The sequence below is a fragment of the Aquirufa sp. genome, from assembly GCF_044239315.1.
Classification (GTDB): domain Bacteria; phylum Bacteroidota; class Bacteroidia; order Cytophagales; family Spirosomataceae; genus Aquirufa.
In genome coordinates this window covers 1-115,343 of sequence record NZ_JBIIBQ010000001.1, presented here as the reverse complement: position 1 = coordinate 115,343, position 115,343 = coordinate 1, and the positions used below count along the sequence as shown (strand labels likewise).

At 39.6% G+C, this 115,343-nt stretch carries 106 protein-coding genes and 1 pseudogene (1 of these 107 running past the window's edge); 36 read left to right on the top strand and 71 right to left on the bottom strand.

The features are described from left to right. On the bottom strand, window positions 1–301 hold the 5' end (the start) of the coding sequence (locus ACILP5_RS00535; RefSeq protein ID WP_395616692.1) for a hypothetical protein. It extends 455 nt beyond the left edge of the window; only the first 301 of its 756 coding nucleotides appear in the window; the start codon lies at window positions 299–301; its stop codon lies beyond the left edge, outside the window. A gap of 2 nt (window positions 302–303) precedes the next feature. Further along, window positions 304–978 (bottom strand): hypothetical protein, encoded by a 675-nt coding sequence (locus ACILP5_RS00530; RefSeq protein WP_395616691.1) that lies wholly within the window; start codon window positions 976–978, stop codon window positions 304–306. Between the two features lie 180 nt (window positions 979–1,158). Between ACILP5_RS00530 and ACILP5_RS00525 the strand changes: the two genes are divergently transcribed. After that, window positions 1,159–1,419 carry a hypothetical protein gene (locus tag ACILP5_RS00525; RefSeq protein WP_395616690.1) on the top strand — a complete coding sequence of 87 codons (261 nt, stop codon included), beginning with the start codon at window positions 1,159–1,161 and terminating at the stop codon, window positions 1,417–1,419. Between the two features lie 50 nt (window positions 1,420–1,469). Here the strand turns inward: ACILP5_RS00525 and ACILP5_RS00520 are convergent, their stop codons facing one another. The 6 genes from ACILP5_RS00520 to ACILP5_RS00495 form a co-directional block, all read right to left on the bottom strand. Then, window positions 1,470–2,072, bottom strand: a complete 603-nt coding sequence (locus tag ACILP5_RS00520) for a recombinase family protein (RefSeq protein WP_395616689.1) — start codon at window positions 2,070–2,072, stop codon at window positions 1,470–1,472. Between the two features lie 228 nt (window positions 2,073–2,300). After that, window positions 2,301–2,918: a DUF4468 domain-containing protein gene (locus ACILP5_RS00515; protein ID WP_395616688.1), complete on the bottom strand. Its 618-nt coding sequence runs from the start codon at window positions 2,916–2,918 to the stop codon at window positions 2,301–2,303. A gap of 7 nt (window positions 2,919–2,925) precedes the next feature. Next, complete coding sequence (locus tag ACILP5_RS00510) at window positions 2,926–3,309, bottom strand: hypothetical protein (protein WP_395616687.1); 384 nt, start codon at window positions 3,307–3,309, stop codon at window positions 2,926–2,928. Between the two features lie 8 nt (window positions 3,310–3,317). Beyond that, complete coding sequence (locus tag ACILP5_RS00505) at window positions 3,318–3,779, bottom strand: hypothetical protein (protein ID WP_395616686.1); 462 nt, start codon at window positions 3,777–3,779, stop codon at window positions 3,318–3,320. A gap of 7 nt (window positions 3,780–3,786) precedes the next feature. Beyond that, window positions 3,787–4,803: a type I restriction enzyme HsdR N-terminal domain-containing protein gene (locus ACILP5_RS00500; protein WP_395616685.1), complete on the bottom strand. Its 1,017-nt coding sequence runs from the start codon at window positions 4,801–4,803 to the stop codon at window positions 3,787–3,789. Window positions 4,804–4,942: 139 nt separating this feature from the next. Beyond that, a complete protein-coding gene (locus ACILP5_RS00495) occupies window positions 4,943–6,607 on the bottom strand; it encodes a tyrosine-type recombinase/integrase (RefSeq protein ID WP_395616684.1) in 1,665 nt (554 codons plus the stop codon). Window positions 6,608–6,954: 347 nt separating this feature from the next. On the opposite strand from ACILP5_RS00495, the gene ACILP5_RS00490 reads away from it, so the two are divergent. Then, window positions 6,955–7,797 carry a hypothetical protein gene (locus ACILP5_RS00490; RefSeq protein ID WP_395616683.1) on the top strand — a complete coding sequence of 281 codons (843 nt, stop codon included), beginning with the start codon at window positions 6,955–6,957 and terminating at the stop codon, window positions 7,795–7,797. A 573-nt stretch (window positions 7,798–8,370) separates the two neighbouring features. Here the strand turns inward: ACILP5_RS00490 and ACILP5_RS00485 are convergent. Beyond that, a complete protein-coding gene (locus ACILP5_RS00485) occupies window positions 8,371–8,721 on the bottom strand; it encodes a hypothetical protein (protein WP_395616682.1) in 351 nt (116 codons plus the stop codon). Window positions 8,722–9,273: 552 nt separating this feature from the next. On the opposite strand from ACILP5_RS00485, the gene ACILP5_RS00480 reads away from it, so the two are divergent. From ACILP5_RS00480 to ACILP5_RS00470, 3 genes are read left to right on the top strand one after another with little or no spacing between them, the layout of a single operon-like run. Continuing rightward, window positions 9,274–10,416: a DUF4236 domain-containing protein gene (locus tag ACILP5_RS00480; RefSeq protein WP_395616681.1), complete on the top strand. Its 1,143-nt coding sequence runs from the start codon at window positions 9,274–9,276 to the stop codon at window positions 10,414–10,416. A 10-nt stretch (window positions 10,417–10,426) separates the two neighbouring features. Further along, on the top strand, window positions 10,427–10,759 hold the full coding sequence (locus ACILP5_RS00475; protein ID WP_395616680.1) for a hypothetical protein: 333 nt from the start codon (window positions 10,427–10,429) through the stop codon (window positions 10,757–10,759). Between the two features lie 18 nt (window positions 10,760–10,777). After that, window positions 10,778–11,491 carry a hypothetical protein gene (locus ACILP5_RS00470; RefSeq protein WP_395616679.1) on the top strand — a complete coding sequence of 238 codons (714 nt, stop codon included), beginning with the start codon at window positions 10,778–10,780 and terminating at the stop codon, window positions 11,489–11,491. A 111-nt stretch (window positions 11,492–11,602) separates the two neighbouring features. Here the strand turns inward: ACILP5_RS00470 and ACILP5_RS00465 are convergent, their stop codons facing one another. The 4 genes from ACILP5_RS00465 to ACILP5_RS00450 form a co-directional block, all read right to left on the bottom strand. Further along, window positions 11,603–12,925 (bottom strand): ATP-binding protein, encoded by a 1,323-nt coding sequence (locus ACILP5_RS00465; RefSeq protein ID WP_395616678.1) that lies wholly within the window; start codon window positions 12,923–12,925, stop codon window positions 11,603–11,605. Between the two features lie 177 nt (window positions 12,926–13,102). Then, entirely contained in the window at window positions 13,103–15,964 is a 2,862-nt protein-coding gene (locus ACILP5_RS00460; RefSeq protein ID WP_395616677.1) for a caspase family protein, read from the bottom strand. Continuing rightward, complete coding sequence (locus tag ACILP5_RS00455) at window positions 15,961–16,767, bottom strand: DUF4384 domain-containing protein (RefSeq protein ID WP_395616676.1); 807 nt, start codon at window positions 16,765–16,767, stop codon at window positions 15,961–15,963. The genes ACILP5_RS00460 and ACILP5_RS00455 overlap by 4 nt, the downstream gene beginning before the upstream one ends. Then, window positions 16,748–17,299 carry a hypothetical protein gene (locus ACILP5_RS00450; protein WP_395616675.1) on the bottom strand — a complete coding sequence of 184 codons (552 nt, stop codon included), beginning with the start codon at window positions 17,297–17,299 and terminating at the stop codon, window positions 16,748–16,750. Before ACILP5_RS00450 ends, ACILP5_RS00455 begins: the two co-directional genes overlap by 20 nt. A gap of 176 nt (window positions 17,300–17,475) precedes the next feature. Between ACILP5_RS00450 and ACILP5_RS00445 the strand changes: the two genes are divergently transcribed. From ACILP5_RS00445 to ACILP5_RS00425, 5 genes are all read left to right on the top strand, one after another. Then, entirely contained in the window at window positions 17,476–28,947 is an 11,472-nt protein-coding gene (locus tag ACILP5_RS00445; protein WP_395616674.1) for a putative Ig domain-containing protein, read from the top strand. Further along, the gene (locus ACILP5_RS00440) at window positions 28,944–29,630 is read left to right on the top strand and encodes a hypothetical protein (RefSeq protein WP_395616673.1); all 687 of its coding nucleotides are present in this window, start codon (window positions 28,944–28,946) and stop codon (window positions 29,628–29,630) included. The genes ACILP5_RS00445 and ACILP5_RS00440 overlap by 4 nt, the downstream gene beginning before the upstream one ends. A gap of 50 nt (window positions 29,631–29,680) precedes the next feature. Beyond that, window positions 29,681–30,442, top strand: coding sequence for a TylF/MycF/NovP-related O-methyltransferase (locus ACILP5_RS00435; RefSeq protein ID WP_395616672.1), 762 nt, complete (start codon window positions 29,681–29,683; stop codon window positions 30,440–30,442). 150 nt (window positions 30,443–30,592) lie between these two features. After that, the gene (locus ACILP5_RS00430; protein WP_395616671.1) at window positions 30,593–30,925 is read left to right on the top strand and encodes a type II toxin-antitoxin system HigB family toxin; all 333 of its coding nucleotides are present in this window, start codon (window positions 30,593–30,595) and stop codon (window positions 30,923–30,925) included. 4 nt (window positions 30,926–30,929) lie between these two features. Further along, complete coding sequence (locus ACILP5_RS00425; protein WP_395616670.1) at window positions 30,930–31,325, top strand: type II toxin-antitoxin system HigA family antitoxin; 396 nt, start codon at window positions 30,930–30,932, stop codon at window positions 31,323–31,325. Here the strand turns inward: ACILP5_RS00425 and ACILP5_RS00420 are convergent. After that, window positions 31,286–31,894 carry a hypothetical protein gene (locus ACILP5_RS00420; protein WP_395616669.1) on the bottom strand — a complete coding sequence of 203 codons (609 nt, stop codon included), beginning with the start codon at window positions 31,892–31,894 and terminating at the stop codon, window positions 31,286–31,288. The two genes, ACILP5_RS00425 and ACILP5_RS00420, sit on opposite strands and share 40 nt — an antisense overlap. Window positions 31,895–31,977: 83 nt before the next feature. Between ACILP5_RS00420 and ACILP5_RS00415 the strand changes: the two genes are divergently transcribed. From ACILP5_RS00415 to ACILP5_RS00390, 6 genes are all read left to right on the top strand, one after another. Beyond that, window positions 31,978–34,986, top strand: a complete 3,009-nt coding sequence (locus ACILP5_RS00415) for an amidohydrolase family protein (protein ID WP_395616668.1) — start codon at window positions 31,978–31,980, stop codon at window positions 34,984–34,986. Between the two features lie 8 nt (window positions 34,987–34,994). Beyond that, window positions 34,995–36,299, top strand: a complete 1,305-nt coding sequence (locus tag ACILP5_RS00410; RefSeq protein WP_395616667.1) for an amidohydrolase family protein — start codon at window positions 34,995–34,997, stop codon at window positions 36,297–36,299. Window positions 36,300–36,485: 186 nt separating this feature from the next. Then, window positions 36,486–36,692: a helix-turn-helix transcriptional regulator gene (locus ACILP5_RS00405; RefSeq protein ID WP_395616666.1), complete on the top strand. Its 207-nt coding sequence runs from the start codon at window positions 36,486–36,488 to the stop codon at window positions 36,690–36,692. Between the two features lie 21 nt (window positions 36,693–36,713). Then, window positions 36,714–37,238, top strand: a complete 525-nt coding sequence (locus tag ACILP5_RS00400; protein ID WP_395616665.1) for a hypothetical protein — start codon at window positions 36,714–36,716, stop codon at window positions 37,236–37,238. 275 nt (window positions 37,239–37,513) lie between these two features. Further along, window positions 37,514–38,245 carry an LPS export ABC transporter ATP-binding protein gene (lptB, locus tag ACILP5_RS00395; RefSeq protein ID WP_395616664.1) on the top strand — a complete coding sequence of 244 codons (732 nt, stop codon included), beginning with the start codon at window positions 37,514–37,516 and terminating at the stop codon, window positions 38,243–38,245. 1 nt (window position 38,246) lies between these two features. Next, window positions 38,247–39,374: a trans-sulfuration enzyme family protein gene (locus ACILP5_RS00390; protein WP_395616663.1), complete on the top strand. Its 1,128-nt coding sequence runs from the start codon at window positions 38,247–38,249 to the stop codon at window positions 39,372–39,374. On the opposite strand, the gene ACILP5_RS00385 is transcribed toward ACILP5_RS00390, so the two are convergent. Both ACILP5_RS00385 and ACILP5_RS00380 read right to left on the bottom strand, forming a co-directional pair. Next, window positions 39,371–39,637: a PEGA domain-containing protein gene (locus ACILP5_RS00385; protein ID WP_395616662.1), complete on the bottom strand. Its 267-nt coding sequence runs from the start codon at window positions 39,635–39,637 to the stop codon at window positions 39,371–39,373. The genes ACILP5_RS00390 and ACILP5_RS00385 overlap by 4 nt on opposite strands. 61 nt (window positions 39,638–39,698) lie before the next feature. Next, entirely contained in the window at window positions 39,699–41,225 is a 1,527-nt protein-coding gene (locus ACILP5_RS00380; RefSeq protein WP_395616661.1) for a capsule assembly Wzi family protein, read from the bottom strand. A gap of 57 nt (window positions 41,226–41,282) precedes the next feature. Between ACILP5_RS00380 and ACILP5_RS00375 the strand changes: the two genes are divergently transcribed. Next, a complete protein-coding gene (locus ACILP5_RS00375) occupies window positions 41,283–42,671 on the top strand; it encodes an undecaprenyl-phosphate glucose phosphotransferase (protein WP_395616660.1) in 1,389 nt (462 codons plus the stop codon). On the opposite strand, the gene ACILP5_RS00370 is transcribed toward ACILP5_RS00375, so the two are convergent. Genes ACILP5_RS00370 through ACILP5_RS00355 form a run of 4 tightly spaced genes read right to left on the bottom strand, consistent with a single transcriptional unit; the run spans window position 42,646 to window position 47,785 of the window. Further along, window positions 42,646–43,413 carry a WecB/TagA/CpsF family glycosyltransferase gene (locus ACILP5_RS00370; protein WP_395616659.1) on the bottom strand — a complete coding sequence of 256 codons (768 nt, stop codon included), beginning with the start codon at window positions 43,411–43,413 and terminating at the stop codon, window positions 42,646–42,648. The genes ACILP5_RS00375 and ACILP5_RS00370 overlap by 26 nt on opposite strands. Further along, entirely contained in the window at window positions 43,394–44,656 is a 1,263-nt protein-coding gene (locus ACILP5_RS00365; protein ID WP_395616658.1) for an O-antigen ligase family protein, read from the bottom strand. Before ACILP5_RS00365 ends, ACILP5_RS00370 begins: the two co-directional genes overlap by 20 nt. Then, a complete protein-coding gene (locus ACILP5_RS00360; protein WP_395616657.1) occupies window positions 44,643–46,277 on the bottom strand; it encodes a capsule assembly Wzi family protein in 1,635 nt (544 codons plus the stop codon). Before ACILP5_RS00360 ends, ACILP5_RS00365 begins: the two co-directional genes overlap by 14 nt. Further along, window positions 46,271–47,785: a capsule assembly Wzi family protein gene (locus ACILP5_RS00355; RefSeq protein ID WP_395616656.1), complete on the bottom strand. Its 1,515-nt coding sequence runs from the start codon at window positions 47,783–47,785 to the stop codon at window positions 46,271–46,273. The genes ACILP5_RS00360 and ACILP5_RS00355 overlap by 7 nt, the downstream gene beginning before the upstream one ends. A 90-nt stretch (window positions 47,786–47,875) precedes the next feature. Between ACILP5_RS00355 and ACILP5_RS00350 the strand changes: the two genes are divergently transcribed. Continuing rightward, the gene (locus ACILP5_RS00350; protein WP_395616655.1) at window positions 47,876–48,766 is read left to right on the top strand and encodes a glycosyltransferase; all 891 of its coding nucleotides are present in this window, start codon (window positions 47,876–47,878) and stop codon (window positions 48,764–48,766) included. Here ACILP5_RS00350 and ACILP5_RS00345 read toward each other — a convergent pair. The 32 genes from ACILP5_RS00345 to ACILP5_RS00190 all read right to left on the bottom strand — a co-directional run bounded on the left by ACILP5_RS00345 (window position 48,737) and on the right by ACILP5_RS00190 (window position 82,650). After that, the gene (locus ACILP5_RS00345) at window positions 48,737–50,188 is read right to left on the bottom strand and encodes a flippase (RefSeq protein WP_395616654.1); all 1,452 of its coding nucleotides are present in this window, start codon (window positions 50,186–50,188) and stop codon (window positions 48,737–48,739) included. The two genes, ACILP5_RS00350 and ACILP5_RS00345, sit on opposite strands and share 30 nt — an antisense overlap. Then, complete coding sequence (locus tag ACILP5_RS00340) at window positions 50,188–51,009, bottom strand: hypothetical protein (RefSeq protein ID WP_395616653.1); 822 nt, start codon at window positions 51,007–51,009, stop codon at window positions 50,188–50,190. The genes ACILP5_RS00345 and ACILP5_RS00340 overlap by 1 nt, the downstream gene beginning before the upstream one ends. Before the next feature lies 1 nt (window position 51,010). Further along, window positions 51,011–51,703: a glycosyltransferase family 25 protein gene (locus tag ACILP5_RS00335; protein ID WP_395616652.1), complete on the bottom strand. Its 693-nt coding sequence runs from the start codon at window positions 51,701–51,703 to the stop codon at window positions 51,011–51,013. Then, a complete protein-coding gene (locus tag ACILP5_RS00330) occupies window positions 51,696–52,415 on the bottom strand; it encodes a hypothetical protein (RefSeq protein WP_395616651.1) in 720 nt (239 codons plus the stop codon). Before ACILP5_RS00330 ends, ACILP5_RS00335 begins: the two co-directional genes overlap by 8 nt. Next, window positions 52,415–53,431, bottom strand: a complete 1,017-nt coding sequence (locus ACILP5_RS00325) for a Wzz/FepE/Etk N-terminal domain-containing protein (RefSeq protein ID WP_395616650.1) — start codon at window positions 53,429–53,431, stop codon at window positions 52,415–52,417. The genes ACILP5_RS00330 and ACILP5_RS00325 overlap by 1 nt, the downstream gene beginning before the upstream one ends. Further along, window positions 53,431–55,866 carry an SLBB domain-containing protein gene (locus ACILP5_RS00320; RefSeq protein ID WP_395616649.1) on the bottom strand — a complete coding sequence of 812 codons (2,436 nt, stop codon included), beginning with the start codon at window positions 55,864–55,866 and terminating at the stop codon, window positions 53,431–53,433. Before ACILP5_RS00320 ends, ACILP5_RS00325 begins: the two co-directional genes overlap by 1 nt. Window positions 55,867–56,133: 267 nt before the next feature. Next, window positions 56,134–57,231, bottom strand: coding sequence for a Wzz/FepE/Etk N-terminal domain-containing protein (locus ACILP5_RS00315; protein ID WP_395616648.1), 1,098 nt, complete (start codon window positions 57,229–57,231; stop codon window positions 56,134–56,136). Window positions 57,232–57,236: 5 nt separating this feature from the next. After that, on the bottom strand, window positions 57,237–59,630 hold the full coding sequence (locus ACILP5_RS00310; protein WP_395616647.1) for an SLBB domain-containing protein: 2,394 nt from the start codon (window positions 59,628–59,630) through the stop codon (window positions 57,237–57,239). A gap of 160 nt (window positions 59,631–59,790) precedes the next feature. Beyond that, window positions 59,791–60,399: a sugar transferase gene (locus ACILP5_RS00305; RefSeq protein WP_395616646.1), complete on the bottom strand. Its 609-nt coding sequence runs from the start codon at window positions 60,397–60,399 to the stop codon at window positions 59,791–59,793. A 3-nt stretch (window positions 60,400–60,402) separates the two neighbouring features. After that, window positions 60,403–61,566: an aminotransferase class I/II-fold pyridoxal phosphate-dependent enzyme gene (locus ACILP5_RS00300; protein ID WP_395616645.1), complete on the bottom strand. Its 1,164-nt coding sequence runs from the start codon at window positions 61,564–61,566 to the stop codon at window positions 60,403–60,405. Then, window positions 61,566–62,216 (bottom strand): NeuD/PglB/VioB family sugar acetyltransferase, encoded by a 651-nt coding sequence (locus ACILP5_RS00295; RefSeq protein ID WP_395616644.1) that lies wholly within the window; start codon window positions 62,214–62,216, stop codon window positions 61,566–61,568. The genes ACILP5_RS00300 and ACILP5_RS00295 overlap by 1 nt, the downstream gene beginning before the upstream one ends. Next, on the bottom strand, window positions 62,194–62,931 hold the full coding sequence (locus tag ACILP5_RS00290) for an SDR family NAD(P)-dependent oxidoreductase (RefSeq protein WP_395616643.1): 738 nt from the start codon (window positions 62,929–62,931) through the stop codon (window positions 62,194–62,196). Before ACILP5_RS00290 ends, ACILP5_RS00295 begins: the two co-directional genes overlap by 23 nt. 6 nt (window positions 62,932–62,937) lie before the next feature. Then, entirely contained in the window at window positions 62,938–64,026 is a 1,089-nt protein-coding gene (locus ACILP5_RS00285; protein WP_395616642.1) for an aromatic ring-hydroxylating dioxygenase subunit alpha, read from the bottom strand. Between the two features lie 2 nt (window positions 64,027–64,028). Then, complete coding sequence (locus ACILP5_RS00280) at window positions 64,029–65,081, bottom strand: 3-oxoacyl-ACP synthase III family protein (RefSeq protein ID WP_395616641.1); 1,053 nt, start codon at window positions 65,079–65,081, stop codon at window positions 64,029–64,031. Further along, a complete protein-coding gene (locus ACILP5_RS00275) occupies window positions 65,081–65,311 on the bottom strand; it encodes an acyl carrier protein (protein ID WP_395616640.1) in 231 nt (76 codons plus the stop codon). The genes ACILP5_RS00280 and ACILP5_RS00275 overlap by 1 nt, the downstream gene beginning before the upstream one ends. A gap of 11 nt (window positions 65,312–65,322) precedes the next feature. Next, on the bottom strand, window positions 65,323–66,330 hold the full coding sequence (locus tag ACILP5_RS00270) for a ketoacyl-ACP synthase III (protein ID WP_395616639.1): 1,008 nt from the start codon (window positions 66,328–66,330) through the stop codon (window positions 65,323–65,325). A 67-nt stretch (window positions 66,331–66,397) separates the two neighbouring features. Next, window positions 66,398–67,516, bottom strand: a complete 1,119-nt coding sequence (locus ACILP5_RS00265; protein WP_395616638.1) for a hypothetical protein — start codon at window positions 67,514–67,516, stop codon at window positions 66,398–66,400. Further along, complete coding sequence (locus tag ACILP5_RS00260) at window positions 67,513–68,547, bottom strand: glycosyltransferase family 4 protein (protein WP_395616637.1); 1,035 nt, start codon at window positions 68,545–68,547, stop codon at window positions 67,513–67,515. The genes ACILP5_RS00265 and ACILP5_RS00260 overlap by 4 nt, the downstream gene beginning before the upstream one ends. A 2-nt stretch (window positions 68,548–68,549) precedes the next feature. Next, window positions 68,550–69,521 carry a GDP-mannose 4,6-dehydratase gene (locus tag ACILP5_RS00255; protein WP_395616636.1) on the bottom strand — a complete coding sequence of 324 codons (972 nt, stop codon included), beginning with the start codon at window positions 69,519–69,521 and terminating at the stop codon, window positions 68,550–68,552. A 9-nt stretch (window positions 69,522–69,530) separates the two neighbouring features. Then, window positions 69,531–70,529 (bottom strand): glycosyltransferase, encoded by a 999-nt coding sequence (locus tag ACILP5_RS00250; RefSeq protein WP_395616635.1) that lies wholly within the window; start codon window positions 70,527–70,529, stop codon window positions 69,531–69,533. Beyond that, on the bottom strand, window positions 70,522–71,691 hold the full coding sequence (locus ACILP5_RS00245; protein ID WP_395616634.1) for a hypothetical protein: 1,170 nt from the start codon (window positions 71,689–71,691) through the stop codon (window positions 70,522–70,524). Before ACILP5_RS00245 ends, ACILP5_RS00250 begins: the two co-directional genes overlap by 8 nt. An 11-nt stretch (window positions 71,692–71,702) precedes the next feature. After that, window positions 71,703–73,169 (bottom strand): hypothetical protein, encoded by a 1,467-nt coding sequence (locus tag ACILP5_RS00240; RefSeq protein WP_395616633.1) that lies wholly within the window; start codon window positions 73,167–73,169, stop codon window positions 71,703–71,705. Beyond that, window positions 73,170–74,162, bottom strand: coding sequence for a hypothetical protein (locus tag ACILP5_RS00235; protein WP_395616632.1), 993 nt, complete (start codon window positions 74,160–74,162; stop codon window positions 73,170–73,172). It abuts the gene before it with no gap. A 4-nt stretch (window positions 74,163–74,166) separates the two neighbouring features. Further along, window positions 74,167–75,132 (bottom strand): glycosyltransferase family 2 protein, encoded by a 966-nt coding sequence (locus tag ACILP5_RS00230; RefSeq protein ID WP_395616631.1) that lies wholly within the window; start codon window positions 75,130–75,132, stop codon window positions 74,167–74,169. Then, window positions 75,132–75,980 (bottom strand): class I SAM-dependent methyltransferase, encoded by an 849-nt coding sequence (locus ACILP5_RS00225; protein ID WP_395616630.1) that lies wholly within the window; start codon window positions 75,978–75,980, stop codon window positions 75,132–75,134. The genes ACILP5_RS00230 and ACILP5_RS00225 overlap by 1 nt, the downstream gene beginning before the upstream one ends. A gap of 6 nt (window positions 75,981–75,986) precedes the next feature. Beyond that, window positions 75,987–77,090 carry a glycosyltransferase family 4 protein gene (locus ACILP5_RS00220; RefSeq protein WP_395616629.1) on the bottom strand — a complete coding sequence of 368 codons (1,104 nt, stop codon included), beginning with the start codon at window positions 77,088–77,090 and terminating at the stop codon, window positions 75,987–75,989. Window positions 77,091–77,144: 54 nt separating this feature from the next. Then, window positions 77,145–78,119: a UDP-glucuronic acid decarboxylase family protein gene (locus ACILP5_RS00215; protein WP_395616628.1), complete on the bottom strand. Its 975-nt coding sequence runs from the start codon at window positions 78,117–78,119 to the stop codon at window positions 77,145–77,147. Between the two features lie 12 nt (window positions 78,120–78,131). Further along, window positions 78,132–79,433, bottom strand: a complete 1,302-nt coding sequence (locus ACILP5_RS00210; protein WP_395616627.1) for a UDP-glucose dehydrogenase family protein — start codon at window positions 79,431–79,433, stop codon at window positions 78,132–78,134. Between the two features lie 5 nt (window positions 79,434–79,438). Next, a complete protein-coding gene (gene gmd, locus ACILP5_RS00205) occupies window positions 79,439–80,500 on the bottom strand; it encodes a GDP-mannose 4,6-dehydratase (RefSeq protein ID WP_395616626.1) in 1,062 nt (353 codons plus the stop codon). Between the two features lie 30 nt (window positions 80,501–80,530). After that, window positions 80,531–80,953, bottom strand: coding sequence for an adenylyltransferase/cytidyltransferase family protein (locus ACILP5_RS00200; protein ID WP_395616625.1), 423 nt, complete (start codon window positions 80,951–80,953; stop codon window positions 80,531–80,533). A 119-nt stretch (window positions 80,954–81,072) separates the two neighbouring features. Then, window positions 81,073–81,228, bottom strand: coding sequence for a hypothetical protein (locus tag ACILP5_RS00195; RefSeq protein WP_395616624.1), 156 nt, complete (start codon window positions 81,226–81,228; stop codon window positions 81,073–81,075). Window positions 81,229–81,291: 63 nt separating this feature from the next. Beyond that, window positions 81,292–82,650 (bottom strand): MFS transporter, encoded by a 1,359-nt coding sequence (locus ACILP5_RS00190; protein ID WP_395616623.1) that lies wholly within the window; start codon window positions 82,648–82,650, stop codon window positions 81,292–81,294. 96 nt (window positions 82,651–82,746) lie between these two features. On the opposite strand from ACILP5_RS00190, the gene ACILP5_RS00185 reads away from it, so the two are divergent. From ACILP5_RS00185 to ACILP5_RS00170, 4 genes are all read left to right on the top strand, one after another. After that, entirely contained in the window at window positions 82,747–83,058 is a 312-nt protein-coding gene (locus tag ACILP5_RS00185) for a nucleotidyltransferase family protein (RefSeq protein WP_395616622.1), read from the top strand. Window positions 83,059–83,167: 109 nt separating this feature from the next. Beyond that, window positions 83,168–83,464 carry a helix-turn-helix domain-containing protein gene (locus ACILP5_RS00180; RefSeq protein ID WP_395616621.1) on the top strand — a complete coding sequence of 99 codons (297 nt, stop codon included), beginning with the start codon at window positions 83,168–83,170 and terminating at the stop codon, window positions 83,462–83,464. Between the two features lie 75 nt (window positions 83,465–83,539). Next, window positions 83,540–83,959: a helix-turn-helix domain-containing protein gene (locus ACILP5_RS00175; RefSeq protein WP_395616620.1), complete on the top strand. Its 420-nt coding sequence runs from the start codon at window positions 83,540–83,542 to the stop codon at window positions 83,957–83,959. A gap of 12 nt (window positions 83,960–83,971) precedes the next feature. Then, window positions 83,972–84,172 (top strand): hypothetical protein, encoded by a 201-nt coding sequence (locus ACILP5_RS00170; protein ID WP_395616619.1) that lies wholly within the window; start codon window positions 83,972–83,974, stop codon window positions 84,170–84,172. A 111-nt stretch (window positions 84,173–84,283) separates the two neighbouring features. On the opposite strand, the gene ACILP5_RS00165 is transcribed toward ACILP5_RS00170, so the two are convergent. Genes ACILP5_RS00165 through hisH form a run of 5 tightly spaced genes read right to left on the bottom strand, consistent with a single transcriptional unit; the run spans window position 84,284 to window position 87,310 of the window. Further along, window positions 84,284–84,622, bottom strand: coding sequence for a phage holin family protein (locus tag ACILP5_RS00165; RefSeq protein WP_395616618.1), 339 nt, complete (start codon window positions 84,620–84,622; stop codon window positions 84,284–84,286). Between the two features lie 8 nt (window positions 84,623–84,630). After that, entirely contained in the window at window positions 84,631–85,230 is a 600-nt protein-coding gene (hisIE, locus tag ACILP5_RS00160) for a bifunctional phosphoribosyl-AMP cyclohydrolase/phosphoribosyl-ATP diphosphatase HisIE (RefSeq protein WP_395616617.1), read from the bottom strand. Between the two features lie 7 nt (window positions 85,231–85,237). Then, the gene (gene hisF / locus ACILP5_RS00155) at window positions 85,238–85,999 is read right to left on the bottom strand and encodes an imidazole glycerol phosphate synthase subunit HisF (protein WP_395616616.1); all 762 of its coding nucleotides are present in this window, start codon (window positions 85,997–85,999) and stop codon (window positions 85,238–85,240) included. Further along, the gene (gene hisA / locus ACILP5_RS00150) at window positions 85,993–86,721 is read right to left on the bottom strand and encodes a 1-(5-phosphoribosyl)-5-[(5-phosphoribosylamino)methylideneamino]imidazole-4-carboxamide isomerase (RefSeq protein WP_395616615.1); all 729 of its coding nucleotides are present in this window, start codon (window positions 86,719–86,721) and stop codon (window positions 85,993–85,995) included. Before hisA ends, hisF begins: the two co-directional genes overlap by 7 nt. Before the next feature lies 1 nt (window position 86,722). Continuing rightward, entirely contained in the window at window positions 86,723–87,310 is a 588-nt protein-coding gene (hisH, locus tag ACILP5_RS00145; protein WP_395616614.1) for an imidazole glycerol phosphate synthase subunit HisH, read from the bottom strand. 56 nt (window positions 87,311–87,366) lie between these two features. Here hisH and ACILP5_RS00140 point away from each other — a divergent pair, with 56 nt between their 5' ends. Next, the gene (locus ACILP5_RS00140) at window positions 87,367–88,014 is read left to right on the top strand and encodes a TVP38/TMEM64 family protein (protein ID WP_395616613.1); all 648 of its coding nucleotides are present in this window, start codon (window positions 87,367–87,369) and stop codon (window positions 88,012–88,014) included. Window positions 88,015–88,225: 211 nt separating this feature from the next. Beyond that, window positions 88,226–88,651, top strand: coding sequence for a hypothetical protein (locus ACILP5_RS00135; protein ID WP_395616612.1), 426 nt, complete (start codon window positions 88,226–88,228; stop codon window positions 88,649–88,651). Between the two features lie 352 nt (window positions 88,652–89,003). Here ACILP5_RS00135 and ACILP5_RS00130 read toward each other — a convergent pair whose 3' ends face one another. After that, a complete protein-coding gene (locus ACILP5_RS00130; RefSeq protein WP_395616611.1) occupies window positions 89,004–89,393 on the bottom strand; it encodes a Dabb family protein in 390 nt (129 codons plus the stop codon). A gap of 26 nt (window positions 89,394–89,419) precedes the next feature. On the opposite strand from ACILP5_RS00130, the gene ACILP5_RS00125 reads away from it, so the two are divergent. Further along, window positions 89,420–90,097 carry an NAD-dependent epimerase/dehydratase family protein gene (locus tag ACILP5_RS00125; protein ID WP_395616610.1) on the top strand — a complete coding sequence of 226 codons (678 nt, stop codon included), beginning with the start codon at window positions 89,420–89,422 and terminating at the stop codon, window positions 90,095–90,097. 52 nt (window positions 90,098–90,149) lie between these two features. Beyond that, entirely contained in the window at window positions 90,150–91,670 is a 1,521-nt protein-coding gene (gene gpmI / locus ACILP5_RS00120) for a 2,3-bisphosphoglycerate-independent phosphoglycerate mutase (protein WP_395616609.1), read from the top strand. Window positions 91,671–92,052: 382 nt separating this feature from the next. Here the strand turns inward: gpmI and ACILP5_RS00115 are convergent, their stop codons facing one another. Next, a complete protein-coding gene (locus tag ACILP5_RS00115) occupies window positions 92,053–92,373 on the bottom strand; it encodes a septum formation initiator family protein (protein WP_395616608.1) in 321 nt (106 codons plus the stop codon). Window positions 92,374–92,377: 4 nt separating this feature from the next. Next, window positions 92,378–93,655, bottom strand: coding sequence for a phosphopyruvate hydratase (gene eno / locus ACILP5_RS00110; protein WP_395616607.1), 1,278 nt, complete (start codon window positions 93,653–93,655; stop codon window positions 92,378–92,380). Between the two features lie 93 nt (window positions 93,656–93,748). Here eno and ACILP5_RS00105 point away from each other — a divergent pair, with 93 nt between their 5' ends. Next, the gene (locus ACILP5_RS00105; RefSeq protein ID WP_395616606.1) at window positions 93,749–94,459 is read left to right on the top strand and encodes a thioredoxin domain-containing protein; all 711 of its coding nucleotides are present in this window, start codon (window positions 93,749–93,751) and stop codon (window positions 94,457–94,459) included. Here ACILP5_RS00105 and ACILP5_RS00100 read toward each other — a convergent pair. After that, window positions 94,440–95,411 (bottom strand): aldo/keto reductase, encoded by a 972-nt coding sequence (locus tag ACILP5_RS00100; RefSeq protein WP_395616605.1) that lies wholly within the window; start codon window positions 95,409–95,411, stop codon window positions 94,440–94,442. The genes ACILP5_RS00105 and ACILP5_RS00100 overlap by 20 nt on opposite strands. Window positions 95,412–95,670: 259 nt before the next feature. On the opposite strand from ACILP5_RS00100, the gene ACILP5_RS00095 reads away from it, so the two are divergent. Continuing rightward, window positions 95,671–96,015, top strand: a complete 345-nt coding sequence (locus ACILP5_RS00095; RefSeq protein ID WP_395616604.1) for a LytR/AlgR family response regulator transcription factor — start codon at window positions 95,671–95,673, stop codon at window positions 96,013–96,015. A gap of 273 nt (window positions 96,016–96,288) precedes the next feature. Here ACILP5_RS00095 and rsmG read toward each other — a convergent pair whose 3' ends face one another. From rsmG to ACILP5_RS00070, 5 genes are all read right to left on the bottom strand, one after another. Continuing rightward, window positions 96,289–96,915 carry a 16S rRNA (guanine(527)-N(7))-methyltransferase RsmG gene (gene rsmG, locus ACILP5_RS00090; protein WP_395616603.1) on the bottom strand — a complete coding sequence of 209 codons (627 nt, stop codon included), beginning with the start codon at window positions 96,913–96,915 and terminating at the stop codon, window positions 96,289–96,291. A 1-nt stretch (window position 96,916) separates the two neighbouring features. Next, the gene (locus ACILP5_RS00085) at window positions 96,917–98,137 is read right to left on the bottom strand and encodes a tetratricopeptide repeat protein (protein WP_395616602.1); all 1,221 of its coding nucleotides are present in this window, start codon (window positions 98,135–98,137) and stop codon (window positions 96,917–96,919) included. Beyond that, a complete protein-coding gene (locus tag ACILP5_RS00080) occupies window positions 98,121–99,677 on the bottom strand; it encodes a ribonuclease E/G (protein WP_395616601.1) in 1,557 nt (518 codons plus the stop codon). Before ACILP5_RS00080 ends, ACILP5_RS00085 begins: the two co-directional genes overlap by 17 nt. A gap of 289 nt (window positions 99,678–99,966) precedes the next feature. Then, complete coding sequence (locus tag ACILP5_RS00075) at window positions 99,967–100,812, bottom strand: tetratricopeptide repeat protein (protein WP_395616600.1); 846 nt, start codon at window positions 100,810–100,812, stop codon at window positions 99,967–99,969. Window positions 100,813–100,840: 28 nt separating this feature from the next. Next, window positions 100,841–101,134, bottom strand: a complete 294-nt coding sequence (locus ACILP5_RS00070; RefSeq protein WP_395616599.1) for an HU family DNA-binding protein — start codon at window positions 101,132–101,134, stop codon at window positions 100,841–100,843. Window positions 101,135–101,277: 143 nt separating this feature from the next. Here ACILP5_RS00070 and mutY point away from each other — a divergent pair, with 143 nt between their 5' ends. The 3 genes from mutY (at window position 101,278) to gldE (ending at window position 104,264) form a co-directional block, all read left to right on the top strand. Next, entirely contained in the window at window positions 101,278–102,333 is a 1,056-nt protein-coding gene (mutY, locus tag ACILP5_RS00065) for an A/G-specific adenine glycosylase (protein WP_395616598.1), read from the top strand. Window positions 102,334–102,381: 48 nt separating this feature from the next. Further along, window positions 102,382–102,837: a single-stranded DNA-binding protein gene (locus tag ACILP5_RS00060; protein ID WP_395616597.1), complete on the top strand. Its 456-nt coding sequence runs from the start codon at window positions 102,382–102,384 to the stop codon at window positions 102,835–102,837. Between the two features lie 77 nt (window positions 102,838–102,914). Then, window positions 102,915–104,264, top strand: a complete 1,350-nt coding sequence (gene gldE, locus ACILP5_RS00055; protein WP_395616596.1) for a gliding motility-associated protein GldE — start codon at window positions 102,915–102,917, stop codon at window positions 104,262–104,264. Window position 104,265: 1 nt separating this feature from the next. Here gldE and ACILP5_RS00050 read toward each other — a convergent pair whose 3' ends face one another. From ACILP5_RS00050 to ACILP5_RS00040, 3 genes are all read right to left on the bottom strand, one after another. Continuing rightward, window positions 104,266–106,542 (bottom strand): ATP-dependent helicase, encoded by a 2,277-nt coding sequence (locus ACILP5_RS00050; RefSeq protein WP_395616595.1) that lies wholly within the window; start codon window positions 106,540–106,542, stop codon window positions 104,266–104,268. Between the two features lie 65 nt (window positions 106,543–106,607). Next, a complete protein-coding gene (locus tag ACILP5_RS00045; protein WP_395616594.1) occupies window positions 106,608–107,813 on the bottom strand; it encodes an acyltransferase family protein in 1,206 nt (401 codons plus the stop codon). A gap of 1 nt (window position 107,814) precedes the next feature. Next, window positions 107,815–108,627 (bottom strand): DUF1684 domain-containing protein, encoded by an 813-nt coding sequence (locus ACILP5_RS00040; RefSeq protein WP_395616593.1) that lies wholly within the window; start codon window positions 108,625–108,627, stop codon window positions 107,815–107,817. A 47-nt stretch (window positions 108,628–108,674) separates the two neighbouring features. Between ACILP5_RS00040 and pxpB the strand changes: the two genes are divergently transcribed. After that, window positions 108,675–109,304 carry a 5-oxoprolinase subunit PxpB gene (pxpB, locus tag ACILP5_RS00035; RefSeq protein WP_395616592.1) on the top strand — a complete coding sequence of 210 codons (630 nt, stop codon included), beginning with the start codon at window positions 108,675–108,677 and terminating at the stop codon, window positions 109,302–109,304. Then, complete coding sequence (locus tag ACILP5_RS00030; protein ID WP_395616591.1) at window positions 109,301–110,164, top strand: biotin-dependent carboxyltransferase family protein; 864 nt, start codon at window positions 109,301–109,303, stop codon at window positions 110,162–110,164. The genes pxpB and ACILP5_RS00030 overlap by 4 nt, the downstream gene beginning before the upstream one ends. On the opposite strand, the gene uvrB is transcribed toward ACILP5_RS00030, so the two are convergent. After that, window positions 110,135–112,153 carry an excinuclease ABC subunit UvrB gene (gene uvrB, locus ACILP5_RS00025; RefSeq protein WP_395616590.1) on the bottom strand — a complete coding sequence of 673 codons (2,019 nt, stop codon included), beginning with the start codon at window positions 112,151–112,153 and terminating at the stop codon, window positions 110,135–110,137. The genes ACILP5_RS00030 and uvrB overlap by 30 nt on opposite strands. Window positions 112,154–112,225: 72 nt before the next feature. Here uvrB and ACILP5_RS00020 point away from each other — a divergent pair, with 72 nt between their 5' ends. Together ACILP5_RS00020 and mazG are read left to right on the top strand one after the other, a co-directional pair. Further along, window positions 112,226–113,080: a family 16 glycosylhydrolase gene (locus tag ACILP5_RS00020; protein WP_395616589.1), complete on the top strand. Its 855-nt coding sequence runs from the start codon at window positions 112,226–112,228 to the stop codon at window positions 113,078–113,080. 2 nt (window positions 113,081–113,082) lie between these two features. Next, window positions 113,083–113,868 (top strand): nucleoside triphosphate pyrophosphohydrolase, encoded by a 786-nt coding sequence (gene mazG / locus ACILP5_RS00015; protein ID WP_395616588.1) that lies wholly within the window; start codon window positions 113,083–113,085, stop codon window positions 113,866–113,868. On the opposite strand, the gene ACILP5_RS00010 is transcribed toward mazG, so the two are convergent. Continuing rightward, window positions 113,865–114,968, bottom strand: coding sequence for an aldose epimerase family protein (locus tag ACILP5_RS00010; protein WP_395616587.1), 1,104 nt, complete (start codon window positions 114,966–114,968; stop codon window positions 113,865–113,867). The two genes, mazG and ACILP5_RS00010, sit on opposite strands and share 4 nt — an antisense overlap. Window positions 114,969–115,124: 156 nt before the next feature. Between ACILP5_RS00010 and ACILP5_RS00005 the strand changes: the two are divergent. Beyond that, window positions 115,125–115,343, top strand: a pseudogene (locus tag ACILP5_RS00005) (30S ribosomal protein S1); the annotation flags it as partial.

The window sequence follows — 115,343 nt, the reverse complement described above, 5'->3', positions numbered from 1 at the left end:
TATTGTAAGGCCATCCATTTATTTTACTGTATTCATTATTGAAATCAGATGCAGTTTGATTTATAATAGCATTAGGAATAAGAAAATTTATAGTAGTTTTTAATTTTATTCCTAATGTCCGTTCCACTTCCTCTTTTGACATTCCCCAATAAAGCTTATCAAATGCTTTTACATTTGTAGCTGTAGAATAAAACCATCGATTTTCCTTTGATAAATAATCATTGAACGTGTATAAGCCCCCAATAAGCCCTATGGCAATAATGGAGATTATCCCGATTTTAAACTGTTTAGTTACCTTCATAATTAAAGTTTCATTTTAGCCATTTCCTTCAATAGTAAATCGAAATTCAAAATTACTCTACCTTCAGCAATCTCTTTAAACTGATTTGCTAAAATACGTTTAATTACCGGCTTAGTTAACTCCACCATAGCAATTTTCAGTTTGTTTGAATTCAACTCTTCCCCATTTAATGATTCTCCAATACTTCTATACCATTTTGGGCAAACCTCTTTTAAAAGTTTCAAATTCTCAAATCGTTGAGATTTCAAAATTATTGTTTTTGTATTGGCTAAGTTCTTTGTTCTATACTTAATATAGCATTTAGGATACTCTGCTATAATAAACTCTTTATGTAAATGCCTATTTTCTTCCTTATTTCTAACCTTATTTTTTCTTAATGTTTCCATATAGTAAACATCTATTTCGTGCTCAGCTTTCAGATATTCTATCTTCCTAAATATGGGAGATGCTTTGAGCTGATTTAAACGTATTTTATCTAATCTTTTGGCATTATCCTTTTGTAGTTGTTTCAACAATTTGTCGTTCTCCTCAATCACTTTGTGGTGATGATTTATAGCCTTCGATAAATTCTGAAAGGTATTCACATCCTTTCGCTCAGAATCACTCAACCCCCAATAGGTTTCTTTATCCAACCAATCCATTTGGACCACCCAACGTGGCTTATTCAGCTTCGCCATTTAATAAAATTTTAATCTAAAAATAATCAAAAGATGGAAGAAAAATTAAAATAAAACTTCGATTCGATAATAAGTGATTTTTAAATGATTTTGCTACAATCAATTTCAAAAATCATTTTGTAGCCCTATATAACTAAGAAATTGCATAGTAATCAGTTCACTAACCTAAACAATAAATTTATGTGTGCAATCATCAATATCAATCAACCTTTAATTTATGTAAAGTCTAATAAATCGGGTGAAAATCGGAGAGAAAAATGGGAGAAAAAAGAATCACTAAAATCACCAATCGTAATTTCAAAGAAATGTCCATTTACAGATGAAATAGTGCCATTTTATGTGAATTCAAAAAAAGAAGAGAGAGAATTGAACTTAATTTTGAATGAAATGAGATTTGAGGCAAAAATCAATTATCAGAACCAATTTTTAATGGCTGCTTAGATTTCAAATCAATAAAAACCAATTTATGAGGTCTCAAATAAAAAGTGATTTTAATCTTCCACCAACCTTTTGACCTTCATTACTAATTTAGTTGAGGTGTCCGTTAATTTAGCAATCTCTCTAATAGTATAGCCTCCGCGAGTTACCAATTTACTAATTTCCTTAACGGATGGCTTATTCATAAAGGTGCTTTTGGTTTCAATAGCACCTTCCTTACGGCCAAACTTCACACCTCGCATTCGAGCTGCTACTCTGCCCGCATCTAATCGTTCGGCAATCGATTCTCTTTCAGATTCAGCTATCGATGAAATAATAGTTGAAACTAATCTGAAGATTGGATTGGACTTTCCATCTACTATAGAAGATAGGCCGAGATTTTCAATAACTAAATTAACACCGTACTTCTCACATAGTTTAATTGTGGAAAGAGCATCGATGGTAGAACGACCGATGCGCGAGGCCTCCTCAACACATAGAGTTGTTATTTTACCATTTACAATATCAGCAATAATACGAGCTCCCTCTTTACGTTCTGAAAAGGGGATAGTGCCAGAGGCCTGTTCTATATAAATCTTATCGTATTTAGTTTCGGAGAGAAGTTGGCGGTCAGCCTTTTGAGAAACTGATGAATAACGGATGTACTTTACTATCATTTTTGTATGCCTTTATTATTGGAATACAAATTTACCACAAAAGCTTTAAAAATCATAATTTAAGCCCAATGAAGGCACTTTTTGGCTAAAGAGTTTGTGGGAAGTTATTGTAAAAATTAAAGGAATACAATCTTCGTTCTTATTTACAAATAAGAATGTAGTTTTGATTAAATAAAAAAAGGATGCAAAATGTGCATCCTTAATAGTTTCATCCTTTGTTTAATAGAACTAAAAATCGTCTTTTCTTTTCGGAGAAGTAGCAGTTGGGTTTTTCATTCCATTATCAACTGAAGCAATCGTTAAATCGCATTTTTCCTGCCACTTTGTATGGGTTAAATACCACGCTCCCGTTCTTTTAGTTAATTCCTTCGCAGTTTTAGGAGGAGTTTGGAAACTACTTATATAAAATGAACGGGCCTGAGTAGCTGGCACATTACCATATTGTGAATAGGTGCCCGGTTTAAATACATTCCCATCATCATAAAGTGAAACTCTCATTTTACCATCCTTAAACTCGGCAACTAATCTGACGTATAACGACCAAACATCATTGAAGTTAGTTAATAGTACTTTCATAGAAACAGGAACTTTTTCAATGTAAACCAATACTATCTGATTATCTGTTTCACTAACCATAACCTCTCGTAAGTTAACAAAAGTGGTTCCCGCCCAATTCTTAAAGGTATTTAGCAGTTCTTTTTGAGATTTACCACTTATTTCAATAACTTTTGATGTGTAAAGTTTTGATTCTAAGTCTTCATACGGTTTTAATTGAGGGATTACTTCGTCCTGCGATAAGGTCACAAATGACACTAATAAAAATGCAATAATCATTAAATTCTTCATTTCGTTTTTATTTAGGGGTGTTATTTTTAACAGTCGGTATTACCTTACAATTCCAAAAGCAACAGCAATCATCAGAACCACCCGGACTATCAAAAACTGAATATCCCAATTTTAATGATATGCTTTCTATTTCAGCTCGTGTATATAATCTATCTAATTCATATAAACGCTTACATAATAACTTATATCTTTCTCCACCTTCTTCTTCGTAACAACACGTAGTTTTGGACCAATCCTTTTCTTTTGTTTTTGGCTTCCAATCTATCCAATACTTCATTGAAAATGAAATTTCTCTTTTCCCAACCTCCGCTGAATCCGATGAAATTTCATCAATTTTCGATTCAATTTCATTTGAAGTCTTTTTCCCAAACAATTTGTCAAATAAGCCCATCTGAAACTTTATTGATTTTTATTATCATTTGAAAAAATCATACAACACTCCCCATCGCGTTGAGGTTTGATAAAATAATAAATTACGGATTCCCCCTTATCTAATGCACCAAAAGAATTTTTAGCTCTATATTTTATGGATAAACTAATATATGCTAAGGAGTCTAATTGAGGATTTGATTTCAAATTGTTAATTACCGCTAATGCAGAATCTCTTTGAGCTTTTGTTGCACCACCTATCTCAATCATTGTGTCATCAAATAATAAATCGAAATTCTCTGTTAAAGATTCGGATTTTTTAACGCTATCGATTATATCAATGGATATATTTTGATAAGATGAGGGGTCTTTTAATTGTTTTTTTAGATATGCCTCCGATGATGCTTTGACATCTTCCAACACATTTTTTTCTGAAGTTTTTCCACAGCTTAAAACTAAAAGAACAAAACTAATTTGTAGTAACTTCTTCATATCTATATTATTCAAAATATGTTAATGCTGATTCTGTCAAATCCTTTTTAAAACTTAACACATCATCAATTTTCTCAACTTTAAACTCCTTATTTCCTACAGTAATCTTTTTAGTCTTATCAGTAAATACTAAATAGCAAATTGCTTTCCTTATGTTACCATCTACCAAAATCACAAAGCTATTTTTTTGGTCTTTATATGAAATTCTGTCAGAGTCAATCTTTTTTGTTTGAATTAAAAGGGTTTTAATAATATGGTAATACTTTAACTCATCGTGAGTTGTAACTATTCCCGTATTACCTCCTTTTTTTGATTCTTCAACGGAAACTTTGTCCGTTGCTACACTAAGAGAAATAGAATTAACCAACTCTTTTATTTTGGCTTTAATCTTATCATTTCCCCTTATCCCCATCCGATTTAGAATTGCTTTAACGAATTCATCTGATGGAGCTAATAACTCCTTAAACAATGCTTCATCAAAATCAGATATGAAGTGGCTTTCGTTCGCTTCTTCAATAATAGTTTTAATCTCAATGGCGGTACGATGGAATTTGGCTAAAGTTTCGAAATCAGATTCTTCATATTCATCCAAATTGAAAACATAGAATGGATTTTTATTAAGAATTGAATCCTTTTTCTCAGATGCATAGAATCTGTATTCGATTCCATTTGTTAAGATTCCAATTTTGGCTGATGTAGTGTTAACAAAATAATTATTCAATTGTCCCGCATCCTTATCATTCAGCTTTTTCCCGTATTTCTTACACTCAATAACCATTATAGGATTTTTGCTATTAACACAAACAGCATAATCCACTTTATTGATTCCTCTATCTCCGAAATCGGCAGCATATTCAGTAATTAAATCCTTTAACCGATGATACCCCAAAATCTCCAAAAAGGGCTCAATTAGATAGGTTCTCGTTTGAGCTTCATTTTTACACTTATCATCTGCAATTGCTAATGCATCAAATTTCGAAATCTCCTTCTTAATAAATGATATAAGTTGTTTTTTGTTAACCATTGCTTTATTCGAATTTCATTTAATTTTAACTGAAGTTGCCCGATTAAAAATAGACAAATTGTGTTCTAATTTGCCCAAAATTTATCAGAATAACAATTCAACTTTATTTAACGGTATTTTAATTGTGGAGGCCGAGTACCTATTTGAAGCCGTACTTATCCAATAATAGCTCTACCCTATCATCATAGGCATCTTTTTCTAATATCCCTTTTTCGTACAATGATTTTAACTTCAATAACTGAGCTTCTAATTCTTCGGATGTATTAGAAATCGAATTGGCTTTTTCAATGTTTGAAACTTTTAAATTGGAGTCTGTAAAATCAAACATATTTATCAAATCTTCACTTTGGGGCTTTACATATTTCTTTGTCATATCTAAGCCCGAATGTCCCATTGCATTTGCGATAGAGAAGGGGTCGATATTTGATTCGTTCGCAATAGACGAAAAGGTCTTTCTTCCCGTATGAAATGAAACTAATTTGTGCATTGGCATATCTCTATCGAATGGCTGATTCTTCCCATTGATTTTCCTATCCAACATTAACTCTTTGAATTCCAAAATCTCAAAAATAGATTTAATGTGTTTATTTGCTTTGGTATTGTAGTTGTCTCTCGTTAGGTCATCGTTTTTACACTGCAAAGGAAATAGGTATTGAAAATAGGAACGGCTGGCTGAATATTTAACAAAAATTCTGTTAGATAATGAATTCTCTTTTATTTCAACTGCCCTTTGAGTTTTCTTTTGAATAATTGGATATACATTCTTATTGAAGTCTTTACTTCCAACTTTAAGCCGAACTAAATCTGAATATCTTAGCCCCGTTGCACACGAAAAAAGGAACATATCCAATATTACTTCATAGGTAGTAAAGTATTTAAATTTACCCATTGGTTCTGCACCAACTAATTTATAGTTAGCATCTCTTATTGCAATTTTTGTATCCTTATTCCTTATCGTTTTTAATCTTTCATCTTTAATAAGGAAACTATCCTTAGGCCACTTAGTATAAAACTTCAAATAGCCGGGTTTGCCATCAGAATCATTTGGTTGTTTGTAATCAAAGCCTCTGAAATCAGCCAAAATCTTTAGTTGTTGGATACTCAAAGCAATAATTTCTTTGTAATCTGTATTAAGTGAATGTCTGAAATCAGTAAAATAGTCTGAAATCATTTTTCGCCTTTTTGCCCAATTCAACATCTGTCTAAATTGTTGGACAATTTTCACGATTGTGGTGTTGCTTAGTTTACTATGGACACTCTTTGCTTCTCGTTGAATCAAATAAGTCAACAATCGTTTAAAAAAATCTTCTGTGATTTGTGTAGAAGTAACTTCTGCTGAATATTCAGCTAAAATAAACTCCTCCACTATTTTTAGTCTATACTTTACCGAGCGGTTATTACGATTATAGCCATCAATTTCTATAAACTTAAGATACTCTTTAATCAGAAATACAATAGAATAAGAATCTACCATTGATTCGATTCTTTTATTCATTGTATCAGCTTTAGTTTTTTTCTTCATCTCTGATACAACCAATGAAGGAATTGGTTCTAATTTTCGAGATTGAATCTGCGCAATTATATCAAAAGTTGATTGTTTAAAGGCTCGTAATGTATCATTTTTAAGAGCACTTTCTTTGTCTGATTTTCTAATAGGGTTATCCTTATCAACTTTATTAAAATCTGCCCTTAAGCACTTAACGCCCGCACTAAATGAAGTTTGCTCTGATTTGTAGCTGTATTTAAGAACAACATACATTTCATTAGAATCCTTTATGTTTTTAGGGGTAAAAGTTAGCCTCATATCAAATTTATAATGCCCAAATCTATGAAATTAGGTACAAAAAGTCACTAAAATAGACACAAAATGACCTAATTTTTGACATAAAAATCAATTTGATTAATTGTAAGTAACTGATAATCAATGCAAAATAACAAAAATTAAGATATAGGTATGTATTCGGGATCTACCACTTCAATGAAAACAAAAACCCTTTCTATTTATTTAGGAAGGGTTTTTTGTTGTTGAGGATAGTTATTACACATGCTCCTATTTGCATTCGAAAAAATATTTGCCGTTTAGTAAATATCTTTTGTAACACCCATTCTAATTTAGTAATTAGCATTAATTGAAATTTAACTACAGAAATTATGGCAATTTTGGTTTACGTCGTTGTCGGTTGTGTATGCTATTTACTCTACCTATTTATTAAATTTTTTATTACCTATATTCTTAAAAAAAATGGGAACATTAGGATAACCGATTCTGGGATAAATACGATTTCAAGTTTAGTATTGTTATTAATAATAGGGCTTTATCTATATTTTGATATCAGGGAAGCAAAACAAACCAGCGATTTTGAAATATCAAATTTTAAATTTGAAAAAAGTATAGTTACTAAAACGCCAGATATGTTAGAAAATAACAAAGTCAAGAAAAAGGTTCTTGTATTTTATAGTTTTGATTTAGTTAATAAAAATGAAGCAGTACAAAATTTTATGATTAGCGCAGGTTTGTCATTAAAAAATTTCAATAATATGGATGATAACAAAGTATTAAACTCCCAGTTGAAATATTTTGATAAATCAAGTAAAGAAATTGGATTTAATGATGTTAGATTATTTAAAGAAAATGAGATAATAAAGGTATACGGATCTATTATAATTGAAGATGAGAACTTAGTATGGTTTACCCAAAATATCCCTTTTGAGCCTGAAATTTCATTTATGGTTATGGGAGGAACTTCAGAAGATTCTCGAAAATACGGTTTACAAAATATTGTAAATGATATCGACATTTCGACGATTAGGGACTTAGTAGTAAATGCCTTAAAAGACCCCAATACTATTAATTTAGAGTACTATATTCCCGAGGAATATGCCTCATTGAAACTCAAAAATAGCAAGTGGAGTAATATGCTAAAACAAAGAGGGAAACGCGATGACTCTGAAATGAATGACGAAGAAATATTTGATATTCTCATTATTAAATAACCTAAAATCTCTTTATTAAGAAAGAAGCAATCTGATGCCTATACAATAAGTACTAAGGCTAATTGTTTCAATTCTTTGACTGATTAAAAAATATTACATCAATACTTTTGCTGTGATTTATTATTTGGATAGTCAAGCCATATGGATGGTTACTACTTAAATATTTCAAACACAGCTTAGAGTGTTTTTATGTAAAGGGTCAGCTAACAATTTCAAACAAATTTTGTCCATACCTAACATAACACTTTGGCTGCCTTGATAATCACATGTTGGATTCGTTGTATATAATGTCTGATTTTGTGTAGGGTTGCCAAGACTGGTTGTTCTAACATATTTTTTGGGATAATAAATTATTAAATTTTTAATAGATGTGGACCGGCAGCTAATTTAATTCTTTAATAAAACAAAAACCCTTCAGCAATTAACGACATCCGTTATATCCTTCTGAATACCAGCAAATTGGCCATTCAATCAATTTGTGACAACTTCAATATTTCGCCTAGGCAACTATATGAAATATTAGAAGATGAAAGGCATGATGAGGTGATCAGAAAGCAACGTATTAGCTTAGTTTTAAAATTCCGCAAAGAGAAAAAAGACGAAAACTTTATGGCAGAACATACTGCCTTTTCTGTCAGTTATTTTAAGAAAATCTATTAGTTCTTTACTACCCGATAGCAACATCATCTTCACCTTCTGATCGATATCTTTTCTAATAAATATCGAAGGTGTTTGAATTTTATTTAATTTCTTAATCGTAGTTAAAGCCACATCCTTACGCAATAGGTTAAAGAGTGGATCGATAGATATTTCACTTTTCGACTCCTGCAGACGCTTTAACAAGTGATAGGTAAATAACCCTTGCTGGTTTTGATCATCCACAATATAGCTCACATTTCCAGAACTCGAGGTCATTAAAATCATGTTAGGCCCCAATTCAGGATTAACGAGAGTTACCACAATTCCTTTCAATTTCTTTAACTAATGAGTTTGTAAAAGTTGAACCTAATCCCATTTTAATCTATATTTTATCTTTTAACTCCTTTATCTTCTTAATAGCCGACCTCAGCACAAATGACAACTTCCTCATTGGAACATTTTTCGAGCCATAACGCCTACCAAGTAATATCACTAATTCATCAACAAGTTCTTTCTCAATCTTGAACGAAAGAGTTGTGTCAAATCGTTTTACTGAGTTATTAATTGGTGGAATATTGTACTGTCTAAAGTCAATTTTTGATGTCTTTAGTGGCATATTGTTATCTGAAAGTTATAAATTGAAATACTCAATCATACGTTTAATGATAAGTGTAAATAAGCTCGCCGTTAAATAACTAATTCAACTTTACAGACCTGCAATAGTGTATATTGGTTGGATTAACAGTTTTTGAATATAATGATATTTAAATGTATATATCTTTTATAAATTGAACAAAGAACAATAGATCGTAAAATAGAATTTTAACAAAAAAAATTATGGCTTGGAGTTTTAGAAGGCGAATTAAAATTATTCCTGGTGTACATATGAACCTCAGTAAAAAGGGTATAAGTACTTCAATTGGGGTGAAAGGAGCAAGTCTTACTTTAGGTCAAAATGGAGCATACATTAATACAAGTATTCCAGGAACTGGTTTATATAATAGAAAAAAGTTATCTAAAGGAAGAACTCCTATTGAAGATTTAAGTACAATAAATCAACCTATAATAGATGAGCAAAACAATATATTTAGCGCAGAAATCCACAGCATAACCAGTCAAGATATGATTGGAATAAAAGAAGCCATAATAATTGCTCACAATCAGCGAAAGGAATTAATAAAGGATTTAAAAAAGATAAAAATTTCTAAATTATTGTCACAAATTCTTCAAATTATATCCTATTTTCTCATTATAGGCTTTGTGGTGCAATCGATTAAGAAAAATATTGAAGACCAAATTTCTAGTAAAATAGAGGCGATTACTCAAATAGAAGATGAAATTGAAAAGAGTTATATCGATTTAGATATTGAATTTGAAGATTCCATTTATGATAGATTCAGAAAACTAGTGACTGCATTTAATCTGCTAGCTAAATCGAATAAAAAATGGGATGTTGTTAATTCAAAATCTGAGAATGTTAGAGTTACAAGGTCTGCAGCCTCTACTATTGTCAAAAGAAACGAAATCATAATTTCTAATAAGGGAATAGAGGATTTAAGAACAAGCTTTGAAGTCTTATATTTCCAAAACTCCAATGGAGCTGATATTTTCTTTTATCCTGCATTTATTATAATGTTTGAATCGCTTACAAAGCTAGCAATAATCGGCTATGATGAACTTAATTTCATTCCATCTCCTGTTCAATATTTAGAAAGAAGTACAATTCCATCTGATTCCGTTATTATAGGGAAAACTTGGTCTAAAGTAAATAAAGACGGTACACCAGATAAAAGATTCAAAGATAATTTTGAAATACCTATTGTTCGATATGGTCAATTAAACCTTCGTACTGATTCTGGTGTCAATGAAGAATATTTGTTTAGTAATTATGAATTCTTTAATGAGTTTGCATCTGCATTCATTGATTATCAAGAGAGTTTAAAAAAATTAAATAGATTACCTGGCACTTATTTCAACTAACCCAATTCATATGAAAAAATTAATGTTATCCTTTATTTTCAGCATTCTAGCGTTTGCTGCATTTTCACAAACACAGACGTATGTAAATCCTTACACTAAGAAAGACGGCTCAACTGTTCAAGGTTACTATAGAACTGCTCCAAATAAAACGAATACAGATAATTACTCGACTCAAGGCAACTCTAATCCTTATACCGGGCAATCTGGTACAAGAGCAAAAGATTACTCTTCAGAAGCGGGGAGTTACGGTTCTGGACAGACAATCCAGAAAGGTCCACGTGGCGGACGTTATTATTACGATGAAAATGGAAACAAGACTTATGTTCCTAAACAGCCGAGATAATTTAAATTAATACTGATTATGGAAAAACTTAAGAAAGACCAATGGATTATTGGTGGTGTTATACTTTTTGCAATAGCAATGATAGCCTTCGGATTAATTAAAGATAAAGTAGAGAAAGACGCCTTAGATACGGCTGAAATCAAATTTTATAACTTCCCAAGCAACAAATTAATCGATACTAATTATTTTGTCCTAAGTGGAAAAATTGATGACCCTTCAATTAAATTGGATGTGGAATTAGGTAAACTATTATCATATTCAAATGGAAATTTTAAAATTTTAATTGAAAGAAAAAGTGAAGATGCGGAAGGTTTATTAGATATTAATCTCTCCAAAGGTAATGCGATTAGAAATATTCAGAAAAAATTTTCCGTTAAATTCAATAGAGCAACGAAAGAATATTTAGCCAAGTTAAAAATCCAAGAATTAAAAAAACAAAAAGTCGAGGAAAGAGCTGAATTTAATAGAAAAGTTAAAGATTTCGGTAAGAAAGCAGGCAAAATAAAGACTAGGCACCCTGAATGGTCTTGGGAGGATTGTAGCAATATTGCAGATAATAAAATATGGATAGGGATGGATATTGAGATGTTAGTTTATATCAGAGGAAGGGATTTTTCAAGAAATGTATCGAATTATGGTGGTGGTAATCAATACCAATATTGCTGGATGGATTATACCCCTTCTTGTTTTTATGATAATGATGGCGATGGTAAAATTGAGTCTTACAATTAAAAAATATCAACATTAATTTAGTCAGCAATATATCAAGTCTTACTGCCTAAATTTCTATTCAAAAAGACCCTAACATCTCTGTTAGGGTCTTTTGTTTTTGGCGGTTTTTCATTAATTACCCGACTTATACATCCCCATGGCATAAAGCGGAATTATGTGGACGTTAGGTATTTGTCCAAAATTTTCTAAGGATGTTCGAATCCCAGTTATTACGTTCTTTTCTTCTAAGAAACGATACAAACTTTGCATCGCGCCTTTGGTACCAGATTTAACTTCAATGGGAAGTATTTCTCCTTTATTTTGTACGACGTAATCTACCTCAGACTGCGCATTTTTACTTTCTCTTTGCCAGTAATGCAGGTCCCAATTTTCGTAACACGAAGTATTTTTAATCAATTCAAGTCCCACGTACATTTCAGCTATATTCCCTTTGTTAATGACTGAAAAATCGCTCTCAAGGAGCATTTCGGACATATTTAATCCTAAAATACGTTGAAAAATTCCCGTGTCAAATAATAGAAATTTCCGCTTTTTCATATTTATCTCCGCACCTAGTGGCAATCCATTACAGCTAGAATGCGTAACCGGGTATATAATGCCTGCAAGGGTTAACAAATCCAAGGCCTGTTTGACTTGAATGTTTGATAGATTTGTATTTCCAAAAGTGTAAGTAAACTTATTCCCCACCTGCTGAACCACCGAATTAAATACCTCTCTAATACGGATAGCGGGAACCCGATCCCTGAATTTGGTAAAATCCGCTTGAATTGATAGGACTAAATCGTCTAAAATACGCTGCACCTCCAGCATATCTACATTTCGAACATAGGAACTAACTACTTCAGGCATCCCCCCAATGATTAGAAATTTCTTCAAATAATGGTTCAATTTTTCATGAATCAAATCAGGTAATTCAGCAGAAAATCCGGAACCTATCACATAGTTTATCAGTCCTTCTTCTCCATTCGCCAGTAAAAACTCTTGAAAAGATAATGGATACATAAAAATTGAACGAACACGCCCCACTCCATAAGAAGGAACCTCAGACAACGCGAATTCTAAAAGGGAACCTGCAGCAATAACATGCAATTGGGGTAATTTTTCATAGAAATACCTGAGCGAAGAAATGGCTGGAATACAAGATTGAATTTCATCAAAAAACAATAAAGTTTTCCCCTCCACAATAGGTACATTTAGTAAAAGAGCAAGCTGCTCACACAATTCAGTAGGGGAGATAGTTTTTTCAAATAGCTTCGAAAACGCTGGATTTTCATCAAAATTCACTTCGACAAAATGATCAAATGATTTTGCCATATGCCTCACTGCTGACGACTTCCCTACTTGCCTAGCCCCCCGCAACAATAAAGGCTTCCTATCGCTCTGATTTCGCCATTTTTCAAGCTCTTGATCAATAATTCTAGGTATGTAGCTCATTGTTTTGTTAAAAATACAAATCAATATTACTACCTAAATGATAAAAATCAAAACCAATAATGAAGATAAAATGATAAAAATCCAAACCAATGTAAAATAATCACACTTTCCTGGAACGCATTTTCAGGTATTGACACATCCTGTCAATACCTGAAATGCCCTTTCTGAAGAGGACGCTTACTGCCCGATTAGCAACATCGTCTTCACCTTCTGCTCGATATCTTTTCCAATTAGTATTGAAGGTGTTTGAATTTTATTTAATTTTTTAATCGCAGTTAAGGCCACATCCTTACGCACAAGGTTAAAGAGTGCATCGATAGATATTTCACCTTTCGCCTCCTGCAGACGCTTTAACAAGTGATAGGTAAATAAGCCGTGCTGGTTTTGATCATCCACAATAGAGCTCTCATTTCCAGAACTTGAGGTCATTAAAATCATGTTAGGCCCTAATTCAGGATTAACCGGAGTTACCGTAATTCCTTTCACAGAAGCAATTGGTTCCACCTTACCTAATCCACTGAAACAGGCATCAATAATAAAGGTAATTTTACCGTGCGGTTTAGCCGATAAGCGGCTCATTAAGTTCTTCAAAGAAACACCCTGATTCACATTATTACCACTAATATCAATCGGAATCAAATAGGGCTCTTTCGTTTTTTCTTCAGGCATTCCATGTCCCGAATAGAAAATAACAATCTCCTTCCCTTTTCCATCGATTTCCATCAAACGTTCCAGACGGGCAATGGCCTGATTCATTGTACCATACGTGGCATTTCGCAAGAATACAACGTTCTCTTTCTCAAAACCATACAATTCTCTCAGGTAGTTCGAGAAAGTTTCACCGTCTCTTACGGCATAAGGAACGTTATTTTCTGCAGTTAGATTAGGCTGGAAAGAAGAGTAATCCTCATTTCCGATAACCAGGGCATACCCCTCGTTCTTTTTACCTGTAGGAATATTCACATCGATCTCACTTAAAGCACGCTCCTTCACCGAAACATGGGCCTTTAAGTCTGTCGGAATCTTATTCATTTCCATAATCCTGTGAATGATCATCTCAATCTTAATCCGACGGTATTCTGGCCCGAATTGATCTGACTCTTCCGAGAAGTGCACATATTTACGGCGTGTTTCATCGAAAATATCGGACGAAGTTTCCATGAAATTTCGAACCGAATACGTTCGCAAAAATCCTAATTGACTATTCTGTGTAATCCCCTCTTCCTGCGTCAAATTTAAGCCAGACAATTGCCCTTGGAAATAATACGGAAAGTTCTTAAATGGCCCATATTCATTCGCATAAGGAAGCGCATTATTGATCTTAGACTTGTCGGTAGACCCGGTTAAATTAAAGGTAATTTTAGTATTAGGCACTAAATATTCGCCTAATTTTTCAGACGTAGATTTGATGAAGAAGTCGACCAAAGTCGTAGCCGCCACCGACTCGAATATATCATACTTTCCTGCCTTATAATCTGCTGTCTCCTTTTCGATGTTAGCCTTTATTCCTTGTGATAAAAACACCACATGTAGATTTAATTCATCTTGACCTAACGAATCCTTCTCTACTTTTAAATGTGCCTCTACCGTTAGCTCAACATCATTTAATTTTCCTTTTGATCTCAAGGCAGCCACTAAATCCGCTAAACTATTCTTGAAATCTTGCTCTTTTGAAGCAATTTTTTTCGCCACTTCTAGTGAATATTCTTGCTCTAAGGCAACCATCTTACGTGAATCAGAACTAAACTTGATGACCCCTTCTTTGGACTTAATTTCTAATTCATTAATAGCAAATGTATTATCCTTTTCAAGTGAGAAATGCATTAGTTGAAGACTTAATTCATCAATGCTTGCGACCGGTTTTAATAACTTAAATTTAACCAAAGGGAAAGGCGGTAAAATAACCGATAAACTATCATTCGCGATCAGATATTTTAAATTCTTCGACGACTTTACTTGTGCTAAACTATCTACAATGGAGGTTGTAGTTGATTCCACAAAACTTTTCACACTCGCGTCATTTACCCGCTTATCATAATCGACCGCTTTCTCACCTGATTGCTGCTTGATGAATTGATTCTTTCTACTCTCTACTAATTTTGTAACGATTCGCTTATAATTAGGCTCTAAATCCGACACATCCGAAAGTAAGATACGCTTATCATTTCCAGAGGTAACGATATACCTTTTTGTATTGGTTAAATCATCAATCATACCCACTGTAACAGCACCCTTATGTAGTTCTTGAGTGTTTATTACCTTATTTTTCAATAGATCAACCGTGTAAACGAATCCGTCTTCATCCCCCACATAGGCATAATGATCTAAAGGATCAACTTCAATACTAGTTAAAGGGGCTTTAGATAGGACCAAATTTTGCTTAGCAGTAGACAGATCTTGAGAATAAATAAATAGTTGCCCATTGGTTAAACCCACCAGTACGTCAAACTCCTTCGTATTCACTTTTATCGAAGTGACCCCTGAAGGTAACTTCAAGCGATTTGATACATCTCCGGACTCAGGGCTGTAGTAATAGACATAATAATCATCTGCTAAAAGCAGTTTCTTGAAATTGTTATTCCAATCTCCTTCTGAAACAAAATGAGGGAGGTCTTTTTTACGAAGTTTAATATTCTCCTTTGCGATTTCTGTTTCATATAATGATCCATTAGCAGCAATCAGAAAATACTTGTCACCAAATTCATTCGCTAGAATTTTTTTAACCTGAAGGTCCTTGATATTATTGCGACTTTCATAGGCCATAGTAAAAATCCAGTTGTCATAAATACCTAGACGATTATCCATTACGATAAACGTCTCCCCTGCTAAGGGAGACACTTTGATTACTGGCAAAGAGTTAGTCCTTAATAATGGCTGCTTATAATAATAAGCTCCGTTTTGTGTTCCAAAAAAGATCCGGTAACCTGTATTTGACTGATTTAAAATAGGCGTATTGACAAAATATTCTAATTTTATTTCCTGCGCAAAAACAGAGGCAGTTACAAAAATTAAAAAAAACACTAAGTGGTAAAATCTCATGGATTAAATATTAAAAAATTCTTGATTTGCTTCGCCCTACTCGTGTAATTTAATTGATTGTACCAATTCGCCCAGGAATTAAAATCGGTTATTTGAGCCGCATTGATAGTGACATTTTCAGGATAAGAAACGAGTAATAAACCATTCTTTTCCCCTTGCTTTTGTTTGGTATTCACATTCCAATACACTGATTTATCTGGCAAAGAAATGGGTTGATTTACACTTAATAAATTACTTTGCTGTAAACTCTGTGGATAAAGCAGTGAATAATTTCCTTCCCCATCAATTAAAAATACCCAAAAATACGCTGTTTTAGGAGAGTTAATTTTCATCGAAATAGGATCTCCATTCTTATAGCGAGAATCAACTCCTTCTACTAGTAAATTAATTCGATCCTTAGGCTCTGCATCAAATTTTACAACCGATACATTGGCTTTTACGCACACATTAACCTCTCCAGTCGAACCTACAGATTGGTCAAACGAAATCACATTAAACTTTGAGATTTCACCCTTCAAATCGGCAAAAGTCGTCTCGTAATAATTATCCTTATCCGTAGTCGAACCTTTCTTTACATCAAAAAATTGATTCGACGTAATTAACTCACTGATCCCAGCTTCTTGCAGCGCCACAAGCTTCACATTAAAAATCGCTGCTTGACGTGCCTCTTCTACCGTTTCGTTTGAATGCAAAACGGCACAAGCAGATAGGTCGTTTAACCTAACCTCTTTTTGAGAGACTAAATTAAACGACGCTAAAATGATGGAAATAAATAAGGTGAGACTAGTTTTTTGCAGGAACATCCTTATCTAATAATGCTCTGAATTTATCGTAATCTAAATCCAAATTCTTTTTCTCAGAAGCAGACAATTTGTTCATGATTTGAGTTGCCGCAGCATCCTTATTGATAGAAAGCGCTAAATACGTATTGTATTGACCCGTTTTCTTGTCAAATGCTAACGTTTGGCAAGCCACTTTAATGTCAGACAACATCTCATCTACTGTTTCTGATGTAATCGATTCAAAACGTGACTTAAATTCTTCTTTATTATTAACCGCACGGGAAACAGAGTAATCATCCGTTAGTGAACGAATGTTCGAACGGATTAATGAAGCAATCTCCGTCTTTGCATTGATTAATGCCTTTTTTCTGGAGGTAACCTGGTCTAAGCTTACGCCCTTACCAGAAGCCATATAATTTTTCTTTGAAGAAGTGTATTTATCCTCGAAGCAAGGAAGCTCTACTTCTTTTTGACCTGCTGGAAGCTTAGTTCCACAGCTATTTAACAAAACAACCGATAAAGCAAGGAATGAGATTTTGGATACTAGTTTCATGAGTTTTATTTTTTTGTTAAAAATAAAATTTTTTGACCAAAACTCAACTGATAATTTATCTAAAGGTTAAAATGTTAATTATCTGATCTTTACAATATAATACCGCTAAATAATTAGGTGTTTTTCTTTAGGATTTTTTGTAATATATTTCATGTTGAATAACTCCCTTCTGACCTATGGTACGAAATTTACGTCTTCTGAAAAGTATCTTATCGCTTTTCGCCTGTATTTTATTCTTACAGTTTTCTGCTGAAGCAAAAAAACCCTCTCGTTTTTTTGTCCACAATACTAAAATCTATGTAGACGTCACTGGAAATGACACCGGTTCTGAAGGATTAATTTCTGCGCCCTTTCGCCGCATACAGTCTGCCATAAACTATGCGATCAATGGGGATACTATTTTAGTAAGGCCTGGGACCTATGTGGAAAATCTTGATATGGGCGCTAAAGCTGTTCGTTTAATGTCGACAGCAGGACCTGATCTTACCATAATCGATGGAAATGCGGCGGGAATGGGACTTATTATTCGGGCTGCAGCAGCCTGGTTTGAAGGATTTTCAGTCACAAATACAGCCGCTCCTGCTTACCAAATTAGATGGGTTTCTCCTTATGGTTTTCACACAGAAGGCACTGCCATTTTCTCAGGAGATCAAACAATACGACCGACCATTAAAAACTGTAAAATCTATAATAACTTCATCGGTATTTATGGAAATGCGAATGTGGTTGATTGTAAAATATATAATAACACTGTTGGATATTCTGGCTATTGGGTAAGCCCACAAATCAGTAAATCTTTTTTTTACGGCAATACACGCTCAGCGATTGAGATTTCTAATGCAAATAATACCACGATAACAAACTCGGTATTTTATAATAATGCCAAAGTTTTTGCCTTCAGAAGTGATTTAAATGCTTGGAGATTTAGAGTTCAAATTTTGAATACTACCATCGCAAACAATGCGAAAATCATGACCACTTCAGAAGGAAACACGACTTCCTTCCAGAATTCGATCATTTACAATAATACAGATCCTGTTTTAGGTTTTGGCCAACAATATGATTCCCTTATCGTTAAAAATACCATCCTAGAAAGAGGTTTAGAGGCAATTCCCTTAACAGCTAGAGCTAAGGCTAATGTGGATTTAACGACCGTGCAAAATGTCGATCCTAAATTTGTGGGCTCAGGCAATTACCAATTATTTAGCAATAGCCCGGCTATTGGGGCTGGTAGCACTACCTTTACAAATACGGTTGATATAAATGGGAAATCTCGGCCTTTGCCAGCAGGCTCTAACCCTGATTTAGGTGCATTTGAATCTGATTTAGGAGTTCCATTCGATGTACCTGCGGATAGAACTATCCCGGGTATTCAAATTGCAACCGGATCGCAACATACCTTATTATTACAAAAAGATGGCTCTTTGTGGGGCTGGGGATCTAACGGCATAGGTCAGTTAGGCGATGGAACGACTACGAATAAAACTTTGGCCACCCAGGTCGGAACCAGTAAAGATTGGAAATTCATTTCTTCAAAAGGTAATTCATCCCTAGGGATTAAAATAGACGGAAGTTTATGGGCTTGGGGATCAAATAATAACGGTATTTTAGGCATTGGATCCACCTCATTTCAACGAAGTCCTATTCAGGTGGGCTCTGATCGTAACTGGTCCAAAATATCAGTGGGCCCTCAACACGTGCTTGCCATCAAAACGGATGGCAGCTTGTGGGCTTGGGGAAGTAATTGGAATGGTCAACTAGGCGATGAGTCTTTTGTACATAAATACAGCCCCGTACAAATTGGAACGGCAAAAGATTGGGCAAATGTCTCAGCAGGTGGCAATCACTCTGCTGCCGTTAAGACGGATGGAACCTTGTGGACCTGGGGATATAATGCTCAAGGGCAATTAGGAGACGGAACAAATACGAATCGAAATGTCCCTACTAGAGTAGGTACTGAAAGTAATTGGTCTCACGTAGACGCGGGAGGAAATCACACCTTGGCTGTCAAAAAAGAGGGTAGTTTGTGGGCTTGGGGATATAATCTACTAGGGCAATTAGGCAACTATACATATAATGATAGGAATACACCTGGTCGAGTAGGTGATAGCTCAGACTGGAGACAAATTGTGGCAGGAACAGGGATCTCCATGGCATTAAAATCCGATGGAACTATCTGGGTTTTTGGAACAAACAACTCCGGCTTATTAGGCGATGGGACATTAGTTGAGAAGAGAAATTACCCGGCTAAAATGGGTACTAAATCTGATTGGGAACGCGTTTCCGTATTTGGAAATTTTGCGGTAGCCATTAACCGAGATGGAACGATTTATTCCTGGGGAAATAATGGTTTTGGTCAATTAGGTACTGGAAAAGCAGAACAAAAAAATAGCTTTATTCAAGTAGGTACTGACCTAAATTGGAAAAGCATTGGTGCAGATGGAGCTACACCTCTAGCCATCAAAACGGATAATTCGGTTTGGTCTTGGGGTCTAAATAATTCAGGCCAAATGGGAGATGGAAGTTTGGTTAATAAAAACTTCCCTGTTCGAATTACCTCTATAGCAAACATTCAAACCTTTAGTGCCGCAGCTTCAAATCATACTTTTGCCATAAAAACAGACGGAAGCCTTTGGGGATGGGGAGCTAATTTTGCTGGGCAATTTGGAAATGGGACAACTGGCCAGACCATTCCCGTTCCCACCATGTTGGGAACTAGCACGGATTGGAAATCGCTATCCACAGGATCATCTTCTACTTATGCGATTAAAAATGACGGCAGTCTATGGGGATGGGGGAATTACACCATAAAATCTGTTCAGAATGGAACATCTCAAACATTTACCCAAGTAAATTCAACTACCCCATTGAGGATAGGTACTGACACTAATTGGAAGCAAATATTCGCAGGTAGTAATACTAACTATGGTATCAAAACAGATGGAAGTCTGTGGGCCTGGGGATATAATTTCAGCGGCCAATTAGGAGATAGTACGAATATCACCAAAGAAAATCCGGTCAGAATTGGAAATTCGAATGACTGGAAATTTATTGTGGCTGGAAGCAGTCATGCATTAGCTCAAAAAACGGACGGAACCTTATGGGCCTGGGGAAATAACTCTTCCGGACAGTTAGGTACAGGAAATAATACCACTGTCAATTACCCCGTGAAAATCTCTAACGATACGGACTGGAATATGATCTCTGCTCGTGGAGGCCATTCGGCTGCCATTAAAAATGATGGAAGCTTATGGACATGGGGAAGCAATTTCAGTGGTCAATTAGGCCAAAATTCTGTTTCAAACCTGAATGTCCCTACTAAAGTGGGAACAGACACCGATTGGAAATTTGTTTCGGTAGGAGGCTCTAATACGTTCGCTCTAAAAACGAACGGTAGTCTATGGGCAACGGGTAATAACTCCAATGGTCAGTTAGGTAATAACGAAGGATTCTATACCTCCCCTCAGAAAAATAAGGTCATCAATGCAAACCTATCTGCTCCTAAAGTAGCCGGTGCACAGACCTTCTGTCAGGGATCTACGGTGTCTAACCTAGTGGCTACTGGAAATCAAATTAAGTGGTATGCAGCCGCTACTGGAGGGACTTCATTAGCCGGTACTACCCCACTCGTAAATGGCACAACCTATTTTGCTTCCCAAACACTTGACAGCTTAGAAAGTACTAACCGTGCAAGTGTCATCGCCTATATCAGTAATCCTGAATTGAATTCAACTGACTCTGTGATTGTTAGCGGTAGATCTGCTACACTTAGCGTTGCGAATACCTTAGTTAACCCAACTACCTACACAGTAGGTTCAGTAGGCCCATCAGGGGGTGTCATTGTATACGATCAAGGAACTGTCTTAAACGGCTGGCGTTATTTGGAGGCCTCTCCTTATGAAAACGGAGCAGATAATGGGATGGGGTGCTACACGACCCCTATTACCGGAACATCTGCAGCGATAGGTTTGGGATTAGAGAATACGCTTAGGTGGATTGCCGCGGGATGTAACGGCGATTTTATTTCTACGGCTAGAAACTTTACACTGAACGGAAATAAGGACTGGTTTATTCCTTCCAAAGGAGAAGTAAACTTGATGTACCAAAACCTAAAGTTGAATAACCTTGGTAATTTAGAAAACCAGGCCTACTGGTCTTCGACACCTGGCGAATATGGTTCCTCGGGAATCAATGGCGGTGCTTGGGTTCAAAACTTCAGCAATGGATCCAGCTACCCAGAATACAGAGCTGGATATCAAGGCGCAGGTTTATTGCGCTTAATGAGACGCTTTGGAAATGAAACTACGACCACTAAATACCGTTGGTCTACGGGAGATTCCACATCAACCTTAACGGTTAGCCCTACGCAAACAACTACCTATTGGGTAGATGTTACCACCAATGGGGTAACATGCCGAAAGTCATACACACTTCGGGTAGACAATACACCTAAAGCACCTACGGGACTGGCTGCTCAGACTATTTGCTCAGACGGTAAATTAGGCAATCTAGTAGTTACTGGAAGTGCCATTAAATGGTATGCAGCAGCAACTGGAGGAACGGCCTTAAATGACTCAACAAATACCATAAATGGGACAACTTATTATGCTTCTCAAACAGTCAATAATTTCGAAAGCACCAGTCGCCTTGCCGTAACGGTAAACCATGTCATAGGTACGATTCAGGCCTCCGCTACCGTTGTTAGTTCTGGAACATCGGTTGTATTAACTGCTTCTGGAAATTCGGCGATGACAAGCGAAAAAATAGCTCGAATCACGCAGGCTGGCTGGGTGTTAAGAGCGAAGTTTAGAGGGCATAATTACTATTTATATCCAAACCGCATGAACTATCCGGCTGCAAAGGCACTCGCTGAGAGTTTTGGAGGATATCTATATTGTGTAAATACCCAAGCGGAAAATGATTCAGTTTCTAAACCGATCGGCGATGCTCTTTCATTCGGTGATGTTTGGTTAGGATTATACCAAGATCGAAATGACCCTACTTATTCAGAGCCAGGTGGAGGCTGGAAATGGTTAGATGGCTCACCGTTAACATTTACAAGATGGGCAACACGCTCGATGGGATGGAGTGCTGACGAACCTAATGATGGAGGAAATGAAAATAATGCAAACATGGACTATGGTAACCTGTCCGATTACTGGAACGATGCCACAGAAAGCTGGAACGGTAGTGTGTTAATGGAGATCGAGGACTTGCCTACGTATGAGTGGTCTACGGGTGAAACGATAGCAAGCATTAATCCAAGCCCTACGCAAACAACGACTTATTGGGTTAATATCAGGCAAAATGGAGTGGTTTGTAGAAAATCCATTACCATAACCATCAATAATGTTGCTGCACCTGGTGGAAATGCGAATCAGAGTTTCTTAACTGGAGCCAAAATTTCAGATATCGCCATCACTGGATCTGCAGTGAAATGGTATACAGCCGCGAGTGGGGGAACCGCTCTATCAGGTACTGCGACCTTAACGACAGGCACCACGTATTATGCTTCGCAAACGGTAGCTGGCTTCGAAAGTCAATCACGTTTTGCTGTGACCGTAACAGTACTGGAGGCGAATTGCTTCAATCCTAAGGTGAAGAACTTTGGAAATCTTAATTACAACATTAATTCATCTACTACCGATAAGAACGGTAATATTTACTTAGGTGGAGCATTCACTGGAACTTTAACCATCGGTAATACGACCCTCACTTCGGCAGGAGCAAATGATATCTTCTTAACGAAGTTAAATGCATGCGGTGAGGTGCAGTGGGCTACTCGAGCAGGTTCCGTGGGTGAATATGATTATATAGGTGGGGGGAGTCGTGCGATTGCGGTAGACTCGACAGGAAATATCTATGTGGTGGGTGGATTCAATAGAGACTTTACCTTCCGAGGGACAGATAATTCTAGTTTTACTTCTATCCGGACTTCTGCGAATAATTCGAACCACCAGGATGGATATTTAGTGAAGTTAAATGCAGCAGGTCGTGTTCTTTGGGGTGCTTCGTTGCGAGGTACTTCGAATGAATCATTTAATTCAGTGGTATTGGATCGTCTAGGTTTTCCAATTGTATCTGGAGGCTTTAATGGCTGTTGTCCATCTTCGTTTGCCGCTACCATAAATAGCCCAATAGGCACGACTGGTATTGCTTCATATGGGTCAAATTTTGGAACAGGATTGTTAGCGAAATTTACACCTGCAGGTGAGGTAGTTTGGCGTACGACATTACATAACCGCGATGCATACATCCGAAACATGGAGATTGATGCGCAAAACAATATTTACTTCGTAGGAGAGTTCCGCTCATGGAGCGCAGGAACACCCGCCGAATTTAAAGATGCGGGCAATACCACGAGAACTTTAGCAAATCCTGGCATAGGGTTAGCTTATCTAGTTAAATTGAACACAAATGGTATATGGCAATGGGGCGTAAGTTATGGTAATAATGGAGAAGGAGAAGTTACGACCACGACTGGTTATGATGTAACCATTGATAATCAAAACAATCCATGGATTGTCGGAAATTACAGTGGAGCCGCTGCTACCTTCTACTCCACGAATGCAACGAATTTAACACAACCAACTTCTGTTCAAAATAGAGCCTTTATAGCGAAATATTCATCCGCAGGGGTTCCGTTATTAGTTCGCGGATTAAATCAATCGACCGGTCAAACAGTCTTCACTAGCATCGCTAAGCAAGGCAGCAGAATGGGTGTGGGTGGTTTCTTCAATGCTTCAAATGGCGCACAGAATGATGCGCTTGTGGTCGTATATGATTCTACGGCTACCTTAATCAGCACCATCACGGGTGGTGGTCCAGAGGATGACCAAGTCAACAGTATTAATGCGGTTGGTAATGGATTCTTATTAGCTGGTTCGCATGGGGCAAACGCCAATTTTGAAAATATAACATTAGCGACTCAGGGAACTTTCCTTTGGAATACTTCAACAGTGGCAGTGGTTCCTACTCCTACGGGTAGAGCAACGCAATCGTTCTTACCTGCTGCGACCATTTCTAATTTAGTGGCAATAGGCACTAATCTAAAATGGTATTCAAATGCCGCTGGAGGATCAACACTTAGTCCTACTACTGTACTTGTGAATGGTGTTACTTATTATGCTACTCAAACGATTAATTCGATCGAGAGCCCAGCACGTTTAGCCGTAACCGTTAGCATTATAAACCCAGAAATAAGTAGCTCTAAAACGGTATTGTGCGGAGGAGAAACCATACAATTATCGGTGACTGGAGTAAGTACGACGGGGAATTATACGGTAGGCTCAAGAGGCCCTGCTGGTGGTTTTATCTTCCATGATCAAGGTAGCACCTTAAATGGATGGCGCTACTTAGAGGCGGCTCCCGTAAATCTTCCGCTTAGCAGTTGGGGGCATGCACAGGGATCAGGTTTAACAAATGTTTCGATTCCAGGAGCAACTAGCCTAAGTATCGGAAGCGGTTTATCAAATACGCTAGCGATTACTGGTACGATCTCATCCACCACCACGGCCGCTAGACGCAGTTTAGACTACTTCGTGAATGGATACGATGATTGGTTCTTGCCATCGCAAGGAGAATTTGGCAGAATTTACACTAACCTAATTTTGAGAAACATTGGGAATTTCAATGTGGGAGCTATTCCATCTCGAGGTACTCTTTACTGGACGAGTTCTCAGTTAACTGCTGAAAGTGGAAGTCACTTCTGCCTGGAGTGTACGAATGGTAACTTCTTCCAATATGCCAAAGTCTATGAGCTATATGTTCGCCCTGTCCGCCGTTTCGCGGGCGATGCAACGGCTACCTCGTATCGTTGGTCTACTGGTGAAACCACTGAAACCATTAACCCTCGACCTACCCAGACGACAACGTATTTCGTAGATATCACGTCAAATGGCAGCACATTTAGAAAATCGGTGACTATCACGGTAAATAACGTTTCGGCTCCTGCTGGCGCAGCTGTTCAAAATTTATGTACAGACAGCAAGATCTCTTCGATCGCAGCAACAGGAACTAATTTGAAATGGTATACAGCCGCGACAGGTGGAAATCTATATGATGCTAGTTCTTTCTTAACATCAGGAGTTACCTATTTCGCTTCTCAAACGGTGAATGGTTGCGAAAGCCCTACTCGTCTAGCAGTTCGCGTGAACTTGCCTGAACCAGCAGTAATCACTACCTCCGGACCTGTAACCTTCTGCTCTGGCGAGAGCGTTGTATTGACAGCAAGCGCAGGTACTTCTTACCGTTGGTCAAATGGAGCCACTACCCGTAGTATTACGGTAAATGGTTCTGGAAATTATTCAGTAGCAGTAACGAATGCGGCAGGTTGTACAACGACTTCAGCACCAGTGAATGTTGTGGTAAATATTTGCAACCTACCTCCTACCGCACTTCGTTATCCTAATTACAGCTACGTATTTATACAAGGACAAGAAATAACATCCCTTTTCCCAAGTAATAGTGGAGGAAAAATCACGAACTACTCCGTGTCTTCACCATTGCCTGCTGGGCTTGTATTGAATCCTTCGACGGGAGTCATTTCAGGAAGACCTACCGCCATTAGCAGCTTGAGATCGTATACGATTACGGGATCTAATTCTGCTGGAAGTAGTTCTGTGACCATAAATATGTCTGTCATAATCAGACCTCCTGCTAACTTACGATACCCAAGTCCAGTTATCCTGAAAGTAAATACAGCGATAACACCTATTGTTCCGACCTTTGAAGGCGAAGCAGTCACATTCAGTATTTCGGCGGGAGTATTGCCAGCAGGTTTAAGTTTAAATACCGTTACTGGTATTATTTCCGGAACGCCAACTAGCTTAATGGCCGCAACGAGTTACATTATAACTGCGACTAATTCATCTGGATCTGCTAGTGCAAATATGGTTATCACGGTAGTAGGAGACGCTCCTCTTTTAATTTGCCCAATGGCGCTCACCTATGTAACTGGAACTCCAATTCAAACGGTGAATTTTGCGGCTTCTGGCTCAAATGTTACTTATACCATAAGTCCTGCTTTACCTGCTGGATTAACTTTAAATGCTAGCACTGGACAAATTAATGGTACCCCAACTGCCGTTAGTGCACGAACATCGTATACGATTACTGCGACTAATACGGCGGGAACAGCAAGTTGTAATTCTTGGTTCCTGGAAGTATTACCTCCATTTATTAATAATACACCAGCGCCACAAGTTGAAAACCAAACTTTCATCAGCGGCTCAACGGTGGCAGATTTAGTAGCCACAGGTACAGCCATTAAGTGGTATGCGACACCGTCAAGTGGAACACCTCTAGCTTCGACGACGGTCTTGAATAATGGGGTAACCTATTTTGCAACACAGACCATTAATGGGGCAGAGAGTTTGAATCGATCAGGTTCGATGGTAACCATTGTAGACCTCCAAATCGCGGCAAGTGCTACTAATGTATGTAGAGGCACGCCGGTTACCTTGACATCTAGTGCGACCATAGGCGGAGTTTCAATCATTCAAAATGGGGTTAACCCTCCAGCCTTAAACGGTAGCCTTGTAGGTTATTGGCCATTTAATGGTAACGCGAATGACGAATCGAACGGTGGCAAAAATGGTACCATCAGCGGTGCCGTATTGACGACGGATAGATTTGGAGCTGCAAATAAAGCATACGACTTTAATGGCACGAATGCCTTTATTTCTGTACCTGGTGCTTTCCCTATCGCGAATGACTTTACGATTTCCTTCTGGACTCAGTCTCAAAACACCCTTGCTGAAGGAACCGTTTTAGGAGATGGAAGCAATGACATAGGAGGGAATGACTTTAATTTAAGTCTGAACGCGAATAATGTGAATGTGCGGGCTGATAAATCTGGAACGAACCTGTGGGAGAACTTTAATATTTCGAATGAAAAAATCACGGGAAGATGGTCCCATGTAGTTTGGAAAATGACTCCGACTAGTTCGTCGATATACATAGATGGAAAACTAATCGAAACAAAGAACATCAGAGGTTCGAATGTAGGATTCCATGATGCGAGATCTTATTTCGGAGTTCGTGGAGTTTGGACTGGTTATTTGGACAAATACTTCAAAGGTAAATTAGATGATATTGCCATGTATAACCGTAGTCTGACGGATTCAGAAATTCAACAGCTATATGTATCAGCTACTAATTTAAACTGGTCAACAGGTGAAACAACGCCAACGATCAGCGCAACACCTAATGGAACCACTACCTACAAAGTGGAGGTGACGGTAGGTGGAAAAGTATTTAAGAAAGAGGTGACCATTGCGGTTAACCAAGTAAATGCGCCTACAGGTCTAAGTACTCCGGAAGTTTGTTTGGGTGCTAGCTTAGCTAATATAAACGTTCAAGGAACCGATATTAAATGGTATAGCGCTGCTACGGGTGGAAACTTCCTTGTTTCTTCTACGCCAGTGGTGCAAGGAACGACTTATTTCGCATCTCAAAGCACAAATGGTTGTGAAAGTCCTACTCGATTAAGTGTTACTCCTACAATTTACTCGAAGGCGACCATCAGTATGGTGGGTACTTCTTCGTTCTGCCAAGGAGAGACAAGAACGATTACGGCCAGTCCGGCAAGCGCTTACCTTTGGACGAATGGGGCGACGACTCAATCGATCACCGTATCTGAAAGCGGTCGTTATGCAGTCACACTTTCAAGTGCAGCAGGTTGCAGAGCTACCTCAGATGCTCAATTGATTACGGTGTTAGCGAAGCCAGCGGCAGTAATCACTGCGAATGGCCCTACTACCTTTGTGAATGGAGGTAACGTCTTATTGACAGCAAGCCCAGGTTCAAGCTATGCTTGGTCTACAGGAGCTACAACTCAAGGAATCGTTGTTTCTAAATCCGGAAGCTATTCTGTGCGAGTGACCAATTCATCTGGCTGCTTCACAAATTCAAACCCAGTAGAGGTTCAAACGATCTTCTCATTGCCAGCGACGAACTTTAGAATAACGAGCACAGGCGAAACGTGCCAGACAAGTAACGATGGTAAAATCTCCTTGTCTGCGACCTTACCGTTTAGTTATACCGCTACTTTAAAACAAGCGGATAAAGTGATACGTACCGTAAACTTCACTTCTAAATTAGACATGACGGGTCTTTCAGCCGGTAATTATGCCCTTTGCGTTACGATCGCAGGTCAGCCTACTTATTCACAATGTTATGATGTAGTGGTGACAGAGCCTAGTGACCTGACGGTATTTGCGGCAGTGGCTCCTGTAGATAAATTAGTAGCCTTGTCATTATCTGGTGGCACAAGCTACAAGGTAATATTGAATGGGGATGCGTTAGAAACAAGTGCGAACAAGATTAACCTACCATTGAAAGAAGGTTTAAATAAAATCATGGTTCAAACAGACAAAGCGTGTCAAGGGGTTTACAATAAAGAGATTTATATCGGCGATGCGATAATGGGCTATCCTAATCCATTCAAGGATAAATTAACTATCCAAATGGGTAAATCATTCTCCCACAATGGATCAGTTACGATTTTGAATGCAGCTGGAACAAGCGTCTTCTCTGGTACATTTGAACCAAATGCCGAGACCATCACCTTAGAATTAGGTCAGTTACAAAATGGAGTTTATTTCCTACAGTTAGGGGATATCAATTATAAAATTATCAAACAATGAGAAAGTATATTTCCATCCTTTTAGTTGCGGGCGCGGTTTTTTCCTGTGTCATACCACCGGACTTATTGATACCAGCTCCAGAGGCAGCTACCTTGCTCGCACCTACTACAAACGAGGTCTGCGCGGCGGGAACCGTATTATCTGATTCGATAACGCGTATTAAGTTTAGTTGGACAGCGGCAACTGATGCAGAGAGCTATGATATCACCATCAAAAACTTGATTTCTGGGACGAGTTTGACGCAGGGTGCTACGACGAATTCCATAGAGGTGGCTGTAAAACGTAACACGCCATTCTCGTGGTTTGTCACTTCTAAGACCACAAAGACGACGAAAACGACCAACAGTGATATTTGGAAGTTTTATACCACAGGCCCAGTACAAATTTTCTACACACCATTCCCTGCTGAAGCGCTTAGCCCTACGATAGGTCAGCAGATAACAGGCAATAAGGTGACTCTAAGATGGAAAGGGGCAGATGTAGATAATGATATCTCTACCTATGATGTGTACTTTGGAACAGATGCGAATCCTCCTGTTATACAAACTAAATTACCTGCCACTACTTCCTCCATTGCGGATGTTACTGTGGTAGCTGGCACTAAATATTTTTGGAGAGTAGTAACGAAGGATGCGAAAGGCAATTCATCGTCGTCTGAAATATTTCAGTTTACGGTAAAATAGGGTCCCTTTTTTTGAGGTTTTTTAGTAATTTGTGGTCATAACAATCCTTTATGCGCAAATTACTATTAAACCTCATTGAATACTTAGGTTACAAAGTCACTAAATTCGATCGCAAGGCAGCCGGCCCTTACGCTGATATTCAAGACAAGGTTTTTTGGGAATTTTACCAAGCATGTCAACCCTATACGATGACATCGGTAGAACGCATGTTCGCGCTATATCAGGCGACGAATTATGTGATTGATCAAAAAATTTCGGGAGATTTCGTGGAATGTGGTGTTTGGCGAGGAGGTTCATCGTTGATGGTCGCGCAAGTTTTAGCCCATCGTGGAGTGAGCGATCGCCACCTCTATTTATACGATACTTTTGAGGGAATGTCCGAGCCTACGGTGGAGGATGTGGATTTTAGGGGCCAAAAAGCGGACCAAATGCTCGAGCAAACACAAGATAAGAAGGAGACTTCGGTGTGGTGTTTGGCAAACTTAGACGACGTTAAATTAACGATGTCAAATAGCTCCTTTCCAGCTGAAAACATTCACTATGTGGAGGGAAAAGTAGAGGACACCATCCCCGTCACGGTACCCGCAGGCGCCATTGCATTATTGCGCTTAGACACCGACTGGTACACGTCTACAAAACACGAATTAATCCATTTATACCCATCCTTAAGCTCAAGCGGCGTATTAATCATAGACGATTATGGACACTGGGAAGGCTGTCGCAAGGCAGTAGATGAATATTTTGTAGAGCAAAAGACCTCGATTTTATTACAGAGAATTGACTATACCGGCCGATTGGCCATCAAGAAATAATTTACTATTTGGAAGTGGCGTTCGTGGAGGAGAATGTCGAAATTAAAAGTTTGTTGATAAAAATAAGAAAGTTCACGTTTTGTGAAGTTTTAGTGGTATGTTTGTGAAGGATTAGTGCTAGGTTTGTTTTTTACGAAAACACCTAACCACATGAAAGTCCATTTAATTAAAGAGAAGACGATCTATCTTTTTTCGATTAATCACACGAACTGCTATTTCCCCTTAGAAGATTGGGTAGATAAAATCAGGAACGCGGATTGGGAGAAACCAGACGATATTTTATTTACCTTTCCCTCCTGCGACCTACTGGGCAATGGATCGAGCCGCGTGATTTTCAATATCAAAGGAAATCAATTTCGACTGATTGGTAAATACGGATTTGGCCTAAGTCAAGTCCACCTATTCATCTGCTGGATAGGAAGTCATGCAGACTACTCGAAGCTCTGCTCGAAAGGATTGCAATACACTATTAGTAGCTACTAATTCCATGAAATACCGCGTTATTAACTCCGATACCTTATATGAACACTACTGTGATGTGCTCGAAAAACTCGTCTTTAGTTCCCCCATCACGCCAGAAATTCAAGATGAAATTAACCTCTTGACTTTACTGATTGAGACTTACGATAAACAAAATAGTCACTTTCGGAACCTTGATCCAGTTCAGCTATTAAAATCTTTATTAGCAGAGCATAAAATGAAAGCAGCGGATTTAGCCCGTAAACTACATGTCAGCGAAGGCTTGATTTCCGATATCTTGAAATACAAAAAAGGAATGTCGAAAAAGACCATTCGTGGCATTTCGGAGCTATTTAAGATGCAGCAAGAGGCCTTTAACCGGCCTTACGCCGCAACCTCCACTAACGAACTCACCCAGTCCTGAAATAACTCAGATTCAATCTGCACAGCCACGGCAGCGTGCTGTTCCCAGTCTGGCCAGGTGGATTTTAATTGAGCAATCATCTCTTCTAAGTGCCCCTCTTCTTCCACTATTATGGATTTTACTTGGACTTTAGATTTGGTTTCGGTGAGGATTTTTTGGTAGATCGGATACAACTCATCCGCCCGTAATTCGATCGCATAGGTCACTAATAAATAGGCTGCCCATTTCACGTCATAGCCAGATAGACCTAGGTTTTTCTTCGCATATTGGCTGACACGCAGGTCTAATAGATCTAAGTAAAAACGAGAGGAGCGCGGGTTGATTAGAAACGCATCGTCATAGGTTTCGAAGCCGGACGGAACTAATTTGCTGATCTGCTTTTTTAGGTAATAGGCGTGGCGGTGCTCTTCCGCGGCGTGTTTTAAGATAATCAGGCTAACCTCTTTCTTATGTTCAAATTTAGAAATTTTGCGCGCGCCGGAATTTTCCATGAAGGAAAGGGTGTTCAAAAAACGGGCATGAGACTCAGGATTCGCAACTAATTGTGCGATTGTATTAGTGGTATTCATGTTGGACTTAGGCAAATAGTGTAGACAAAGATAGGCACTACACAAAATTTTTCTATCTTTAAAGTCTAACAATAATTCATCGAATGAAAAAATTCTACACCTATTACCTGGGCGTCCTGTTCCTCTTGATGAGCAGCACGCTATTTTCCCAGGTTACTTTCCCGTTAAATGACATCGCAAGTCCGTCAAATGGCTATTACGCCTTCACGAACGCGACCATCGTGAAAGATGCAAAAACGACTTTGACTAAAGCGACTTTGGTCATTAAAAATGGCAAGATCGAATCAATCGGAGCCGTGGCAGTCCCAAAGGATGCGATTGTGATCGATTGCGGCGGAAAATACATTTATCCGTCTTTCATTGATCTTTACAGTGATTACGGCATGAACCCTGTAGCACCAGGTGGTGGCGGTTTCCGCTCCCCTTCCCAAATGATTTCAAACACAAAAGGTCCATATTCCTGGAATCAGGCAATCAAATCGGAAGTTTCGCACGCGAAATTATTCGAGGTTAATGATGCGAAGGCGAAAGAATTGCGCAAGCTGGGCTTTGGCACCGTTTTAACACACCACATGGATGGAATCTCCCGTGGTGCAGGTGTTTTTGTGAGCTTAGCAAAGCAAAAGGAAAATTTGGTAGTCTTAAAAGAGAAGGCATCCGCGCATTATTCCTTTAACAAAGGATCCTCTTCTCAGGATTATCCAGGTTCATTGATGGGTTCTATTGCATTATTACGCCAAAACTTCTTAGACGCTTCTTGGTACAAGTCGAAGCCCGCGAAAGAGGGAACAAATTTGTCTTTAGCCTCATTTAACGAGATCCAAGGTCTTCCTCAAATCTTCGAGGTAACCGACAAGTGGTCTGTTTTACGGGCGGATAAAATCGGCGACGAGTTTGGTGTTCAATACATCATCAAGGCAAGCGGTAATGAATACCAGCGCATCGATGAAATGAAAGCATCAAATGCGAAATTTATTTTGCCTCTAGAATTCCCGCAAGCGATGGATTTAGAGGATCCTACGGACGCACGTTTCGTGAACGTGGCGGATATGAAGCACTGGGAATTAGCTCCTACGAATCCAGCGAGTTTCGAGAAGGCGGGTCTATCCTTTGCTTTAACAGCAAACGGTTTGAAAGACGTAAATAGCTTTATGCCTAACCTTCGCAAAGCCATTCAATATGGTTTAAGCGAGCAAAAAGCATTGGAAGCATTGACGACGACTCCGGCTACCATTTTAGGTGTTTCGGATATGGTAGGAAGCTTAGATGCAGGTAAATTAGCCAACTTCGTGATAACGAATGGCCCTATTTTCGCAGATAAAACAAGCATCATCGAAAACTGGATTCAAGGCGATGGCTATACCATTTCTAAGGATCAATGGAGCTCAATCGCTGGGAAATACGCCCTTAAGTTAGGAGCGATGTCTGCTACCTTAAGCATCTCTGGTGAGCCAGGAGGCTATAAAGTACAGATTTTGGGAAAAGACACGACTTCTGTTGATTTTTCCCAAAAAGAATCTTTAATCAACCTGAGCTTCTCTTCAAAAGCAGACAAAGGAAAGCGCACCCGCTTAAGTGGTACGTTCGCAGACGCTGCCTTCACTGGAACAGGTCAATTGGCGAATGGAGAGTGGGTTTCTTGGAAAGCGACAGCCTCTGCTCCAGCCGATACAGCTTCGAAAAAGACAGCGAAAAGAGAAGATAAATTAGACTTAGGCTCTGTTATTTATCCATTTGCAGGATATGGAACGCCTAAACCAGCAGTAGCTGAAACAATCTTGATCAAGAATGCGACGGTTTGGACAAATGAGAAATCAGGTGTTTTAAAGAATAGCGATGTCTTATTAAAGAATGGAAAAATCGCGGCGATTGGTAAAGGATTAAAAGATCCTTCGGCACGCGTTATTGACGCAACAGGCAAACACGTGACGGCGGGAATCATCGACGAACACTCGCACATTGCGGGAACCGGCGGCATTAACGAATGTTCGCAATCCGTAACGGCTGAAGTGCGTATTCAAGACGTGATCGATCCAGATGACGTGGACATCTACCGTCAATTAAGTGGTGGTGTGACGTCTAGCCATATCTTACACGGTTCTTGTAATACCATTGGTGGCCAAACACAATTACTAAAATTACGTTGGGGTGCTAATGCGGAGGGAATGAAGTTTGCTAACTGGGATCCGTTCATCAAATTCGCTTTAGGAGAGAACGTAAAACGTTCTTATAACACCTCGAATCCGCGTTTCCCAGACTCAAGAATGGGTGTGGAGCAGGTATTAATGGATGCCTTCACTCGTGCAAGAGATTATGAAAAACAAGGTCCAGGTAAGCGTATTGATTTAGAATTAGAGACTTTGGTCGAAATTTTAAACCACAAACGTTTCATCACTTGTCACTCGTATGTTCAGAGCGAGATTAACGCGATGATGAAAGTGGCGGATCATTTTGGATTCACGGTAAATACATTTACCCACATTTTAGAGGGTTATAAAGTCGCTGATATTATGGCCAAACATGGTGCTGCGGCTTCTACGTTCTCGGATTGGTGGAGCTATAAAATGGAGGTAACTGATGCGATTCCACAAAATGCTTACTTGATGCAAAAGACGGGTGTGAATGTGGCGATTAATTCAGATGATGCGGAAATGGCGCGTCGTTTGAACCAAGAAGCTGCAAAATCAGTGAAATACGCTGGTATGGGTGAGGAGGATGCCTTGAAAATGGTGACCTTGAATCCTGCCAAAATGTTACACGTCGCTGACCGCGTCGGTTCAATCAAGGAAGGTAAGGATGCAGATATCGTGGTTTGGTCAGACAATCCTCTTTCTATTTATGCTAAATCAGAGCAAACTATCGTAGACGGCGCAGTCGTATTCGATCGCGCAGCTGACTTGATTCGTCAGGCAGAATTAAAAGCAGAGAAACAACGCTTAGTTCACAAGATGATAGGCGCGAAAAAAGGCGGCGCACCGACTCGTCCAGCCACACCATCTTATAAAGAAGAAAACGAGTGCGAGGTGGATCACCACCACGGAAACAGCATTTGGGACCGTATTTCGAGCCGTTGGGATAACACTGAAAACTAAGATACAAGATGAAAAAACAGATCATATATACCCTTTTCTTTGCGCTTAACGGCTTCGCAGCTCTTGCACAAGAAACCATGCACCCGTCCCCTGCCCAAAGCAAAACGATCGTCATTTCCGGCGGTACTATCCACGTAGGCAACGGGACCATCATCGAAAACGGAACAGTCGTTCTCGAGAAAGGCAAAATCAAATCCGTATCCGCTTCCCCAGTGTCTATCACAGGTGACGTTGAACGCATCGATGCCACCGGCAAGCAAGTTTATCCAGGCTTAATCGCCTCTAACTCGAGCTTAGGTTTAGTGGAATTCGTTTCCACAAAATCAACCGTAGATATCCAAGAACTAGGCGAAATGAACCCAAACATCCGTTCCATCGTAGCCTACAATACCGATTCGAAAATCATCAACACGGTTCGCTCGAATGGTATTTTATTCGCTCAAATCACACCACAAGGTGGCATGATCCCTGGTTCTTCTAGTATTGTACAACTCGATGCCTGGAACTGGCAAGATGCCGCTTACGCGATGGACAATGGCATTCACTTTAAAATGCCTGCCTTAATAAACCGTCCATCGGCTTTCCAAAGAAGAGGAGCGAATGCAGATCCAGTGGCGGCAGGTTTGGCGCGCCTCGAAGAGGCGCGGTCCTTTTTTCAGGAAGCGAAGGTTTATTTGAATGAGAAGACGCACACAGCCACGAACTTAAAGTTCGAAGCAACGAGAGGACTTTTCGACGGAACGAAGCCCTTTTTCGTTCATTGCGACCTTGTGAAGGAAATGTTAACTGCGATTCATTTTGCCAAAGAATTCAACTTCAAACTAGTGCTCGTAGGAGCCACTGACAGCTGGATGATTGCAGATATTTTGAAGGAGAATAACGTAGCAGTGATTTTAGGCGAAATCCATAGCCTACCAGCTACGGAAGACGATGCGGTAGATCAACCGTATAAAACCCCAGGCATGCTTCAAAAAGCAGGCGTCCTGTTCACGATGGGCTTCGAAGGAAGTGATGGAAACTGGCGCCAACGCGACCTTCCTTTCCACGCTGGAACGATGGCCGCATACGGTATGACGAAGGAGGAAGCCTTATCAGCAATCACATTAAACGCAGCTAAAATCCTACACATTTCGGACCGAACTGGAAGCATTGAAGCTGGAAAGGATGCGAACATCGTGATCAGCACAGGTGACATTTTAGACATGCGTACTAGCGTGTTAACAAATGCGTTTATTCAAGGCCGCGCTTTAAACTTGGATAACAAGCATTCACAATTATTTGAGCGTTATAAGTACAAGTACAACGTGAAATAAATTGAATTAAAGTTTAGTTAAAAAAGTCCTCAAAAGCCGATTTTGTCTTTTGAGGACTTTTTTTATACTTTGATTGCGCCTATTTATCAGTGTTTTCATAAAGTTGCGTTATATTATGACTTAAGTTTTGTTTTTGCGTTTATTCTCTGAATATTATCAAAAATATAACTGTAACCACTAATAAATATGAAAACCAAACTAGTCTTTTCAACCGTTTTGATCAAGTCCCGCTTGACCTTACGGATGACACAATCCCAAGTCGCCTCCGCCGTCGGCGTATCCCAAAGCGCCTACAATTATTGGGAATCTGGAAAACATTATCCCAACGCCACCAAAATTTACCTTCTCATCAAAGTCCTGAAGATTCCCATTGAGGATGTATTCTCGGCCTAAAAAATTCTTACCTTTGGGGGGATGATTCGCCTCAGCATTTTACTTTTTTTCACTCTACTTGCTTGCACCAGCTCACCTGAGCCTGTAACTCACTTTTACGATTGGAAAAAAGAGCTGAATCAGCTTTCTTCATCCCCCCTTTCGGTAAAAAAGACCGTGATCCTAGACGGCAGTACGGAGGTGATCGATTCCGTTCAGGTAGATTTAAAAAAAGAATGGGCCCTCTTTGAAGAAGCCGATCTCAATAAACCCGCCTACGCATTAAGCTACAGAGATGAATCTACTCAAGGGTTAGTTCAGTATACCTTGAAAAAAGGAGAGGATCTACCTGTACGATCATTTAAAATTGAATTAGATTCTTTAGGCCGTCCTTCCACAGTTGCTTTTGAAATTTCGTCTGAAAATTTAATTTATTCTACTTCAAAAACCCTAACCATGCACATTAATGCGGGTCGCGTAGTTTCTTATACCATTTCTGGTTCACAAGCTTTGCGTTGGTTTTCGACGCCTACGCGCTATTCGGTTAGGGGGGTAGCGCTATACTAGATTAGAGATTATAGAGTAGAGAGTAGAGATAGTATAGTGTGATTGTCTGTCTCTACGTGCTTCAATCGAACTTTTGTTGAAATAACTCACATCTATTGAAAGAGCTTTTCAGGTATTGACACTTTTTGTCAATACCTGAAAAGCGAGTTTACCCCCGAACGATTTATTTCACAACACAACTTTTCAGTACAATCAGAGCCTCTGCTGGGTTTAAACCCTAGAATGAGCGAAAAAGCAAAACGCAAATACATCGAAATAATTCGTATTTTTAGGGCATGATTTTACGGACAGAGAATTTAGTCAAGAAATACGGAGAGCGATTAGTGAATGATCACATTTCGTATCAAGTGGCGCAAGGTGAAATTGTTGGATTATTAGGGCCAAATGGTGCGGGTAAAACCACTTCCTTCTATATCGCTACAGGATTAGTGAAGCCGAATGAGGGGAAAGTGTTTTTAGGTGATTTGGACGTAACGGACTTGCCTATGTACAAAAGGGCGAGATTAGGCATCGGATATTTAGCGCAAGAGGCATCCGTTTTCAGAACATTAAGCGTGGAGGAAAACATCCAGGCGGTGTTAGAGATGACGGATTTGTCGAAAGCTGCGCAGAAAGAAAAAGTGGAAAGCCTTTTAGAAGAATTCTCTTTAACCCACGTGCGTAAAAGTTTAGGGCAGGTGCTTTCAGGTGGCGAACGTAGAAGAACAGAAATCGCGAGAGCGCTAGCGGTAGACCCTAAATTCATCTTGTTAGACGAACCATTCGCTGGAGTCGATCCCATCGCAGTAGAGGAAATTCAGACGATCGTATCCAAATTGAAATACAGAAATATCGGAATCTTGATTACGGATCACAACGTGGATGAGACTTTGTCCATTACAGATAGGGCTTATTTACTTTTTGAAGGAAAGATTTTGAAGGCAGGGACGCCCAAAGAATTAGCGGATGACGAACAAGTTCGTCGACTGTATTTAGGTAAAAACTTTAAATTGAGAGAAAATAAGTAGGATGAAAAAGGAGACGATTGCGGTACATGGGAGTCATTTGAAGGATGAAACAGCGGGGTCGATTTCGGCACCCGTATTTTTGACGACGACTTTTGAACGGGCTTTGGATGGCACTTATCCAAAAGGCCACATGTATTCTCGTAACTCGAATCCAAATCGTACTGCCCTCGAAAAAGGCCTAGCGGCCTTAGAAGGAGCGTCGCGAGGCTTCGCCTTCGGCTCAGGCCTCGCCGCCGTCAACGCCGTCTTCCAGTGCCTCCAGTCCGGAGATCACATCCTCATGCCTGAAGTAGGCTATTACGCCTCCTACAAACTAGCGGAAGAAATTCTAGGCCCTTGGGGATTAGAAGTAACACAGGTGGATATGACAGACCTAGCGAAAGTAGAGAAGGCGATTCAAAAAAATACGAAACTCATCTGGGCAGAGACTCCGGCAAATCCGATGCTTTGCTTGACGGATATTAAAGGTTTAGCTGAGATAGCGAAAAAACACGGTCTGAAACTAGGGGTTGATAACACATTAGCCACCCCTATCATCCAAAATCCCCTGACCTTAGGTGCCGACTTTGTGATGCACGCGACAACAAAATACATCGGTGGGCACTCCGACATTATGGGTGGCGCGGTACTTGTGAAGGAAGATGACGACTGGGCAAAAAGAATTGAACGTGTTCAAATTTTGATGGGGGCGACGCCTAATCCTTTGGACTGCTACTTATTAGCTAGGGGTTTAAAAACCTTACCATTGAGAATGCGCGAACATAGTGCCACGGCTTTGGAACTAGCTAAACGTTTAGAAAAACACCCTAACGTAGAAAAAGTACACTATCCAGGCTTGGAATCCCACCCACAGCATACGCTTGCAAAGGCACAAATGAACCAAGGTTTCAGTGGTATGATTGCCCTTCAAGTAAAAACAGGAGAAACAGAAACCCGTGATATGGCAGGGAAATTGCAGCTATTTCAACAAGCTACGAGTTTAGGCGGAGTGGAATCGCTCGTGGAACACCGCAAATCCATCGAAGGTCCGCAAAGTACAACGCCAGGAAACCTGTTGCGCTTCTCGATCGGACTAGAACATGTGGATGATTTATGGGCGGACTTAGATCAAGCCCTGAATACAATTTAGAGATCTTTCTCTAGTTTAACTTCGATTTCTTTTCCAACACCCTTTAATTCAATTCGTTGCCTTTTGTAACCAGACTTAGATAAGGAGATGAAATTGTATTGCTTCTCGTCTATCTTAATTTCCACAGGAGTTTTTCCTACGAAGTAACCGTTTAATATAACTTCTGCGCCTGCTGGGTCAGATTTGATAAAAACAGTCTTCATTGCAGGCGACACAAATGAACTTAATGCGCTGATTAACAATAGGATAACTAAATTTTTCATGGTAAGCCTTGAATGAATTATCCAAATTTACCATAAAATAAATGAATCTGTACCCTGAGGACTAAAAATATCTAGTTGCTGATAATTGCAGTTGCGTATTTAACTTGACATTATCTAGAACCCATTGGTAGTTACGGATTAATGCAAAGTTCAATTTACCTGAGAAGACCATCTTTTTTACACGACGTTGGTAATATCCCCCAAAATGGACGTCAACCCATTTAGAATTATACGTTTTAAACGCGTCATAAAAATAGTCCATGTTGTGCGCGTAGCGCTCGATAGTAAATCCGGCTACGGTAGAAGGGCGGATGAAGGCAACGTCGAAGGTTTGAAGATTAGATCCAGGCCCAATTCCAGCACCTAGCACTTGCCCTTCATTGGTATATCCATGGCGGACAAAATCGTGGCGGTACCAAGGTCCATTATTGCGAACGAGTCTATCCGCAGTCATTTGCATAGAGGTATTCTCTACAGCCAAGCGGACATACTTGCCGGGGGACTGCAAAAACACTTTGCGCATGCCAAATAAATAGGCTCTTGAATGCTCTAATGATAGATACCAATCAATCAAACTGGTCTTGTAATCATTCCAACCCACTTCCCCATAAATCTCTAATTGCGAGGCAGGAAAGACCCAGCGAGCGGACATGGATGCTAACTGGTCTCTGCGCTTATCGTCTTCAAAGGGTACCCTTTTCTTCTCTACAGGCAAGAAAAATGGGAAAATATCGGAGAGGCCACTGCCTAAATCGGAGGTATATAGATGGAAAGAACGGGAAACACCTAGGAACAATCCAGGAATCCAGCGCGGCTGGTAATTGATCGTTAAAGCGGTGATGTACCGAGATCCTGGCTCGGATTTAGGCTCTAAATAATTGATCCCATTCACGATGTATTCGTTCGGATTAGGCTGTACACCTGAGCCCTGTAATCGGCCACCAATCAGTTGGAATTCGAATGAACCCATAAAAGTTTTAAGCGGCTTCACACTATTAAATGTGCCGTGTAAAAAACCTGGGGCATTATTTGACATCAATAAAGAATTTCGAAAACCGGGCCCCCACCAGAGATTCTCTGTTGAAATTCCGACAGAAACTGAAGGAGAGGAAAGTCGTAGAGCTGTTTGGCCTAAACGTAAACGAGTGTAAGTGGAGGTCCCGAAACGCTCCGGAATATCTGTGCTATTCCATAGCACAATCATGGGAGCACGAAAAGATCCTTGCAAAGAAAAGGTCTCGAATTCTTTATTCTCTGCCACGACTAACTCCGGCTTTACTTGTAAACTCAAACCCTTGTATTTAGTGAAAAAACCAGCCGTAAAATAAGTTTGTAAGCCTCTCGCTGGGATCATGGCACCGTCATTCCAGCCCATGGGAACCAGAGAATTATAAGAAGTCAAGATAGAAACAGGCAATAGACGTGGCTTAGTGGTGTCAGCTACAGGCCTAATAGTAAACGAATTATGAGCTCCTGAAATCAATTGCTGGTTACGTAAACGCTCTTCAGAATAATCCGGCATACCCACTGGAACAGTCTGGGCATAGATTTGTGCGGACAATAAGAAAAAAAAGATCCGTTTTAGCATGAACAAATTTAGGGAGGATTAAGCGCAATGTTGTAAATTTGAGCATTAAAGATTTTTATGACCAAAAAGTCCAATCGTTATGTGCTGATTCGCTATGTGAACGATGCCCTTGTGGTGTTCGCGGCTTATACATTGGCTATTTGGGGTACTGGACATCTAGAACAATGGAATCCGGCTTTTGGAATTCTTTCCCTGATTATCTGGTATTTTGTCTCCTCTTTTTCCAAATTATACGCAGACAGACGATCGAATAAATATGCTGAAGAGATCATTTTCATCATTTATCACTTGATTTTATTTACCATTCTACTCAGCTCCAGTCTCTTCTTTTTGAAGCCGAGTGGGGCATATGATTTCCTCTTTTTTGTCTATTTTATTGGGGCTAATTTTGTCTTGGCTGCCGTTACAAAGTATATTTTACGAAAAAATCGCCATGCGGCATTTTACCAAGGACGGATGAATGACGTGGTTTTACTTGTAGGTGCGACTGCAGCGGCGAAGAACTTCTTTGATACAGTACAGAAATACTATTATTACGGCTATAAGGTGGAGGGAATCATCGATGATGAAATGAATAATATCCAGGGTTGTGATTATTTAGGTAAAATCAGCCAGCTAGACCTTATTTTAAAATCCCGGTATATTGACGAGGTGGTCATTGCCTTACCCACAGATGATTATTCCACTATACAGCGCTGCATCAACATTTGTGATTACTATCGGACTAAAGTTCGTATTTTACCTGACTTCCAGCAATACGCCACCTCTTCAATCAGTATACAAACCATCGGTCAAGTACCTGTAGTTAATGTGGGACGTTTGCCTTTGGATCGCATGGAAAATCGTATTTTGAAGCGCATTTTTGATGTGTGTTTTTCGATTTTGTTCTTCTGTACCTTCGGACTTATTCTGTTTCCACTGATAGCCTTACTGATCAAATTGACCTCCAAAGGCCCCATTTTCTTTAGACAAGAACGTTGGGGTTTAAATAATGAGACCTTGATCTGCTATAAATTCCGCACGATGGTCCAGGAAAGTGAGGACGTGGATAAAGACGGGAATTACCAGCAGGCACACAAAGATGACCCTCGGATTACCCGAATTGGCGCATTTTTACGCAAGACAAACTTGGATGAAATTCCGCAGTTTTGGAATGTATTACTGGGCAATATGTCTGTGGTAGGACCTAGGCCGCACCCGACTCCATTGAACATCGAATCCATGAATACGGTAGATAATTACATGTTACGCCACATCGTATTGCCAGGAATCAGTGGTTGGGCTCAAGTAAATGGATGTAGAGGGGAGACTCGAACAACAGAGGATATGCAGGAACGCGTGGACTTTGATTTGAGTTATATTCATCGCTGGTCGTTTTGGTTAGATTGCCAAATCATCCTCCAGACCGTCATCAACTTCTTTAGAGGCGATCAGAACGCGTATTAAAACGTTGTTTTATTATCAGCGGAATGAACACCGGCGCCTCTACGAAATAGCGTTTGAACATTCGCTTAGGCTCTTGTAAGAAGCGATAGAACCATTCTAATCCAGCCTTCTGCATCCAAACCGGAGCTCTATCGATCATTCCCGCGGCCACTTCAAAGGCACCACCTATTCCAATCGCCAGATGTGTATCTAATTTCGCTAGATTTTCGGCAATCCAAATATCCTGCTTCGGCGCAGTCAAACTCACCAATAGAATATCAGGTTTCACGGCATTGATCGCCTGAATCATCTGCTCATTTTCTTCCTGTGAAAAGACCGCTCTGAACGGCGGCACAAAAGTTCCCACAATTTGCACACCTGGGTGCTTCGCCTCCATTACTTGCTTTAGCCTTTCTGCGACCCCAGGAGAGGCGCCGAGCAAAAAGATGGAGAAATCGTGCTTTAAGGCAAACGGAAATATCCTCGGCAACACATCCAACCCCGTAATCCGCTGCTTGATGGGCGTACCCAGGAACTCAGAGGCCCATTTCACGGGGACTCCATCGCAAAGAACGTAATCCGCGTTCTTGTAGATGGTTTGAACGCGCGCTGTCGCGCGCGCCGCCAATATCGAATTCACGGGAGTAATACAGACCTGCGCTTTTTGGCCCTCCTGAATCACAGCCTCCCAATCACTAAACAATTCGTCTATCGTCAGCGAGGAAACTGGGGTGCCCAGAATATCAACTTTGTGGTGCTTCATCCAATTCCGTTTCTGGGAAGAAATCCCCTAAAAAATACAAGCCCACCCAGGTCCAGAACGGGAACGCGCCCATAGGTCCCTCTAAGAACACATCGAAGCTTCCATTCAGCCAAAACGTGAACAACACGCAGGAAATCATCAGCTGCTGGTCATTCAACTGCCGCTTAAACATGGGCTTAAACAGACACAAAAGCCAATAGGCCCATAACAAGAACAACGGCCAACCGAAACGCGCTAAAATGGTCAAATTAAAATTGTGCGGCGACCGCAAATCCTCAATCTCCGTCACCACCTCATCACTCTCCGCCAGACTCATACCCAAACCCTTTCCCTGCGCCGCATATTCCGGCGTGACACTGTAATCGATGATATTTGCCCACCACACTAATCGCCAAAACTTGTTTTCATCCAACGTCGCATCCTTACTCACCCCAAAAATCGAGCCCACATTCTCCACTAACTGCTCCATCCCCACCTTTCGGCCCTGGAAGTTTTCCTTCACCTTGATAGACGCATATAATGGCAACACAATCAGCAAGATGATAGGCAAATAGCGCGCATATTGTTTAAACAAAACCCGCATTTCCTCGCGCTTCGTGTAGAACACAAAAAGGCCTAAACTAATCAAATAGGCAAGCATTCCCGAGCGAGAATAGGCCGTGATAATCAATAAATTCAACAGAATCGCGACCGCAAGAGTCACCTGAAAACGGATCGATCTGTGGTTTAAATACAACATCAATACCAACGAAGAAATCAACAAATGCACCCCCATGTCGCCGTATTTATAGAGCGCAAAAGGCACGGATCCGAAGAGGATGAAGTTCTCGAAGAATTCGGAGAAGTTTTGAAGGTAAAAATTAAATAAGGCGAAAAACGGAAACCAAGTATAGATCTTGATGATATACTCCCACATTTGCACCCGCAAATCCTTAAATAGAAATACAAAAAACGCAAACCAAGCGTATTGAATAACAAAAGAGTCGCGAATCACATCAAACAGGGCATAAGAACGCAAACCCCAGCCGATATAGCCTACAGTCACAAAAAGAAAAAAGGCCAAAATCTTCGTCCTCTTGTCCCACCCGAAGGCATACGATTTACGCGTTAAAAACAGGACGATGAACCCACAAGCCCACAAAGCCTCTGCCAAAAAACTGTAAGCAATCCCCTTGTTAAAGAACACATAGAGTGCCATAACGAAAAAATACGCCTGCAAATAAAGTTTCTTAACGGCGCCCATTGATTTGGTATTTTAAAGAAACCTGCCATTGCTGGTTCATGTAATCCGACTTTGTAGAAGAATCTGACCAATCCGCGATGCCATCCTCGATGCGCACCCACATGTAATTATTCACCGAAGTATATAAATAGGAGCCGCCTAAAAGCAGGTTTTTGGTGATGCCGATTTGGGCTTCCACGCCGGCCATTAGATTCACCCAATAGCGATTCTCGTAACCGCTTCCGTAATATTGATACACATAAAAATCATTGTTCTTTGCCGCACGTTCCGCGTGCAGACGAATCAAACTTCGGCCACGGTGAAAGCTCAAATGAATCGTTTGGCTATTAGATCCTGGGCCAATAGATGCACCTAGCAATTTCGCGTTTTGGGTATAGCCCTGGCGCATCTGAGTACTTGTGTACCAGCTATTGCGAAGTGGCTCGCCACCAGGTTGCGTATTGTCGATCACAAGACCCGGATCCATTAATTGCAATTGCGTAAATTCGATTCCTAATTGTAAAAAGGATTTTTTCTTTCTGCCCAAAGGAAATAACTTCCGACCCCCTATCACAAAACCTGTCTTCGTAGAATCCCCGAAGAAACTGGCTGGACCCACCACCCTATCTGGCTGACCTAATTCTGCATAGAATTCCGCATGGTCTTTTGGCAAGGCCAAACGAAATAAGAAAGAGCCTAATTGCATTCGAGGATTTTCTACAAATGGCTTACCTGGTTTAGGGTCTTCGACCGTAAAGTAATTTTGTTGCGCAAATGAATAACCTAGGTAGAAATTAGGCACCCACTTAGGCTGCCAGTTTAACACGAAGGCCTTTAAAATACGCTGGGAATTATTCTTGCTTTCAATTCCTCCTGCCCAAATAGGCCTAAAGTTCTTATCCTCAGGAGAAAGCAAATCAGTATTTTCTAACATTCCTATTATTCCCTTGCCCTCGAAGGTTCCTATGGGGGTATAGACCGGCTTGCGATTTTGGACAAAGTAATGTAAAAATCCCGCCGCCTCATTCGTCAAAATCAAGCTATTCCTGAATCCTGGCCCCCACCAATTATTCTCTGAAGAAATACCAACAGCCACATTACCTAATCGCAAGGCGATGCGCGATTGACCCGGGAAAAATTTCTTCAGCGGCTCAGTCCCAAAGTGGCTGTAATGATCAATGTTATTGTTTATGATAAAAAAAACGCGCGTCCAATAATTTCCATCCTGTGGATTCCCGGCAAATGGAACGGTGGGTAAATTCTCCGCATTCACCCATTCCGGCTGCAAATTCACATCTAAAAATTTCCATGTAAAATGAACGCCTAGACTCCAGCGACGCTGAAAACCCACCGACGGATACATCGTGCCCTGGTTAAAACCCAGGGGCATTTTATCGTTGTTTAGAGTAGTATAGCGAAGAGAAATCCCCTGTAGCTTAAACTTATCAGACACGGAGGACTCTATCTCTTGGAGGCGGGAAGTCGAGCGAATCATAAACGATTGATGCGCATACTTAGCTGAATCCGTGTTCATTAATTGTGCATTTCTTTGCAGATCCTGCAAGCTAATATCATCCAGTAAAGTCGTTTGTGCAAAGACCGAGCAAGAGATCAACAAAAGGCCTAGGACGTACTTTACCATAAGAAAATCGTATTAATGAAGGCGAACACATTCGACTTCGAATGATCCTTTTCCCATAAATAATTCGTTGAATTCACCCACTTCACATCCGCCGTAAATAAGAGCTTTTTATAGCGATAGCCCCCTTGAAGGCCGAAGGCATAATCATCCCATTTCACGGCGCGCGTGTAGACCGCCGTTCCTCCAGCGGTAGTAGTTGGCCTATTCACCACATGTTGAAAAGTCAATCCTAGCTTTGTCCAGCCCCGGTTCCAGCTGACTGCAAGGGATTGTGCATTATTCCCATGTCCTATTCCATTCGCTATGATTTGGTTATTATTCGTAAATCCTTCGTACACTTGACCATGTTCATACCAGTTTCCTGCGCCACGCATCAGATAGGACGGCGTTTCTGACATCTTTGTCGCTTCTGCTTGCACAGATATAAATGTCCGTGCATTTAAGGGATGTAACTTCTTAAATCCAACCACCCAAGCAGCGGAATGAGACATGTCTAGCCATAAATCCCTTAGATTTTGTTTCGCATCATTATAGCCAAATTCCGCATAAACTTCCGCGTGATTTTTCGGCATTAACCAGCGCGTAGAGATACTCAAGATCTGGTCTTTACTCAGCGTATCGTCATTATAATCGCTCTTGAATAAATTGTTCAATACGGGCAAATAAGTGTTCATGAACCTCGCATTGGGCAGCGGCACCTCGTAGTTTTGAAAAGCACGAGAGACTGAGAAAAAGACGTTCTTCATAAACCGAGGCTGATACATCAGGATGATTCCATTGTACTGGCGGTTAGTAGGGCTTGCAGACAAATCCCGTTGTTTTAATAAATTATTCTCGAAGCCTTGAAGCGAATCGCGAGTCATCCTACCTAAGATGAGCTGAAATTCAAACAATCCTACCGGAGATTTTAATGGACGAGTCGTATTCAAACTAAAGTGCCGAAATCCGGCTGCATTATTTGTCATTAAGAGCGAGGAATAGTGCCCGGGACCCCACCATAGATTCTGGGTTGACATCCCCAGAGAAATCCCGCCTGCCTCTAAGCGCACAGACGATTGTCCTAAACTTAGTCGATTTAGTGACGGATTCACTTGACCCCACGCATCGCTCGTCTCATATTCTGCGGAACCAGTACGGACAAACTCCGGTTTAAACTGTACATGTAAAATGCTAAACCGGGCATAAATTCCGGCGCTTGCCTGCATTTGGTAGCCATTGGAATTAGACATCGCCTGATCGTTCCAGCCGTAAGGTCGTGAGGTATTTAGTTTTTGGGTCAAAGAAGCAGGCAATAAAATTGCCTGAAACAATCCTTTTTTATAACTCTTAATGGAGTCGTTTGCGGTAGGATCGATTAAACGATACAAATCTTGCATGCTTTGCTTTCCCGTAGAATAAAAGGGACGCGCGAGCATGGATTGATTTGCGTCTACTTTTCCTAGTAATTGCAGGTTACGGACTTGTTCATCGATGTCGGAGAATCCGACGGGGATGGCGTTTTGGGCCATCGAAAAAAAGGACGAAAGCAGCAGGCCGTAAAAAATTATGAATCGCAATTTCATTGAATATCGTCCTAATTTTGATAATTTAACAAAGTTATGAATTTATCTGTATCCATGATCACCTTCCAGGGTGCGGCTTATCTACAGGCGCAGATGGATTCGATTTTAGGCCAAAGTCTCCCCGTCCACGAGATTATCGTCTGCGATGATGGTTCTACGGACGGAACCCGCGAAATTTTGGCGGATTACGCCGCCGCACACCCCCAAATAAAACTGCAGTTTAATACCGAAAATCTAGGTACCGTCGCGAATATGCAGCAATGCCTACGTCTAAGCACAGGGGATATTATTTTCTTAGCGGATCAAGATGATGTATGGTTGCCCAATAAGGTGAAGAAAACGCTAGCCTTTTTTGAACAAAATCCGACTGCTGAAGCCGTATTCAGCAACGCAGAAATTATTGATGAAGCAGGCGAAACGCAATTCGGAATGACTTTGTGGGACATCATCGGATTCCCTTTTGGCAAAGTTGAATTAACAGATTTCGAAACAAGGGTGGATAATGTCGTGACGGGTGCAGGCTTGGCGATGAAACGAGATGCTAAACTGTTAGCCATGGACATCCCAGTTCTGCCAGGTCTGTTACACGATGGCTGGATCGGTCTTTATTTTGCTGCAAAAAATGCCTTAAATGCAAACCCCGAAACACTGTTTCAGTACCGCAGTCATGCGAATCAGCAAGTGGGAGGTAAAATAGCCGAAAGATCTCAGCTTCTTGATTTTAATCTAGCCTTGTGTGATGGCGTTCCCGTAATGAAGGATTTCAAAACCTGGAGAGAGGCGATGAAGAGGCTGTATACGAACTTAACTTTGCCTTATATGCAGACGGAAAAAATTCAGGAGCAGATTGATTTATATGCGGAATACGGGAAGACCTATTTCCAGCTGCGCGCGAGTCTATTCCTCTTTATGAAGGCGATCCGCTAAGCGATTCCACTGCGCCCGGAAAATCGTATCCGGTAAGATAAACAGCTGCAACACCACGAACCATGCCAACGAAAACACCCCTATTACCAGCAACCGCAATAAAAGCGTGGGCACAAAGAGTTTAAACAAGAATACGATTCCTAAGTACGGAATCAAGCCCAATAATTGCTGGAAAAACACCAGCGTATAATTTGAAAGCGAGATTTCCTTTCTCGTGAAGAAGACGAAAGCCGTGCAAACCGCTAATTCAGTTACCAAAATGGTAATCGCCGCACCTATTTCTTGATGCGAAGGCACTAATAAAAAGGCCAAAACGATACTAATAAACATCCCGATCAAAGCAGAGATGAGGATCGATTTATCTTTACCCACGGCACTAAGAATTTGGAAGCCAAAAATCCCCGACATACTGATAATCAAGATCAGCGGCGCCGTGATTTGCAAAGGCAAGATCGCACGATCAAAAGCCGTCCCTAGCAAAATATGAATGATCTCCGGCGCACAGGTGATGATTCCCACGACCAAAGGCATCGCCAAACTGACAAGCACATAAAAACATTGCTTTACTAGCAACACGAAGGCCTCTTTCTCCCCCTTGTGGTATAAACTCACTAAGCCGGGAAACATCGCTACCGAAATAGCACTTAACACCCCAATGAACAGTCGATTCAATTTCAAAGCAGAGGAGTAATACCCCACACTCTCATTATTCGCTAAAAAGCCCAACAAAATCGTATCTAAAGAGAAATACACGGAAATCGTGAAAATGGTTAAGAACAATAGAGCCATCGGCTTCAAGTGTTTTTTCAGTTCTAAACCTTTCAAAGAGAGGCTAGAGAAATCCAATAATTCCCACAAGCGTTTAACATTAAGAGCGGCTAAAATAACGGCCAGGCCTACCTGCATCCGAAAATAATTCTCGTAGTCGTTCGTGTTCCTAATGAATAAAAACACCGCGGCGATGAAACAGAGGCGGATAACAAGGGAACGAAGTGCGATGAATTTGAATTGATTCATCCCGGAGAAGAACCACTCTAATTGGAAGACTTGTAAGATGAAATAGGCCAAAGCCCATTGAAAAAGTGATTTCTCAGCGGCTAATTGTGGTAAAACGAAGATAAACACCACGAAAATCACGCTTAAAAGCAGTGTTCCCAGGGCATTGATGATGAATATTTCGGATGCTGTTTTCGTTAACTGAACGCGGTCTGAGGCTACTTTCGCCACTTCGCGAACACCGTAAATGGGGATACCCAATGCTGCAAGAAGAACGAAGTATTTTGCGAAACTTTCAGCAAAATTTAATACCCCTACGTGTTCTGGACCTAAGGTTCTAGCTAAATAAGGAAACGTAATCAGCGGGAATAAAACCTGCGAAATCGCTAGCAGCACATTATAAAAGACATTTTTCCGGGTCTCCATTAGCGGTAACTAGCGTCTACGATCAGTTTATACAAGTTGCGAAGCATACGGGGAATACGTTGGATTTTATAGGCCAAAGGTACCCCATGCACATAACGTCTATCTAACACATGGAAATGAAATTCCGAATCAAAAAGCTCCGGTCTTTCAGCCGCCATCTCACGGCAAACCCCTTGCACATAGCGAATCTCCTCTAAGTTCGTTTTCCCATTCGAAAACACCCGGTTATCCGTTCTAATCGGACGCGCGTGCTTTAGTTGCACGCCATGAACCACCGCTGTATTCGTCTTTCCTATCAAGCGTTGAATCGTAGGAATCAAATAGACATCTAATCCCGTTCCGGAAATCGAATGCTTGAAATGTGGTCCAGCAGCTTTAAAAACGGCCTCGCTGTAGAAAGGGGACATGATTTCCACCCACCAAGTATCCTGAATTAAATAACCCGGTTTGTGTAAAAACTGGCGCAGGTTATAGTAAGAATCGTGATTCAAGCTTGGCTGAAATACGTCCAATTTTTCTAAAGCAGCAATGAAAAATAGCTTGTTCAGGTCTGATACGAAGATGATTTGGTCATCATCAAGAAACCCAATGTAGGTTAAAGGAGTAGACTGTAAGGAGGCGTAGATATTTTGCATCACGTCGCCCTTGCACTCTGATTTCAATGAAATATAATGCTTAACAGGCATCGGAGCCTCCGCTACTGCGCCACTATAATCATAGAGCAACCAATCGAAAGCCGGCTCCACATCTAAATGGATATGGTCCATGGGGCTGGATTTCCCATCCCAAGTAATGGCTACGATAGAAGTTGGTTGACTCATATTAACAAAAGTACGATTGTATCGTGTTTCGGCAATAGAAAATCAGTCGAATTAATTCAGCGGTCAAAAGATGTCCGTGACTCTCCTTCCTTATCAGTGAATCCGAGGTGCGCCAGGTCGAAATGACTTCCGGCACAATGGCACCCAAAGAAATCTCCGCCGGATCCACAAAACGCTTGTACATATCCACCGGATACGCCACCTTCGCCGTCTTTTTCAATAAATATGCCGCCGCCTTCGAATTCAGTGAATAGCCATAAGCGCCATAAACGGATTTAATCAGAGGTTCCCCCACTCCGTTCTTTATAGTTGATCGTTTCAAACTCGCATAGCCATTCCAGGCTCCCCAGAAAAACAGATCGTATTTTTCTGCTGTTTCAGACTTTAAAAATTCTGGTTTAAGGATTCGACTATCGGACTCTAACACTAAAAAATGCTCAACCGTATCCTCTTTTACGATTTGCGCCCAGATCTTCCGGTGGCTTAAAATCACCCCTATTTCTGTAGGCAATAAAGCTTTGCCAGTCCTCGCACGCGATTTCTCGACCATAGCCTCTAAAAAAGGCACATGAGTTCTGGATGGAAATACTGGCTCCACCAATTCTAAAGCCGGTAAAACTGCACGCAATGCCTCTATATGCGATTGACGCTCCGTTTCATGCTCCGCAAAAAGGACAAAGGCGCGCTTAAACATACCTAAACTGATTAAACGTGCTATAAGAACCGGACGCTAAGGCGTCAGGCGTAAAGAAGTCTAGCTTTCCACCATCAGGGTATAAAATATAATGAGGCTTAGAACACAGGTATGCTATGTGTAGAGGCAAGGAATCAGCCGCATAGATGTAATCCGCAGATTGGACTAGGTCGATTAATTCTTCGAAGTTTTTGTAATCTTTCCCGAAGCGAACTATGCGTCCTGGAATTTGCGCCAAAACACTTGAAGGAATTTCTCTTTTCTTTAATCGCGCATCTGGGAAGATCAAAATGTTTCGCTTTTTTTCGCTGAGAGCATGTGAAGCTAAGCCATAAGCCTCATACACCGGCTTCCCCGTTTCGAAAAGAGCTTGAAAAGAATGGCCACTAAAGAAATTCAACAAACCTAACCGGGCGCTTTGCTCCACGAAATCCGAAAAACCAGGATTCGCGCGAGTATATTTTTTGATTTTCGACAATTGACAAAACGTGTCAATACCTAAAAAGTCCTTGTTCGTAAAGAGGTTTAATTGCGAACCTGTGATGCCGAAATCTACAAACTCGATTGAACATGGTGAAATACACCTAAGGGACAGCAACGCATCATATAATGGTTTCAAATGCAAGGACGCAACGATCTGGTCCGATGTGGGCAGGGCTTGCACCGCTATCGCAAAATCTCCGTAAGCGCGCAATAGAAACACCCGACGCATTATTTATCAGTATAAAGGTAGAGGCAAAGGAAAATGGCCGCGAAAATACCCGCGATAAAACCAACCAAACCTAAGAAAAGATAGGACTTGCGGTCATCCATCAAAGGGTATTTAGGCACATCTAATAATTGAATCACCGGCGTCTGGGAAACCAGCGCGATGCGACTCATCTCTAAGTTCTTCGTTACTTCCGCATAGATACTGAAGACAATAGATTTATCTCGAGAACTCACTTCCGCAGGAACGGACATCGACTTAAAGGCCACGTTAGGATCTAGAATCTGGAAGGAGGCCGCATTATAGGATTTAGCATTCAGCACACGTAATAATGAATCACCTCTTGCCTGTAAACGCTTCACGTTGGCTAATGCGCTGCTCGTTTTCACGTTCACGTAATAAGTCGTCGTCTCTTTCAGTAAACGCTCCGCAAAGTTCTTTGAGAACACTTGGTTCTGAGATACCGTGACGATTTTAAAGATGGAGCCCTTCTTGTTCATGCGATCCACTGACACGTTCTTCTTTGCGATTTGATCGTACATTACATACAATACCGAATCTTGATACACCGTATTAGCTACTGTAGGAGAAGCAAATGAAACCGGAGCCGGTAGCTTTTCTCCCATCCCAGAAAACTCTAAATATAAATCCGCTAGAGTCTTACCAGAATTACCCGAAATAGGCGTCAATAATACTTTTTCAATTATGACACGGGACTTGATGATGTCCAGGATATTATCACCGGTAAATAGACTCGAACCACTACCTAAACTCCCTAGGTCTAAACCTACTTGAGAAGCAATCCCCGCTAGGCCTCCCCCCGTCGCTGATTTCTCCTCTAAAATAAAGGTAGTAGAAGCCTCGTAGGCAGGCTTTTGTAAAGCACGGTAGATAAGTGGCAAGACTAAACCTAAAAACCCGCACAACGCAATTAACTTGCTTTGTGAGCGCAGATAGCTAAAGAATCGTTTAACCGATTCAATGACATCCCCTAGAACGATAGTCTTTTTATCTGCCATTATTTTACCGTGTTAATTAATGCGATGATTAAACCACCTAAAGAAGCTAAACCAGTTCCCATCGCGATGTATTCTGGCGTAGAAATCGGTTTCTTGTCTTTCTTCGCTGGAACATAAACTTCTGCACCCGGCTCAAGGATAGGATAGAAGCGGAAGAATAAGAAATGTTTTGTCGTTTTGATTTCACCGTTAGGGCGCACCATATAGGCATAGCGACGTGAGGCATTTGGCGCAAACCAACCTGATTCTAAGATCAAGCGGCGGAAACCTAAACCGCTGTGGTAGGCCACTTGGCGAGGTACATTCACTGCCCCAAAAGTCTGCACCGTCTGCGTTAACTTAGGCACCTTGATTACATCGCCCTCCTCTAAAATGATATCGTATAGTGACCCTGGCTTCTCCATCGCTTCAGCAAGACGAATGCCCACTGGCTTTTGGTCCACTAATAATCCATTCACATTCGAAGCAATTTTCGCCGTATCCGACGGGGCAAAAGAATTATTAGAACTACGTTTCGATTGATTAGAAATCGTATTAATCTTCGAAGAGAACAAAGCCTCATCCGTCGCTGTTTGGTTCGCACGCGTTTTGCGTAATAAAATCGCACCCGTTGCATAGCCTGTTTGTTTCAATCCACCAGCACGCGATATGATATCTGAAAGTCGCTCTTTGTTACCTGCCAACGTATAATTACCCGGATAAAGCACCTCTCCCTCCACAGAAACACTAATTTGCGAACGGTAGGTAGGGGATTTACGCACGGAAACAATGTCAAAAGGCTGCAAAACAAAATTCAAATCTTGCGGCAAAGATGAACCTAAATCAATCGTTAGAATAATAGAATAAGCTGTCGTATCAGAAGTTGATTTAGACGAAAGACGACGCGAAACCTCGATGCGAGAACGAGACGCCCCCTCTTTAAATCCATCCGCTAACAGGATTAAATCCTGAACACGCATATTATCCGCAAAGGCAAAAGTCGCCTGACGATTCACCTCGCCATTAATGGTCACCGAATAGTTCTCCCGCAAGGCCGTAAGCGAATAAATGTAAATCTTATCCTCCCGCTGCAAGCGAATTTCTGTTTTCCCAGCCAGCACATCCTTCACATTAAAATGCAACATCGCCGGCGTTAAATCAGGATTCAAACGACTTAATAGTGCACGATCCGTCGATGCATTTTCCTTCACACGCACGGCCAGTAATAAGTCTTTCAAGTTCGAAAACTCATTCAAGCCATATTCCCCTGGGTAATAAACCGCGCCATCGATGGTCGTACGATTTGTATAAGTGTTGGCCAAAGCATCCACCACCAACGTATCCCCCGAATGCAAATTAAATGCCGCAAGCGCCTCTGCTTTTACTGATTGAATTTCAAAACCATTCGCCCCCATGCGCTTCACACGAACGCGCTCCTTAAAAGCGCCATCCGCAAAACCACCCGCATATCGTAAGATATCCGCCGCATTTTCTCCCTTCTTCAAGTCAAACAAGGCGTTCTTCTTCGCTGCACCCGATACAGCCACGCGAGACTCGTAGGTCCCCACGCGAATCACATCGTCGTCTTGCAGAATTCTATTCTTCGATAAATCTCCCTTTAATAGGAAGTCGTATAAATCTAAAGTCGTTATCGTCTTGCCATTACGCACTAATTCAATCTTACGGAAAGAACCTAAGTCCGATGGCCCTCCTGATGCATATAAGGCATTCATCAAGGTAGAAAGTGAGGAAACAGAATAGTTACCCGGCTTCTTCACCTCTCCCACCAAGGTCACTCGAATCGAGCGTAATTGCCCTAATGAAACCATCACCTTCGTGCTTCCTCCCGCAATGGTGGTATAGATTTTAGCTGCTGATTCCCGAATACGAACTTGGGCCTCCTCGATGGTTAAACCACTCACTTTAATAGGCCCAAGGTTAGGGAAACGGATATAACCTTCTGTACTCACCTTTAGCTTTTTCGTACTCTCGCTTAAGCCATAAATGTCTACAATTAACTCATCTTCCACGCCTATCACGTAATTACGCGGAGTAGAAATAGTCAAATTTGGTTCAAAGCTTAGGTTTTGGTTTTCGAAAATCTCTGCTCCGAAAACGCGCAAACTAGAAGGCGAAGAAGTAGGTCCTGTGATTTCGATTTTCTTACGAGGAACGGTGATTTCATCCTTCGTTTTGGTCTTGTAGGCATTCTGCGATACCCCTGTTAAAGGATCTAATGAAGCAATGCGTCGATTCAAGACAATGATTTGATCTGCAGGAACTCCTTTTTGTTTTAAAACTTGTTCTACTTCCTCGGGGGACATACCCTGTAACTGGTAGCGCACCATAATCTGCGCTAATTGCTGATCGCTGATGTTATTGATGTCCACGGGAATCTCCTGGGCAAACGCGGGAATAGCCAGAATCAATAATATAAGTAGGCGTAATGCTTTCATCTCTGTTTTATTTAGGTCAAGTCCGAAGACAAAAAACCAGTCTATAAAATTACTATTTTATTTTATAAGATGATTGATAATTTATTGAGTGGAGGATAAAAACAAAAAAAGCCCGCCATCAGCGAGCTTCTTTCTAATTAAATTCATCACCGCAGGGGATTCCAACTTTATTCTTTGTTCTTTATGCTCTATGCTTTTCCTCTTTACTCTATACTCTCTTATCTATTATCTCCTCTCTATACTCTCTTATCTCTACTCTAGAAAGAATTACCCTAGTAATTCTTTCAAATTCACCGTCTTAAAAAACACATAAATCAACGACGCAAACACCCCCACAAACATAAACCCAATCGTAATCAAACTGCGCTTAGGCCCATCTTTCTGAACCGCTACCTGAGCCGGCTCTAGGACCTTAAATACCGGAGTCTCCCGGTGTAATTTTACTTTCGACTCTTCATATTGTCCACTAATCGTCGTGTACAAGTTATAGGCCATATCAACCTCGTATTGCAATTTCTTTTCACGGTCTTTCGCCACATTCATAAAAAGATTCATATTTTGATCACGGTAAGCACTCAAGGTAAATAAAGCCTGGTCATAACGCGCGCGCGACTCAGAAAGACGCTTTTCTAAAAAAGACAATTCTTGTCTAGCCTTCTGAGTACGGTAATCCGTCACATACTTTGTTAAGTAATGTTGTATTAAAGAAGTAATATTAGCCGCTGCAACTGGATTCGTTAATTTAGTCGTTAACGAAATGACCCCTGATTTCTTATCAATCTCTAAGACAACAGAAGCTCTCAGTTTTTTGATCGCTAACCGCTCCTTCTTATTTAACTTGATTAAATCAGTAGATAACGCGCCAGAAGGCACTTTATCTAATTTTACATCGGAAACTTCATCATCAGATGGATCTCCACCTAAATCTAGCGGAGCCGTATCTTGTTTTTCAGACAAGAAGTCCAAAACCGTTTGCCACTTCTTGTGCTTTGTACTATAGATTTTCGCTTTTAAAACCTCTTGTAAAAGAGGTGCACTTTGTACGATATTCGGATATAAATCAGGACGTATGGCCTCCGCTCCTGAAGAACTACCCCCTAAATCTACTCCAGCTAATCCAGCAAGGGATTTTAATCCTCCCATACCACCTGCGCCACCAGATTTAGAATCTAATTCCGGTAAAAGTTTCGCGTTCGAACTATATTCATTCGGTTGTGTTAATGAATAAATAGCCCCTAAAGCCGCAAACAATACAGCACAAGTAGCGATTAAGATTCGATAGGACTTTAGCGTTCGAAATATCTCACCAAAATTGATCGAAATTTCCCCGTTATCTTCTATTTGTTTATTTTCTATGTTAGACATGGAGATTATTTAGTCAAATTGTTAATCAAAGTGGTCAAGGTAAGCGCCACGGAAACTAAAGCTGACGATAGACCTACCGCCTCAGCCGTCGTCAAACCTTTCTTCATGTTCGTAGGGAATTCTGGAACAACAATTTCTGATCCAGGAACCACCTTCGGGTTAACGCGGAAGAAAAAAACACGTCTTCGCTTCGTAGAAATTCCATTAGGCGCCTTCACGTACACATTTTTCTTGTCAGCATAGTCAGTAAACCCACCCGCTCCGTCTAAGTAGTCCTGAAGTGAATACCCTTCTACGAAAGCAATGGCAATCGGGTTCTGAACCCCTCCAGATAACTTCACAGTTTCTAAAATACGCGGAATGACTAGGCGGTCATTCTCCATTAAGAGTAGGTTGTTTTTCGAATTCGGATTTTTTAGAACTTCAGAAAGTTTTACCCCCACTACTGTCGAATCACGGTACAAGATAGCTCCGTCTAAATAGCCCTCTGGCTTCAATCCCCCCGCCTCAAAAATCAAGTCAGAGATCTTTTGATCATCTTTCGGAATGGCATAGCGACCTGGGAAATTGACTAGCCCTTCGATTGTTACACTTCTTTGTACTTCATAATTCGGTGATCGACGAATTGAAATAATATCAAATGGTTTTATTTCGAATTGACTTGCTACGTTGCTAATATTCAAGCTACCATCTATATCAAAAGTCTTCACTTGAATTTTCTCCTTAGTCGCCTCATCATTTCCATGAGTAATAATGCGGCGAGATAATTCAATTTTTGCAAAACTTGCTGCTTCCTTGAACCCCTTAGCTAACAATATTAAATCAGCCACTTTCATTCCAGCTCGGAATTCAAAAATACCAGGCTTGTTCACCTCTCCATAAATACTTACGCGCTGGTTCTCACGTAAAGAATCCAAGGAGTACACCGTTAATGAATCTTCTCGGTGCAAAGCAATGTCAGCAAGCTCACCTCTCAACACTTTCCCTAGATCAAATGAGATCATTTCTGGATCGTAATTCTCTTTTCTGCGGGAGATCGTAGCCCGATTTAGGAAGGCATTTTCTCGTGGCCCTTCCGCACGCTTGATTAAATCCTTCACTGTAGTTAACCCATTTTCGATCGCGAAAACACCTGGTCTAAATACCGCTCCCGTTACGGTCACTCGGTTTTCATAACGTTCAATTATTTTACCCACTGAAATCGAATCTCCATTTTGTGGTTGAAAAGTCGCCACCTCATCTTGCGTGATGTTCAATAATTTTAATTCGCGTGACGTATTTCTTCGCACATTTAACGAATAGGTATAGGCCTTATCTGTAAAACCTCCCGCATAGCGTAAGATGTCCTTTAAGGTTTCGCCTTTTATCGCTTCGAAAACCATCGGGCGTCTAACCTCCCCTGCTAATTCCACATGGGAATCAAAATCACCAATACGAATAATATCTTGGTCTTTTAATTGAATATTGTCTTTTTGATCTGCCTTTAACAGGAAATCATATAAGTCTAGCGTGCGAACCACTTTATTATTTCTAATCACGCGAATACTACGATAAGATCCATTTTCGTTTGGCCCTCCTGCTAAATACAATGCGTTGAATACTGTTGCCAAAGAAGAGATGGTGTATGATCCCGGGTTCTCCACTTCCCCTACCAGGGTCACTTTAATACTACGCACATTACCTAAGGTAATAATTGCTGAAGAGCCACTTCCTGGGCGATTTAGCCCTTGGTATAATTGCCTTAAACGACTTATAATGCGCGCGGAAGCCGCTTCTACATTCAAGCCATTCACATAAATAGGGCTCAAATTCAGGATCTTCACCGTTCCTTCCGTACTAACCGTGACTTTATAATTGTCCATTACTTCGCCAAAAATATCGATATTCAACTCATCGTCGGGCCCCAAGGTATAGTTGACCGGAGTGGCAATGCGAAGATCTGGTTCAAAATTTAATTTTTTGTTGTTAAATAAATTGGAACCATAAATGAGTTTATTAGGCCGTTTAGTAGAATCAACCAATTCCTCTTCTTCCATTTCAACATCTTCCGTATCCTCATCATCTGAATTCTTTACTCCTTTTTTTGAACTTAATTTACCAGAAACACTTCTTTTTGATGAGGTTTTACCTTTCGAAGTAGACGTCTTTTCCTTGGTCTTGCTATCACCCAATTGAGTCAAACGGCTACGCATTTTTGCGATATCAGCCGACGTATAACCTTGTGCTTTCGCTGCTTTTTCTAATTGAGCTTCTGTCATACCACTGGATTGGGCACGCTCGAAGAAGGTAGCAATTTCTTCATCACTCAGATCTTCCACTTTACGTTTTGCTTGCGAGAAGGCAGCGTGAACTAGTACAAGGAAGAAAAGGGTCAGAAGAATTCGACTGAATAATTTCATACTAAAATATTATGGTACGTATATAGATAAACAAATTTAACTAAAATTTAGCAGAAGAGATGCTATGGCGGCAATGGGAAAAAGTTTTTTTATTTAATGGTAATCTTTTAAAAAAAAGCCCACTTACAAGTGAGCTTTCAATATATACAATTAATTTTTATCACCCCTCAATCCCCCTAAACTCCTCCATCGTCGCATGTCCATCAGCACTTATCCCTTTCCGCTGAACAACATTCAAAAATGTCATCCACAAGATTTTCAAATCTAATGAGAATGATACCTTTTCAACATATTCCACGTCTAGTTTAAATTTATCTTCCCAGCTTATGGCATTGCGCCCATTTACTTGTGCCCAACCTGTTATACCTGGTCTTACATTGTGACGTCTTGTTTGTTCCGGGGTATAGCGTGTTAAATATTGAGTTAATAATGGCCTTGGGCCAACTAAACTCATATCTCCCTTAATAACATTAACCAATTGAAGTAATTCATCAATTGACAATCCTCTAACGATTTTACCTATTCTAGTAAGTCTAACTTCATCCGGCAAAAGACTTCCATTGATATCTCTGCCATCATGCATAGTCTTAAATTTTAATATTGTAAAAGGCGTACTTTGATACCCCGGTCTCACTTGAAAAAACAATGCATCTCCTTTATTTACAATCAATAATAAGATGAAACAAATTATTATTACAGGCGAAAATATGACTAACAAAATTAATGAAGCGATGAAGTCTAGTAACCGCTTAATATATTTCTTATACATTTTCTATTTTTGATATTTGTCAAAAATAATATCCAAACTCTCAAAGATCCGATCAAACTCTTCCTCTGTTAAGTTAGACCCACTAGGTAAACACAACCCATCCTCAAATAGCTTGTCTGATACTCCATTAATATAGCTTTTACAATTAGCGAAAATTGGCTGTTGATGCATAGGCTTCCAAAGTGGCCTAGATTCAATATTTTGTGCTTCCAATGTTAATCTTATAATTTCTCTTGTCAATCCATTGTTAAGTTTAGGGTCTACAAGAATACAAGTTAGCCAACAATTAGAGTAATAGCCATGTGGCTCTTCTTGGAATTTTATGTTAAATCCGTTTTCATTCAACCGGGTAAAATATGAAACATATCGCTTATAATTTAATCTTCTTGCCTCAACTCGTTCATTTAAAACTTCTAATTGACCTATTCCTATTCCCGCTAACACATTTGACATTCGATAATTATACCCAATATGTGAATGCTGGTAATGGGGAGCTGAGTCTCTTGCTTGAGTAGCAAGGAAACGGGCCTTTTCAATCATTTCTGCATTCCCAGATAATAAAGCACCTCCACCAGATGTTGTAATAATTTTATTCCCATTGAAACTTAACACACCAAACTCCCCAAAACTTCCACAAGGTTTATTATCTATATTAGAGCCTAATGCCTCTGCAGCATCTTCAATTACAGGAACCCCATATTCATTTGCAATTGAAAGTATTTCAACCATTTTTGCAGGCATCCCATATAAATGAACAGGAATGATAGCCTTTGGTAGTTTTCCATTCTGTTTTGCTTCTTCTAATGCAACTTTTAATAATAAGGGATCCATATTCCAGGTATCACTTTCAGAATCAATAAAAACAGGCCTAGCTCCTAGGTAAACGATAGGATTTGCAGAGGCAGAAAAAGTAAATGATTGACAAAATACAGTGTCCCCTGACTTAACACCCAATAAAATTAAAGCTAAATGAATTGCAGAAGTCCCTGATGACAATGCTGCCGCATGGTTAGATTTCGTTTGAACTTGAAGACCTACTTCAAAAGCATTTACATGAGGACCTAGAGGAGCAATCCAATTAGTTGCGAATGCCTCATTTACATATTGAAGTTCACTAATCCCAATATGTGGAGATGAAAGCCAAATTTTATTAGCTTGCTTGAGCATTAAAATATTTTTTTAGCAGGATTACCAACATAAGTACCAGGCTGTTTTATACTTCTAAAAACAACACTTCCAGCTCCAATAAATGTATTAGCAGGAATCTTTACACCAGGCAAAATTGTTGCCCCAGTCCCTATTGTTACCATTTCACCTATTTCACAGTTTCCTCCAATATCGACATTCGCCATGATATTTACATAATCCATTATTAATACATCGTGTCCTATTTGACTTCCATTATTAATAAAAACACTTTTACCAATTTTTACATCGCAGGAAATAACACAATTAGGAAATGTCACTAAACAAGGAGATAATTTTGTATTTTGTCCAATCAATGTAGAAGGATGAATAAAACCAAAAATATTTTTATTCAAACCTTCTAACAAATTGAATATTTGGTATCGTACTTCCAATTTTGAAATTGTAATTATAAAATTATTATACTTTTCGATAACCCCTGATTCAAGTTTACCTACAATATTAGGGTAATTATTAAATCCTGAGAGTTTTAGATTATCATCATCAATAAATCCTTCAACATTGTAGTTACTAGAAAATTCTGTTGATTGAATAATCCAACTATAGAACTCTCTTCCAAGTCCCCCTGCACCTATTAAAATAATATTTCTATTGTATTGAATATCCACCATCTATAATTAAACTTTGCCCAGTCATCCATCTTGATACATCTGATAATAAATATTCAACTAATGGAACAATATCGGCAACCTCACCAATTCCTAAAGGATGCATACCAATAATTGAATCAATATTATTTTGCTCAATTTGAGAAAATAATCTTTGTGTCATTGGAGTATTTACCACCCCAGGTAAAATAGCATTAACCCTAATTTTTCGCTTTGACAATTCTAAAGCAGAGGCTTTAACAACACCAAGTAAAGCAGCCTTTGTCGCACAATAACCAACTTTCCCTACTTGACCAAGAACTCCCATTACAGATGAAAAGATTACTGCACTAGAATTATCATTGCTATATTTTTTTTTAGAAAAAATACGAAGTAACTCAATAGTTGTAAAAACATTGATTTTGAAAATTTTCTCTACTTTTTCTGAACTATATATTGTTAATGGAATAGTTTCTTCAATACCTGCACAATGTACTAATCCATCCAATTTGCCATGAGCTATCGTAAAATTATTAATCTGAAATTCGATATGTTCTAAATCAGTTAAATCAAATGGAACCATTTTTAATGACCCGTTACCAAATTTTTTAATTAATCTATCTGCTTTAGATATATCTCTACAAATACCTAAAACTGAATTCCCCTTTTCTAATAGTTTCTCACAAGTCGCTAATCCAATCCCAGAATTAGCACCAGTCACAATATAATTTTTTTTCATAATAAATTAATGTTGAGAAATATATTGATTGTAAGCTTTTTGAAACTCACAAACACGCTCTTCTTCATCACTTAATTCACCGGTGAAATGTGAATGATTTACGCCAAATTGCACTTTTTCGCAGATTTCCTTGTCTTCATTAAAAACATTACGATTAAAATCAATTAGAGAGTCTCTGTACATATTTTTTATAGCAGAATTACTATTTGATTCATTCTCAGATGCTGTAAGAAAAACAAAACTTTTAAATATAGAATTAGATTCATTCAGTGGGCTAATTAATGAAATGTTGAAACTGATCCCATAAGTAGTAGAAATCAAAAGATTTGGAAACACCAAAATGTGTTTGTAACCACCAATTTTAAATGGTCTATTCTGAAATGGTCTATGAATTTTTTCTTGCACACCTTCATTTTCACTAAGTTTAAGATTTGCATTCCAAACTGAATGATTATTAAAAAATTGAAAATTCAAACCGTTTGCCCCCAATCTCATAAATGAATTTGTGTGAATCAAGTTTACATGGTAGCTTTCAAGAGTATTTTCAACCAAAATCTTCCAATTTGCCTGAATTTTCATTTCATTATAATCTACTTGTTCCCCTAATGAATTGCTAATTTTTTCAATTTCAGCAAAAAATCCAGAACCTAGATATTCATATAAGGAATCCGATGAATCTGATAGGTTAATGAAGACAAAATTTCCACAATATTCTATCTTATATTGCTTTAGTTTTAAACACTCCAAATCGCCTTCTGAAAAATCAAAAAGAGGCTTTTTAGGTATCCCTTTGGGAATTCCATTCTCATTATATGACCACCCATGATAAGGACACATCAACTGTCTATTCCCGAATGCTTCAGTTTGTAATAATGAGTGTCTATGTGAGCATATATTTTTAAATGCTTTAATTGTTCCCTTAACATTTTGAACAACTATCGGAATACCAGCAATAGATAGCGATATAAAATCGTTCGTATTTTTGAAGTCACTTAAATTACCTATATAATTCCAACACTTTTCAAAAATATATAAATTTTCAGAATCGAAAATCTCTTTTGAACAATAAAATTGAGGTGGAATAATCGCTTTCATAGTTAGTACTCTAAAATTGGCAAAATTTTGGTATGCGACAAATCAGTAACACAGTTTCCCCAATTTAAACCCGAACCATATCCACTAAATAATACATTTTTAGTAGAATGAAAATTGTTATAAAAACTACATATCAACAAGGGGATAGAAACGCCACTGGTATTTCCAAATTTATCAATATTCATTAAAATTTTCTCGGGCAATAGCCCTAGTTTAGTCGCTATTTGCTTTATAATAAATTTATTGGATTGATGAAACAAAAAGAAATCCAAACTTTCAATGTCAATAGAGCTTTTTTCAAGTAATAAACTAATACTTGGAGCTATTTCTCTTAATGTAAAATCGAATACTTTACTACCATCCATCCTAAGATTTACTTTCGAACTAATATTCTTTTTCTCATCTTCAATTTTATCTAGAGAATTTATACTGTAGGGATTTCTAAACCCACCGTCTTCAATAATAATCGAATCGAAATTATTGCCATCACTAAAAAAATTAAAATAACTCTTATGTGTTTGAACTGAATGGCCCAAAACTACAGCGCTAGCGCCATCCCCAAACAATAAAGAAGTTGTTCTGTCAGAAGTTGATAAAATTTTAGAAAGTGTTTCACCTACAATAAGTAAAACTTTTTCATCTTGTTCAAGGGTTTTTAAAATTGAGAAGCCTAAACTTAATCCTTGAATAAAACCAGCACACCCGGCATTAACATCCACACATAAAATATCAGAATTTAGATTCAGTCTGGATTGCAATATATTTGAAGTAAATGGAATTTTATAATCGGGAGTTTGGCTTAAAAATATAAGAGCTTTAATTTTACTTTTAGAATATTTTTGTTCATTCAATAAGTTAAAAGCAGCTTCAAACCCTAGATCGCATGCAGTAGTTTTATTATCAGCCCATCTACGTTCAAAAATACCAACAGTTTTTTCAAATAATTTTAATTCTTTGGGATCAAGAATTTGGCTGAAATAACTATTATGGACAATATCTCTTGGGACACAAGATCCTACTGATTCAATAAAAACATTATCAAAAACTTGATCCATTATAAAAACTTCTCTTGTCCGATTATATCCAACAGCGAATTTATGGAATTCATTTCATTCAAATCATCAGCATTTAATGTGACTCCAAAATTATCCAATACAAAACCTATTAATACCATAGCCAAAACAGAATCCCACTCATCTAATTCTTTAAGATTGGTTTCCAAATTAATTTCACACTCTAACTCTAATTCATCTTTAAGATTACCCAGAAATTGCTTCTTATCCATAATTATAAAATTTATAGTTTACCATTTATTTTTATTACGCCACCTGACCAAGATAACCCAACACCAAATCCGACTAACATTATAGTTTGATCTAAATCATTATTGGATTGACTATATCTTTTTAATGCTATTGGTATTGTATTTGAAACAGTATTGCCACCATCATATAAATCAATAAAAAATTTATGAGGCTCAATTTTTAATTTTTTTCGTATACTATTTAACATAAATGAATTCGCCTGATGAAGAATGAATTGGTCTATTTCGTTAATATTTAATGAATTAGCATCTAATAACTTATTAACAAATCCGGGTATTACAGAATTAGTAAAACTAAATATTTCAGGACCATTCATGTACAAATTGTTGTCAGTATACTTATTATCTGTTCCATAAATCTTTTCAATAGGAAATACTTCATGTTTGAACTTACCTGCACCGTTTTTAATAATTAAATTATCATATCCGCTGCCATCAGAACCAAATTGGAATTCATTTAAAAAATCACCCTCACAATAAGAAACTAAAGTAGAAGTTGCAGCATCCCCAAAAATAGCTCGATTAGACTTATCCCCAATATTAAGATATTTAGAATAGGTTTCTGCTGTTACAACAAGAACATTCTTAGCCTGCCCTGAATTAATCAAAGCTTTAGCCATACTAAGACCATAAGTATACCCAGAACATCCTAAATTAAAATCAAAAGCACCTACATTTTTAGACAAATTTAACTTATTCTGTAATATACAAGCGGTAGTGGGCAAAATATATTCAGGACTCTGGGTACAATACAACACAAAGTCAATAATTGACTTATCAAACCGATCAAATAATAGAAGAGAGGATTTAATTGCTAAATCCAAAGCTGTTTCAGATCCCGAAACTACATAACGATTCTTGATCCCAATCTTATCTTCAAATTTCGAAAAATCATAATTAGGAAATTCTAATTGCAAATCTGAATTAGAGATACAATTATCAGGAAAAACATATTCTATACCAACAATCCTACATCCCATATAACAAAAGTGAATAGACAAATTATAGGAATAGTTAAAATAACTAGATCCTAAAATTAATTATATTTTAATTATAAACTACTTTATACAAAAGTTCAACATTAGATAACGAAAAATTACTTTCAGCTAATAATTTTGAATTAACCTTTAATTTAAAGTATAAATCTGGTTCAAAATTTAATCTTTCGATATATTCAAAAAAATCAATAGTGCCAATATAATTATGCCCCACCTTAAAATCAGAAACCAAATTATATAACTCAGTACCAGGCTCAGAAAAACATAATACAGGTAATGATCGATGCAAATAAGAAAAAGTTTTACTCGGAATTGAAAAACTTCCCATCCCTCTGTCCAATGCAACAATACCAAAATACGAAATAGATAGTAGATAACTCAATTCTTCATCGGACAAATAATCGAGAACTAAAGCATTAATGATTCTTTTATCTTTTATAAACCGCACAATACTTTTTTTCTTTTCGCCATAACCCACAAAAAGAAAAAAGAGATCTTGTGATTTAGTATTCTTTTGAAAGTCAAGCATTTCAAACATGGAATTAAAGTTATGAGTAATTCCAAAATTACCTGTGTAAATAAATACTCTTTTACCTTTTAAAAAACTATACTTTAAGTGATAAAAATTATAATCAATAATTGCAGTTTCACTTTGAGACCAAACAGGTATAACGATAGATTTATTAGAAGATTTTAAATATTTGTCAACTTCTACTTTAAGCGATTCTGTGATTGTTATTATTCCATCAAATCTATTTAAATAAATACCATTTAAATACTTCCAAAACTTAACAAAAAGATTATTACCAAATTTATATTGAATGACATTAGGGTATAAATCGTAAATCAAAAAATATGAATCAAAGGAGCAAATAGAACTCGTTAAGAATAAAAATGGAGGATTTGAAGTTATTAACAGCTTTTTATTAACTCCTCTAAATTTCAACAATATCAAAAAACAACCAATAGTAAAAAAAAACCATGAATAAAACCGCGTAATTAAATTCCTTTTGTTATAACTAATTAATCTAAAAACCCTAACATTTAAATCGTCTAACTCACTAAGAGAATTTCTACCAGTAATTACGATTATTTTTTTATTTTTTGATAAAAAATACTTTATAATATCAATACCTAACTTACCAATAGACTGATTTACAAAAATCATAATAAATTATTATATATATCAAGAGTTTTAAGAGCAGTTTTTTCCCAACTAAATCTTTTAACATTATCAAGACCTAATTGAATATATTTTAAATTATTTTGCTCAGTTAATAAAAATTTAATAGCCTCTTTAACTGAACCCTGGCAGGGATCATCTAACAAAATAGCGGAATTATTTGAAACTTCAGGAATAGATGAAGAATTGGTTGATATAACTGGACAGCCACTAGCCATAGCCTCCAATATAGGAATCCCAAAGCCTTCATAAATAGACGGATACAACAAACATATAGCGTTTTGGTAGTATATAGAAAGCTCTTCTGAAGAAATATTCAACTTGTGCTCAAATCTATTTTTTAAATTACGATTTAATAAAACATATTCTTCCTTCGAGAATTGCCCTCCACCTATTATAATTAAATTAACATCATTCAACCCAGCAAGAGCCTTAACACAAATATCAAAGTTTTTATGTTTTGACCGCATTCCAACAAAAATTACATAGGGTCTATTAAACTTATCACTTAATTTAAATTCTGAAGATACTTTAAACTCTTTCGAATGAGATAAGTGAGTAACATAAACATTTTGTTCATTAAATTTTGGATAGAATTCTAAAAAATCAGCTTTAGTGCTTTCGGAAATACAAATAACACTGTGAGCATTTGAAATTGCGTGATTTTTTTGAAATTTGTGAACAGACTTTTTAAAAAGATTACTCTCAAATTTTTCATAAAGAAAGTCGTAAACAGAAACTACATTTATAAAATTTTTTTCCTTTGAAATTCTATAATAACTCGAATGTAGAATTGCAGATTGATTATTTATCTTAAAGTCTATGTCACGATATTGCTCTAGAACTCTTCTATCTAATATCTCATCAATTAAATCTGATTGAGATTCGTTGTTGTAACCTATGACTTTTAACTTTTTATCATCTATATGGCGAATGTTTTTAATCACATTTTTAAAATACATAGAAATTCCACCGAACTTCTGTAAAGAAAATATAATACCGTCTACAACTACCATTACTATAAATATTTATTCTTTTTTTTACAATCAACTAATTTCTCAATTAACAAATCTGTTTTAACTTTAGCTTGCCAATTTAACTCAGAATATGCTTTACTAGGATTCGCTCTACCGATACTAATGTCGTTAGGTCTTAATAAATCACTATTAATAACAACATATTTTTCCCAATCTAAATCATATAATTCGAATGACTTTTTAACAAAATATTCCAAACTCATTGTTTCGCCAGTAGCAATTATATAATCGCTAGGAATTTCAGATTGTAACATAAGCCACATGGCCTCAACATATTCAGGTGCCCAACCCCAATCTCTTGAAACATTCAAATTGCCTAAATAAAGTTTGTCTAATTTTTTTTGAGATATCAAATCAATAGAATCAATAATCTTTTTGGTAACAAATCGTTCATTTCTAAGTGGCGACTCATGATTAAATAGGATACCCGTTGAAGCAAATAAACCATATGATTCCCTATAATTCAGAACCTCCCAAAAGGAAGTAGCTTTAGCAATTCCATAAGGACTCTTAGGATGAAATGGCGAATTCTCGTCTACCGGCTTATTAGAATTCCCAAAAACTTCACTAGAACCCGCATTATAAAATTTACAGGGAAGCTCTAAAAACTTAATTGCTTCTAAAATATTAATTGTCGCAATTACTATGCTTTCAAAAGTCTCAACAGGCTGGTCAAATGAAAGCGCAACTGATGATTGACCAGACAAATTATATATCTCATCAGGCTTTATAAGTTTAATTGCCTGAATTACACTTCTAAAGTCTATTAATGAAACTGAAATAAATTTAATTCTACCTTCTATTCCAAAATTAGAAAAATGTAATAATTTGCTATTTGATGGATCTCTAGAAGCACCAAAAACGTCATAATTCTTTAATAATAACAAATTAGACAAATACAATCCATCTTGCCCTGTACAACCAAAAATCAAGGCTTTCTTCTTTTTCAACATTTAAATAAATTAAAATTTATTATATAAATCTATAAACTGATTTGAAACAAATTGCGTAGAAAATCTAGAAATATTAGATAACCCTAACTTTGTTATCCGTTTCCTGCAAGATTCATCATTAATAATACGAGAATAAAATAAAGCAATAGCAGAGTAATCCAAAGGATCAACTAAGCAATCATCTGGCAAACCAGAAATTTCTTTAATTACAGGAATATTACTTGTAATAACAGGTAATCCAATATATTGAGCCTCAATTATTGGCAATCCAAAACCTTCATATGTTGATACAAATGAAAGTAAGTCAGCATCAAGATATTCTTCAATAATCTCATTATCTGTTAAATTACTAACATTAGAATAGTGAATATTAAAATCATTTAAAATGTCCAAGATAAAATCATCAATTTTCCCCACTATCCTTAAATGACAATTTATACTTTTCAAAGCTAAAATTGTATTGTATAAATTTTTATTTTCTGACGTCCCAATATGTAAAATTTTAGGAAAATTACTGTTAAACGTTCTAGTATGACTATTAAAATACTCAGATGGAATAGTAATTGGATTGTAAATTACTTGAACTTTATGTTCTGCAAATGGAAATAAATCAATAAGCTCATTTTTTATCTGATTCGATATGACAGTTATTTGTCTAACTTTAATAATAGGCAAATAATACCAAAATAAGTAATAAATGAGAAACATAACTCCTGATGATCTCCTTAAAATCACAAAATCATGAATAGTTAAAATAGTCTTACTACCATTCATTAATAAAGCTAAATAATGAATATCTCCGGATATATGATTGACTCTACCCTGATTAACCGAACCTTCAAAAATATTATAAATCCTCTTAAAAAAACCCTGAGAATGAAATCGACTTACGAAAATATCAATATCAACATTACTATTAACATTATCATAGATTAACTTAAAAACTCTTTCAATACTAAAATTACCAGTATAATAACTCTTTCTTATAAATAAAACTACCTTATTCATTAAACTTGTAACTATTTGAATACTGATTTAATACAAAAGCTAAACAAGCATAAATCAATAAATTATTTGGAGTTAAGCCTTGAGCATCAGCAGAGAAAAAAAACAATACACCACAAAATACAGAAAAAGATGAAAGATTATATTTGATCAATAAAATTCCGATTAAGAAAAAGAATAAAACTAAAGAACTAAGGCCAAAAAATCCAAATGCTAAAAAAAACGAAAAAAATACTGAATCCCTAGAAGCGAAACCTGTTACGTCGTTAATATCAATTAAATGTCTCAAAAATTTTGTTGGACCAAACAGAAAGGAAAAAAAATCTTCTCCATTAAGATTTGTAAAAAATAATTCTTTATAATTTAAAATACGACCGGATGAAAAATCATCTAAAAACTCCATTAGGTTAACCGGCAAATTAATAAAAAAGAAAAAAGAAAAGGGAACAAACAATAATACTATTAATAATAAACTCTTTATTGTTATGCTATTAAATATTTTAAACAAAAGAAATGTTAAAACTGAAATATTAAACGCAATAAACAAATTAGAAGACTGAGCTAAAAATAATAATACAGAAAAGCATAAGTAGGTTATAAAGTAAAACAAATTAATATACTTTAAACTATTAATACTATGATGTAAGATTAAAATAAAGAAAGAAAAACTTGAAATAATTATACTCGAACTTTGTACAGGGTGAATAAACCCAAAATGAACTCGAGGCCGACCATAAAATGTGGTAGCATCAAAACCAAACTTAAGTAAACCTACACTTAAAAAAATTGACGAAACAAATGAAGTACCAAAATACCAAAAATAAAATTCTGAAGGTTTCAAAGTCGCCAAAAAAATTAATCCTAAAAAGGATACAAGCACAGGCAAATAAACAATAACACCTAAATTTAGATTAAAGATTAAAGTTATAAATATTGGGATAATTAAAAATGAAAAAATAAATAATAATAAAAACCTATTTACCGTAGTTTTTAAAACCTTATTGAATATAAATAAACCAATAAAAAGAGGATAAATTGTACGAATAACCCTGTTAAAAAAATTTAATTCAAAATCAACACCAGGGATTTGAGTAACTGGCGATATCCAATAATATGAAGATAAACAACCAATTAAAAATAACAAATAATATTTATTGAACTTCAATATTAAATATTTTATATAATATCTCTAAAGTCATTAATCCAATTTTTAAATACCAAAAACACAGATAAAACCCACACACATCCAGATAAAGCAAATTTTATATAAAATGAATCTATCAGGTTATTATTAAACATAATGAAAGAAAAAAATAATAAAATAAATGATACTAATACAACTTTTAAAACACCTAATAATAAGATATTAATTGAAAAAAAATTAGCTGATGAATTAATGAAAAAAAGCATACTGAAAATTGTTGATAGAGCTAAACATAAAACACCCATTTCTAAATTAAAAAATTTAGTTATAAAAAATAGGCCAATTATACCAACTATAAAATTTATCAATGTGGCCCTTAGATAGGAATTATAATCACTAAATATTAAGGAAAAGGATTGAGATAAACCTAAAAATAACATACCAAAAGAATATATAAGTCCAAACCTAACAATCTTTAATGATACTCTCGAATCTCCCAAAATTAAAGATATAATTTCATCAGATTTATATAAAAATAGAAACAGTAATGGCATTAAATATCCAAGCCATAAAAATAAATACTTGGTGCAAATTAATTTTTTATTGATCAGCACACCTTCGTTAGATATTTTATTGTAGAGAAGAGGTAACATAAAATTAGTAAAAAATCCTTCTGCAGCACTTAAAATGGAGTTTCCTAAATTAAAACCAGCAATATATAATCCCAATAATTTTTTTGATACAAATGGTTCTACCACATAACGATTACCAGTACTAGTACCCCAATTAAAAAATGCAGAAGTGTTAAGTGATTTATTTGATTCAAAAATTAAATATGTGTTTTTTTTAAATAAATTGTTATTAAACAATAAATCTGATGCAAACCTTAAGTCGAGTTTTAATAAATGGCCCTTAGAGAAAATGTAAAGAGTTCCAACTCCTATTAAACTACCTAACTGAATTAAAAAAAAATAAATCGACCCCTGTTTTAAGATAGGAAAATTATTAGCTCCTAGCACAAATAAAATCTTAAATAAACCATCAATAAACATATATAAACTAAACAAATACCTATTTCTTAGTATCCCAACTGCATTAAAAAGTGCACTAAATAAACTTGTTATAGAAAAACAAACAACACCAATTGAATAAAAAAATAGTCCTATAAAAGTTATCCAGCCCAATAAGTACGAAATGATTAGAATTATTAAAAAAGCTAACAAATAAATAAACGTAAGAGGCTGTAGATATCTAAATATATTTAATGTGAGTTTTTTTTCTTTTAACCAATACCAAGTCTCTTTACCAATTAAATTTAAAATTGGTCCCGAGATTACCACTAAAATAAAAGACTGAATACCATTAATCAAACTATATTCTGCAAACTCATTTAGATTAATAGATCTAAAAACGAGTATGTAAAGACCAAAGTTTAACAATAATGCAGTAAACCTTCCAATGCTACTAACAATTAGTTCTATATTATTATATGTGTTCAATTATCCTAAAAATTGATTTAAAATGTTATTAGCAATTGCCTTAGTAGTATTATTATTTACCCATTTAATAGAATTATATTGAAGAGACAAATATTCTTCATCAGAGATACTGTATACTTTAGTAATTAAATCATTATAATCTTTATAAATCACGCAGTTGGTACTATCAAGCCCATGGGGGGCGCACATATTATGCTTCAAATCCAAATCTTTAAAACACATTACAGCGCCATTTGCAGCGATTTCATAATGTCTTATACAATCCCAGCCGGCACGTTTCGTAGTAATTGCAAACTTAGAAGTTTGTAAGTCATAATAATAATCGCCTTCATTATCAAATACATAACCGGTGGAACTACCTTCGACATTTGCAGCAACTTCGGGATCCACTATATGTCTACCAAATAGTTTGATTTTTTTTACACCAACTTTAATTTTTTCCTCAGGGATTGAAAAATTTATCCTTCGAATATTTTTAGGAAAATTTAATTTATTGAGTAGGAATTTAGGCAACAATAAATAATAAAGATAGTCCAAAGTATCAATATTCAATTCTCTTTTAAAATATAAAAAATTAGTATGCGCTTTCGGCAAAAAATACCACGAAATATGTCTCCAAAAGTTTCCACAATATTTATATAAACTCGGCGTATCTTCACCATCTATAATCAATGTATTCTCAAATGACAACCATGGGTAACATTGAATAAAAAAACCAAATTGACGATGAATTGATGAAAAAATTATTAAATCAAAATAATTATTTTTAACTTTTTCATAAATGTTATTTCTATCTACTTTAATATTTTCTAAAAGACCGTAACATGTAAAACCTAAACCATGTAGTACATTAATATTTTCAAGATCAAATTTATACATCCTTTCCGCCTTGGGAAAATCTACTACTTGACTACCATATAAGGATCTTAAGCCATGAAATAGTGAATCTGATTGATAATCAGAAGTATCCGAAGTGATAAATAAAATTTTCATATTATTATTTATCATAATATTTAACAAGATTACTTGAATTAAACTTTTCTTTACTTAATATTAATTTTAACAAATAGAAATTAAATAATATTTTTAATTTTATGTTTGTTCTATCAGAAAATCGAAAAAATAACAATAAAGAATTATAAAGAATTGAACCAAGAGAAAAAAATACAAGAAAAATAGTAAAAGCAATGATAGAGAAAAAATTAAAATGTTTTTTTAAATAATAAAATTTGCTCTTATAGGACTGAAGTAAAAAATTAATAGACGTATTTGATGTGGTTTGCCCTCCTAAATGAAAAACCTTAGATTCAGCGATTAAGCCAATTTTAAAGCCATTTTTTCTTAATACATAAGACAAATCAAATTCTTCACAATACATATAGAAATTATCATCAATTAAGCCTCCAATCTTTAATAACGAATCCCTTCTGATTAAACAACAAGCTCCTGTAGTAACTTTTACACAATCTTGAAATTTGTTAATTTTATGGACATACAATTTGGCTAATTTTAATAACTTAATTTTTTCCAATAATAATGAAAACAAATTAATATCAAATTGAGACCCGGACTCTTGCTTGGTATTATCAATATTGTAAAGCTGTGGACCAGCAATAGCGAAATTATGATTTGAGTCTAAAAAATTAACTAAACGGTCAATCGATTTCTCTGTAAATAATAAATCATTATTGCACCACAGAATATATTCTGAATTAGAATTTAATATTCCCAAATTAGTAGCTTTACCATAACCCATTTTTTGATTTAAATGAATTACCTTACAGTTAGAATAGTTATTAACTAATTCTTTAAGTTCAATCATATTTGAAAAATTATCAATTACAATTACCTCAAATGAAAAACTTAATTTAGATTCATACAGAGATTTTAAAAAATTAATAATTAAATCATTCTTACCAAGATGAATGACTATTATAGAAATTTTATACTTATAAAAACTCATTATTTTTTCTTTGCCACAATTAATAACTTATCAGATCTATTGATAATTGAAGCAAAAGCTTCAATTAAAACATAAATTGTATTTCTGATGAATCTTTTATAAAAATTTATGGGTTGTCCAGTGTAAATATTTTGATTACATACTATATGTATAGCTTCAAACTGATTTTTATTCAACAATTTCTCCAAGGACTTTGGTTTAAATTGCCAAATATGCCATTGAGGTTGAAATCCACTCCATTTATCTTTCCAAAACTTAACTAATAAACCATTAAAATTAGGTACCTCAAGCATGAGAATACCATCTTTCTTCAAAATCCTATTAATTTCCAACAATATGTCATTTGGTTTAGCTATGTGCTCTAATAATTGGCTACAGGTTACTACATCAAAGAAATTACTTGGAAAATTTGCAGATTCTAAATCTAGGTTGACAATATTCAAATTCAACTCATTTTTTCCATAATTAACAGCGTCTTTATTTAATTCTACACCATATGTATCATAACCCTTTTGTCTTGCTAAATTAATAAAAAAGCCACTACCGCATCCAATATCGAGTACTTTACCATTGGGCTTATATTTGTTTGCATACTTAAACATTTGGGTAAAGAACGATTCCCAAAGTTTTGGGTTCTTATAAGCGTCATTAAATGAAAAATCTTGGTAAATTTCGGCAGTAACATCGTCTTCATAAGGAGGGGGGTCTGTTCTTGATAAACCGCAAATTGTACATGATAAAACATTAAAATTATTTACTTTTCCATTACTAATGTTGTGAAACCTACCGGAATATTCAACATAATGCAATGTATCCCCACATGTAGGACAAAATTGATTTATATTCATAATAAACTATTTTAAAAAATTCAACGAAATTCTATCCCAATTAAAATCTCTCTTTACCCTATCTGAATCAGAAAAAGCATATTTTGAAAGCACATTTATATTATTTATGGCAAACTTTAAATTTTCTTTAAAATTACACTCATCTCCTACTGGCGAAATTAAAACTGACTTTGTCGACGCAAAATAGCTTTTTAAATCTGCAACATCACATGTAATTACGACCAAAGACATAGCAGCACATTCATATGCTGTTAGAAAAAAACTTTCAAAATTTGTTGGTAAAACAGCGATATCAGCCTTCTTTAAATGACTTTTTATTTCATAAGAATCTAGAGCTCCTAAGAAGAAAACTTTATTATCTAGACCATATTTTAATACAAGATCTTTTAGCTCGTCTAAATCAGGGCCATCCCCAATTACAGTCCAGCTTTCAATTTTTTCATTTAACTCTTTTAAAATCAAAGGTATAATATCAAAGGGTTTTTGATCAAAAACTATTCTCCCAACAGATATTAATCTTATTTTATCAGAAGAAATTTCTTTGCTTTCTGAAATATCCTCAGTAAAAATCGAATTCAATCCCACACCAACAGTACTGATTTTCAAAGGATTAACAGCCCAATTATTTATCATATTCAATGAAGAGGACTCACTAATTGATAATATCTTATTCGAATTTCTTGCCCCAACAAATTGAAAATAAATTCCTATTTTTTTTCTGTTTTCAATAAACTTAGAGAAAGTAAAAACTGGATGTTCTGGTGCTGCTTGATAAACTAAAATATTGTAATTAAAAATTTTGCCAAATAAGGATAGGATAGCTGATTCCGAAGTGAAACAAATTACCATATCTGGTTTTAGATTAATAATTTGAAAAATTGTTAAAATAGCCAAATATAAGCCAGATAAATTTTTCACATAAGGAAAAAGAAAATGTACTTTAACAGAATTTGTCTCAGCAATATGTATGAACTCGCCCTTCCCAGTTGTAAATACATGAATCTCATGACCTTTTTTGGCTAGTGAATTTGATAAGCCTTCAACAATCTGATTACCCCCTCCATAATATTTTTTTTCGAATGGGAATTCATGTGTTATTGCAATTTTCATTTTACTAAATTTGTTTTTCTAATTAGTTACGTATTCTAAATATATCAATATAAATTAGCAAAACTCTAAGGGCAATTTGGTCAACTCACTTGGTGGCAATGATTTAAAATAATTATATGTTTTACCTAATCCTTCTTTACGATTTACAATTGGCTCCCATCCTAAAATTTCAATAGCTTTTGAAATATCGGGCTTTCTTTGCTTGGGATCGTCTTTTGGCAAATCTTTATAAATAATTTTTACATTGGATCCAGTAAGCTGTAACACTTCCTCCGCAAAATCTTTTAGACTAATTTCATTGGGGTTACCGATATTCACTGGGAGTGTATAATCACTTAATAATAATCTATAAATACCTTCTACCAAATCATCCACATAACAAAAGCTTCTAGTTTGTGAGCCATCGCCAAACACTGTTAAATCTTCTCCTCGTAACGCTTGCCCAATAAATGCTGGTAACGCTCTTCCATCATTAAGCCGCATTCTTGGACCATACGTGTTAAAAATTCGAACTATTCTTGTTTCCAGATTATGAAAAGTATGGTAAGCCATAGTTATAGATTCCATAAAACGCTTAGCTTCATCATAAACACCTCTTGGACCAATTGGATTAACATTTCCCCAATATTCCTCTGCTTGAGGATGAACTAACGGATCACCATAAACCTCACTCGTACTTGCTACTAGAATCCTTGCTCTCTTTGATTTAGCTAATCCTAGCAAATTATGAGTTCCTAATGCACCTACTTTTAAAGTTTGTATTGGAATCTTTAAATAATCAATTGGGCTCGCCGGAGATGCAAAATTTAGTATATAATCTAATTTCCCTTCTATTTTAATATGTTTAGTTATATCGTGATGGATAAACTCAAAATTGGGATTACTTTTCAAATGATCAATATTTTGTAAGTCACCTGTTATCAGGCTATCCATTGCAATTACATAATACCCTTCTTTAATAAAACGATCACATAAATGTGATCCTAAAAAACCTGCACCGCCTGCAATTAATATTTTTTTCTGAAACATATATTAAGATGATTATTTTCGCCCTATGGATTTATAATAATATCCAAGTTCGTTCATTTTATTAACATCAAATAAATTTCTGCCATCAAATATAATTTTGCTCTTGATTTTATTACCCATTATTTCAAAATCAGGTGTTCTAAACTCGCTCCACTCTGTGGCAATGATTAATCCATCAGCATTAACCAAGGCTTCATATTGATTTTCTGCATATTTTATTTTATCCCCAATCTGCTTTTTAACATTTGGAATTGCCTCTGGATCATATGCGCATATAGTAGCACCTGCTTCTATCAAAGAATCAATGATTACCAACGCCGGAGCCTCTCTTATATCATCTGTATTAGGCTTAAAGGCTAAGCCCCACAAAGAAAAATGTTTACCTCTTAAATCATTATTAAAATAAGTCTTAATTTTCTGTACTATGTGCAGTTTTTGACGTGCATTTACTTTCTCTACTGATTTTAAAATCTCAAAATCATAATCTACTTCATCAGATGACATAATCAATGCTTGTACATCTTTGGGAAAACAAGAGCCCCCATATCCAATCCCAGGAAATAAAAACCTTTTTCCAATTCTTTCATCTGATCCCACTCCACTTCTAACCATATCAACATCTGCTCCCATTCGCTCACACAGTTGAGCGATTTCATTCATGAATGATATTTTTGTTGCAAGGAAACTATTGGCTGCATATTTTGTTAATTCCGAACTACGCTCATCCATAAAGATGATAGGATTCCCCTGTCTCACAAATGGCGCATATAAGTCACTCATTAATTTTTTAGCACTCTCTGATTTTGTACCCACTACTACACGATCTGGTTTCATGAAGTCATCCACAGCCACACCCTCTCTTAAAAACTCAGGATTACTTACTACGTCAAATACTCCACTATAGTTTTTTTCTATAGCTGCTTTTACCTTATCAGCGGTACCAACAGGCACGGTGCTCTTATTCACAATTACTTTATATCCTGATAAAATTTTCCCTAATTGATCTGCAACGCCCAACACATATTTTAAATCTGCACTCCCGTCTGCACCTGGGGGAGTAGGCAATGCTAAAAAGATAATCTCAGCATCTATTACTGCATCTACTAAATTTGTAGTGAATTTTAATCGATTCTCTTTAATATTCCTTAAAAAAATTTTCTCTAAGCCTGGTTCATAAATAGTAATGTTACCAGATTTTAATTTATTAACCTTGGTTTCATCAATATCAACACACGTAACTTTATTCCCAGTTTCTGCAAAACATGTACCTGTTACTAACCCAACATACCCTGTACCTACAACTGCAATTTTCATAAAGACTATTTTCTAAATAAATTAACGTCACATTCTACCATCTCTTTTACTAATCCTTGTAAGTCATATTTAGGCACCCACCCCAATTTAGTTTTGGCTTTAGTTGGATCTCCTAAAAGTAATTCTACCTCCGTTGGCCTAAAATATTTTGGATCAACCTTTACAATGACTCTTCCTTTTTCAAGTTGAAATTCTCCGGTACAATTTATAACAAAACCAATTTCATTTACTCCTTCTCCTTCAAATCCTAATTCTACCCCAACTTCTGCAAAAGACATTCTTACAAATTCACGAATAGTTGTAGTTACTCCAGTTGCTAACACGTAATCTTCTGGCTTTTCTTGTTGTAAAATAAGCCACATGCCTTCAATATAGTCTTTGGCATGACCCCAATCACGTTCAGAGTTTAAGTTACCTAAATACAAACAATCTTCCTGACCTAAAACAATTTTAGCCGTAGCACGTGTAATTTTGCGAGTAACAAAAGTCTCCCCTCTTTGTGGAGACTCATGATTAAATAAAATTCCATTACAAGCAAACATATCGTATGCCTCCCTATAGTTAACTGTTATCCAATAGGCATATAACTTAGCTACTGCATACGGAGAACGCGGATAAAATGGCGTAGTTTCAGATTGAGGAACGGCCTGAACTAAACCATATAGCTCAGATGTTGAGGCTTGATAAATCTTTGTCTTCTTTATTAAACCTAATAATCGCACGGCTTCTAGAATTCTTAATGTTCCAATACCATCTGCATTGGCAGTATATTCAGGCGTTTCAAAACTTACATGAACATGACTCATAGCTGCCAGGTTATAAATTTCATCCGGTTGCACTTCTTGAATGATACGAATAAGATTCGTACTATCAGTTAAATCGCCATAATGTAAATGTAAGTTTCGATCAGGTACATGAGGATCCTGATACAAATGATCGATGCGTTGAGTGTTAATTAATGAAGATCTGCGTTTTACACCGTGAACTTCATATCCCTTTTTTAATAAGAATTCAGCAAGATATGCTCCGTCTTGGCCTGTAATTCCTGTAACTAATGCTTTTTTCAAAACTCGTAGATTTTAAAATTATTTCAAAATTTATTTTTCCAACAACCAACTAGAAGATTGAATTTTGTCCCCTAATCCATCAATCAACTCAATACCTAAATCATTACAAATTGGCACTTCTGGGATAGAATTATTATTTTGGTCCCCACCATTAGCAAAGGCTAGGTCATAAACAGATGATAATTGATCATAAACATATTTAATAGTTGCACATACCGTTCTATCTTGATCTATAGACAAAAAAACCATGTCAACACTTTTAACATTTGATACTATAAAAACTCTTTCATCTTCTTTTTGAAACTCTTTAGAACCCTTTATGGCTCTTTGGTGATCACTATTTACAATCACTATCAATTTATCGCCATTTGCTTTCGCATTGTTAAAATATTCGATGTGTCCTTTGTGAATTGGATTAAAATAGCCACTTACAATGATTGCTTTTTGCTTCATGTGATTTAACTTTTATTATGCTACCAAACTGTACAACAAAACCTTTTTTTTAAATGGTTTTGAAATTAACTACATTTTATAGAAAACTGTATAAAGCCTATAATGGACGATTCCTTGATTTAAGTAAATCCACGAATAAGATTCGGCCGAATGGACCACACTAATCTTCTATCCTTTTCTTTCTCCACGGCTTCGCCATCCTGAGTCACACCATAAGTCTTCTCAGAAAAACGAAATTCAACAACAAATATACCCCCATTTTGGTTTAGCGCCAAAGCATATTTATTTAATGGGAATATTTCAAAATATGTCCACCGAATTAACGGAAAAGTCCTATTTTAGTCACTCAGTGCTTTTCCCTTTGTTTCTGGTAAATAAATCACGCCTACGATGACCGTTAAGGCCGCCAGGGCGATGGGGTAGAACAATCCAGCGAAATTCGAGTGAGTGATCGATCCCAGCCAGGTGGCTACGAAAGGGGCACAGCCACCGAACACCCCATTAGCAAAGTGATACGGGATGGAAAGAGAGGTATAGCGGATTTTGGTGGGGAAAAGTTCGACCAGGAAGGCGGCGATCGGGCCGTAGGCCATCGCCGCGAAACTCACCAATAAGCTGCAAATGAAAGCTAATTCGAGCTTGCCCGTCCAGGTTAGAAAGATCGAACCATTGATTAAGGTACCCTCTTCAGTGACGATGGTGGCCATCCATGAGAATAAAGGGTAGTACCCGAGCGCAGCGAGGGCCATCCCGCCCAGCATCACTTTCTTGCGACCCACGCGGTCAGATAAGCTGCCGAAATAGACGAAGAGAGGCGTCCCCACCACTAAGCTCGCGGCGATAATAAGATTTGTTGTGATGAAATCGACCTGCAGAATCTTGTTAATGAAGATTTGGGCATAAAATTGGCCTGTATGCCAGACTACGCCTTGGCCTACGATAGCACCAAACATCGCGATGAGCATTAAGCGACGGTTTGCCTTGCTCGCGAAGGCTTCTTTTAAAGGGTTTTCGGAGAGTCGCCCTTCGGCTTTGAGTTTGGAGAAGAGTGGCGACTCGTCCATGTTTCGGCGGATGAAATAGGAAACGACCACGAGGATGCCGGATAGGGCGAAAGGCACGCGCCAGCCCCAGTCTTTGAAGGCCGCATCGCCCATAACTTGCTGGGTCACTAAAATGACCAAGATAGAGACGAAGAATCCAAGGGTGGCGGTGGTTTGGATGTAGGACGTGTACTTCCCGCGTTCTGCGTCCGGTGCATATTCCGCGACGTAGGTCGCGGCGCCCCCATATTCGCCCCCTAAGGCTAATCCCTGTATGATTCTTAATGCCAAAAGCAAAGCAGGAGCCACTAACCCAATCTTCTCATAACTCGGTATAAACGCAATCGCAAACGTCGACCCACCCATCAACAGCAGCGTCAACAAAAACGTATACTTCCTCCCAATCAAGTCCCCTAACCTCCCAAAAATCACCCCACCAAAAGGCCTAGCCACAAACCCCGCCCCAAAAGCCGCCAGCGTCGAAATAAACGCCGCCGTCGGATCCTCCTTCGGAAAGAAGCTAACCGAAATAATCGCACTCAAACTCCCAAAAATATAAAAGTCATACCACTCAATCACCGTCCCCACACTCGACGCCATAATCACCTGCCACAACTTCTTAATAGGTACTTTATTATTATCGAACTCTTGCATATAGTATTCTCAATTTCTTCCTAAAAATACAGAAAATATCACAATAGTAGTCGTTCTCTTATCCATTATTCCATTCGAATTTAACTATCTTTCCATATGAACTCGAATACACTCGATCTTATCGCCTCTTACTTCCAACAAAAAGCGCCCATCCGCCGCGCCTGGCTCTTTGGCTCCCACGCCCGTGGCACCCAATCTCCCACTAGCGATATAGATATTCAGATTCAAGTTTACAAAAACACCCCTTTCACCCTTTTTGACCTAGCCGAAATCCAACATGATCTTTCCCAGCTTACAGCGCAAAAGATTGACATCGTCATGCTAGGCGCCTCATTGAAGAGTATTGCAAAACAACTTAACCGCGAGAAGATATTAATTTATGAAAATATGCCCCTGCGGAGCCTATAGCCAGTTTTTACTAATCTGGCTCTCACTTTGCTAAATGACTTTTTCAGGTTTTGACACAAACTGTCAATACCTAAAATCGCAAAAACAATTTCAACTAAAAAGAACCACTATGAAAAAGAACATCACCACATTAGATCAATTGATCGAAGAGCATTACGGTAAGATAGGGTCAGCATCCAGAAATGAATTCGAATGGGGAGCGCAGCTTTTCAAAATAAGCGCAATGATTAAAATAGCGCGGCAAAAACTCCAACTGACGCAAGAAGAATTTGCGGAAAAATGCGGAACATCTAGGTACAGTATTTCATTAGCAGAAAATAATTTGGCAGAAATCAGAATTTCAACCTTGCAAAAAATCGTTGAATTAGGCCTTGGAGGGCGTTTGGAACTAAATATCAAAATCTGATTTTAGATTATCAATAAGCTGTTAGGAGGTTGGATTTCAAGGTGATACTTTTGGAACACCAAACCACTAATCAATATGTTTAACCACTTCTCTAGATACCTGAAGCTCATCCGTGCGGTTCCGCTGCACGTGATGGCGCAGGATCTCGGGATCGATGCCGGACTTTTGAGCAAATACGAAAACGGCAACCGCATCCCAGACATCGACCTCGTCATCATTTTTGCCCATTACCACCAGGTAGACGCGCGCGAACTTTGTGTGTTTTGGATGCGGGAGCGCATAAAACGGTCCTTTGTAGGCTTTGAACATTTAGTGGAGGACGCTTTACCTGATGCAGAAAAAGACGTCAAATACTTCCTTAAATTCCACAAAGTAAAGCTTGAAAGGAAATTCAGTTTCAAACTCATCCTCAAAAATGCCATCGTCTACGACCACACCCAGGCCGTCACACTACGTCATTTTCAATTCCGCCGCCACGGCGTCACTAACCACTAAACCCTTGAAAACATGTTTAACTTCTTTAACCCAAAAGAGCCCCTGCTCTTCTACAACGGCCACATGGGCCCCTACAAGTTCACGAAAGTGACGATTACTATCATCGAAAAAGACAAAGAAGTATTCAGCGAATCCGTGATTGTGGCTCCTGTACCGACGAAGACATTGATTTTTGACTCGCGGAAGTTCTTGAATGATTTGCGAAAAAGATGAGATGTCACGTGATTGTACAAGTCATTACTGCAAATTGACAGAATCTGTCAATACCTGAAAAGCCCTCTCAGTACTTCGAGACAAATTTTAGCAAAAACTGCCTCCAGAGGCCTATTTAGTAAATAGCCCTACAAAAGAAGTCGAAAGCGACACAAGAAAGCTAAAAATTAACGGCGCAATAAACCCAGTTACCGCAAATCCTGGAACATATGCTGCCACTAAATAGACCAGACCTACCGAAATCACTAAAGAAAACAACCCTAAAGTCATAAATGTGATAGGGAAGCTGATGATCTTTAACACAGGTTTAATAAACGAATTCACGAAACCCATCGCTAGAGCGACTAAAAGTGCAGTGGTAAATCCATCTACGGTGATTCCTTTTAAATAGCGAGGAATTACTAATACGACCCCAGCGATAATGATGTAACGAATGATGAAACCGATCATAAGATAGATTATTTAGATGCGTGACGAGATTGAAGAACGGCGATGATTTCGCTTAAATCGATGCCACGGTCTTCTAATAAGACGAGTAAGTGGAAAATTAAGTCGGCCGCTTCGCCTTTGAAAAGGTCATCGTTTTGCATTAAAGCTTCGATAACGAGTTCGACGGCTTCTTCGCCTACTTTTTGGGCGACTTTGTGGGTGCCTAATTGAAAAAGGGAGGCGGTGTAAGAAGATGAAGCGGGAGCGGTTTTGCGGCTCCTTATCACGTGTTTTAGTTGATCAAGCCAGGCAGCATTGTCTGCGTTTGACTCGTTGAAACAGGTGTCTGCTCCGGTGTGGCAGGTGGGGCCGGCTGGTTTGGCCTGAATTAAAATGGTGTCCGCGTCGCAATCGATCGAAAGGCTGATGACGTCGAGGAAGTTGCCTGATTCTTCGCCTTTGGTCCAAAGACGGTTCTTCGAACGGCTGAAAAAAGTCACGCGCTGCTCAGAAACGGTCTTCGCATACGCCTCTTCATTCATGTAGCCTAACATGAGAACCGTGCGCGTGGACGCATCTTGGATGATAGCAGGCACGAGGCCTTTGGAAAAATCGGGTTGCTGTGACATATTTCTATTAAATGCGCATCGGGATGCCTTGGGTTGCAAGGTAATTCTTCAATGCCAAAATTTCAATTTCTTTAAAGTGAAATATACTCGCGGCGAGACCGGCGTCGGCTTTGCCACTGGTAAATACTTCAGTAAAATGTTCCATCGTTCCTGCTCCGCCAGAGGCGATGATGGGAATGGAGGCTGCCGAGGACACTTTGGCGGTTAAATCACAGGCGAAGCCTGCTTTCGTGCCGTCGGCATCCATCGAGGTTAATAAGATTTCTCCGGCGCCGCGGTTTTCAACTTCGCTGGCCCATTCCAGGGTTTTTAGTTCGGTGATGCGTCTGCCGCCGTGGGTGTGGACGAAGTCCAGGCCCGCGGCGGGTTCAAAGCGTGTGTCGATCGCGACGATGATGCATTGAGAGCCAAAAGCCAAAGCCAATTCATCCACCAGCTCCGGCCGGCGCACAGCAGAGGAGTTAATAGAAACTTTGTCCGCGCCGGCATTCAACAAAGCTGAAACATCCGAAATAGACGAAATTCCACCACCCACAGTAAAGGGAATATTGACATGCCGCGCGACTTCGCGGACTAAATTCACTAAGGTTTTGCGGTCATCGACCGTCGCCGTAATATCTAAGAAAACTAGTTCATCTGCTCCCTGCTGGGCATAAAGGGCACCCAGCTCTACTGGATCACCAGCGTCGCGGAGGTCTACGAAGTTCGTCCCTTTCACGGTTCGACCTTCCTTAATATCTAGACAGGGTATGATGCGCTTTGTTAACATGATGCTGAAAATTTGGCCAAATCCGCTAAACTAATCCGACCTTCATAAAATGCCATCCCCACAATCACCCCGAACAAATTCATATCTCGTAAACGAACGAGATCCTCCATGCAAGCCACGCCACCACTCGCAATCACGCTCAGCGATGGGCTCGAGGCCTGAATCTTTTCGTATAAATCGAAGCTGGGACCTTGTAATAAGCCGTCTTTGGCGACATCCGTAGAAATCACATATTTCGCTCCTTTCGCCGTGTAATCCTCCAAAAAGTCAAAAATCGAGATGTTCGAATTCTCTTGCCAGCCAGACACGGCGATCATTTCGTTTTGGGCGTCTGCCCCTAAAATAATCTTCTCCGATCCGTACTTCTGTAGCCATTCACAAACTAGTTCTGGATTCCGAACGGCAATACTGCCGGCAGTGATTTGGGCTGCACCGGCAGAGAAAGCGGTATCGATCATTTCGTCGGACTGAACTCCTCCGCCAAAATCAATGTGAAGCGATGTGTTCGATGCGATTCGCTCTAATACGGCTGCGTTCACAATCTTTTTTGCCTTTGCTCCGTCCAAATCCACCAAGTGTAATCGTTGAATTCCGGCTCCCTCGAAGGCTTTGGCAATCTCCAAAGGATCCTCGGAATAGACCTTTTTTTGGCCATAATCCCCCTGAGTCAAGCGTACGCATTGCCCATTTATCAGATCGATCGCCGGAATTAATTGAAACATATTAGAGTGCTAAGAAATTTTTCAAAATTTGTTCGCCAGCCTTTCCGCTGATCTCCGCGTGAAACTGCGCGGCATAAAAATTATCCTTGTGTAACATCGCCGAAAACGGCTGCACATACTCACAAACCGCTGTCGTATACGCATTTACGGGCGCATAAAACGAGTGCACGAAATAGACGAATTCTTCTGCTTTAAGTCCTTTCATTAAGGGATTGTCCCCTTTTACAGTGATCGAATTCCATCCTACGTGGGGGATTTTCAAGTCTTTGCTTTGGAACTTCTTCACCTCCACGTCAAACACCCCGATGCAATCCACATTTCCCTCTTCCGAGTGCTTGCACAACAATTGCATGCCGATGCAAGTGGCCAAAACAGGTTGCTTTAAGCCTTTTATCAAGGTGTCGAGGCCCTTTTCTTTCAAATAAGCCATCGCCGTACTCGCCTCACCTACCCCCGGAAAAATCACTTTGTCGGCCTTTTTAATCTCCTCAGGATCATCCGTCCACTTGTACTTTTGCCCAATACGGTCCAACGCGTACATCACCGACGCCACATTTCCCGCATTGTATTTTATGATTGCAATTTCCATAAGCGTACAAAGGTATTAACTTTGGGGGATAATTGCCTCCTTCGCGCGGCCCTTTTATGAACAAAAAACTCGTTTACGAATCGCTTTACCTTGTTTGGATGGGGCTTTTACCGCTGCTGGCGTCTGGCTTTTTGGGCTATTACGCGCTGGCAAATCCTTCGTTTTTCACTTCGTTTTCTTTGCTGGGTTCCGTGGTTTTTTGGATTTGCGCTGCCCTGATTATGGGCCTGGCGCTTTGTCCAACGACGTTTTTTGCCTTGTTTACAGGCTATGTGTATGGGTTTTCTGGATTGTTGCCCTTGATTTTGGCTTACTCGGCGGCTTCGGCGCTCGGTTATTTTCTTGCCAAACAATTCGGCGCGACAGCTCTGCTGTCGCGCGTTCCTTCTAGTTTCCTGACAAACGTGCGGTCATCCTCCTTTTCGTGGGTATTCCTCGCGCGGCTTTCTCCTATTTTCCCATTTGCGATCACAAACGCGATCATGGCCTTCGTAGGTGTGCCCTTTCGTTGGTTTATAACGGCTGGAACTTTGGGGATGCTACCTCGTACGTTTTTAGCCGTCTTTACTGGAATTTCGGCGTCTTCGTGGGCTTTGTTGTTTGCGCGACCTGAACTTTTGCGTTGGCAAGATGTGGTTTCTTTGCTGTTGTTGATCGTTTCCGCGGTTGGAATGTATGTGCTAGGGCGTCGTTCTTTTAAGTAATGACCTTTCTGGGCTTCTTTGGCACTATTGTGATGAAATAAGCTCGAGGTACTGAGAGGGGTTTTCAGGTATTGACAGAATGTGTCAATATTCAAAGAGCAAAGAACAAATCTGCAGCCTATTTTACTGTCCACTGACGACTGTCGACTGACTACTGTTTAAATATCAGTTTAAAAAGTTGCTTTACCGTTAAATAAACCTACATTTATCTATGCAACCACTAAACATCAAATTATACGATTTAGCTCGTGCTAAATTGAACCTAAACGACACCGACGCAATGGAATTTGTATCGAGTATTCACGAACTGCAAGATCACCGATTTGAGAATCTGGTGACTAAAGAATATTTAGATCTAAAACTTTTCGGAATCACCGAAAAAATGAATCAAATAGATTCAAATAGCATTGATCGAACAAATAACTTAGGAATTAGTCTCTTTGAAAAAATGAGTCAAATAGATTCAAATAGTATTGATCGAACAAACAAGTTAGAAACAAGTCTCTCCGAAAAAATCAATAAACTTGAAAATTTCATTTCTGAATTCAAAGCCGACAATTTGAAATGGATGTTTATTTTTTGGGTCGGTCAAATGTCAGTGACTATTGCCGTAGTTATGATGCTTATCAAAAAATAAATTTGACTAAGTCCTAAAGCGGCTAATAACGTTTCAATTTTGAATTTGCAATACAACCTATTTCATCTACTATTCACGAAATGCGCGATTGTATAGATCAGAATCTTGCTACAAAGGAATTTGTAAGTCAAAAACTTTCTGAAACGAAATTCGATATTCTAAAATGGATATTCCTTTTCTGGGTAAGCCAATTATCGATAACAATAGGCATCGTTCTGTTATTACTCAAGTAATCATTTATTATTTCAAAGTCATACCTCCGAACTATTTCACTGACTACTGGATACTGGATACTGATTACCGGATACTGACGACTGTCAACTGCCTACTGCCCACTTCGGCCGCAGGACGACTAAAGTGCCTCCGAATCTATCACCTGAACTTTTCCCCAAAGGTGCTTGTTCTCATCTATGAACTTCTTGTGGAGGGGGTGGTAGAGATATTCCTTTTCTTTTTCGGCGCTGTCGAAAACGAGGACCACTGAAAAGGTGTAACTTGCTTCTGTAACGGGTTTGTCAAAATCGGTGACGATAGGCTTGCCTACGTGGGCTGAGGCGATCATTGGGAGGGTTCCTAAAGATTTTAGGGCGCGGTAGAGTTGATCGGTTTCGGTGGTGGAGGTGGGGTTTTTGGCCCAAAACAAAACGTGATGTATAAAAGTCATTTTCGTAGACGGTTCTGCTGATGCCGCAAAGGGCAAAGTGGAGGCAAGGGCGATAAAGTCGCGGCGAGAGGTAGACATAGGTTTAATATTTTTTCAATTCTACAATGGAAATTCCACAAATCAAAGTGATTGTGACCGGTGTGACCGGTATGGTAGGCGAGGGCGTGATGCTGGAGGCGTTGCGGTCGCCTTTTGTGAGTGAGGTTTTGGCGATTAGTCGCAAGCCCTCTGGTCACTCGCATCCGAAGTTAAAAGAGTATTTTTTGGCCGATTTTTATAAGCCAGAAGAGATCAAAGAGGTCGTAAAAGACTACGATGCGTGCCTATTTTGTTTAGGAGTTTCGTCTGTGGGGATGAAGGAGGAGGAATTTAGACGCAAGACCTACGACTTGACGTTGGGTTTTGCAGCCCAAATGCCGAAAAAGATCAGCTTCAGTTATATTTCAGGGATGTCCACCGATAGCACGGAGAAGGGTTCGATCATGTGGGCGAGGGTGAAGGGGAAGACGGAAAATGACCTCAAGAAAATGGGTTTTAGGGATTCTTATTCGTTTAGACCGGGGTATTTGCAGCCAATGAAAGGGAATAAATTCACCTTGAAATACTATAAATATATTGATTGGATGTATCCGCTGCTATTATTGGTGGCAGGGAAGACGGCTTCGACTTTGGAAGAATTAGCCAAAGCGATGATCGAAGTTTCTGCTTTTCCTGTGGAGAAGAAGACGATAGAGGTGGTGGATATTAAGGTTTTGGCAGAACAAATGAAAAACAGAATCTAGGGGAAGTCCCGGGAAATGGGTATTTTTGCCCTGAAATGTAATACAATTAAGAATGGATAAGAAAGTAGTTTTAATGATTTTAGATGGCTGGGGCATCGCAACAAACCCCAAAGTTTCCGCTATCGATGCGGCGAAAACGCCATTTATCTCCTCGCTTTACGGCAAATATGCGCACTCGAAATTAGAGGCGTCCGGCTTAGCGGTGGGTTTACCAGAGGGCCAAATGGGTAACTCCGAAGTGGGCCACATGAACTTAGGGGCAGGCCGCGTGGTCTACCAAAACTTAGTTCGCATCAACAAAGCAGTCACAGAAAATACGTTGGGCCAAGAGCCTGAATTAGCGAAAGCGTTCGACTACGCGAAAGCGAATAACAAATCCGTTCACTTCATGGGTCTTGTGTCCGACGGTGGCGTTCACGCGCACATCGAGCACTTGAAATCCTTGCTTTCGACGGCGTCTGAAGCAGGTTTGGGCAAGGTTTTTGTTCACGCTTTCACGGATGGTCGTGACACTGATCCCAAATCAGGTCTGAAATTCATGACCGATTTATACAATCATACCCTAAAAACCAACACGCAAATCGCGTCAGTAACGGGTCGTTACTACGCGATGGACCGCGATAATCGCTGGGAGCGTGTGGCTTTGGCTTACAAAGCGATGGTAAATGGAGAAGGAAATCCTTCTACAGATGTGTTGAAATCAATCGAAGAAAGCTACGCTGCTGGTGTAACGGACGAATTCATCCACCCAATTATTATGACAGATGCCTCAGGCGCTCCTGTGGGCAATGTCCAAGAGGGCGACGTGGTGATCTGCTTCAACTTCCGCACTGACCGCGGTCGCGAAATCACGCAAGCGTTGACGCAACGTGATTTTCCTGAAGAGGGCATGCAGAAATTGAATTTGTATTACTTGACGATGACGGAATACGATAAAGAATTCCAAAACGTCCACGTCATCTTCAACGACTCTAACTTACCTATGACGATGGGTGAAGTTTTAGAAGGCGCCGGCAAAAAACAAATTCGCATCGCCGAAACCGAAAAATATCCGCACGTTACGTTCTTCTTCTCAGGGGGCCGCGAGGCACTTTTTGAAGGACAACAAAATATCTTACGCAACTCCCCTAAAGTCGCGACCTACGATCTTCAACCCGAAATGTCCGCCGCAGATCTTCGCGATGCGTTGATCCCAGAATTAGAAAAAGAAGAGGTTGACTTCGTTTGCTTAAACTTCGCTAATCCAGATATGGTGGGGCACACAGGCGTTTTCTCTGCAGTAGTTAAGGCAGTAGAAACAGTTGATGCTTGTGCAGAGGCAGTGGTAACAGCGGGTTTAGCGCATGGCTATTCCTTCATCATTATCGCTGACCACGGTAACGCGGACGTGATGATGAACGAAGATGGTTCACCAAACACGGCGCACTCGACAAATTTGGTTCCTTGTATTTTGGTAGATAACGACTTCAAACCTGAGCTTCGCGATGGAAAATTAGGGGACGTTTCACCTACCATCTTGAAACTAATGGGTGTGGCTCAACCTAAGGAGATGACGGGGGAGGCGTTATTTTAGTCGCCGCTGTGCGGCGAGTCAATGAGTCGTCCCTGTGGGACTTAGTCGCGACTGCGTCGCTTAGTCCGAAGGGAATGAGTCCGAAGTCCGGAAATGCCTTGAGGCGTTCCTAGCGCAAAAAAGAATTAAAATACTTTCAAAGTGCTAAATGGTATTTTCGCGTTTTGACACATTCTGTCAATTATCAAAGAGCAAATTTCAAAGACCAAATTGCGAAGCAATGACTTAACGACTCCGTTGTGACTAAATCGCATGGCGATGACTAAGTCACGTAGTGACGACTGAGCCACAGGCGATGCTATCTTTGATCTTTTTGCTTTGAACTTTGCTCTTTGAACTTTGCTCTTTGAAATAAAAAAGCCCAGCGAATGCCGGGCTTTTTTTATTTCTCAATCGGTTGATTATCCTGATCGACGATCACAAAAACATCCTCTTTGGGGCGCTTCATATAATATTTCTCTCGCGCGTATTTTTCTAACAACGCCGGGTTGCCCATCACAGCAGCACGTTCTTGCTTCAGCTCTTTTAATTTAAGCCGATAGTATTCGTGTTCTGCCTTTAAGTCCGCCAGTTCGGTGTAAAGTCTATATTGAACCGTAATATCATTGCTATCTAAAACGAACATCCAAACCAGCAAAACACTAGTGGAGACGTAATAGAAACGATTTGGCCCTAAAAATAGACTACGAACGCGTTCGAGCATCGAATTAGAAATTTAAACCTGGAAAATATGCGTTAGCACCTAATTCCTCCTCAATGCGAAGCAATTGGTTGTATTTAGCCATACGGTCAGAACGAGACGCAGAACCAGTTTTGATTTGGCCTGTGTTCAATGCAACTGCTAAGTCAGCGATGGTTGCATCTTCTGTCTCTCCTGAACGGTGTGACATGATGTTCTTATATGAGTTACGCTTCGCTAAGTTTACTGTGTCGATTGTTTCAGTTAATGAACCGATTTGGTTCACTTTTACTAAAACTGCGTTTGCTACACCTTTTTCGATACCTTGTTGTAAACGCTTCACGTTCGTTACAAATAAATCGTCACCTACTAGTTGACACTTAGAACCGATCAATTTCGTTTGCTCAGCCCAACCTGCCCAATCGTCTTCAGCCATACCGTCTTCAATCGAGATGATCGGGTATTTGTCAGCCCAAGTCTTCCAGTAAGCAGCCATCTCCATTGAGTTTAATTGCTTTCCGTCTGATTTTTTGAACGTATATAAACCTGTTTTCTCATCGTAGAATTCAGATGCAGCGGCATCCATGGCGATGAAGATTTCTTCGCCTGGCTTGTAACCTGCTTTTTCGATCGATTGCAATACGATTTCGATGGCCTCTTCGTTCGACTTGATGTTCGGGGCAAAACCACCTTCATCACCTACGTTAGTAGAATATCCTTTGGACTTCAACACACCTTTCAATGCGTGGAAAACTTCTGTACCCATACGTAAAGCGTGTGAGAATGACTCCGCTTTCGCTGGCATTACCATGAATTCTTGGAAATCAATTGAGTTATCAGCGTGAGAACCACCGTTTAAGATGTTCATCATCGGAACTGGTAATGTATTAGCGTTAACGCCACCGATGTAACGATATAACGATAAACCAGCTTCTTGAGCTGCTGCTTTCGCAACCGCCATAGAAACACCTAGGATCGCGTTAGCGCCTAATTTGCTCTTGTTAGGAGTTCCGTCTAATTCAATCATGATGTTATCGATCATGTTTTGCTCAGACACTTCTAACCCCCATAATTCTTCAGCAATGGAAGTATTTACATTCTCAACTGCTTTTAAAACACCTTTTCCAACATAAACTGATTTGTCTTCGTCACGAAGTTCTACTGCTTCGTGGATACCTGTAGAAGCTCCAGAAGGAACTGCTGCACGTCCAAAAGCACCGTCTTCGGTCTTAATATCCACCTCAATCGTTGGATTTCCGCGTGAATCTAAAATTTGTCTTGCGTGTACATACTGTATTGCACTCATCGTATTATAGTTGTTTTGATTATAGAAATACTAACTTATTGGCTAAATTGCCTTGCAAATTAACGCTTTTTTTACCTAAATACGTATTACCAGATGATAAAATGTATATCGAACTCACTCGTATGTATCTTAGTATCCCTGCTGAGTCTCAATGCTTTCGCTCAAAATATAGACGTAGACGCCTTCGAAAAGAAGATTCAGCAGACGCCGAACGCTTATTTGCTGGATGTTCGGACTTCTGGAGAATTTGGAGGAGGGCATTTGCCAAAGGCGATGAACATCGATTTTCGTTCCCCAGATTTCAACGCCAAGGTCGCGCAACTTTCCAAAGATAAACCCGTCCTTATCTACTGTCTTTCCGGCGGGCGCTCTGCCCAGGCTGCAGAGCAAATGCGTGCGGCTGGTTTTCAAGTAACAGAAATGAAAGGGGGTTATTTGAAGTGGACGACAAGGATGAAGCCATTAGAGGGTGTGCCCGATGTGAAGCATGATGCGGCCTGGAATTTGGCAGACTTCAAAAAAGAAATCGCTTCATCCGATGCCGTTGTGGTTGATTTTTATGCCAAATGGTGTGCGCCTTGCCTAAAAATGATGCCCATCGTCGATAAATTAGCCGAAGAATTCAAAGGCAAAGTGACCGTACTTAAGGTAGAAGCAGACGGTAACCAGGCCATCATGCAAGCCTATGGAATAGACGAAATCCCGAGTTTCATGGTCTTCTCGAAAGGTGAGATGATCACTAAAACATCGGGATTCCGGGAAGAGGCCGCGTTAAAAGAACTCTTTACTGCGACCAAGAAGTAGGCTGACGCTCCCAACGGTGCGCACGCAATTCTTCGATTAATTCTGTTGATAAACCATTTCCATCCGAGGTAGCAATATTGCTTTCCACGTGTTTGATCTTGCGCATACCAGGAATGATCGTGCCCACATCCGGATTAGATAGTATAAAACGCAAGGCCATTTCAGGCAATTCCATTCCTTCTGGTAACAATGACTTCAACGCATTGGCATGATCTACACTTGAAATTAAATTCTCAGGAACGAAATAGGTCGAACGCCAATCATTTGCCGGGAATGTAGTTTCATAGGTCATCAAACCCGTCAAACTCCCTTCATCAAAAGGCACGCGCGCAATTACACCCACGTCTAATTTCTTACATAGAGGGAATAACTGGTCTTCTGGGTTTTGGTCAAAAATATTATAAATCACTTGCACAGATGAGATCAATCCAGTCTCCAACGTCTGCAAACAATTGTTTGGCTCCCAACGATTCACCGAAACTCCCCAATGCGCTACCTTGCCTTCTTTTGTTAATTTCTCAACCGCCATCTTCCAATCATCGCGATCCGCCCAAGCATCCTCCCACACATGGAATTGCTGTAAATCAATTTGCTCCACTTTCAGATTACGCAAACTTTTCTCCGTGTATTCTACAATGTGCGCAGCTGGAAAACAATCTTCGATTTTAAAGTGAGTCTTAGATGGCCAAGTAAAGTTTTTGGGCGGAATCTTCGTTGCCGCATACAAAGTCGTTTCTTTATGACGTCTCAAAAGTCCTCCTAATATTTCCTCCGATTTTCCTTCTGCATATCCCCAAGCGGTGTCAAAGAAATTACAACCTAACTCGACCGAACGGTCTAACGATTTATTGACTTCTTCAATGTCTGAACCGGTCCATCCGGCTAATCCCCACATACCATATCCCACTTCACTTAATGCCCAATTAGTGCGGCCAAAACGTCTTGTTTTCATAATGTAGATTTTTCAAAAACTTTAAAAAATTAAACCTATTCAAATAAACTAGACCGAATAGTACGTGAAATCCCAAAAAATAACAACATAAATATCGATCTAAACATCTTTTTATATCAAATAATATATGTAAACTATTATTTATCAACCGGTTAATAAACGAAATAAATCAATAAATAGTCAATAACGCAAATAACCTAATTATAAGTGCTTTAAATAGTAATCGGGCCTAGATTTGTACTATCATCTGTTCAAAACTATGACAATAACCATTAAAAAAGAACAAATCTGCGAATTAGTTATAAGCGATCAAACGATTTGTATCAAAGAAATTGAATATGTTCAGGGAGTCGGCAATTATTCAAAATTTTATCTTAACGACGGAAGGTCAATAGTTACTTGCAGAACACTTAAATACTACGAGCAATTTCTAATCGAACGAGGTTTCATTCGCCCTTCAAAATCTGCTATTGTAAACGTAAATTCGATTCAAACAATCGATTTTAATCGTCAAAAGACCATAAAACTGTCTAATGACCAAAACATCTCCATTTCTCGTCGTCAAATTAAGCCTTTGAGGGATTTGTTCAAGGCGATGGCATAGTTGCCGCTTTGCGACGACTTAGATTATAGATAAGAGAGCGTAGAGTAGAGATGGGCTCTTATAAACTATACATACACTATTGGTGAAATAACGTCGAGGTACTGTAAGCCATTTTCAGGTATTGACAGAAAGTGTCAAGATGCTCAAAGTTCAAAGACCAAAGTTCAATCCAAATCAAACCCCTGATTACTGACTACCGACTACTGGTTACCGATTACTACCAACCGTCTACTGACGACTGTCCACTGTCCACCGACTACCGCTGCGCAGCAGCTAAACCGCTACATGCACCAACTTCTTTGTCTCGAAAAAGTCCTCCTTGAAATTTTTGGAAAGATGATAAACCTTGTGCTTTCGGCCGAATTCCTGTAATTCCTCTTGCAAATCACCGCCTTTTAAACATAGCAAACCATTCTTCAAATCATGGTAACTATTTAAGCTGATCTTGTCCTTCACCCAGCCAAAGAAAGGCAATAGGCGAGTCACCGCACGAGAAACAACAAACTCAAACTCTCCATCCACGTCCTCAGCGCGCCCGTGAGTAGCCTTTATATTTTTCAAACCAAGCGAATCTGCAACGCCTTGAACGACTTTGATTTTCTTTCCGATGCTGTCCACTAAATGGAAATTCACCTCTGGGAAAAGGATGGCTAGAGGAATACCTGGAAATCCACCACCAGTTCCAACATCAAGAATTTCGGTGCCAGGTTTAAAATCGATGAATTTAGCGATGGCTAAGGAGTGCAGTACATGATGCAGCATCAAATTATCAATATCCTTACGAGAGATCACGTTGATCTTCTCATTCCATTCCGCGTAGAGTGGAAACAATTGCTCGAATTGAGTTAATTGTTGCTCTGTGATGGACGGGAAATACTGCTTGATAATGGCTGCCTTCATATTAACGTTTTTTTCTTCTGGCTTTCTTTGCTTCTGAAAGCAATTTTTTGGCCTCTGTATACTGAGCAGATTTCTTTTCAGCGTGTTCTAAAACTTCCTTGCAATAATCCACCGCCTGGTCGAAATTCTCTTGTTGATACGAGATTCTAGCTAAACCTAGTACCGAAGCCCAATAATAGCCGGAATCGCTGGCATCTGTGGCCTTCGTGAATTCCATGCACTGCTTGAAATATTTAGTGGCATCCGCTTGATTTCGATAAACATACAAAGAATAATAGCCTAAAATATAACTTGCATAGCGGCCAGATGTGCCTTCATAACCTACTTGGTGCTGGTCGATGCGACGTAAAATTTCTTTGCTCAATGAAGATGCTTCTTCAACATTACCATTTAAAAAAGCAGAGCGTGCATAATAGCGGTGGAAATAGGGGTTATCAGGAAACGTTTCATAAGTGTACTTTGCCATGCCGTAGGCCTTCTCATTCATACTTTCAATGCCATAAATCTGTAAAAGAAAGTAGCGCGCCTCGGTCCGGGTGTAGAAAGCTTGGTAGCTCACTTTTTCCAATTGAGCGATTCCTTGACTCTTGTTTGCCTTAGGGAATAACCACAAGACAGGCCTTAACAAAGGAAAGTTCTGCTTAATGAAGAAATAATAGTAGTTATATAAACCGTCGCCGAACATCAGCTCTGGACTGAAATCAGCAAAATTGCGGGAATATTCGAGGTACTTTAGGGCATTTTTGGCGGCTAGAGTTGCGCGCGTCCAGTGCTTGCGTTCGGCATGAAGACGGCCTTTAAAGCCATAGGCAGCGGCCATGAAGAAGGCAGCTTCTGGATTTTCAGTTTCATCGTAGATTTTTTCGGCCTTTGCTATGCTTTTATCCATGTATTCAATCAAACGATCGTCATACACTTCACTTTTCGTGTTAGGCACGATTTTCCACCACTGCATCAGCCCCAATAAAAAATCAGGAAGGGGATGATCTGGGTACTTAATCTTTAAAAAATTGAATTCGCGTTCAGCTTCCGGGAAATGGAAGTTATACATCTGGTTGATGGCCACGGTGGCCTCGGTCTGAACTTCGGTGGTGAGTAAAAGCATTCCTTTGGAACGCTCCTTCTCTGCCTCATCTGCCTTCTTCCACCATTGTGCGTTCGAGTCGAAAGCGGGTAGAAGAAGGCCGAAAATTAAGGCTAAAATGCTAAGATGATATCTCAATTTGATCTCCATTTTGGTTCAAGAATTTAAATTCTGTTATGCCAAATGAGGAATCTTCCATGATCGTAATCCAGGTCTTGTATTTCAAGAACCAGTTCATACGAATAGAAGGGAACCCTTTCGTGAAATAAGCGCTCAAGAAGGGGTGCACTAAAATAGTCAACTTCTTCTCGTTTTGCTTTGTCAACAAATGTTCCAAATGCTGTTCTACAATGTCAGAAACCGCAATACTCGCCGTAATGCTACCCGTTCCGCCGCAGCTAGGACAGGTTTCATGCGTAGCCACGTTCATCTCTGGACGTACGCGCTGGCGGGTAATCTGCATCAAGCCAAACTTCGTTAACGGCAAAATGGTGTATTTCGAACGATCCCCACGCATTTCATCGCGCATGATATCCTGAATTAACTTGCGGTTATCCGCCTTCTTCATATCAATGAAGTCGATCACGATAATACCACCCATATCACGCAAACGCAATTGGCGAGCTACTTCTTTCGCAGCTTCCCGGTTCACACTTAATGCCGTCGCCTCTTGATCATCTTCTGAATTCGACTTATTCCCCGAATTCACGTCGATCACGTGCAATGCTTCTGTGTGTTCCACAATTAAATAACCTCCACCAGGCAAGGAAACCGAACGGCCAAAAAGCATTTTCAATTGCTTCTCAATGCCTAGTTGTTCGAATAACTTGGTTTTGCTTTGGTGTAACTTAACAATCTTCTCCTTTTCAGGAGCGACATTGTGTACATAGCCTTTTGCCTCATTGTACAATTCTGGTGTATCAACGATGACATTATCGAAATCATTGTTCAACAGGTCGCGTAACATCGAAGTTGCGCGGCTCATTTCGCCAATAATACGGTCTCCAGCTTTTGCCTCGACTAATTTCACTAAACCCTCTTCCCACTTTGCAATGGAATCTTTTAGGTCGCGCTCCATTTCTTCCACCGCTTTACCTTCTGCCACGGTACGCACGATTACGCCGTAATTTTTCGGCTTAATCGACGTCATCAGCTTCTGGAGGCGATTACGCTCTGCTTTCGACGTGATCTTTTTCGAGATGTTCACACCGTTTGCAAAAGGAACTAAAACAAGGAAACGACCTGCGATAGAAATATCGCAAGATAAACGAGGGCCTTTAGTTGAAATAGGCTCTTTAACGACTTGAACTAAGGCCAAATGTCCTTTTTGAACTGCTTTCTCGATCTTCCCTAATTTATCAATTTCCGGCTCAAGCTTGAAGTTCTCTAAACGAATGACTTTATTTTTCTTCGTCATCACCTCCCGCGTAAACTTCTGCAGGGTAGGTAAATTAGGTCCTAGGTCATGGTAATGCAAGAATGCATCTTTCTCATAACCGATGTCAATAAAAGCGGCGTTCAGTCCTGAAACCAGTTTTTTAACTGTCCCGAGGTAAATATCCCCTACAGAAAACTGAGGTTCCGACTGTTCAATATGGTACTCTACTATCCTTTTGTCATGCAAAAGGGCGATCCGATCCCCCTTGGGAGTCGAATTAATGATTAATTCATTGCTCACAATTTATGTCGAGAAGAATGGTACAAGGCCTAAAGGCCTATATAGTCTAAATATACAGGAAATTAAACGCCAAAAACAGGCCATTTCGTAAAATGCCTGTTTCTGCGTTACCTAAATACAAATCCCAAAATGGAAGATGGATTTACGAAGACTATTTCTTCTTGTGACGATTCTTGCGAAGACGCTTCTTTCTTTTGTGAGTAGAGATCTTGTGACGTTTTCTTTTTTTACCGCAAGGCATAATGTTAAGAATTAATGTGTAAATACTATACGAGATTGACTTTCAACCTCAATGATCCTGCATTTCTGCAAGCAACTCTTTCGCGGCTTTCTGCTCTTGTGCATCCTTAGATTGCTCTAAAACACGCTTCAAGACTTTCTGAGCCTCTTCTTTTTTATCTAACTGGGCTAAACAAAAACCGAGATTTAACGCGGCTTTGTGGTTATTCGGCTCCAGCTTCAATATCTGGGTGAATCGTTCTTGGCCTTTGCCAAACTGATTCGATTTAATCGATAATATCCCTAAATTAAACAGCGCTGGCACAAACGTGGGCTCTTGTTCAATCACTTCGCGAAGTAGCGTAATGCCCTTCATCGGAGTGGGTGTATCTACGTAGGTCATCGCCATGTTCGATTTAACCAGCAGATTGTTCGGGTCGATGGCCAAAGCCTTCGTGAAGTACAATCTTGCCTTTTCGCCCATTTTAGTGCCTTTCTGCGCATTCAAAGCATACGTTTGTGCTTCAAAAAACAGCTGTCCGGCACGCAAAACGTTCGTCAAACTGGGATGCTGATCCGCATAATTCGCTGCATAAACCGCAGCAGAATCATAATGACTCGCATTCATAAAAGCGCGCATCAGATTCTCCAAGGCTTTTACCTGGGAAGCATCTGTCTTAGCTGCAGCAAAAGCCGATTTCAACGTAGAAATCTCTTTTAACTGCGCCGAAGTCAAAGGGGCAGCATGCTCCTCTTTCTCTGCGACTTTTTCCGTCTTTTCGCTCCCCGCATCTCGGTTAGCGCCCCCCGAAGGAGTAGTTTGTGTTTTCCCCGCCACATTACCCTTAGGTAATTGAAACAATAGGGCGGTTATCCCTAGGCCTACCAGAAGAATGATCAAAAGGTTTTTTTTCATTATTCTAGACCCTTTAAAGCCCTAAAGCCTATTTAGTGGGGTCAGTACTAGTTTTTACTTGCTCTACAAATACTTTCGCTGGTTTGAAGCTAGGCACATAATGTGCTTCGATCGTTATCGCTGTATTCTTAGAAATGTTACGAGCAATCTTCTGAGCTCGCTTTTTGTTAATAAAGCTACCAAATCCACGAACATAAATGTTCTCTTGTTTCGCTAAATTATCTTTTACTACTTCGAAAAATGATTCTAACGTTTCAGATACATCTTTCTTATCAATCCCTGTTTTGCTGGCAATCTCAGCAATTACATCTGCCTTAGTCACGTTTGTTGTTTTATTAAATGATGATTCTTAGGTAATTACAATTTTCCTTCCGTAAAAGGGACACAAAAGTAACGTTTTTCTCTCAATTCTCTAAAAATTCTTTCGAATTAGGGGTGATTTTTTTCGTAAATTTGATTTTATCCATGCAGAAAAGCTCCATTCATCCTTTTTCGGCCACAATAATGGCTTGGTACACAGACCACCAGCGGGAGTTGCCGTGGCGTCAAACGAAGGATCCGTACGCGATTTGGCTGTCAGAAATCATCTTGCAGCAGACCCGCGTGGCTCAAGGATTACCTTATTATGAGCGATTGCTAACTGCTTTCCCTACTGTTCGTGATTTAGCGGAGGCTCCCGAGGCCTCGTTGTTACGCTTGTGGCAGGGTTTGGGCTATTATTCTCGTGCCAGAAACTTGCAAAAGGCCGCTCAGCTAGTCATGCGCGATTTCAACGGTTCTTTTCCACAGACTTATGATGACATCATTACCTTGCCAGGCGTGGGCCCCTACACAGCAGCGGCGATTGCGTCCTTTGCTTTTGATGAGGCCAAAGCCGTAGTAGATGGTAACGTTTTTCGGGTTTTATCTCGTGTGTTCGGAGTGGAAACAGATATTGCCTCCTCTGCGGCTCGAGGTGTTTTCACTGAACTAGCGCAATCCTTAATTCCCACAGAGGATCCGGCTGGGTTTAATCAGGCGATCATGGAGTTTGGGGCTTTGCAATGCACGCCTTCCCCAGATTGTTCTATTTGTCCTTTGCGGATTTCTTGTGCTGCTTTTAAAGAGAAACGGGTAAATGAATTGCCTATTAAGTCGAAGAAGACGAAGGTCAAAGAGATTGAAATGAACTACCTTATCATCGAACAAAATGGCCTACTTTTAGTGCGAGAGCGCGTCGGAAATAGCATTTGGAAAGGTTTATGGGAGTTTTACTTAATGGAAGATCAAGCAGACTGGCTTCCTTATTCACGAAAGGCATTGAAGTCCCCGCCAGTACATCTTTTAAGTCATCGAAAAATTAAATGCGAGGCGTGGCATGTTCAAGTTCCTGATAATTTTGCCTTAGCGATTCCCGAAGGATATCGCTGGATGAGCCCCTCAGAGTTCGAGAGTAAAGGAAAACCCGTTTTGCTTTTGAACCTAATAACTGATAATTTAGATTGTCCTATTTTACAAGACATTTCGCCCACGTACCTTTAGGCAATGCAAGGAGACTTGCTGAGCTAACCCTTTAAACTACAAATCATTATGGCTGGAGTAAACAAAGTTATTTTACTAGGAAATTTAGGCGCTGACCCAGAGGTTCGCGCACTTCCTAGCGGTGTAAAAGTGGCAAACATTAATATTGCGACCTCCGAGTCTTATACCGGTAAGGACGGACAAAGAGTTGATCAAACGGAGTGGCACCGCATTGAGCTTTGGGATAACCTGGCCAATATTGCGGAACAATACTTAAAGAAAGGAAACCAAGTCTATATCGAAGGAAAAATTCGTTCTGAAGAATGGCAAGATAAAAATGGCGCAACCGTTCGCGGTTATAAAGTTCGTGCGACATCCATGAATTTAATTGGAGGCCGCAATGAAGGCTCGCCATCAGCTGCGCCAGCTGTAGAAAGACCGAAGCCTGAACCCGTTTTAGCCGGCACTCCTAAAACAGATCCTTTCCCTCCGATGATGGAAGAAGGAGACGATCTTCCGTTTTAAATTTTCTTACAAAAAAGGGGATATCGCATTTCGTATTCCCTTTTTTGTAAATTTGTGTCGATCAGTTCACCCAAATTATGGACCCAGACCCCTTACCCAATCTATTTTTACTCGCCTTGGAGCCTTCCATTAGTGTGAGTTCGATTGCGTTTATTTCCTTTGTTTTAGTGGCTTTATTGTTTCTGTCCGCGGTTTTGGCCGGATCAGAGGTGGCTTTCTTTTCGTTGAATGCAGACCAGCGTATTAGCCTTCGGGAGAGTGAGGTAAGTAGCGAGAAAACGGTAAGTCAATTGCTCGATAAACCCCAACAATTACTGGCTACTTTGTTGATTTCCATCAACTTTGTGAATATTATTTTCATTACACTAGCCAATTATTTGACCTCTATGGTGCTAGGTCTGCAGTCGATGGAGACCTTGCTGGTGACCTTATTCTTGTTATTCGGGGTGACCTTTATCATTACGTTTTTTGGAGAACTAATCCCTAAGGTATGGGCGCAACAGAATAACCTGAACTTCGCGCGCTATTCAGCTCCTTTAATTAGATTTTTGAATTTCGTTTTCGCCCCGCTTTCAAAAGCCTTGTTAGGCATCTCAGGATTGATAGAGAAGCGAGTGAAGAAGAAATCGTATACCCTGACATCGCAAGAATTAAACCAGGCGTTGGAAATTACCACGGATGAAAACACGAGTGATCGCGAGAAGGATATTTTACGAGGAATTTTAAATTTTGGAAATATCTCCGTGAAATCCGTGATGCAGGCAAGAAGAGAGATTGTAGCCTTCGATACGAGCATGAATTTCCACGAATTGATGGATCTCATCAATAAGAATGGCTATTCGCGAGTGCCCGTTTTCAATGAGACCATCGATAAAATCGAAGGGATTTTGTACATAAAAGACTTATTGAAACACATTGATCAAGACGAGAATTTTGACTGGATCCCGCTAATACACAGCCCATTCTTTGTTCCAGAAAACAAGAAAATCGATGATTTACTGTACGATTTTCAAGAGAAAAGGGTGCACATGGCCATCATCGTTAATGAATACGGCGAAACCGAGGGACTTGTGACGATGGAAGACATCATCGAAGAGATTGTGGGTGAGATCAATGACGAGTTCGATGAGGTAGAAGCAGACTATAAGAAAATGGCTGACAACATTTATGTGTTCGAGGCAAAAACTTCGTTGAATGACTTCTGCCGGGTATTTGAAATCGATGGAGCCTATTTCGAGAAGGCCAAAGGCGAAAGTGAAACCCTTGCCGGTTTAATTATCGAACTTTTTGGTCGGATTCCGAGTGCAGGAGAGGAAATCGAATTTGAAAACTTCACTTTCAAAGTACAATCGGTAGATACACGTCGTATCAAGAAGGTGCGTGTTACGCATCGACTAGCGGCAGAACAAGACGATTCCCAGAATTAATCTAGGTAACTATCATCAGTTTCGCGAAGCTCAATAAGAGCGTCTTTTCGCCAACCCCTTTTTCAAAATCAATCACCGCTTTGCGTTCTGCACCATTCACTTCGATTCGTTTAATGAGGCCGAAACCGAATTTTGCGTGCTCGACTTTTTGGCCCGCCGCCAAGGCTAAGGCATCCGTGGCCTGGAAGTTCGCCGAAACCACGTGCTGGTAATTCGTATTCGTCGTTGGTTTCTGAATCAATTGGGCAGCTGAAGGAGCTGGTTTCGAGGTGAAACCGGTCTTTTGGACAGGACGAAAGCTCGAAACTTCTTTAGGTGCATTTGCTGGCTTCGCCATCTTGACAAAGTTCGGATCTAATTCATTCAAGAAGCGACTTGGTTCGCAGGCTTTTAATCGACCAAACTGGTAACGCGATTCCGCATAGGATATCATCAATTTCTTTTCTGCCCGCGTCACGGCGACATAGAACAAGCGGCGCTCCTCTTCGAGGTCCTGCTGCGATTGAAGCATCATTTGGGAAGGAAATAAATCCTCCTCTAGTCCTACTAAAAAGACGCGATTGAACTCCAAGCCCTTCGCCGAGTGAATTGTCATCAAAGTCACCTTGTCGCGGTCAGCCGGATCCTCATCTGCATCCGCGTTTGTAAGCAATGAAACCGATTGCAAGAAAGTCGCTAGTGACTTATCCTCGTTTTCTGGATTGTCCACGAAGGACTTAATGGCATTGAGTAATTCCTGTAAGTTTTGGTAACGCGCTAAACCCTCTACTGTCTTGTCTTCATACAATTCCCGCATCAATCCAGATGCTTTTGCTACGTGGTTCGCCACCTCGTAGGCATCTTTTTTTTCTACCTCAACCATCAATTTGAAGGACTTGATCAAATCAGAAAATGACTCTATTCCAGCACTTCCGCGCGCCGCATTAAATTGGCCGATATTCGAAACGATATCCCAAACTGGCACATTATTTTCCGCCGCAGTCACGACAATTTTCGCAATGGTTGTATCACCGATACCGCGTTTAGGCAAGTTGATGATGCGTTTGAAGGCCTCCTCATCGTTTTGGTTCACCGTAAATCGCAAATAGCCGAGCACGTCTTTGATCTCCTTGCGCTGATAGAAAGAAACACCGCCGATGATGCGGTATTTGATATTCAATCGACGCAGGGCCTCCTCAAAAGAGCGTGATTGGGCATTTGTGCGGTATAAAATGGCAAAGTCAGACCAGGTGAGGTTTTCTTTTTGAGCTGCCTCGAAAATCGTGGAGGCAATCATCCGGCCCTCTTCATTATCACTAGAGGCACGAATGATGACAATGTCCTCTCCATCCTCATTCGAGGTGAAGACATCCTTCTTTAATTGATTCTTATTGCGAGAGATAATCGAATTCGCGACGGCAACGATGGCCTTCGTGGAACGGTAATTCTCCTCTAATTTTATGGTCACTAAGTCCGAATAATCGCGCTCGAAGTTCAGAATATTCTGGATATCCGCGCCACGGAAGGCATAAATGGATTGCGCATCATCCCCCACCACGCAGATGTTGCGGTTCACGGCAGATAATTTCTTGGTTATTAAATACTGGGAAACGTTCGTATCCTGAAACTCATCGACCATCACGTGCTTGAACTTGTGTTGGTATTTGTTCAATACGTCTAAATGGTCGCGGAAGAGGATGTTTGTTTGGAACAATAAATCATCAAAGTCCATCGCATTCGCCGCAAAACAACGCGCACAATACATTTGATATAATTCGCCCATCGCTGGGATTCGAGCTAGGCGATCTTCTTCGGCTAAAATGGAAGAGCCGGTGTATTGTGCCGGACCAATTAGGCGGTTTTTCGCATTCGAAATGCGGTTCAAAACCAGATTTACTTTGTATACTTTATCGTCTAAATTCTTCTCCTTGATCAGCGCACGGATCAGGGATTTCGAATCGTCGGTATCGTAAATGGAGAAATTCGAGGTGTATCCAAGGCGTTCGCCTTCGAAACGAAGAATTTTGGCAAAAATCGAGTGAAAGGTACCCATCCAAATGTTCTTCGCCGCATTCCCAATCACCGTCTCGATACGATGGCGCATCTCCCCAGCCGCTTTGTTTGTAAAGGTCAATAATAAGATCGCAAAGGGGTCTACGCCGGTCTCAATCAAATGCGCCGTACGATACGTCAGCACGCGGGTCTTTCCAGATCCGGCGCCGGCGATGATCATCAAAGGACCATCAATATGTTCGACTGCATTTCGTTGAGGCTCGTTCAAGCCAGCTAGGTAATCCATCTGTTTTGGGCTATTCAATAAGGGCTGTAAAAATACGAAATTAAGCCCGGATTTGTCCTATGAAATTAGACTTTGTAGTATCTTTTTTGGCGGTCAAAAAAGGTCAAAATCGCCGCCCAAATCAGTACATAAATCAGTGCTCCAGCCAGCGAAGCGTTAATCTTATCCGCAAAAAGTGGCTCGATTCCTTTTGAATAAATCCAAGATGTTAGGCCTTCTTCCCCAATTTTAATCATCCCCAATGCCCTTGGGATAATCCCCGAGAAGAAAAACACCAGCATCGGGTTCATCCCGAAGATCAAAACAGGCTTCCAATACCGATCCGAACGAATTGTCGCTTGCAAAACTGCGAGCAACAATAAATCCCAACCCGCAGCCACTAACACATAAGAACTCGTCCACAATGCCTTGTTAATGGGAAAATACCAACCCCAAACCGTCCCGGCTACCAAGGCAAGGGCGCCAACAGCAAACAAAACAGCCGCCTTCGGACTCCCTTGTAAATACCTCCCCGCAAACAATCCCGCCAAGCCCGTTGCGAGCGCAGGCAGCGTACTTAGGATTCCCTCTGGATCCCAGGTTTTGGCAGAGGCCCACAAATGGCCTTCTAATAAATAATTATCTAACCAAGCTGCTAAGTTTTTATTCACTTCCAGATTCGCCGTACCGATACCCGGTACTTCAACGAAACTCATTAAGGCCCAGTAGCCTACCAGGCTGATAATGAACACGCTTATCTGCACGCGCAAAGAAGTATACGCATGCAATAAACTGACTAACAAATACACCACCGCAATCCGCTGTAAAACCCCAGGAATGCGCACGTGTTCGAAATCTGTCAAGCCAGAAAAACAGAGGCCTATCATCAGCACAAAGGCCCCCAACGCCCCCCAAAACTGCCCCTTCAGCGAGTAATCGCCTAAAAAGCCTACCGTAGCTGCCGCCATCGCGAGTAAGCGAACGATTAAAGTAAAGTCCCCCGCATGGATTTTGGAGAAAAAACTTAACGATAATCCTAGCAAGAAAATACGCAAGGCACGCTTAAAAATCTTCAATAATTGATCTTCAGAGGGCTTCGAAAGAACCGTCGAAATCCCCACGATGAAGAGGAAGGACGGAAACACGAGATCCGTCAAGGTATATCCATGCCACTCCGCGTGCTCCAGCGGCGCATAAATGTGGCCCCAGTCACCTGGATTGTTCACAATCGTCATCAAAATGACCGTGAGTCCACGGAAAATATCAATCGATAAAAGTCGTTTATTTTCCATATTAATGATGTCCTGCATTTTTCTCCCCAGCCGGAATGGCCAAATTCAATTTATTTTCTTTCGTCGGCAGCGGGCAAGTCGCGAATGGCGTAAAAGCGCAAGGCGGATTATAGGCCTTGTTAAAATCAAGCGTAACCGTACCGTCTGAATTAAATCCTTTCGTATCTAGAAAACGGCCTCCGCCATAGGTGGAAGTTTTATTCGTTGCATCGCCAAAAACCACAAAGAAATCCTCCTTCGTCTCTCCCGGCCCCGCCTCCAGGCGATACGTTTTGCCGTCTACCACAAACTCCAATAAACCGGGTGAATCTTCCTGGTAAGAACGTCCTGTAATATCAATAATGGTTACTTTCTTGCCTACTGTCGGAATAAATTTAGCCTTGAATTTCCATTTAGGATCAGCTGGGAAATGTTCAATTCCGTGGAAGGCTTTTAAGTATTCACCTTCTAAATCTCTTAAACGAATGGCGTATTTATCACCTCGCTTGATGATAAACCAACGAAGGAATTGATGAGAAATGACCTTAAAATTATCATCAGATGCATAAATGACCTGGCCGTTATAAAGAACTTGATTATTTTGTAGGATAACCTTGCCCAAAGACGCCTCCGCATGAGGAAAAACAAAGTCATTCGATTCTGCACCACCAATCGTGTTTTCGCCTTGCTTCAGCCAAAACAACCCAGCTAAATTCAGCCAGCCATTTTCGGACTTGAGGCTGGCCTCTCTTTTGGCATAAAAATCAGAATAATCCTCCTGGGACATCGCTGAGAATACGCTAAGGAGCAATAAAAAAATTAAGGTCTTTTTCATACAAGATATTTGCCTAAAAATACTAAATTACCCTAGAAATATACCCTATGATTCCTCAAATCTACGAATTAGGCGACAGCGCGCTCACGATAGAATTCGGCAACGAAATCAGTGAGGAATTGCACGAGGAGGTCATTAAGCGCTTTTATCAGTTTCAATCCGAGCCTCTTCCTGGGACTTTGGACTTAATTCCAGCCTATGCTAGCCTGACCATCATCTTCGATTTAGGTTATGTGGCTAGTCGCTTTCAAGGCTTATCTGGAATGAAGACACTGATCGAAGAAAAATTAGCCCAACCATTCACTTCGCCGGCCATGGAAGGCCGCCTCCACGAAATCCCTTGCGACTATTCGGGGGCAGATTTAGGGGCAGTGGCCTCCTCCTGTGGACTCTCGGAAAAAGAGGTTATCGCCATTCATAGCGAAAAAGAATACACCGTTTTCTTCCTTGGCTTCTTGCCAGGATTCGGCTACATGGGCACGACAGACGAACGAATTACCGTGTCTCGCAAAGAGCAACCCGCCAGCATTCAAGCTGGGGACATCGGGCTTGCTGGCAACCAAACCGGCATTTACCCGAGCGCTTCCCCAGGGGGCTGGCAAATTATCGGTCGCACGGCCCAGATCCCCCATTTCAAAGCGGGAGATCGTGTCCGTTTTATCCCCGTAAACGCATGAAACTGATCAAGAAAGGTTTATTGGATTCTTGGCAAAGCCTGCCCATCTACGGCCTACAGCATGAGGGTATTCCCCCTGGAGGAGCGATGGACACCTTTTCTTTGCAATTAGCGAACGCTTTGGTAGGAAACGATGTCTATGACAAAGCGCTGGAAATGCACTTCCCCGCTGGAGTTTATCAGTTCGAGACCAGCACTTTGATCGCCGTTTGTGGCGCAGACTTCACGGCTTGCATTGATAACGTGGAAGTTCCGATGAACCAGCCCATTAAAGTTCCTCCCGGCGCTATTATTAATTTTAAAAAACCCCGTTTAGGACAAAGAGTCTATATCGCCTCAAGAGAACTAAAGGACGAACAAGTCTCCCGTTTAAAAATCATGCCTTGGTCGATGGGACCAGAAGATGCTCCCAGTCAAGACCCGATTAGAATCCTCTTCGGAAGGGAGTGGGATCAACTAAAGGCCTGTTCTCAACAACGTATCTTGAGTAAAGATTTCGCCATTTCGGCGACCTCGAATCGGATGGGTTATCAGCTCGTTCAGGAGCCATTGAAAACAGTTTCCTCGGCGACGATGTTATCCAGTGCCATCGCCGCAGGTACCATTCAACTCCTTCCTTCGGGGCAATTAGTCGTCTTGATGGCGGGACACCAAACCACCGGCGGCTACCCTCGCATAGGCCACGTCATCTCGGCGGATTTACCGCGACTAGCGCAAATGGGTCCAGGAGAAAGCGTCCGCTTTACTTTAACAGACGCAATGACCGCTGAATACGAGTGGATTCTACAGCAAAATTACTTGCAACAAGTTCGGAATGTGTGTGCTTTGAAATTAGACCAGCATCGAATCAATCACCGCTAGTTCATCACGAAGACGAGCCGCTAATGGGAAGTCGAGATCACGCGCGGCTTTCTCCATCTCTTTTCGAATGGTTTCGGATTGCTTTTTCAGCTCTGCCGGTTTCATGTAAGCTAATAATGGATCTGCCGCGACAGGCGCTTGATCTGGGTGAATGGTGTAATTCTTCGTCGGTTTCGCCATCCGATCTGCGATGGAGGTTTGCTCCATGATTTCGTCGTGCGAGCGCCAAATCGTTTTGGGCGTAATCCCGTGCTTCTCGTTATAAGTCATCTGGATGGCACGGCGGCGGTTTGTCTCGGAAATCGCGAGTTCCATCGAACCCGTCATCTTATCGCCATACATTAAAACCTTCCCATTTTCGTTACGAGCCGCACGACCGATGGTCTGTATCAGCGAACGAATGTCGCGTAAGAATCCTTCTTTGTCCGCATCCATAATAGCGACTAAGGAAACCTCTGGTAAGTCCAAACCTTCTCTCAATAAGTTAACTCCCACTAATACATCGATGACGCCTAGGCGTAGGTTGCGGAGGATTTCGACACGTTCGAGAGTCTTCACCTCGGAGTGAATGTACTGGCATTTGATGCCCACGCGGTCGAGGTATTTCGAAAGTTCTTCCGCCATCCGTTTCGTAAGCGTCGTGATTAAGACGCGCTCGTTTTTCTTGATGCGATCGTAAACCTCTTCGAGTAGGTTATCAATTTGGTTTTTCGTAGGTCGGACTTCGATTAATGGGTCCAAAAGACCGGTAGGCCGAATAATCTGCTCGACCACAACTCCTTCCGAGCGACGCAATTCGTAGTCCGATGGGGTGGCGGAGACGAAGATGGTTTGGCCTATTAAGTCTTCGAATTCATCAAATTTCAAGGGACGGTTATCCATCGCCGAAGGCAAACGGAAGCCATATTCTACTAAAGATTCTTTGCGGGAGCGGTCACCACCGTACATCGCGCGGATTTGAGGCATCGTGGCGTGGCTCTCGTCCACGACCATTAAGAAGTCGTCTGGGAAGAAGTCTAATAGACAGAAGGGGCGCTGGCCGGATTTTCTTTGGTCAAAATAACGTGAATAATTCTCGATGCCAGAGCAATAACCGAGTTCGCGCATCATCTCCAAGTCAAACTCAGTCCGCTGCTTAATACGCTCCGCCTCAGTGAGACGACCTTCGCGGCCGAAATAAGAAATCTGGTTGACTAAATCCTCTTGAATATGAGAAATTGCATTGTTCAAAGTCTCGCGGCCCGTCACGAACAAGTTCGCTGGGAAAACGGCCACCATCGTCTCCGAGGAGATTTTCTTGCCGGTCCACGGATCGATGCGGTGAATCTCCTCGATCTCATCGCCAAAAAACACAAAGCGATAGCCGAAGTCCGCATAGGCTAAAAAGATGTCAACGGTGTCGCCCTTCACCCGGAATGTACCACGCAAAAATTCCCCTTCCGTTCTGGCATACAAAATCTCCACTAGTCGGAATAAAAATTGATTTCGAGAGATAGTATCACCCACCGCGACCCGCATAATGGAGTTGCGGTATTCATCCGGATTTCCCATACCGTAAATACAAGAAACGGAGGCAATCACAATGATATCGCGGCGGCCAGACATCAAAGAGGAAGTCGTCGCCAAACGCAATTTTTCAATCTCCTGGTTAATAGAGAGATCTTTTTCTATATAAGTGCCTGTGGAGGCAATGAAGGCCTCAGGCTGGTAATAATCGTAATAGGAGATGAAATACTCGACCGCATTCTCTGGGAAAAAGTGCTTGAACTCTCCGTATAATTGAGCGGCGAGGGTCTTGTTGTGACTCAAAATCAGCGTAGGCCGATTCACTTGCTGGATCACATTCGCAATCGTAAAGGTCTTTCCGGAACCCGTCACACCTAGCAGCGTTTGTGCCTGCTCTTCCTTCCTTACGCCCTCGACTAATTGCCGAATCGCCTCCGGCTGATCACCGGTAGGCTGGTAAGAAGAAGTCAGTTTAAAATCCATCCCGAAATATACGAATAATGGAGAGGATTAGTCGGGGGGAAATACTATTTTTGACAAAAATCAAACCGATCAATGATTAGACTTGCACTCCTTTTTTTCAGCCTAAGCTCCTTCGCTTGTAAATCAGAGGAACCGGTAGCTCCTGCTATTAATATGAATGACTTTGTAGTACCTCCGCGGAAGGAATATACATTTGCTGAAAAACCGTTTTGGGCGGATGAGTTCGACAAAAATGGTCTGCCAGATGATACGAAATGGGGATATGACGTAGGAAATAGTGGCTGGGGAAATAATGAGCTACAAAACTATACGAAAGCGAATATCAAAAATGCCCATATCGAAAATGGTATTTTAACAATCGAAGCGATCAAAGAAACGGCCGGATCAAGTGCTTACACCTCCGCACGTTTAGTCACAAAAGGGAAAAATGACTTTTTGTATGGTCGAGTGGAAGCTAAAGCAAAAATTCCCGCAGGTCGTGGAAACTGGCCGGCGATCTGGATGCTAGCAAGTCAATCCGATTATGGTTCACAATTTTGGCCTGATAATGGTGAAATTGATATCTTGGAGCATGTGGGTTACAACCCAGGGGTCATACATGCCAGCGTGCATACGAAGGCGTTTAATCACGTCATCGGAACGCAAAAAACAGCTACAACTACTTTAGACAAATGGGATTCAGAATTCCATGTCTTTCGAATCGACTGGACCCCGGATTATATTCGCGCCTTCATCGATGGTAAACAATATTTTGAATTCCCTAATCCGAAGGGTGGTTGGGAGCAATGGCCTTTTGACAAGAAGCAGCACATCTTAATGAACCTCGCCATCGGTGGAAACTGGGGTGGACAAAAAGGGGTAGATGACTCCATTTTCCCTAATAAATTCCAAATCGATTACATTCGCGTTTACGCACTTAACCCCTAATCATGAAATACCCGAAGGCCGCAGAGGCATTTGACCGATTACTTGTGATCATGGATGACCTACGGGAGAAATGCCCTTGGGACAAAAAGCAAACGCTAGAATCGCTTCGCCATTTAACCATCGAAGAGACCTATGAACTTTCCGATGCGATTATGGAAAATGATTTGGCGGAAATCCGTAAGGAACTGGGGGACATCTTCTTGCACCTTGTTTTTTATAGCAAAATAGGCTCAGAAAAAGGGGCATTCGATGTCAGCGACGTATTACACGGAGTTTGCGAAAAACTTATTAGCCGTCATCCACATATCTACGGTGATGTGGTGGCTGAGACCGAAGAGCAAGTGAAGCAGAACTGGGAAGCCTTGAAATTAAAGGAGGGGAACAAGTCCGTTTTAGGTGGCGTTCCGGGATCTTTGCCAGCACTCGTAAAAGCCATGCGCATTCAGGAAAAGGCACGCGGTGCGGGTTTTGACTGGGAAGAAAAAGAGCAGGTGTGGGAGAAAGTGGAGGAGGAACTGGGCGAATTCAAAGAGACTTTTGTAGGCAAAGAATTAGATGCCAATAGTAAAGCGGAGGCAGAGGGCGAACTAGGGGACTTGATCTTTAGTCTCGTGAACTTCGCGCGATTTATCGATATCAATCCGGAAACAGCGGTCGAAAGGACGAACAAGAAATTCATCAAACGCTTCCAGCACCTCGAAAAGCGCGCGGCAGAGAATGGCCAGGCGCTTTCCGAGATGACTTTGGCAGAAATGGATATCTACTGGAATGAAGCGAAAACGCTCTAGTTTACGCTAAATTGATAGGCTGTCTTCGATTTATAGACTTCCCCTGGACGCAACACTGTGCTAGGAAAAGAAGGCTGATTAGGCGAATCTGGAAAATGCTCAGTCTCTAAACAAAGGCCATGGCGCTTCGTAATTTTCGCCCCGTATTTATCAGTTAAGTGTCCATCTAGGAAATTTCCCGTGTAAAACTGTACTCCAGGCTGATCTGTCGAAACGATCATTTTACGGCCTGAAATGGGTTCCACCACCGTTGCAATTTTCGCATAAGATCCCGCTGGCTTATCCAAAGCCCAGCAATGGTCATAGCCACCGCCTAACACTATTTGTTCTGAAGATGTATCGTTAATACGATCCCCGACAACGTGTGGCTTCGTAAAATCAAACGGCGTTCCAGCAACCGGCATTAGCACTCCCGTCGGAATCAACACCTTATTCACAGCCACTAAACGAGACGCATCGATTTGGACTTCTTGATTTAAAATGTCCCGCTTCGCGTTTCCACTTAAATTAAAATAGGAGTGATTACTCAAGTTTAAAACTGTTGCCTTATCTGTGGTCGCTTCATATGCAATTCCTAATTCGTTATCATCCGACAAGGTATAGGTCATTTTTACGCTGAGGTTTCCGGGGAAACCTTCCTCCATGTCTTTCGAAACGTAGGTTAACGTTAAGCTTTGTGCGGAGGCAGCCTCCACTTTCCACACTTTCTTGTCGAACCCAACCAGGCCGCCATGCAGGTGCTGGCCATTGTTTTGAGCAGCTAATGTGTACTGTTTCCCGTCCAATGTAAATTTCCCAGCCGCAATACGATTCCCAAAGCGTCCCACGATCGCTCCGAAATAGGGCGTGTCTTTGATGTATTCTTGTAAGGTTTCATATCCTAGCACCACATCTTCTATTTTTCCATTGCGGTCTGACGTTAAGATTTTTTGGATGATGCCGCCGTAGTTCATGATCCGAACTTCCATGCCTTTGGCATTCTTCAAAGTATAAAGGGTAACTGACTCGCCCGCAGGCGTTTGACCGAAAGGTTTTCCGGGATTATTCATGGCTAATAGGTTTTGGGACAAGAAAAAAAGGGCTAAAAAGCAAAATTTCATAGGTTAACGAGGTTTATGGATTCAATTTACCACAAAAGATGGGAAATAAAATTATTCTTCGTAGCTTTGCACCCCAAATTAAAAATTGTTTCAAACTTAATTTCAGCAGGTTAGCCCAGCTTGTTGATGTAGGCGAAAGCCACCAGGGCACCTAATATGTCAAAAGTAAAAAAAGATTTCGACTGGGATTTAGTTGAAGGAAAAGGCTTCGGTGGTAACTATACTGCTGAGCAAAAAGAAAAAATGGAGGCTGCTATCGAAGCAACCTTGAACTCGGTCACTGAGAAGGAAGTAGTGAAAGGTGTTGTAGTAAGCAAGACTGACCGTGAAGTAATCATTAACATTGGATTCAAATCTGATGGTTTAGTATCTGCT

Coding starts and splice junctions, on each gene's coding strand:
- ACILP5_RS00330 (WP_395616651.1), bottom strand. CDS start 52,415: ATGCGTCGGGTGTTTCTATTGCGCGCTTACGGAGATTTTGCGATAGCG.
- ACILP5_RS00175 (WP_395616620.1), top strand. CDS start 83,540: ATGTTTAACCACTTCTCTAGATACCTGAAGCTCATCCGTGCGGTTCCG.
- ACILP5_RS00520 (WP_395616689.1), bottom strand. CDS start 2,072: ATGATAGTAAAGTACATCCGTTATTCATCAGTTTCTCAAAAGGCTGAC.
- ACILP5_RS00500 (WP_395616685.1), bottom strand. CDS start 4,803: ATGGTTAACAAAAAACAACTTATATCATTTATTAAGAAGGAGATTTCG.
- ACILP5_RS00480 (WP_395616681.1), top strand. CDS start 9,274: ATGGCTTGGAGTTTTAGAAGGCGAATTAAAATTATTCCTGGTGTACAT.
- ACILP5_RS00230 (WP_395616631.1), bottom strand. CDS start 75,132: ATGAGTTTTTATAAGTATAAAATTTCTATAATAGTCATTCATCTTGGT.
- ACILP5_RS00515 (WP_395616688.1), bottom strand. CDS start 2,918: ATGAAGAATTTAATGATTATTGCATTTTTATTAGTGTCATTTGTGACC.
- ACILP5_RS00010 (WP_395616587.1), bottom strand. CDS start 114,968: ATGAAATTTTGCTTTTTAGCCCTTTTTTTCTTGTCCCAAAACCTATTA.
- ACILP5_RS00475 (WP_395616680.1), top strand. CDS start 10,427: ATGAAAAAATTAATGTTATCCTTTATTTTCAGCATTCTAGCGTTTGCT.
- gldE (WP_395616596.1), top strand. CDS start 102,915: ATGGACCCAGACCCCTTACCCAATCTATTTTTACTCGCCTTGGAGCCT.
- ACILP5_RS00440 (WP_395616673.1), top strand. CDS start 28,944: ATGAGAAAGTATATTTCCATCCTTTTAGTTGCGGGCGCGGTTTTTTCC.
- ACILP5_RS00190 (WP_395616623.1), bottom strand. CDS start 82,650: ATGCAAGAGTTCGATAATAATAAAGTACCTATTAAGAAGTTGTGGCAG.
- hisIE (WP_395616617.1), bottom strand. CDS start 85,230: ATGTCACAGCAACCCGATTTTTCCAAAGGCCTCGTGCCTGCTATCATC.
- ACILP5_RS00350 (WP_395616655.1), top strand. CDS start 47,876: ATGAATTTATCTGTATCCATGATCACCTTCCAGGGTGCGGCTTATCTA.
- ACILP5_RS00100 (WP_395616605.1), bottom strand. CDS start 95,411: ATGAAAACAAGACGTTTTGGCCGCACTAATTGGGCATTAAGTGAAGTG.
- mutY (WP_395616598.1), top strand. CDS start 101,278: ATGCAGAAAAGCTCCATTCATCCTTTTTCGGCCACAATAATGGCTTGG.
- ACILP5_RS00315 (WP_395616648.1), bottom strand. CDS start 57,231: ATGTCTAACATAGAAAATAAACAAATAGAAGATAACGGGGAAATTTCG.
- ACILP5_RS00275 (WP_395616640.1), bottom strand. CDS start 65,311: ATGGATAAGAAGCAATTTCTGGGTAATCTTAAAGATGAATTAGAGTTA.
- ACILP5_RS00470 (WP_395616679.1), top strand. CDS start 10,778: ATGGAAAAACTTAAGAAAGACCAATGGATTATTGGTGGTGTTATACTT.
- ACILP5_RS00285 (WP_395616642.1), bottom strand. CDS start 64,026: ATGAAAGCGATTATTCCACCTCAATTTTATTGTTCAAAAGAGATTTTC.
- ACILP5_RS00415 (WP_395616668.1), top strand. CDS start 31,978: ATGAAAAAATTCTACACCTATTACCTGGGCGTCCTGTTCCTCTTGATG.
- uvrB (WP_395616590.1), bottom strand. CDS start 112,153: ATGGATTTTAAACTGACTTCTTCTTACCAGCCTACCGGTGATCAGCCG.
- rsmG (WP_395616603.1), bottom strand. CDS start 96,915: ATGAAGGCAGCCATTATCAAGCAGTATTTCCCGTCCATCACAGAGCAA.
- ACILP5_RS00215 (WP_395616628.1), bottom strand. CDS start 78,119: ATGTTTCAGAAAAAAATATTAATTGCAGGCGGTGCAGGTTTTTTAGGA.
- ACILP5_RS00525 (WP_395616690.1), top strand. CDS start 1,159: ATGTGTGCAATCATCAATATCAATCAACCTTTAATTTATGTAAAGTCT.
- ACILP5_RS00220 (WP_395616629.1), bottom strand. CDS start 77,090: ATGAAAATTGCAATAACACATGAATTCCCATTCGAAAAAAAATATTAT.
- ACILP5_RS00050 (WP_395616595.1), bottom strand. CDS start 106,542: ATGGATTACCTAGCTGGCTTGAACGAGCCTCAACGAAATGCAGTCGAA.
- ACILP5_RS00250 (WP_395616635.1), bottom strand. CDS start 70,529: ATGAATAAGGTAGTTTTATTTATAAGAAAGAGTTATTATACTGGTAAT.
- ACILP5_RS00325 (WP_395616650.1), bottom strand. CDS start 53,431: ATGGCAGATAAAAAGACTATCGTTCTAGGGGATGTCATTGAATCGGTT.
- ACILP5_RS00340 (WP_395616653.1), bottom strand. CDS start 51,009: ATGAGTCAACCAACTTCTATCGTAGCCATTACTTGGGATGGGAAATCC.
- ACILP5_RS00045 (WP_395616594.1), bottom strand. CDS start 107,813: ATGGAAAATAAACGACTTTTATCGATTGATATTTTCCGTGGACTCACG.
- ACILP5_RS00430 (WP_395616671.1), top strand. CDS start 30,593: ATGAAAGTCCATTTAATTAAAGAGAAGACGATCTATCTTTTTTCGATT.
- ACILP5_RS00310 (WP_395616647.1), bottom strand. CDS start 59,630: ATGAAATTATTCAGTCGAATTCTTCTGACCCTTTTCTTCCTTGTACTA.
- ACILP5_RS00260 (WP_395616637.1), bottom strand. CDS start 68,547: ATGGTAGTTGTAGACGGTATTATATTTTCTTTACAGAAGTTCGGTGGA.
- eno (WP_395616607.1), bottom strand. CDS start 93,655: ATGAGTGCAATACAGTATGTACACGCAAGACAAATTTTAGATTCACGC.
- ACILP5_RS00265 (WP_395616638.1), bottom strand. CDS start 67,516: ATGATTTTTGTAAATCAGTCTATTGGTAAGTTAGGTATTGATATTATA.
- ACILP5_RS00425 (WP_395616670.1), top strand. CDS start 30,930: ATGAAATACCGCGTTATTAACTCCGATACCTTATATGAACACTACTGT.
- ACILP5_RS00060 (WP_395616597.1), top strand. CDS start 102,382: ATGGCTGGAGTAAACAAAGTTATTTTACTAGGAAATTTAGGCGCTGAC.
- ACILP5_RS00405 (WP_395616666.1), top strand. CDS start 36,486: ATGAAAACCAAACTAGTCTTTTCAACCGTTTTGATCAAGTCCCGCTTG.
- ACILP5_RS00495 (WP_395616684.1), bottom strand. CDS start 6,607: ATGAGGCTAACTTTTACCCCTAAAAACATAAAGGATTCTAATGAAATG.
- ACILP5_RS00290 (WP_395616643.1), bottom strand. CDS start 62,931: ATGAAAAAAAATTATATTGTGACTGGTGCTAATTCTGGGATTGGATTA.
- ACILP5_RS00115 (WP_395616608.1), bottom strand. CDS start 92,373: ATGCTCGAACGCGTTCGTAGTCTATTTTTAGGGCCAAATCGTTTCTAT.
- ACILP5_RS00385 (WP_395616662.1), bottom strand. CDS start 39,637: ATGAAAAATTTAGTTATCCTATTGTTAATCAGCGCATTAAGTTCATTT.
- hisH (WP_395616614.1), bottom strand. CDS start 87,310: ATGGAAATTGCAATCATAAAATACAATGCGGGAAATGTGGCGTCGGTG.
- ACILP5_RS00185 (WP_395616622.1), top strand. CDS start 82,747: ATGAACTCGAATACACTCGATCTTATCGCCTCTTACTTCCAACAAAAA.
- ACILP5_RS00225 (WP_395616630.1), bottom strand. CDS start 75,980: ATGAATATAAATCAATTTTGTCCTACATGTGGGGATACATTGCATTAT.
- ACILP5_RS00170 (WP_395616619.1), top strand. CDS start 83,972: ATGTTTAACTTCTTTAACCCAAAAGAGCCCCTGCTCTTCTACAACGGC.
- pxpB (WP_395616592.1), top strand. CDS start 108,675: ATGATTCCTCAAATCTACGAATTAGGCGACAGCGCGCTCACGATAGAA.
- ACILP5_RS00135 (WP_395616612.1), top strand. CDS start 88,226: ATGCAACCACTAAACATCAAATTATACGATTTAGCTCGTGCTAAATTG.
- ACILP5_RS00375 (WP_395616660.1), top strand. CDS start 41,283: ATGACCAAAAAGTCCAATCGTTATGTGCTGATTCGCTATGTGAACGAT.
- ACILP5_RS00020 (WP_395616589.1), top strand. CDS start 112,226: ATGATTAGACTTGCACTCCTTTTTTTCAGCCTAAGCTCCTTCGCTTGT.
- mazG (WP_395616588.1), top strand. CDS start 113,083: ATGAAATACCCGAAGGCCGCAGAGGCATTTGACCGATTACTTGTGATC.
- ACILP5_RS00030 (WP_395616591.1), top strand. CDS start 109,301: ATGAAACTGATCAAGAAAGGTTTATTGGATTCTTGGCAAAGCCTGCCC.
- ACILP5_RS00095 (WP_395616604.1), top strand. CDS start 95,671: ATGACAATAACCATTAAAAAAGAACAAATCTGCGAATTAGTTATAAGC.
- gpmI (WP_395616609.1), top strand. CDS start 90,150: ATGGATAAGAAAGTAGTTTTAATGATTTTAGATGGCTGGGGCATCGCA.
- ACILP5_RS00360 (WP_395616657.1), bottom strand. CDS start 46,277: ATGGTAAAGTACGTCCTAGGCCTTTTGTTGATCTCTTGCTCGGTCTTT.
- ACILP5_RS00435 (WP_395616672.1), top strand. CDS start 29,681: ATGCGCAAATTACTATTAAACCTCATTGAATACTTAGGTTACAAAGTC.
- ACILP5_RS00490 (WP_395616683.1), top strand. CDS start 6,955: ATGGCAATTTTGGTTTACGTCGTTGTCGGTTGTGTATGCTATTTACTC.
- ACILP5_RS00130 (WP_395616611.1), bottom strand. CDS start 89,393: ATGTCTACCTCTCGCCGCGACTTTATCGCCCTTGCCTCCACTTTGCCC.
- ACILP5_RS00450 (WP_395616675.1), bottom strand. CDS start 17,299: ATGAAACTAGTATCCAAAATCTCATTCCTTGCTTTATCGGTTGTTTTG.
- ACILP5_RS00300 (WP_395616645.1), bottom strand. CDS start 61,566: ATGCTCAAGCAAGCTAATAAAATTTGGCTTTCATCTCCACATATTGGG.
- ACILP5_RS00270 (WP_395616639.1), bottom strand. CDS start 66,330: ATGGGATGTAGGATTGTTGGTATAGAATATGTTTTTCCTGATAATTGT.
- ACILP5_RS00235 (WP_395616632.1), bottom strand. CDS start 74,162: ATGAAAATTTTATTTATCACTTCGGATACTTCTGATTATCAATCAGAT.
- ACILP5_RS00210 (WP_395616627.1), bottom strand. CDS start 79,433: ATGAAAATTGCAGTTGTAGGTACAGGGTATGTTGGGTTAGTAACAGGT.
- ACILP5_RS00370 (WP_395616659.1), bottom strand. CDS start 43,413: ATGAAGCACCACAAAGTTGATATTCTGGGCACCCCAGTTTCCTCGCTG.
- ACILP5_RS00140 (WP_395616613.1), top strand. CDS start 87,367: ATGAACAAAAAACTCGTTTACGAATCGCTTTACCTTGTTTGGATGGGG.
- ACILP5_RS00255 (WP_395616636.1), bottom strand. CDS start 69,521: ATGTTGAAAAAGAAGAAAGCCTTGATTTTTGGTTGTACAGGGCAAGAT.
- ACILP5_RS00365 (WP_395616658.1), bottom strand. CDS start 44,656: ATGGGCGCCGTTAAGAAACTTTATTTGCAGGCGTATTTTTTCGTTATG.
- ACILP5_RS00345 (WP_395616654.1), bottom strand. CDS start 50,188: ATGGAGACCCGGAAAAATGTCTTTTATAATGTGCTGCTAGCGATTTCG.
- ACILP5_RS00105 (WP_395616606.1), top strand. CDS start 93,749: ATGATAAAATGTATATCGAACTCACTCGTATGTATCTTAGTATCCCTG.
- ACILP5_RS00075 (WP_395616600.1), bottom strand. CDS start 100,812: ATGAAAAAAAACCTTTTGATCATTCTTCTGGTAGGCCTAGGGATAACC.
- ACILP5_RS00125 (WP_395616610.1), top strand. CDS start 89,420: ATGGAAATTCCACAAATCAAAGTGATTGTGACCGGTGTGACCGGTATG.
- ACILP5_RS00465 (WP_395616678.1), bottom strand. CDS start 12,925: ATGAGCTACATACCTAGAATTATTGATCAAGAGCTTGAAAAATGGCGA.
- lptB (WP_395616664.1), top strand. CDS start 37,514: ATGATTTTACGGACAGAGAATTTAGTCAAGAAATACGGAGAGCGATTA.
- ACILP5_RS00445 (WP_395616674.1), top strand. CDS start 17,476: ATGGTACGAAATTTACGTCTTCTGAAAAGTATCTTATCGCTTTTCGCC.
- ACILP5_RS00390 (WP_395616663.1), top strand. CDS start 38,247: ATGAAAAAGGAGACGATTGCGGTACATGGGAGTCATTTGAAGGATGAA.
- ACILP5_RS00305 (WP_395616646.1), bottom strand. CDS start 60,399: ATGTATAAGAAATATATTAAGCGGTTACTAGACTTCATCGCTTCATTA.
- ACILP5_RS00280 (WP_395616641.1), bottom strand. CDS start 65,081: ATGGATCAAGTTTTTGATAATGTTTTTATTGAATCAGTAGGATCTTGT.
- ACILP5_RS00505 (WP_395616686.1), bottom strand. CDS start 3,779: ATGAAGAAGTTACTACAAATTAGTTTTGTTCTTTTAGTTTTAAGCTGT.
- ACILP5_RS00530 (WP_395616691.1), bottom strand. CDS start 978: ATGGCGAAGCTGAATAAGCCACGTTGGGTGGTCCAAATGGATTGGTTG.
- ACILP5_RS00180 (WP_395616621.1), top strand. CDS start 83,168: ATGAAAAAGAACATCACCACATTAGATCAATTGATCGAAGAGCATTAC.
- ACILP5_RS00320 (WP_395616649.1), bottom strand. CDS start 55,866: ATGAAAGCATTACGCCTACTTATATTATTGATTCTGGCTATTCCCGCG.
- ACILP5_RS00460 (WP_395616677.1), bottom strand. CDS start 15,964: ATGAGATTTTACCACTTAGTGTTTTTTTTAATTTTTGTAACTGCCTCT.
- ACILP5_RS00510 (WP_395616687.1), bottom strand. CDS start 3,309: ATGGGCTTATTTGACAAATTGTTTGGGAAAAAGACTTCAAATGAAATT.
- hisF (WP_395616616.1), bottom strand. CDS start 85,999: ATGTTAACAAAGCGCATCATACCCTGTCTAGATATTAAGGAAGGTCGA.
- ACILP5_RS00410 (WP_395616667.1), top strand. CDS start 34,995: ATGAAAAAACAGATCATATATACCCTTTTCTTTGCGCTTAACGGCTTC.
- ACILP5_RS00040 (WP_395616593.1), bottom strand. CDS start 108,627: ATGAAAAAGACCTTAATTTTTTTATTGCTCCTTAGCGTATTCTCAGCG.
- hisA (WP_395616615.1), bottom strand. CDS start 86,721: ATGTTTCAATTAATTCCGGCGATCGATCTGATAAATGGGCAATGCGTA.
- ACILP5_RS00335 (WP_395616652.1), bottom strand. CDS start 51,703: ATGTTTAAGCGCGCCTTTGTCCTTTTTGCGGAGCATGAAACGGAGCGT.
- ACILP5_RS00400 (WP_395616665.1), top strand. CDS start 36,714: ATGATTCGCCTCAGCATTTTACTTTTTTTCACTCTACTTGCTTGCACC.
- ACILP5_RS00420 (WP_395616669.1), bottom strand. CDS start 31,894: ATGAATACCACTAATACAATCGCACAATTAGTTGCGAATCCTGAGTCT.
- ACILP5_RS00380 (WP_395616661.1), bottom strand. CDS start 41,225: ATGCTAAAACGGATCTTTTTTTTCTTATTGTCCGCACAAATCTATGCC.
- ACILP5_RS00295 (WP_395616644.1), bottom strand. CDS start 62,216: ATGGTGGATATTCAATACAATAGAAATATTATTTTAATAGGTGCAGGG.
- ACILP5_RS00355 (WP_395616656.1), bottom strand. CDS start 47,785: ATGGCCCAAAACGCCATCCCCGTCGGATTCTCCGACATCGATGAACAA.
- ACILP5_RS00200 (WP_395616625.1), bottom strand. CDS start 80,953: ATGAAGCAAAAAGCAATCATTGTAAGTGGCTATTTTAATCCAATTCAC.
- ACILP5_RS00485 (WP_395616682.1), bottom strand. CDS start 8,721: ATGATTTTAATGACCTCGAGTTCTGGAAATGTGAGCTATATTGTGGAT.
- ACILP5_RS00165 (WP_395616618.1), bottom strand. CDS start 84,622: ATGATCGGTTTCATCATTCGTTACATCATTATCGCTGGGGTCGTATTA.
- ACILP5_RS00455 (WP_395616676.1), bottom strand. CDS start 16,767: ATGTTCCTGCAAAAAACTAGTCTCACCTTATTTATTTCCATCATTTTA.